This is a genomic window from Streptomonospora nanhaiensis (assembly GCF_013410565.1).
GTDB lineage: Bacteria > Actinomycetota > Actinomycetes > Streptosporangiales > Streptosporangiaceae > Streptomonospora > Streptomonospora nanhaiensis.
Genome location: NZ_JACCFO010000001.1, coordinates 4,954,458 through 5,069,800, shown reverse-complemented (window position 1 = coordinate 5,069,800; position 115,343 = coordinate 4,954,458). Strand labels below are relative to the sequence as shown.

The following is a 115,343-nucleotide window of genomic DNA, read 5'->3' as shown; positions in this document are numbered from 1 at the left end:
GGCCAGGTGGGGCCAGGGGTGGCCGACCACGCTGAGGGCGACCAGGTCGGAGGGCTTGGCCCCCTCCGGCAGGACGGTGGCGCGGTGCAGGCCGCGGGTGAAGAAGACGCGCACCGCGCGCGCTGCCTCATCGCCCCCGGCGCGCTCGGCCCAGACCGACAGCAGGTCGATGTAGGCGGTGTTGCGCCGCAGCGCCTCCTGGACGGCTTTTTCGGACTCCCCCTTGGGCACGCCCAGGACGTATTCGAGGGTGTCGACCAGCAGGGTGGGCGGGGGCTTGGCGCCGGAGCGGTAGACGTAGGGGGCGTTGAGGACCACACCGGCGCGGCGGTCGGCGTCGGCCAGGTCGCTCAGCACCGGCCGCCCCTGCTCGTCGGTGCCCTGGGGGCGGCCGTGGGTGTCGATGGTCAGGCACCAGCGCACGGTGCGGGGCCGGTAGTGGGCCGGCGGCAGATCGGCGACGTGGGGGGCGTGGTCGGCCAGGGCTTTGAGCAGCACCGGATCACCCCCGCCCGCCGGTGCGCACCGTGGCGGCGCCGGGCAGTTCGGCACCGTGCTCGGGCACCGCCACCACCCCCTCGACCATGGACGCGTGGAACCAGCGGTAGGTCTCGCGGGCGCCGCTGTAGTCGATGCTGTGCAGCATCGCGCCGAAGTCGGCGCTGGCGGCGATGGGGGGCCGCTGGGAGGGCTTGGCGAAAGAGGCGGAGAACTCGCGGGTGCCCAGGAACGGCTGGGAGAAGCAGGCGCCGCGCTCCACGCGGCGGCGGAACTGGTCGCGGTACTTGGCCGGGTGGGCGTCGGCGTGGGGGCGCAGCACGATGTGGGCGTGGATGCGGTAGGCCACATCGCGCAGCCCGGTCATGCTGCGCTGGTCGCGGTGGGCCTCGGCGTCGAACCGCTGCGTCGGGTCGGCCATGGCGCGACGCACCCAATCGGCCGAGACGGTCTGGTCGACCTCGTTGCGGCGCACGGTGAACCAGGCGATGGGGTTGAGCACCTCGATGCGGTCGATGCGGTAGGAGAACTCCGGCTTCCAGAAGATGGCCTCCAGCAGGCCGGTGGCCGCCGAGGGGGTCATGACGGGGTAGCTCACCCGCTCGGTCTTGAACTCCGGCCGGGTGAAGCAGGCGAAGGGGCCTTCCACCTCCACCGCCAGAGGCGGCGCAGGGGCGGGGGGCGGGGCGGTCAAAACACGTACTCCTTGGTGTCGGCGATCTCGATGCCGCGGTGTTCGTCGTAGTCGCCGATCCACTCATAGAGGTCGCCGACCACGGGGACCATGAGCCCGGCGGCCTTGCCGGTGGCATAGCCGCGGGGCAGGGTGGCCATGTAGGGGCGCAGGTCGCGCAGCAGGTGCGCGCTCGCGGCGCCGTTGCGCAACCGGTGCAGGATGTCGGCGATGCGTTCGCGGTCGTGGTCGTAGCGCTCGGGCACGTACACCACGGGCACGGTGGTTTCGGGGATCATCTCGAACAGTTCGGCCACCCGGGGGAAGTCGCCCTCGCGGCGGGCCTGCTGGATCAGCGCGGCGGTGTCGCGGCCCTCGACGTTGGTCTGCTTGAACCGCTCGGTGTAGTAGGCGTGCAGCACCTCGGGGTCATCGGGCCGGGCTCTGCCGGGGCCGAAGAACAGGCGGGTGGCGCCCAGCGCGGCGCCGTAGACGAACTCCCCGCCGCCCGAGGCGCCCGTGCCGTCCGGGGCGGCCAGATGGAAGATCACCACCCGGCCGCGTTCCAGGCGGCCTGAGCGGTTGCACCGGCCCGCGGCCTGCTGCATGGCCTCGGCGGTGGCATAGGCGCGGTACACCTCGGGAAAGTCCAGATCGACCCCGGCCTCCACCAGTTGGGTGCTGATGACGGCCACCTCGCTCTGGGTCCGGTTGAGTTCGATGACCTCCTCGATGGTGTCCTTGCGGTGGCGGGCGACCATGCGCGTGGACAGGTGCAGCACCGGCCCCCGATCCTGCGGGCGGTGGGCGGCGACCAGTTCGTGGATGCGCTGGGCCTGGGCGGTGGTGTTGCACACCGTCAGCACCGAGGGCCGCTGCGCCACGGTGCGGGCCAGTTCCTCAACGGTGGGCGCGGGGTCGCTCCACCAGGTGTAGGAGACCCGCGCCAGGCGCTCATACAGCGGCTTGGGCTCGGCGATCACATCGCGGGCCGCCACCTCCTTCAGCGGCGCCAGGTCGAAGAACGCCGGCTGGGTGGCCGAGGACAGCAGCACCGTGACCCCGAAGAACTCGGTGAGCGTGCGCAGCATCGACAGGATCGGCACCAGCATCGCGTCAGGCAGCGACTGCACCTCATCGAGCACGATGACCGACCCCGCCAGGCGGTGCAGCCGCCGCATCGCCTCGGGGCGGCGGTCGAACAGCGCCTCGAACAGCCGCACGGTGGTGGTCACCACGAAGGGGGCGTCCCAGTTCTCCGCGGCGAGCCGGGCCCACCGGCCCCCGGGCGCGCCCGGGGCGTCGAAGTCCACACCGCTGTGGTGCTCCAGCACCATCGGCGCCCCGCCGCCGGTCTCCAGCAGGCCGCGGTAGACGCCGGCGTTCTGCTCGGTCACGGTCATGAACGGCACCGCCACGATCACCCGGGCCAGGCCGTGGCGGCGGGCGTGGTGCAGGCCGAAGGCCCCGGCGGCGATCGTCTTGCCCGACCCGGTGGGCGCGGGCAGGCGGTAGAAGCCCTGCGGCCCTTGAGCCGCCGCGAGCGCTTGGGCATAGACGTAGTCGCGGTCGGCGTCCACCGGCGAGGGCGGCCGGGCGGCCAGCAGTTCCTGGCGGGCCGCCTCAAACCGCTCTGCCAGGTCGGAGGCGGCGACCGGGTGGTCGGGGCGGGGCAGGCCGTTCAGATGTTCGGCGGTGTCCAGCCGGTCGGCGTCGACCACCGCGGAGAAGACCATGCGCACCAGCACATCCAGCACCAGGTCGTCCTGGGCGTAGGCGCCGTGCACCCACCCGGGCAACCCGGGCCCGTCAAGGATCTCGGGCACCACCGCTGCCACCCGGTCGATGGCCTCCTGCACCGAGGCGGCGTGCTCGCTCTGGGCGGCGCGCAGCTCCTCACGCAGGCAGGCGCGCGAGACCAGGCCCCCGTGGTGGCCGAACACCACCCCGGCCAGCCGGCCCAGCCCAGCCCGGTGGGCAAGGAGGGTGCCGGCGTGCTTGTGCGGGATCCCGACGCGGGACCCGGTGGCCTCGGCCCGCAGCAGCCCGTCCTGCCAGGCGCAAGTGCCCTTGCCGACGTCATGGACCCGCCCGAGGTAGCCGGCCACCTCAGCAGCCGCGAAACGCGAACCATAGCGGCGGGCCCGGCGCTCGGTACCACGCAGGTGGTCGTCAAGCCGGTGGCGCTGGCCAGCGCTGTTGGCGCTGTGCCCGAAGAGGTCCATGCCCCGCCCCGATCGGTCGTGTGTACGAATCGAGCGAGACAGTAACCGACCCTCAAGATCACCGTGGGAGTTTCTCGAAATTCGTTTGCTACCAGGGCCGCATCCGGCCACAGCCGCCGCGAACGGCGCCCGCCACCACGCCGGCGTGCATGCCCGTGGTGCTCCAGGCCGCGTTGCGATCCTCGGCCGCCGCGAACGGCGACCGCCACGGGCGTGTTGGCGTCGGCGGCATTGGCCCACGCGGAGTTGCGATCCTCGGCCGCCGCGAACGGCGACCGCCACCCCTATGCGGTCGCTGACCATCCCCATACCGCGAGAGTTGCGATCCTCGGCCGCCGCGAACGGCGACCGCCACCGTGAAGGTCCCGCCCAAGCGCACCCTGGACAAGCTGTTGCGATCCTCGGCCGCCGTGAACGGCGACCGCCACGGCATGACCGGTCAGGGCGACATCGACGACATCGAGGTTGCGATCCTCGGCCGCCGCGAACGGCGACCGCCACATCGTGACGGCCGTCCGGGCCTATGCGTACTATGGAGGTTGCGATCCTCGGCCGCCGCGAACGGCGACCGCCACACCGCTCAACCTGGGCAAACGCTGCCAAGCGATATGCAACTTGAGGTGGACGAAGTGCGCATAAGATCCCAAACGGGTGGCAACATACTTGGGAACCTCCCCGGTAGTCGATGAGAGCTTCCGGTTCCGAAGCCTGAGAGCGTGAGCCTCTGAGTGGACACGATACTTCCTGCGTCGTGAGCTGCTGGAAACCATCCCGGCCGGCTAGGTCCCCGTAGTGGTAAACCGCCGTTTCGGTAGGGGCAGAATGGTTCGTGCGTATTCATAGATGCGACGGCCGTACGCCTTTGGCTTCTCACCTCAGTGACCCGTGGCACACCGTGTCCGGTCGGCTGCGCCACTCGATTCGCCGATACCGCCTCCCCACGAAGGCCAGGCCCGATGTCGGTACCGGGCTGGAGCAGCGGCGCGCTCTTGCGGCCACGCTCACATGTAGTGCCCTCGACTCCTCAAGCCTGGTGACCTTCGTCGTTGCGAGTTGGTATGAATGAGCCACATTCCCCCATGCACATGTAGAGGATCGGAGTCCCGGGTTGCTAGAAGACTGGCTGCGCACGCTCATCTCCGAATTCGGCCAGCAGGCCGCCAACAAGCTTCAAGGCGACGTTGGCCAGCCAGAGGCAGCCATCCGCGGCCCGGTGGAAAAGCTGTTGACCAACTTCGGGCAGGCCACGGGACTGGAGGTCGTCGTTCATGACGAGGCCGACAAGGTCCAGCCTGGGGCCCGTCTGGACTTCGCGGTCCGGGTCTCGGGTGCGGTCACCGGCCACGTCGAGCTGAAGAAGCCCAACGAGAACCTCCACCCCGCCAAGTTCAGGGGCCACAACAAGAAGCAGTGGGAGCGGCTGAAGGACCTTCCGAACCTGCTGTATACCAACGGCACCGACTGGCGGCTCTATCGGCACGGGGAACTGCAGGCCAGCATCGCTTTCGACGGCGATCTCCGCACCGCCGGAGCCGATCTGGACAGTACCGATCTGGCCACCGAGACCTTCTTCCGCACCTTCCTGAAGTGGTCCCCGCCCCCGATCACGACCGTCAACCAACTTGTCGACCACGTGGCGCCACTGTGCCGCCTCCTGCGCGACTCGGTCATGGAACAGCTCGCCCAAGAGGCAAAGGCTCGCAGGGCCGGAGTCGATGAGTACGACCTGCCGTTCACCATGCTCGCCAAGAACTGGCGGGACCTGCTGTTCCCCACCGCCGATGACGCTGTCTTCGCCGACGGCTACGCCCAAACGATCACGTTCGCGTTCCTACTGGCCCGCACCGAAGGCATCGACGTCGCCGGCCTGGAGACCTACAAGATCGCCCACCAGCTCGGGGCGGGCAAACCTCACGCCCTGATGTCTCAAGCGCTTAAACTGCTGGCCAGCAGTGCCGTCGCCTCGTTCACCACCACCATCGACCTGCTGCGCCGGGTGATCGGTGCCGTGCAGTGGGAGCCGATCTGGCAGCAGCGCGAGGACGCCTACATCCACCTGTATGAGTCGTTCTTGTCAGTCTATGACCCCGAACTGCGCAAGGAGTCGGGCGTTTACTACACACCGGTGGAGGTCGTGCGCACGATGGTGCGCTTGACCGACGACATTCTTACGACCCGCCTGGATGCCGACCAGGGCTTCCTGTCTCCCTCGGTGACCACGATTGACCCGGCGATGGGGACGGGCGCCTATCTACACACCATCATCGATCACTCCGCCAAGCGCGCTGAGGAACTTGAAGGGCCCGGGTATGTGGGGCCGGCCATCACCGACCTCGCCCAGCGGTTGATCGGTTTTGAGTTGAAAATGGGATCTTACACCGTAGCTGAGATGCGCGCGGTCGACATTCTCAAGAAGTACGGAGCCGAACTGCCCGCGGGTGGTGTCCGTCTGCACGTGACCGACACCTTGGACAATCCCTTCACTGCCGAAACCACAGTTCTGCCCGACTTGGTGGCCCTGGCCAAATCCCACAAGGCCGCCAACAAGATCAAGGCGGATACCCCCGTCACCGTGGTGATCGGTAATCCCCCCTACCGAGAGCGGGCCCAAGGTCAAGGCGGGTGGGTGGAGTCCGGCTCTGAGAACACCGGGGAACGCACTCCGCTGGATCGGTTCCGCAAGGAAGGCAACGGGCGCCTGGAGAACAAGCTTAAAAACCTTTACGTCTATTTCTGGGCCTGGGCGACGTGGAAGGTCTTTGACGCCCACCCCCAAGACCAGCACGGAGTGGTCACTTTCATCACCACCAGTGGCTACCTGAAAGGGCCCGGGTTCAAAGGCATGCGGCGCTACCTGCGCACCAACTGCTCAGAAGGCTGGATCATCGACGTCAGCCCCGAAGGCATGCGACCTGATGTGCCCACCCGTGTGTTCCCGGGTGTACAGCAGCCGTTGGCCATCGCGATGTTCGTCCGGAGGACTGACAACGATCCGCAGATGCCGGCTGATATCCACTACACGAAGGTCACAGGGCGGCGGGAAGACAAATACGCCCAACTGGGCGCCATCTCCCTCGACAGCGACACCTGGCACAAGGTCCGGACAGGATGGGAGGACCCCTTCGTGCCGGCCGCCGAGTCGGCCTGGGACGACTACCCCGCGTTGGAGAACCTTTTCTGCTGGTCCAGTCCTGGGTTCACCCCCAACCGCAACTGGGTCACATCTCCTTCCCCGCAGACGCTCAAAAGGCGTTGGGACACGCTGACCAACGAAGCCGATGAGAAGCGCAAGGCAGCACTCTTTAAGGAAACCCAAAGCACGAGCCTCACGAGTACCCGACAACCGCTCCCTGGGCAGCCCACGAGGAGAGGGGAGCTCCGCACCGAGACGAAGCCGTGTCCAGAGCCCAAGCAGATCGCCTACCGCTGCTTCGATCGCCAGTGGCTCATTCCCGACGCCCGCCTGATCGATCGCCCGCGCCGGGACCTGTGGTCCGCCAGCCAACAAGAGGATCAAGTCTTCATCAACGAGCAGCACATGCATACGATCGAAGGCGGGCCGGGGCTGGCCTTCACCGTCCTAATTCCCGACGTCCACCACTTCAATGGACGCGGTGGTCGCGTCTTCCCGCTGTTGCATCCTGACGGTTCGCCCAACGTGGCTCCCGGCCTGCTCGCCCAGCTCGAACAAAATTTTGGGCTCCCTGTGACGGGCCACGACCTCGTTGCTTACATCGCTGCGGTAACCGCCCACCCGGACTTCACCGCGCGGTTCGCCGAGGAACTGGTCACCCCCGGAATCCGGATACCGATCACTGCCGATCCCGAGCTTTGGAGCACAGCGTGCGACGTCGGACGCGAACTTGTCTGGGCGGCCACCTACGGCGAAATTTTCGCTGACCCGTCGCAAGGACGTCCCCGGGGCAAAATCGCATTCGCTCTTGAAGACCCGAGACGACCGAAAAACGTGACTCCCATCGGCGTCAATCTACCTCAAAAGCTCGCATACCTGCCGATTGGAGATGGAATCGGTCATGTCCAGGTGGGTGAAGGTGAGTTCGGTCCGGTCACCGACCGAATGTGGTCATATGAAGTCGGCGGTATAAATGTCATCGAAAAGTGGTTTTCCTACCGGAAATCCGAACCAGGTGGAAAGAAGACCAGTCCTCTCGACGATGTCCATGTCTCCACATGGCCGAAGGAATGGATTTCCGAGTTTAACGAGCTCCTAACATTGCTAAGACGGGTTACCGATCTCGAGTCCGTTCAAGCAGACCTTCTTGGTAAAATTCTGGCAAGTCCTATCGTGGCAGCAGAAGAGTTGACCGCAGCCGGTGTGAAGTTCCCTCAGGCGGTAAAGGACCGCAAACCTCGTTACGGCCTGTCACCTGCCGATCCCAACTTCGACCAAGGAATGATTCTCTAGCGTGTTCCTTGGCGGCATCGACCGCTACGCGTTCACACGCACTTCTGCCCAACGCCGTACCGCCTTCCAGCGCCGGGGGTGTAGCCGACCGGCCCGAGATGGCTACTGCCGCAGCTCCTACCGTGGTGGCAAGGTTGGGCAAGGTCTTTTAGGGCATGGGCGGAGGCGGAAGTCCAACTGGCCGCCACCTATGCCTGCCGCGCGCTCGAGATGTGCGGAATCGGCCTGCCGGTGTGGGGAGAGGTTGCCCGGGACAGCTCTGTATGCTCGCCGTCAATGGCCGGGGGAGGGCCATGAAAGCGCCGCCTGTCATGCCCTTGCCTGGCTGAGGAACCACGCGAGTGCGTCGGTCAACCGGGTCGTTCCCTCGCCGTCGAGGGCGGCCATGGGAATGCTGGGCCGAGGTCGAGTTTGACCTCGGCGATCTCTGCCCCGGGGACGCCGTTCAGGAGGTCGAGGAACTTGCGCCGCAGCCCGATGTCGTCAATGGGCGCACGGCGGCTCAGGTGCTGGAAGACGACTTCGATGCGGCCGCTCACGGGGTAGAGCACGACGGGCCACAGGTTGTCCTGCGGCGGGGCGTCGTCGCGGACCAGCAGGAAGCAACTGGTGTCGGCGTCGGCGCCGTAGGTGACGGTACCGCCGTCGGCCAGCCAGCGGTCGATCACCTGCTGGACGTCCGCTACCCGCTGGGGTGGCTGGTGCAGGCGGAGGAGGTCGGTGAACCGCTGGGCGCGCTCGTTGCGCTCGGCGTCTATTCCCTGTGGTTCGATGCGGGGGAGGGGACATCCAGTCCCAGCAGGTTGGCCAGGTCCTCGGCGGTGAGGCGCTGTGCCGGCGCGGCGCGGTCCACGGCGGGGCCGCACCCCGCGCTGTTTCATTTCGGTCACTCAGTCGCTCGGCCGAATCCGGTTCTGAGTGAGCCGGTCGATCACCTGGCTTGGCAGGCAGCCGTTCTCCGTCATGACCGAGCGCACGTGCTGTTTCTGAGCCTGCTCGGAAGCGATGCCGACGGCAGTCGTGAGCAGATCTTCCCAGACCACGGCGACGTCGCGGGCAATCTCCCGCATGCTCCCTGTCGAGGCCAGATAGACGCTGGGGTTCGCCACTGGCGCATGCTGCGGATCCACCGACAACTTGTCCGAAACGATGATCGCGGGGCTACCTGCTGGCGGGTGGTCCGTCCCCCGGTCCACTGCCAATTGGTCGAGCTGAGTATTAGCCTGACGGACGTCCTTAAGCGGAAGAAGGCCGTCGTCCTGCTCCTCCGACTTGGCTTCGATGGTCATCCACATGGCGGTGCCCCACACCCAGGCCGAATCACAGCGTCCTTGCCCCCTGGGCTTGGAAGCCTCGGCACCGAGGAATGCCCCCAGCGTCGTCAGGCCGCGCTCGTATCTGGGTGCCTCGTCCTGGGCGAGCGCCTCCTGCATCTCATCGAGGTCTTCGTTGATGCGCTTCCGATGCAGCCGACCGCGCAGGCGGGCCACGATCGCGTTCACTGCGACCATGTCCACTGGGACAGGCGGGACTTCTTCGGCACCGGGCAGTTCTCGCATCTCCTTGAGCCAGGTACCACGGTTGACCGCGAGAGCCGCCTCCCGAACGAGCTGCCGAGCGCGGGCCAGCTGGGTCTCGCCTTGAGCCCCAAGATGGAGCCACGCTCCAGAGATGTAGAGCAACAGTCCCCGATAGCCACGCGTCGCCTCCGGGCCAACGTGGGGAATCGCCTTCTGGAGCTTGTCGCTCGCACCGATCCAGTCGCCACTGAATGCCAGCTGCCACGCCTCCACCTCCAGTGCCGCCGCCTTGCCCAAAGCGTCCGTGCCTGGAAGCTCGGCCTTAATCGCTTCCTGACGGAACTCAGCCACCAGTGGCTCGCCCTGCTCCCGCCAGTCCACGCCGTGCTCGAGGAACGTCTCGACGTTCTCGATGACCGTGTCGGGGTCGAAACCCTTGCTGTTCTGCCAACCGAACTCCACCTCAGCCTGGAGATCCGGTTCGAGCGCCCTGATATTCGCAGACCGAGAGAAATACTTCGTGATATCCGAGCCGAGCACGACCACCACGGCGTAGTCGTTCGGGCCACGGGTACAACGACCAGCTCCTTGGACAATGCGGGTCCGAAGGCGCTCGGCGAGAGCTGCGTTGGCATCGGCCCGCTCGCTGAGAAACCGCTCCTGGAGCCCGACAGCATCTGGCTTCCCTCCAAGGACAACGATCCGACAGGCGCTTCCGGGCAGGTCGAGTCCGTCGTAGCGGTTGGCCAGACCAAGGACACCGGTCGGAGCCTTGGCGAAGCTATCCAGACCCCGCTGTTCCAAGTCGTCACGCCCCAAAACCGGGATGCCATCCCCGGCCAGCGCCGTGGCCGCCGCCTCGGTGTTGGCAATCGTTTCCTGGCTGAGGACGAGTGCCTTGTCCGTGAGGCCGATGATCCGCTTGGTCACCCCGATTGCGTCCCCGCCCTTAACCAATTCCGGAAAGACAAACAGCCGTCGGCCAGAACGCGGAGCTGTCTTGGTCGGGAGCGGCATCCGCACGATTTTAGGCCGACCGAAGGCTCGCTCCAGTTCGCCACCTGATCCCAGAGTCGCCGATAGGTAGATACGCTGCATGGCACGATCGAATACGGGATTCTCGTAGGTCGGCGGGATCATCGGACGTATCTGGATTCCACTGTACGACAGATACACAAAGCACGCCGCCAACCCCGAGCGGATCATGGCAAACTTGTACGAATAGGGTTTGGGCAAGTGAGCCAGAGCCGTATCGAGATTGGCCAGTGCCGTCGGGTCAACGGCGGGCAGGATCAGGCGCACCTGATGGTGAGCACCGGGGTCGGGCTCGCCTTCTAGTCGCTGAATGAGAAGCTTCGAAAGGAATGGCTTCAGTGCAACAAGAATACTGCGGTACACCTGCTCGTCCGCGTGGCGCCGGATATTTATGCCGTACTCGTGGGCCACGAACTGCTCACCAGCATGAGCGTCATCGAGAATCAGAAGGCGAGATTTGGGGAGCTTTGGACTGCTATTGAAAACCGCGCTGTAGGTTGCAATTCCGATCGCCTCGGCGCCCTCCACTAACACTTCGTCCGCGGTATCCCAGTGCTTGGCGCTGCCGATAAGGAGAGCGGCAGGAACTCCTTCACGCTCGGCAGTCGCCGCCACCTGGCGTGCGAGCTGTTTGGTCGGCGTGGCGTAGATGACCGGGCCCTCCGCCTTACGCCGCACCCACTCGCCGATAAGCAAACCAGGCAACGTCTTTCCGGTTCCCGTCGGCAGTTCGAGAGCCAGGTCGGCGGTGTTCTGGTGGTTCTCGGAGTAAACACGGATGACGTCGCCCTGGTGCAACCACAGCGAATCAACGGCTGCCGTGCTGCGCGACAGCGTCCCGCTGAGGTATAGCTCTTCCGGTGACTGGAACTGCTGAACCCATCGCCTGGCCTTACCCTGAAATGCCATGCCAGCCTTCCACCTCTCGCTGCCCACAAATAGTATTCTTTGACGGCTACGGGATTTATTTGTCGAATCCGCGCCAGTTCAGCGCCAGGGGTTCCTCCTCGCCTACTGTGACCGCGCTACTGCAGCGTAAAAGCTCGTGGACGATGACGTTGTCCGAGGCTGCTCGGTCTCGGTAGGCGGAATCGTTCGCGGGCAAAAGAGCGCGGCCAGCCCATTCGGACTAACAAAACTGAGAACTGCACCGGCTAGTGCCATCATGATAGGGCTCGTGGGCCAGTTGGGGTAGCGGAGGGGTGCGTCGGTCGAGAGTGGCGCGTGAAAACCCAGGAGCATGGGACCGCGATCTCCAATTTGTGTGGGTGCCCTGGTCATCCCTCAGCGGCGTTTGCTCCATCGTCGCTCGGCGGTCGCGGAGTCGGGCGACACACGGCGTCACAGCGCGGCATTGATGGCGGCGAGCCGGCGGATAAAACGGCAGGTAGCGGCAATATTCGGGGGTGGTCGACATCAAACCAGGCAACTTCTAATCCGACGGTCGCAGGTTCGAATCCTGCCAGATGCGCATTGTTTCCGCAGGTCAACAATCTGTGGGCTCCTGCAGGACCTCGACGATGCCAGTGGAGAAGGCAGCCGCGCCTGCGGTCTCCGCGGCTCAATGCGCGGTCGAGGTGCGTCCGGCGCGCTGGAGACTCCGCGGTTGGGGAGTGGACGGGTGGCTCCCTCCGGTTGGCGCGGTGGGCCGGGGCGGTCTCGCTGGAGTCGGGCGTCCGACTCGGGTCCCGCTCCGTGCGCGGTGCCGGTGCGAGTCAGAGGCCGTCGTGGTAGCTCATCGGGCCGGGCGGCGGGTGGGGCGTTGGGGGACGGCCACGGTGCGGTAGGCGGCGGCCCCGAAGCGGAGCCGGGCGATGTGGTGGCCGCCCTCCCGGCAGGGCCGGGTGTCCAGCGGGTCAGCCGCGCGCGGTGGGAAGTCTTCACGGAACAATCAGTGCATGCGCAATTCGTTAGTGCTCACAACCGGGGTGGTGCTGTCCGTGGCCGGGGGGAGTGCGATGACCTTCTTCGGCCTTCCCGACTTCGAGGCCTTGGCGGGCGGCCGATGGGATTTCCGCAGCCTGCTGAGCCTTCTCGGGTTCTTGTTCTGTGTCGCCGGTATAACGGGGACATGGCGGTTCCTGCCCCGCCGGGAGCAGCCGAAAGCGGGGAATCGCGGCCCCGGGCTGGAGGAGCGCATAGACCGGGCGCACGCCCGGTTGCGAGAAGGAGCCGAACTGGTCGAGGAGGTCTCCGCCGAACTGGAGACCCGCAGGCTGGCCCTGGAGCGCCTGCGCATCGAGCACGAGCAGTACGAGCGGTTGGCCGCGCTTGACCGCGAGCAGGCCCAGGCGGTGGCGCGGCTGGTGGAGGCCACCGTCGAGAAGGGCCACCAACGGGCCGGCCGCGCGGCCTTGGCACAGCAGATGTGGTTCTTCGCCTTGGGCCTGGTGGCGGGGCCGTTGGCGCAGTGGGCCGTCACCGCTTTCCTCCGTTTCCTCTGAACACGGGAACGGTGACTCGCAGAACGCCCGCTCTTGGTAACTCGTGGGTCGCGGCGGCACGGGCGATGCGCTCACCGAGCATCGCAGGACATGGCGGTGGCGACGCCGTCCAGCGGGCGGATGGAGCCGCATGGGCTTGCCGGGGGGCGACGTGGACAACGCGTCTGCGGGCGCGGCCGACCACCCGGGGGATGCGGAGCGGCGGATGCGGCTTGGGCCGCCCGCCCAGGCGCACCCGCGGACCGTCCGCGCCGCTCGCCCCGGGCGGGGCCGCCGTCCCCTTCGGTGCCTCCCCGGGCGCGGCCGGCCGCCCTCTCCTCTCCCCCGCGGTTCAACGCGCGGGGCCGGGGCAGTGGGCGCCTCGACCCCGAGGGCGCGGAGGCTCCGCGTCCCGGTCGGGGCGTCCCGACCTGCACAGGAGGAAGCCGATGATCAGGAACGCCGCCGTCGTCGGCGGTGCCGTGGCCACCATCGGTGTGGCCGCCGCACTCGCCCGGCGCCGGGCGCGGCAGCGCCGTCACGTCGAGCACGTCGCCACCGTTGTCTCCTCGCCCGGCGAGGTCGCCGCCGCCTGGCAGCAGCCCGACCGCCTCCCCGGCCTGTTCGGCCGCCTCACCCCCCAGTCCACCGAGGGCGGCGAGCCGGAGCGGGTCCCCGGCGAGCGCGGCCTGCGGCTCCTCGTCACCCTCACCCCCGCCCCCGGGGACCGCGGCACCGAGGTCCGCGTGCTGGCCACCGGCCCCGCCGCCGCCGACCACGACGACCGGCTGCGCGCCGACCTGCGCGCCCTCAAGTCCGTCCTGGAGTGCGGCGAGGCCGTGACGGTCGAGGGCCAGCCCTCCGGGCGCGGCCGCGCGCAGCGGGCCGTGCAAAAGCGCGTCCACTCCGCGCTGACCAAGGGAGGCCGCGGATGAAGGCCCTGTGCTGGATGGGCGTCAACGACCTGGCGGTCACCGACGTCCCCGAACCCCGCCTGCTCAACGACGGCGACGCGATCGTGCGCGTCACCGCCAGCGCCGTCTGCGGCTCCGACCTGCACCTCATCGACGGCTACATCCCGGCCATGCGGCGCGGCGACATCCTGGGCCACGAGTTCATCGGCGAGATCGTGGAGGTCGGCCCGGGCGTGCGCGAGCGCCGCGTCGGCGACCGCGTCGTGGTGTGCTCCATCATCTCCTGCGGTCACTGCCGCTACTGCCGCGAGGGCCGGTTCTCCCTGTGCGACAACGGCAACGCCCAGCCTGCCGCCTTCGAGGACCTGTACGGCTACGCGGGCGGCGGCATCTTCGGCTACTCCCACCTGGTCGGCGGCTACGCCGGCAGCCACGCCGAGTACGTGCGGGTGCCCTTCGTCGACGTCGGGTCCTTCCCGGTGCCCGCCGGCCTCGACGACGACTCCGCCGTCTACGCCTCCGACGCCGTCCCCACCGGTTGGATGGCCGCCGACTTCTGCGACGTGCGCCCCGGCGACGTCGTCGCGGTGTGGGGCGCGGGCGGCGTGGGGCAGATGGCCGCCGCCGCGGCCCGGCTGATGGGCGCCGAGCGGGTCGTGGTCATCGACCGCTTCCCCGAGCGCCTGGAGCAGGTCCACCGGCACCTCGGCCTGGACACCCTGGACTACGGCGAGGTCGACGTGGTCGAGGCGCTGCGCGACATCACCGGGGGCCGGGGCCCCGACGCCTGCGTCGAGGCGGTCGGCATGGAGTCCCACGGGTTCGGCGCGCAGTACGCCTACGACCGCGCCAAGCAGCTGCCGCGCCTGGCCGAGCGCGCGGTGGCGCTGCGCGAGGCGATCCTGGCGTGCGGCAAGGGCGGTGTTGTCTCGGTCGTCGGGGTGTTCGGCGGCTTCGTGGACAAGTTCCCCATGGGCGCCGTGGTCAACAAGGGCCTGACCCTGCGCAGCGCCCAGCAGCACGGTCAGCGCTACATCCCCGAACTGCTGGAGCGCATGGCGGCCGGCGAGATCCCCACCGCGCACCTGACCACGCACCCGTTGCCGCTGAGCGAGGGCCCCCGCGGATACGAGCTGTTCAAGCACAAGAAGGACGGGTGCGTGCGGGCGGTCCTGCACCCCCAGGCGGCCTGACCGCGCGGTCGGGCGCCCGGCCGCGCGCGGGGGCGCCGGCCGCGATCCGGGAGAGGGCGGTGGTACGCGGTGGACGTCTTCGTCGCCGACGCGGTGAACGCGCAGAACCTCATGGCGGCGCGCCTGCAGATGGCGCTGTCGCTGGGCTGGCACATCATCGTCGCGTGCCTGGGGGTCGGCATGCCCGCCATCACCCTGATCGCCGAGTGGCGCGGGCACCGCACCGGGGACCCCCATCTCCGGCTGCTCGCCCGCCGCTGGGCCAAGGCCATGGGCGTGCTGTTCGCCGTGGGCGCGGTGTCGGGCACCATCCTGTCCTTCGAGATGGGCCTGCTGTGGCCCGGCCTCATGGGCACCTACGGCGAGGTCATCGGCCTGCCGTTCGCCCTGGAGGGCATCGCCTTCTTCATCGAGGCGATCTTCCTGGGCATCTACCTCTACGCCTGGGACCGGATGCCGCCCGTGCCGCACCTGCTCTCCGGGATCCCGATCGTGGTCGCGGGCGTGGCCAGCGCGTTCTTCGTCGTGACCGCCAACGCCTGGATGCAGCAGCCCACCGGCTTCGACACCCGCGAGGGCCGGGTGACGGCCGTGGAGCCCTGGGCCGCGATGTTCAACCCGGCCACCCCGCCGCAGACGGTGCACATGATCCTGGCGGCGTTCATGGTGGCCGGGTTCTCGATGGCCGCCGTCTACGCGGTGGCCATGCTGCGCGGCCGCCGCGACCGCTACCACCGGCTGGGGTTCCTCATCCCCTTCACCGTGGCCGCCGTGGTCACCCCCGTGCAGATCGGGGTGGGCGACTGGGCGGCGCACTTCGTCGCCGAGAACCAGCCGGTGAAGCTCGCGGCCATGGAGGGCGTCTTCGAGACCGAGCGCGCAGTGCCGCTGCACCTGGGCGGGGTGGCGGTCGACGGGGAGCTGCGCTACGCGCTGGAGATCCCCTACGGCCTGTCGCTGCTGGCGCACTGGAACCCCCACGCCGAGATCGCCGGCCTGAACGAGGTACCCGCGGCCGAGCACCCGCCGGTCAACATCGTGCACTGGGCGTTCCAGATCATGGTCGGCCTGGGGTTCGCCCTGCTCGCGCTGGCCGTGTGGCAGTGGTGGGCGTGGTGGCGCCGCCGCGACCTGCCGCGCTCGCCGTGGTTCCTGCGCGCGGCCGCCCTGTCGGGGGTGGCGGCGGTGGTGGCGCTGGAGGCCGGGTGGACGGTCACCGAGGTCGGCCGCCAGCCCTGGATCGTCTACGGGGTGATGCGCACCGCCGAGGCGGTCAACCCGGCGCCCGGCCTGGTCTACGGGTTCGCGGGGGTGGCGGCGGTCTACGCGGTGCTGACCGTGGCGACCGTCTACGTGCTGCGGCGGATGGCGCGGGAGAAGCCCGTGCCGGTGGCGCCGCAGGAGCGCGACGTCACCGACTACAAGGTCGTCTAGCGGCGTCGGGCCGAGAGCCCGTGGAGGGGGTGCGCCATGCCGCTGCCGGAGATCCTGCTGGGGCTGCTGTGGATCGGGGTCACCGCCTACGTGCTGTTCGGCGGGGCCGACTTCGGGGGCGGGGTGTGGGACCTGCTGGCCGGGGGCGCCGAGCGGGGGGCGCGCCAGCGGGCGCTGGTGGAGCACTCGATCGGCCCGGTGTGGGAGGCCAACCACGTGTGGCTGATCTTCGTGATCGTGCTGGCGTGGACGGGGGTGCCCTCGGTGTTCGCCGCGGTGGCCTCCACGCTTTACGTCCCGCTGACGCTGACGGCGCTGGGGATCATCGCGCGCGGATCGGCGTTCGCGTTCCGCAAGGCCAGCACGCTGCTGTGGCAGCGGCGGCTGTTCGGCGCCGCGTTCGCGTTCTCGTCGGTGGTCACCCCGTTCTTCTTGGGCACGGTCGCCGGGGCGATCGCCTCGGGCCGGGTGCCGCCGGGGATCGCGGAGGGCGACCTGACGGCCAGTTGGCTCAACCCGACGTCGCTGGTCAGCGGGGCCCTGGCGGTGGGTACGGCCGCCTACCTGGCGGCGGTCTACCTCACCCGCGACGCCCAGCGGGCCGGCGACACCGCCCTGGCCGCGGCCTTCCGCCGCCGCGCCCTGGCCGCCGGGGTGGTGGTGGGCGGCCTGTCGGCGCTGGGGTTGGCGGTGCTGCGGGCCGACGCGCCGCGCCTGTTCGGCCAGTTGACGACGGGGGCGGCGCTGCCGCTGCTGGTGCTGTCGGTGGCGGCCGGGGTGGTGTCGCTGGCCCTGCTGGCCTGGACCCGCGCCTACCTGGCGGTGCGGGTGACGGCGGCCCTGGCGGTCGTGGGCCTGCTGTGGGGCTGGGGTGTGGGGCAGTACCCCCACCTGCTGCCGGGCGTGACCCTGCACGAGGCCGCCGCGACGCCCGCGGTCCTGGCCGCCACCCTGGGCGCCCTGGCGGTCGGTGCGCTCCTGCTGGTGCCGTCGCTGGTGTGGCTCTATGCGACCTTCCAGCGGGGGGACGCACCCGGGGAGGGCGAAAACGGGAGCACTCCGGTCGCTCCGGACGTACGGAAGTACTAATCGCCTTGGCTGCTTAGCAATTGCGTTTTGGCTTTGGATCTTGCACTTCACCTCCGTAATCACAGGGGAAACGCGCGCCCCACCAATGATCGGCAAGTCGGGTGTTACCATCGCTTTTCAAGAGAGAAAGCGAAGGCATGCGCTCCCCCAGTGACTTCGACGACTCCGAACAGCCCGGCGGCGCGGCCTCCGCGCGCAACGAGTTCGCCGCTCCCGGCGGCACGGTCGGGGCGGTCGTGCAGGCGGGAGCCGTGCACGGTGACGTCCACATCCACACCGGCAGCCGGGGCGACCCGCCGCGGCAGGTCCCGCTGGCCCCGCGCCACTTCACCGACCGCGTCCCCGAGCAGGCGGCGCTGTCCACAGCGGTGCGCGGCGCCCGCGCCGACCGCCTCCCGCGCGTGGTGGTCGTCAGCGGCCCGGGCGGCGTGGGCAAGACCGCGTTGGCGGCCCACTTCCTGCACAGGGCCGCCGACTCCTTCCCCGACGGCATCCTCTACGCCGACCTCCGCGGATTCGCGCCCGGCGCGCCGCCGGTCGACCCGGGCGACGTCCTCGACAGGTTCCTGCGCTCTCTGCACACCGAGGCCGGCGCCATCCCCTTCGACCCGGCGGCCCGGGCGGCGGAGTTCCGCTCCCGCACCGCCGGGCGCACCCTGGCGATCCTGCTGGACAACGCGGCCTCGGCCGCCCAGGTGCGGATGCTGCTGCCCGGCGGCGGCCCCCACGTGGTGGTCGTGACCACCCGGCTGCGGCTGGCCGGGCTGGCGTTCGAGGGCGCGTCGTTCCTGCAGGTCGGACCGCTGGCGGGCAGCGCGGCGGCGCAACTGGTGGCCCGGGTGCTGGGCGACGACCGCCCTCGGCGGGAGGCCGACGCGGTGGACCGCCTGGTGGCGCTGTGCGGCCGCCTGCCCCTGGCGCTGTGCGCGGCGGCGAGCCGGCTCGCGCTGCGCCCGCACCAGTCGGTGGGCCGGCTGGTCGACCAACTCGACACCGAGCAGGGCCGCATCGCCCGGCTCAGCCGGCACCAGGAGCCCGAGGAGTCCTCCGTGCAGGCCGTCTTCGACACCTCCTACGCCCACCTGGACCCCACCGCCCGGCGGCTGTACCGCCTTCTGGGCCTGCCCACCGGCCCCGACGTCACGCTCCCCGCGGCCGCAGCTCTGCTCGGCGCCGATGAGGAGCGGGCCGAGGACGCCGTGGACGCCCTGGTCGCGGCCAGCCTGCTGGAGGAGCACGCCGCCGGCCGCTACCGCCAGCACGACCTGGCGCGGCTGCACGCGCGCGACCGCCTGGCCGCCGACGAGCCGCCGGAGGAACGCGAGGAGGCGCGCCGCCGCCTGGGCGCCTACTTCCTGGACTCGGCCGTCAACGCCGACCTGGTCCTCAACCCCGGCCGGTGGCACCTGGGCCCCCGGTTCGGCGAGGAGCGGGGCGGCGAGCAGTTCACCGACCGCGCGTCGGCGGTGGCGTGGCTGGAGGCCGAACTGCCCAACCTGCGCGCGTGGATCGCGGCCTGCAACGAGGCGGGCGACCACGCGTCGTGCTGGCAGCTCTGCGAGGCGCTCAGGACGTTCTTCGTGATGCGGAAACACTTCGACATGTGGGAGACCACGCACGCGGTCGGACTGTCATCGGCGCGCGCGCTGGGCGATCCGGCGGCGGAGGCGCTGGTGCTCGGTGGTCTGGGCGGGCTGCACACCACCCTTGGGAACCCGGTGACCGCTCGCGAGCACCAACGCGCTGCGCTCGTCCTTTGGGAGCGTGTGGGGCACCTCCTCGGCCAAGCCACCGCGCTGGAAGCCTTGGGCGTGACCGACCTGGTCCTGGGCGAGCCCGACTCGGCGGCGGCCCGCTTCCGCCGGGCACTGGACATCCACAGGGGACTCGGCCACGAACGCGGGATCGCCCTGATGCGGCGGCGCATGGGCGAGGCGGCGCGCGATCAGGGCGACCACGAGGCGGCGGAGGCGTACTTCGACCGCGCGCTGGAGTTCTTCACCGAGGACGCCGAGCCCTACATGCGCGTACGCACCCTGGTGGGCCTGGCCGCCTCCCGCCTTGCCCACGGGGAGGCGCCCGCGGCCGAGGAGGCGCTGGCCGAGGCGCTGCGCATCGGTGAGGATGTCGGCGCCCGTGCCGAAGTGGCCGGGATACACGTGATGCGGGCCGACGCCGCCTCGGCCGCGGGCCGGAGCGGCGCCGTCCGGACGCACCTCAGCACCGCATTGTCCATCTACACCGAACTCGGTGCTCCCCAAGCCGCAGTGATACGTCAGCGGATCGCCGACCTGCCGCCACCGCCAGCCTCGTGAGGCGGCGCGTGGGCCACGCCCGCGCGAGGTCGTCGGGGTCCTGCCCCCAGGCCACCCACGTGTGGGCGATGGCGCCCAGCAGTCGCGCGTCCCAGCCGGAACGGGCGGGGATGCGGACGACGCCGCCGGAGTCGGCCGGTGCGCGGTTTTCGCCGCACCGCGCCCTCTCCATCACGGCCACGGCGGCGCCTCCCAGCGGGCGCCGCACCACCATGACACGGCAGGCGGGATAGTCCTCGACGGCGGCCGCGTCGCCGCCGCTCGTGATCACATCGGCCATCCGAAGCCACGCCGGATCGGCGAGCCGGTCCGCCGCCCACACCTGGTCATCGGTGACCTGGTGGAGGGCGCCGCCGGCGGCGCCCTCCACCACTACCGCGCAGCGGACGCGGGCGGTCGACGGTCGGCGGTCCCCCGCAGGCCGCGTCATGACGCGCGGGCCTCGGCGCCACCGCATCCGCCGACGTCGACCAGGGTCGGGGCGGTGAGCGGGTGCAGGCGAGGAGGCTCCGCCGGTTCCTCGCAGCGCATCAGCGAGTACATGAGCGAGCGCAGCAGCTCGGCCGATCGGCCGGGAGCCGAGGTGAGCAGAGCGGCCATCGCCGCGCCCTGTTCGGGATCGTAGGCGTCGATCGCCGCCTCGATCTGCGGCCGTGCGGGCGCGTCGGCGTCGAACACGGGCGCGCGGCGGTACAGCTCGGCCACTTGGGATTCGGGCGCGACCTCGGCGAGCCCGCCCGCGGCGAGCAGCACCGGACGCCCTAGTGCGGCTGCACTGTAGGTAACAGTCCCGTGGTCACCGATGACCACGTCCGCGGCGACGAGCGCCGCCTGCCAGGCGGCGTCGGGCGCCAGCAGTCGCAGACCGGCCCGCACGGCGGGTTCAAGCCATGCGCGGATCTGGCGCGGGCTGTGGACCCACCAGATCCCGGGGTGGAGTACCGCCGCCGTGACGTAGCCTCCGGCCAGTTCGGCGGGCAGCCGGTTGAGCAGCCCGTAGCGGGCGCCCACCAGGCTGTGCGGGCCCCACGTGCTGGAGACGAGTACCAGGCGCTGCGCGTCGTTGACACCCAGTGCCTTCCGGTAGGTGCTGCGGAAAGGCAGGCTTTCGACCATCCGGTCGAAGCTGGGGTCTCCGACGACGTGGCAGACCTGGAGGGCATCGGGTACGTGCACGGCGATCTGGTCGAGCTGGCGTTCGTGCGGAACGCCGATCGCTGCGGGGACGACGCGCCCGTAACGAAGAAGCCCATCAGCAACCGCATCGCTGAGAGGGCGCTGCACGGAAGGCCCGTATCCGCTGTTCCGGGGCACCAGCTTCGCGTAGCCCACACCATGCGGAAGGATCAGCGCGGGTGCCCGCACTTCGTCAAGCCGCCCCAGATTCGCCGCGAGCGCAAGGTCGAATTCGTGCCGGCGAGCCTGCTCCCACGGTAGGACGGCACCGTCCAACCTGCGGGTGAACTCGCGGCCCGAGGAAGCGAATCGAGATCCCTCCGGGGCGCTGTACACCACCTGGTTGCCCGGGTCGGCTTCCAGCAGGGGCGGGATGACATCGGCCAGACGGTCGCCCGCCTGCCATAGGTGGATCAGGCCGAGGATCGATTTCCTTAGGGGCCATGTCAGGGGGGCGAGGGGGCCTGTGCCGCCCCGCCCCCGTACTTCTTCCCGGGTTCCTTCGACCACCATGACTCCTCCGTAGCCGTAGCCGACTGACGGATTCGATGGTCAAAGACGGCTCTGGTCAGCGACCTTGCAACTGGCTTGCAGGAGTTTGCATGGGGGTGGATGCTCGTCCATGTCCGCACGCGACAGTCCGCTCGGCCGCGGATATCTGGCAGGGGCGACCGACGGCCGTTCCCCCGCGAGGGCCGTTCCGCGCTTCGCGCCGGAGCCACCACCATGCCCTGGGATGGAAGACGGCCTCGGCCTGACAGCTGGAAACGGACTTATCATCAAATTGGCGGACAACGGGCACGCAATGGCACCTTTTCAGTGTCGAAATCTACGGAGTTTGCCACCCGGCGGCAGAGGGCCAGAGAAGGCCCGTCCAGAAACGCCCTCAGATCGGGCGACACCGGGTGTACGCACCATATCGACACCCGACCGCACTTACAAACCGCCGGACTACCGAACCCTCCGTAGGTGCATTTAGCACTGATTTCCGAAATCAGGCTACAAAGCAACTCGAATGTCCAAGTAACTCTATCTTGATCCGTATCGCCTCTTTCTGAGGCGTCTCGGCGCGCTCCGCCAGGGCCAGCGCCCGCCGCCAGTGGGACCGGGCTTCGTCCGGCCGGCCGAGCCTTGCGCAGAGGTCACCGAGGCGGTCATCGGCCATCCGCTCGTCGGCCGCCGAAGCACCGTTCCCGGCGAGGGCACGAGCGCTCCGGTACTGGGTCCAGGCGTCATCGAGGCGCTGCAGTGCCATGGAGACATCACCCAAGGCGAGCATGAGTTGCGACTGCACCACCGGCACGGCCTTAGTCACCTCCAAGGCCAACGCCTGGGTCAGGACGTCCTCTGCCTCGTTCGGCCTCCCCAGCGCCAAAAGGGCCTTCCCGATGCCGCTGCACGCGCCGGCGGCTTTCTGCTCGTCACCGACCTCCCAGAGGAGACGGCGGGCTGTGAGGAAGCAGTCCAGCGCTTCCTCGTTGCGGTCGCGGTAGAGGGCGATGTCGCCGACGTTGTAGAGGACCACGGCCGATCTGCGCCTGTCACCGAGGTCCTGGAAGAGTCTGAGGCTCTTTCGGCACTGCCGCTGAGCATGCCTGTAGTACCCGCGGTCGAACTGCACTCCCGCCATGTTCGCGATCACGTCACCGAGCGCGTGCTTGTCGCCCACGGCCTGCCAAAGCCGACGGGCTTCGGAGAACGCGGATTCGGCAGCCGCGGAGTCGCCGAGAGACGCCTGGCATACACCGATGTTGCTCAGGGCTTGAGCCCGGCCACGCTCGTCGCCGACACGTGTGTACAGCGTCAATGCCGCTTCGTGGTCACGGAGGGCTGCCGCGTTGCGTCCCGCCTCTCGGCTGAGCATGCCGCGCAGATCCAGTGCCTCCGCCTCACCGAGGGCGTCACCGGCACCGCGCCACTCCGCAAGCGCGGTTTCGACGCTTTCGGCAGCGGCAGCGAGATTGCTGCGGCGCTGCACCCGGCTCAGTTCGAAGGCGGCAATGGCCGCCCCTGATCCGTCGCCGCGCTCCATCCAGAGCTCCAGGGCGGCGGACAGATGGCGCTCGGCGCTCTCCCAAGGCCCGTCGCTGCCGAACAATCCCCCAAGGCACAGAGGCAGGTGGGCGGCACGCTCACGCAGCTCCGGCTGATCACTGAACTCGCACTCGCGGGCGCAGGCCATGACGGCCTCCAGTACCGGGTACTCCGTCTCGTACCAATGACGTGCGGCGAGCGCACCGCCGAACTCGGGTAGACGGGACGGCCGGGAGGGCGGCGGTGCGGGACGGCGTCGGCCCGGATGGACCGTGCGGTCGGCGCTGTCGGCGGCGGCCCAGTAGAAGTCGATGATCCGCAGCAGCGCCTCGCGGCGCTCCTCCGGCGTCATCTCCTCTGCAGCGCGGTCGCGCGCGAACTCGCGCAGCAGCGCGTGCATGCGGTAGCGCTCCGGGCCCGTCTCCTCGATGAGGTGGGTGTCGAGCAACTCCTCGATGGCGGCCTCCGCGGCCGTGAACGTCTCGGAGGTGTCGCCGAGGGCGGCGGCCGCCGCGGGGACGGAGAAGGCGTCGCTGGGGTGCAGGCCGCCGAGAAGCAGGAAACCCCTACGCGTTTCCTCGCTGAGTGCCTGGTAGGACGTGGCGAAGACTCCCGCGATGTCGTGGCTCATCGAGCGGATCTCGGCCAGCCCGTTCCGCTCGATCCGGTCGGCGAGGTACCTGGGCGTCCACCCGGGGTGCCGCCGTAGGCGCCCGCCCGCAACACGTATGGCCAGTGGCAGCCCCTCGCACGCCGCAGTGATGCGCTGGACGGCGCCGTCAACTGCGCTGTCGGCGCCGAGGTCCAAACCGGCGGTCCGCGAGAACATGAGTGCGGAGTCGTTCCGGTCGAGCGGCGCCAACTCCAGATGGTGGACGCCGTCCACCTCCGCGAGCCTTCGGCGGCTGGTCACCAGAACGGTGCATCCAGGGAGCCCGGGAAGGAGCGGGCCAATCTGGGGCTCGATGGCATCGTCCAGGACCAGTAACGTACGCCGACCTGCGAGGCGGCTGGTCCACAGCGCCGCGCGCGCCTCGGGTTCGCTCGGGATCTCCTCGGCGGGCACCCCGACTGTCAGCAGGAGCTTGTAGATTCCTTGCTCCGGCTTCAGAGGCGGTTGGCTGTCGGCGTGACCGCACAGGTCGAGGAACAGCCGGGTGTGGAACTCCGCCCGCACAGCGTGGGCAGCCCGCACCGCCAGGGTGGTCTTGCCGCGCCCGGCCATGCCGTGGATGACGATGGCGGTGGTGGTGTCCGGACGACCTCGGACCCGGGCCACGATCTCCGCCAACTCCGCCGTGCGAGCGGTGAAGTTGGCGGTGTCCCGAGGCAGGTTGTCGTGGATGAGCAGGCGCGGAAGCCCGTCTGAAGCCTGCCCGGTCGGCTCGGGGCCGAGAGGGGCGGGTTCGGGAGCTCCCGCCTGGGGCATGCCGGCGAGATTGGCCTGGTCCGGGCCGCAGCCCGACGCGGCGGTGTCGGCTGGGCCGATGCGCCGCCCGGCCTCCGGCCTCCGTTCCGCGCCGCCCCTCAAAATGCGTTCGAAGACCGCCTGGGTGTCGGGGCCGGGGTCGATGCCGAGCCTGTCCGCGAGGTCGGCGCGCAGGCGGGCGTGGACCTCCAGGGCCTCGGCGTGGCGGCCGCTGCCCGCCAGTGCCTCCATCAGGACCGCGGCCAGACGCTCGTTGACGGGGTCGGCGGCCGCCGCCTCGGACACGCGGGTGACCACGTCGTCGAAGTGGCCGATACGCATGGACGACTCCGCCCACCGCTGGACCAGCAGCGACCACGACTTCAGCATGTTCGTGCGCACGCCCTCGGCCCAGGCGCCGGAGATCTCGGCGAGGGGGTGGCCCTCCCACAGGTCGAGGGCCTCCGACAGCAGCACCACGGCGGCGCGGTGGTCGCCGGAGTCCGCGAGGGCGCGGGCGCGCACGCGCAGGAGTTCGGCGCGGTGCCAGTCGACCGCCTCCTTGGCGATCTCCAGCAGGTAGCCCTGCGACCGGGAGCGCAGCCCGACCCCCGATCCCGCCCCGGCGGCGGCGAGCCGTCCGCGTAGCCGGGTGATGTAGGCGTAGAGGCTGGAGCGCACGCGCGGGGTGGGGGTGTCGCCCCACACGCGGTCGATGATGAGCTGGGTGGGCACCACCTTGCCGGGTTCGAGAGCGAGGTTCGCCAGGATCGAACGCTCCTTCGGGGTCCCGGCGTCCACGGATTCGCCGTCGACCATGATGCGCACCGAAGGCCCGAGCAGTCGAATCTCCACCGACCACCACCCCTCCTGCCGCCTATGGTCACACCGAAATTGCGCGCTATCCAGACGCCCGCGCAAGATCTTTTATCGGCAAGTAAAACAGCGACTCCAAGCTGCGGTTATGTGGCGGATTTATCAAGGAAGGGGTATTGTCTGAGCGCGGATCCGGGAGATCGTCACCGTGTTTCACTGCGGCCACTCCAGATATTCCGTGCATTTCATCGGGAAAATGCACGTTCTTCCGCATGTTCCGATGCACGTGAATAAAACAACCGGGCGCGGAGGCGTGCCCGCGCCACGTGGGTAAAGGATGTCTCGCCTTTCCGGGTGGCGGTCGGGTGTCACTGCCTCCACGTCCGGGTGCCGGGGCCGGGCCGGAGCGGGGTCAGCCTCCGGCGCCGGTGATACGGGTGTAGATGTCGTTGACGCACAGCACCAGGAACAGGCCGCCGGCGATGGCGAGGCCGACGTTGCTCACGATTCCGTTGCGCCATTCCTTGGGCGTGTGGCGGGTGTTGAGCAGCCACATGAGGGTGAACGCGAGGAACGGCATGAACGCCGAGCCCAGCACGCCGTAGGCGATGATGAGCTGGATCGGCTCGTCCAGGATGAGCAGCAGCATCGGCGGGAAGGTCAGCCAGATCAGGTAGGCGCGGAACTCCTTGCTGGTCTCGCGCTCCTCCACCGGGATCGAGGGCTGCCCGCGCAGTTTGCGCACGAAGTCGGCGAACATCAGGCTGACGCCGTGCCACACGCCGATCAGCGAGGTATAGGCGGCGGCGAAGAAGCCGATGAGGAAGAGGATCGAGACGACCGGCCCGAACTCGTCGCGCAGGACCTCGGCCAGCGTGATGAGGCCCTGGTCGCCGTCGGCCAGCGCCACCCCCATCGGGCGCAGCAGCTCGGCGCCCACGATCAGCATCGCCAGGACGAACACGCCGGTGGTGATGTAGGCCACCCGGTTGTCCATGCGCATCATCTTGATCCACGTGGAGTCGCGCCAGCCCTTGGCGTTCACCCAGAAGCCGTAGGCCGCCATGGTGATGGTGCCGCCGACGCCGCCGATGAGGCCCAGGGTGTTGAACAGGGAGCCGTCGGGGACCGTGGGCACGATCCCGGTGGCCATGTCGCCGAGGTTGGGGACCAGGTACACGGCCAGGCCGACGACGGTCACGAACATGACGCCGACCAGGACGGTCATGACCTTCTCGAAGACCGGGTACTGGTTGAACCAGACGAACACCAGGCCAGATATCCCCGCGATGACCGCGAAGACCGGCAGCGGCACCGCCGGGAACATCGCGGCCAGGGGCAGCGCGGTGGCCGACATCGCGGTGGCGCCGTAGACGAAGCCCCAGATCACGATGTAGGGCGCGAAGAAGACGAACGTCCACAGCCCCAGGCTGCGCCAGCCGTCGAAGATGGTCTTGCCGGTGGCCAGGTGCCAGCGGCCGGTGGCCTCGGCCAGGGAGATCTTGACGATGCAGCCCACGATGACCGCCCACAGGAGGGCGTAGCCGTAGTTCTCGCCCGCCACCAAGGTGGCGACGAGGTCGCCGGACCCCACCCCGGTGGCGGCGACCACGATCCCGGGGCCGATCATCTTCCAACTGGTGTTGCGCTGCCCGGTTATCGGTTCTTGCACGCGCAGACTCCCCTCGCCCGAAATACGTGGTCAACGACGATGTGACTCGTTGATCCTGATGGGTGGAGGCGGGGGAAGTCCAGAGCCTTAACCAAGCGGTGACCAGGAGGAATCCAAGGATCCGGCCGCCGGACCGGCCTCTGCGGGTCAGGTGACGGTGGCCGAGAAGGAGTGCGTGGCCAGCCCGGCGCCGCCCTGCCAGGGCTCGAAACCGGCCTGGATGCTGGTGAGGTACCACTTCGGGCGGACCGCGCCGCGGGCCACGGCCACGTCGGTGAAGGCGGTGAGGTCCAGGCCCGAGACGGAGTCGGTGGGCGTGGTGCGGATGAAGCTGATGACGTTCCAGCCGATGTTGCCCTGCCAGATGTCCCAAGTCGCGCCGGCGACCGAAACCCCGGTGGCCACCCGCTGGCCGATGGGCTGGACGTTGCCCCGGTACTTCAGCCAGATCATCAGCTCGGCGTCGTTCTGCGCGGGGGCGTTGGGGTCGGCGTCGTACCAGAGGTCGTAGGCGACGTTGTAGACGCCGGTGGAGGGTGAACTGGTCTGCCAACTGCTGGTGGCGGTGTTCATCCGGCTGACCTGCACCGGCAGTCCGCTGCCCGTGGTGCAGTTGCGGTAGTGGCAGCCCACGTAGATGGAGGGGTAGCCGGCGGGGGCGCCGCTGGTGGAGTTGTTGTGGTCGGCGGTGGTCACCCGGAAGGACGTGCCGTTGACCTCGATGCACTGGCGGGTGTCGGCACCCCAGACGTTGTTCTGCACGATGTAGCGCCCGCCGTCGACGCGGGTGGAGGCGTACTTGTCGCACAGTGTCTCCGCCAGGGCCGCCAAGTAGGTGCGGGTGTCGGCCGCGGCGGCGGGGACCCCGCCGGTGAGGAGCGCGGCGGCCGCCAGGACGGCCGGGAGCGCCGCCGCCCACATGCGGCGGCCGGCGCGGAGGGGCCGGTCGGCGCGACGTGCCCGTGAGGGGATGGGGAGGAGCTGCATGGCTGGGGTTCCTTTCTGCCTGTCCGCCGCCGTCGGGGGCCGGCGGTTCGCGCGTTCAGGCCGGTGAGCCACACCGGGAGCGCTCCCATGCATGCGGCCCGGTGAGCCGCGGTCGCCGTGGGGAGCCGCACCGCCGACGCGGCACGCTCCGGCCGCCGCGAGCGGAGAGCCCGCCATGGGGTGGGACGGGCCCGGACCCGTGTCGTCGGGAGTGCCCCCCGAGACAGGACTCCACTGCCAGAGTCGCCCGCGTGCCACCCGGCGTCAAGGGTGCGTCACAAAGAGCCACATCAGCGAGGGCGGCACCGGCCCCGGACGGAGGCGGGGCGCGGGGACCGGGGCGGGTGGCGGCGAGCGCATACCCTCATAGGGTGACCAACTCGGTGACCAGCACCCTCACCCCACCCGGCCTCGCGGCCACGGCCGAGGCGGTGCGCGCGGTCCTCGGCGACGGGCCGGTGGTGGCGCTCACCGGCGCGGGGATCTCGACCGACTCCGGGATCCCCGACTACCGGGGCCCCGACTCCCCGCCCCGCACACCCATGACCTACCAGCAGTTCGTCGGCGACCCCGGGTTCCGCCGGCACTACTGGGCGCGCAACCATGTCGGCTGGCGCCACGTGCACCGCACCCGGCCCAACGACGGCCACCGCGCGCTGGCCGAACTGGAGGCCGCCGGGGTGGTGTCGGGCGTGATCACCCAGAACGTCGACACCCTCCACGACGAGGCGGGCAGCCGGCGGGTCATCGACCTGCACGGCCGCTACGACCGCGTGGTGTGCCTGTCGTGCCCGCGGGTGATCACCCGCGCCGCCCTGGCCGAGCGGCTCACCGCGCTGAACCCCGACTTCACCGGCGGTGTCGAGGACGTCGAGACCGCCCCCGACGCCGACGCCGTGCTGGCCTCGACCGAGGGCTTCCGGGTGGCCGACTGCGAGTCGTGCGGCGGGATCCTCAAGCCCGACATCGTCTACTTCGGCGAGAACGTGCCCAAGGCGCGCGTGCACGAGGCGTACGCCCTGGTCGACGCGGCCGCGGCCGTCCTGGTGGCGGGATCGTCGCTCACGGTGCTGTCGGGGCGCCGGTTCGTCAAGCGCGCCGCCGAGCAGGGCAAGCCCGTGGTCGTCGTCAACCGCGGTCCCACGCGCGGCGACGCGCTGGCGGCGCTCAAGGTCGAGGAGGGCTGCTCGCCCATGCTGCGCGCCCTGGTGCGGGCCTACACCGCCTGACCCGCGAAACGGGCGCTCCGGTTCCGCCCGGGGTAGACCTGGGCTATGGCAGCCCCTCGCGGACCGGCCGACACCGGATTCCCCGTGCGCGACGCGCGCGGCAACGCCCTGCTCGGATTCGCCCCGACCCCGCCGGACCCGCGGCCGGGTGCGCCGCCGCTGCCGCTCGCGCTCCTGGTGGCGGCGGCGCCCGGCGGCGTGGTGATGGTGTTCGACCGGTACCGCGCCCAGTGGGAACTGCCGGGCGGCGGTATCGAGCCCGGCGAGACACCGGAGCAGGCCGCCCGGCGCGAGTTCGCCGAGGAGACCGCCCAGTGTGCGGCACAGGTGCGGTACGCGGGGGTGGCGGAGTTCACCGTGGCCCCCGGCCGCCGCGAGCGGGGCGCGGTCTTCTGCGGCACCTGCGTGTTCGCGCCCGAGCGGTTCGTCCCCACCGCCGAGATCGCCGCCGTGCGCCTGTGGCCGATCGGCACCGCCCTGCCGGGGATCTCGCCCATCGACGCCCGGATCGCCGCCCTGGCGGCGGGCACCATCGGGTTCGGGCCCGCCGGAACCGGGTGAGCGCGCGGACGCCCAGGCCGGCGGCCGCCCGAGCGGGGGATCGGTGTCGAGGTCGCGGGCCAGGAAGAGCGCGAACTCCCCCTCGCTGGCCGTGCCCCGGTACAGGGTGGTGTCGAGGCCGCACAGGGTGAACCCCATCCGCAGGTAGGCGCGGACGGCGGGGACGTTGACGTTGGAGGTCTCCAGCCACGCCGTGCGCGCCCCGTGCCGCCGGCCGTACGCGCAGGCGCGCCGGATCAGGGCCGAGCCGACACCGCGCCCGCGGTAGGCGGGGTCGACCGTGATCCGGTGGACCACCAGCCGGCGGTTCCACTCCTCAAGCCCGAACTCCACGGCCCCCCGGACGGCGCCGCCGGCCACGGCGACGTCGACGCGCCGGCCGCTGCCGGGGGCGAAGGCGCCGTCATCGCCGTCATCGTCGTCGGGAAACGTCTTGACCAGGGGCGGGTCGAGGGGCACCCGCCGCAGCGCGAACCCGTCCTCGCCGGCGCTCACCTCGTAGACGGAGTCGGTGGTGAAGGAGTCGTCGATCCGATCGACCCCCGCGCGGTCCCCCGCCCCCGCCTCCCGGTACACGATCCGCTCGGCTCCCACAGCCCCCACCGCCCCTTCCCGACCTGTGCCGGGATCCGCACACCCGACCGCACACCCAGGTTCCCGCGCCCCGGCCACGGGGCGCCAGTCGAGCGCGGCGGCTGTGGAAAACCGGGACCGCCGATGATCGCCTTGCGGCATGGCCTGCCGTCTTCTGATTTTCCGACCTTCCCCGGTGGAAAACCGGCCCGCGTTGCTGCTCCACGTCGTAGCATTTCGCCCAATACCGACGACGTCAATCCTTTTTGTCTGCCGCGTCCCCCGCTCGGTCGCCAATTCCATGGGAGCTCCATGCGACAGGAGAGCCGCGATCCCTCCGGCGGCCGGCCCGCCCCGCCCTACCCGGGAACCTCGTTCGAGGGGTACCGCTACAACTCCCCTCCGAACTGGCCCGCGCCGCCGCCCGGCTGGGTGCCGCCTCCGGGCTGGCGTCCCAACGCCGCGTGGGGTCCCGCGCCTGCGGGCTGGCAGTTCTGGGTCCCCGTCGCTTCCCCGTCCGTACCGCCCCAACCGGCGGCCGATCCGCCGCCGGAAGGAGGGCCGGGGCAGCCGCAACCCTCCACCCAGCCGTCGGCCACCCCCCCTGGTCGACACCGAGATCGGACTTTTCGGCGCTCGTTCCAAGGCCCGCGAACTGGCGAACAAGGTCAACCGCCTCGCTGAGGAGAACGCCCGCCTGCGAGCCGAACTGGAGCGCCTCGGCGTGCTGGACGCCGTCGAACTGGAGGAGGTCAAGCGGCGGCTGGGCGACGACATCGCCGAACTGCAGCAGCGCCACACCCGGGAGTTCGAGCAGGCGCAGCAGGCCCACCGCCAAGTGGAGGCCGCCCACCACGCGGAGGTCGCGCGCGCCGTGGCCGAGTCCGAGCGGCTGTGGGCGCGCATCGGCGAACTGCAGCGCCAGATCGTCGTGACCGAGGACATCGCGGCCCTGCAGGAGGCCGGCGTCTATGAGTACGCGCATCCGCTGGACGACTCCGTCGCCTACAAGGCGGAACTCGCCGTGCTCAAGGACGAGATCAAGGCCATGAACCGCAAGGACGGCGGAGCGGTCCAGGCCACCACGAACTTCACGTTGAACGACTCACTCGCCGAAGGGCGCCGCATGGTGGGCGAGTTCTCCAAACTGCTGTTGCGCGCCTACAACAACGAGGCTGACAACCTGGTGCGCGGTATGAAGCCCTACAAGCTCGCGACCGCCAAGGAGCGGCTCGGCAAGACACGTTCCACCGTCGAGAAGCTCGGCCGGTCCATGGACATCCGCATATCCCACAATTACCACCGGCTTCGCCTCCGCGAACTGGAACTGACCGCCGACCACCTGAACAAACTCGCCGAGGAGAAGGAGCGCGAACGCGAGGAGAAGGCGCGGCTGCGCGAGGAGCGTTTGGCGCAGGCCGAACTGGAGCGGGAGAAGGCGCGATTGGAGAAGGAGCGCCGCCACTACGAGAACGCGCTGGCAGCCCTCCGCGCGAAGGGCGACGAGGGCGGCGCCCAGCGCCTGCAGGGGCAGATCGACGACATCGCCAAGGCCATGGACGACGTGGAGGAGCGGGCCGCGAACGTCCGCGCCGGATACGTCTACGTCATCTCCAACCTCGGTTCCTTCGGCGAGCGCATGGTGAAGGTGGGGATGACCCGCCGCCTCGACCCGCTCGACCGGGTGCGGGAGCTCAGTGACGCCTCGGTCCCGTTCAACTTCGACGTACACGCCCTGCACTTCTCCAACGACGCGGTGGGGGTCGAGGCCGAACTCCACCGCAGGCTCGCCGACAAGCGGGTCAACCGGGTCAACCAGCGGCGGGAGTTCTTCTACGCCACACCGGCCGAGGTCCGCGAACTCCTCGAAAGCGTCGCCGGCGATCTCCTCCAGTACACCGAGACGTCGGAGGCCGCCGAGTACAGGCAGAGCGTCGCCGAGTCCGGCGGGGAACCGGCTCCCGCGGCAACGGCCGCCGACTGAGGCACCCTCCCTTCCGGTGTCGGCCCACGGCGGCGGCACCGGAAGGGAGACGCACCGGGCACCGCGTCCGGGGGCGGGGCCGCGGCTACCAGCCGGCGTCGGGGAAGGTGCGGCGGATGGCGGGGCGGGCGGCGGCGAGGACGGTGGGGAACCACACCGAGAAGGGGGACGAGGCGACGAGGGCGGCCAGGGACTCGGGGGTGACGAGGGTGGTCTCGGCGACCTCCAGGGGGTCGGGGTTGAGGGGGGCGCCCAGGCGGCCGACGAAGAGGTGGTTGTACTCCTTCTCGACCAGGCCCGATGCGGGATCGGGGAGGTCGTAGGTGACCGTTCCGGCTTCGGCGAGGAGGGTGGGGGCGGCGCCCAACTCCTCGACGGTGCGGCGGGTGGCGGCCAGGAACGGGGGCTCGCCGGGGTAGGGGTGGCCGCAGCAGGTGTTGGACCACACGCCGGGCGAGTGGTACTTGTCGTGGGCGCGGCGCTGCAGCAGCATCCGGCCGTCGGCGGAGAACAGGAAGACCGAGAACGCGCGGTGCAGGGCGCCCGGCGGCTGGTGGGCGGCGAGCTTCTCGGAGACGGCGACGGCGGTGCCCTCGGGGTCGACGAGTTCGACCATGATGTCGGCGTTGGGCATGGGACCCCTCGGTGTCGGTCGGTGGCGCGGCCGCCGGCAATGGGTGCCGGCGGCGCGGGCGCGGCGGCGCGGACCTGCGGTGACCCCTGGTTACCACAGGCGGGGCGGCGGGCGCCGAAAGACGGTGTTCTGCGGGCGACCTGGCCACCCGGTCCGTGTCCGGCCCTCCTACGTCCGCCCCGGCCGCGCTCGGGGCGGCGCCGGCACCGGACCGGCCGCGGGGCCGCCCGGGCGGCCGCTACTCCGGGGCCGCCGGTGGTTGGGCGTCGGCGCGCTCGGCGCTGTTGGCCGCCGTCCGCGCGACCGCGCTCGCCTGGATGTGCTCGGACATGATCCGCTCGGCCGCCTCCGCGTCGCGCCGCTCCAGCGCCTCCAGCAGGCGTTCGTGGGCGTCGAGGAACAGGCGGGCGTTGTCGGGGTCGTTCCACAGCGACACCGACGGCGGCACCGGGTTGTTCTGCCGGATGGAGCGCACGTGGGCGGCCAGGAACGCCGGGCCGCCGATGTCGGCGACCGTCTGGTGGAACAGCCGGCTGTCCTGGGCCGCCTGGTGGGCGTCGGCGCCGCGCATGCGCTCGTGGATGCCGCGCAGCAGGTCCAGGCCCTCGGGGGTGATGCGGGCGGCCGCCAGCCGGGCGGTGAGCCCCTCGACCGCCGCGCGCAGCAGGTACAGCTCCTCGGCGGCGCCCGAGCCCAGTTCCGAGACCGTGGCGCCGTGGTGGGCGCGGTAGGAGATCAGGCCGTCGCTCTCCAGGCGGCGCAGCGCCTCGCGCACCGGCGTGATGGAGACCCCGAGGCGGGCGGCGATCTCCTCCTGGCCGATGGCGGCGCCGGGCGGGAGTTCGCCGTTGAGGATCTCGTGGCGCAGGACCTCGTGGACGTAGTCGGCCTTGCTGCCCGGGGGGCGGCGGGCCGGAGCGGCGGGAGTGGCCGCCCCCGCTGAGCCGCGGGTCCTGGCGCGAGCCACTGGGGCGTCTCCTCCCTGAGCGGAACCGGTGGCGCCAATTCTAGTGGGCCCCGAGGTGCGGCCCAGGCCACACAAGGGGTTGACCTATATCCCATATTTTATAAGATGCAGCCTCATGCAACCCCTGGGAAACATCCGGGTCATCGACGCGGCGACCCTGTTCGCCGGTCCGATGGCGGCCACCTACCTCGGCGACTTCGGCGCCGACGTGATCAAGGTCGAGCACCCCCGCCGCGGCGACCCCTCGCGCGGGCACGGCCAGGCCAAGGACGGCGTCGGCCTGTGGTGGAAGCTGCTCTCCCGCAACAAGCGCGTCACCGCCGTCGACTTCTCGGTCCCCGAGGGCCAGGAGGTCGCGCTGCGGCTGCTCGCCGACGCCGACGTCCTGATCGAGAACTTCCGCCCCGGCACGCTGGAGCGGTGGAACCTCTCCCCCGAGCGGCTGTGGGAGGTCAACCCGCGCCTGGTCATCGCGCGCGTCACCGGGTTCGGGCAGAAGGGGCCGATGGCCCACCGCCCCGGCTTCGGCACGCTGGCCGAGGCCATGAGCGGGTTCGCCGCCGTCACCGGCGAGCCCGACGGCCCGCCCACCCTGCCCCCGCTCGCCCTGGCCGACGGGATCGCGGCGCTGGCCGTGGCCTACGGCGTCATGGTCGCGCTGCACGCCCGCGAGCGCACCGGGCGCGGCCAGGTCGTGGACCTCGCGATCATCGAGCCCATCCTCACCGTCCTCGGTCCGCAGATCACCGCCTACCACGCCCTGGGCACCGTGCCCCGGCGCACCGGCAACCGCTCCTCCAGCAACGCCCCCCGCAACACCTACCGCACGCGCGACGGCCGCTGGCTGGCCGTCTCCACCAGCGCCCAGAGCATCGCCGAGCGGGTGGTGCGCCTGGTCGGGCGGCCCGACCTGGTCGAGGAGCCGTGGTTCGCCTCGGGCCGCACCCGCGCCGAGCACGCCGACGAACTCGACGCGGCGGTGGGCGGGTGGATCGCCGAGCGCGACGCCGACGAGGTGATCGCGGCCTTCGAGGAGGCGCAGGCGGCCGTCGCGCCGATCTACGACGTGCGCGACATCGCCGAGGACCCGCAGTACGCGGCGCTGGAGTCGATCGTGCACGTGCCCGACGAGGAACTGGGCTCGGTCGCGCTGCAGAACGTGGTGTTCCGCCTGTCGGACACCCCCGGCGAGATCCGCTGGGCCGGGCCGCCCAAGGGCGCCCACTCCGAGGAGGTCCTGGGCGGCCTGGGCTACGGCGCCGACGACATCGCGCGGCTGCGCGAGGCGGGGGTGGTCGCGTGACCTCCGGCTCCCCGGCGGGTACGCCCGCCGCCGCCCGCCCGCCCTTGGTGGCCTGGCTGTACGTGCCCGGCGACCGCCCCGACCGGTTCGCCAAGGCCCTGGCCTCGGGCGCCGACGCGGTCATCCTCGACCTGGAGGACGCCGTGCTGGCGCCCGCCAAGGACACCGCGCGGCACAACGTCGTCGAGTTCCTCGCCGGCCTGGACCCGGCCGGGGCGCCCGGCCGGCCCCGGGTCCACGTGCGGATCAACCCGCCGCGCGGCGAGCACGGGGCGCGCGACCTCGACGCCCTGGCGGCGCTGGGCGCCGCCGCGCCCGACGCGGTGCGGGTGCCCAAGGTCGAGACCCCCGACGACGCCGACCTGGTCGCCGCCCGGCTGGGCGCGGCCACCGAGGTCCACTGCCTGCTGGAGTCCGCGCTGGGGGTGGAGAACGCCGCAGCCGTCGCGGCCCACCCGGCGGTGCGGGCGCTGGCCCTGGGCGAGGCCGACCTGGCGGCGCAGCTGCGCCTGCGCGGCGACGCCGCCTACACCTGGCTGCGCGCGCGGGTGGTGCTGGCCTGCGCCGCCGCCGGACTGCCGGCGCCCGCCATGGCCGCCTACGTCGACGTCGCCGACACCGAGGGCCTGCACGCGTCCTGCCTGGCAGGACGCGACCTGGGCATGTTCGGCCGCACCGCCATCCACCCGCGCCAGGTCGAGGTGATCCGGCGCGCCTTCACCCCCGACGCGCGAGAGGTGGCGCGCGCCCGTGAGATCGCCGCGGCGGCCGAGCAGGGCGCGGCCGACGGCGCGGGCGCCATCGCGCTGCCCGACGGGCGGTTCATCGACGCCCCCATCGTCGAGTCGGCGCTGCGCACGATCGCGCTCGCCGACCACCTGGGCGCTCCGCGCCCCCACTGACGGCGGCGGCCGGGCGCCCCCATCCGGGGCTCCCGGCCGCCGATCCCCTCGGCGGCGGGCGGCGGGCGCGACCCGCCCCCGCCCGCCGCCGGGGTGCGCGCGCGGCCGCGCGCCGCCGTCCGCGCGCCCGGCCCACCACCGGGGCGGCCTCGTCCGGCCCGCCCCGGCCCCCAGCGGGGACCGCGGTCCCCCTATCCCCTGATCGGCGCTGAAGGAGTCCCCTATGCCGACGCCCCATCACCCCCGCCACCCCAGCGGCCCCCGCCCGACCGGGGCCGCGCACGCGCCGCCCGGCCGCGCCGCCGCCTCCACGGAGCAGGAAGGTAGGTCCGCGCCGTGATCGGACTCTGGGCGTTCGTCGCCTACATCTGCGTGATCATCCTGTGGAACGTCGTCATCAAGCGCGGTATCGGCGAGGCCATGGTCATCGGCTTCGTCGTGGTCGCCGTGTTCGGCGGCGCGCAGGCGCCCGGCCTGATGTGGGCCGGGATCCGGGCGGCGGCCACCGAGGAGGTCGTGTTCGCCGCCTCGGCGTTCGTGTTCATGGGCTTCCTGCTCGGCCGGACCGGGCTGGTGGACCGGCTGGTCGACATGCTCAACTCGCTGCTGGGCCGGCTGCGCGGCGGCCCCGCCTACGTCTCCACCGTGGCGTCGGCCCTGTTCGGCACGATCTCGGGCTCGGGCTCGGGCAACGCCGCGGCCGTCGGGTCGATCACCATCCCCTGGATGATGCGGGCCAACATCGACCCCCGGCTGGCCGCCACCGTCGTGGCGGGCAACGCGGGCCTGGGCATCGCGTTCCCGCCCAGCTCGTCGCTGTTCATCCTGACCGGCCTGGGCGCGGTCAGCTCGCTGGTCTCGGCCGAGGCGCTGTTCCTGTCGCTGTTCGCGGGCGGGGCGTGGCTGCTGCTGTACCGGCTGGTGCTGATGTGGGCGCTGGTGCGGCGCTACGGGATCGGCCCGGTCGACCCCGGCCTCACCCAGCCGCTGCGGCGCACCTTCGCGGCCGGGTGGCCCTCGCTGCTGATCTTCTTGGGGATCGCGGTGCCGGTGGTGCTGACCACGGGCGCGGTCGCGGCCTGGCTGGACGCCTGGGCCGGGGCCGGCACCATGGAGGCGGTCAGCATCATCACCTGGATCCCGGTGCTGGTCATCCTGGTGACCCTGGTGGTGGGCCGGCGCAGCCTGCCGCGCGGCCCGCGCGGCTGGTGGGACCTCCTGGGCGAGGCCGGACCCAAGTACGGGGTCATCGGCGTGGTGCTGTTCTTCGCCTTCGCGGCCTCCACGGTGCTGGGCGAACTGGGCATGGGCGAGGAGCTGACGTCGCTGCTGTCGGCGATCGACGCGCCGGCGTTCGTGCTGGCGCTCATCGTGGGCGTCATCGTGCTGGCGGCCGCGGCGCCGCTGACCTCCACGGCGACCATGGTCGCGGTCGGCTCCGTCGCCTTCACGGCGCTGGTGGGGGCCGGGGTGTCGCCGACGGTCGCGGCGGTGGCGGTGCTGATGTTCGCCTCGACCGAGGGCGCGTCCCCGCCGGGCGCCGCCCCGATCTACATCGCCAGCGGTATCGCCGGGGTCGACCCGACGCGCACGTTCCTGCCGCTGCTGCTGTGGTACGTGCTGCCCACCCTGCTGATCACCACACTGGTGGCGGTCGGCTTCCTGCCCATCCCCGGCTGAGACGAAGGGTCCACCATGAGGAAAGCACTCGACATCGCGTTCCGCATCGGCCTGGCCGCCTTCCTGCTCGCCGGGGTCGCGGTGGTGGCCGTCCAGGCGGCCGGCCTGGCGGCGGGGTCGGCGGGCCTGGTGACGTCGGCGGCCGAGACCGTCGGCCCCGTGGCCTACACGACGGCCGGGATCACGGGTGTCATCGCGTTCGTCCGCTCCTACCTGGAGAAGTGGGAGAGCGGCGACTGACCCCCGATCCGCGCGAGCGCCGCGGGCGCCCCGCCGCACCGGCGGCGGGGCGCCCGCGGCGTGTCCGGGCGGGTATCACCCCCGTGCGGCGGGGGCGCGCCGGGTCCGCTCCTCCTCGGTGAGGTTGGCGGGGATCCGTGCGCCGGTGTGCAGGGGCACGAGTTCGGACTGCAGGACCATGGTCGCGGCGCCGATCGCGGGGGCGGTGGCGGCCGACGTGGAGAGCTGGACGGCCACGGGGTGGGTCTGGCGGGCGAAGAACGTGCGGTCCAGCTCCTCGCGGATGGCGGGGAGGTAGATCGAGCCGGCGACCGCGAGGCTCTGGCCGGTGAGCACGACGCGGTCGAGGTCCAGGACGGTGGCCAGGGTGCGCGTGGCGACCGCGAGGTAGCGGGCCGAGCGGTCCATCAGCGCCCGGGGGCCGGGTTCGCCCCGGCGCGCGGCGCGGGCCACCGCCGCGAAGTCGGCGGCCACCGACGAGGCGCCCCGGCGCGGCCGATCGGCCAGGCCTGCAGCGCGGGCGGTGGCGGGGTCGGCGCGGGCCGCCGCCACCACCGCCGCCGGGCCCGCCACCGCCTCGGTGCAGCCGCGCGCGCCGCACCAGCACTCCGGGCCGTCGGCTGCCACGCACACGTGCCCGATCTCGCCGGCGTTTCCGCTGGTGCCGTGGTAGGGGATGCCGTTGATGAGGATGCCCGAGCCGATCCCGGTGCAGACGTAGACCGCGGCGAACGTCGCGGACCCGCTGACGGCGCCCGACCAGTACTCCCCCAGCGCCGCCGCGGTGGCGTCGTTGCCCAGGACGACCGGCAGTCCGGCGGCCTCGCGGACGGCGTCGTGCAGGCGGAAGTCGGCCCACCCGCGCAGCGCCGGCGGGGCCGGGCGCATGCCCGACTGCGCGGTGAGGGGCCCCGGGGCCACCAGGCCCACCCCCAGCACCCGCCGCTCCTCAACGCCCGCGCCCTGGACCAGCGCGGCGGTCTCGCGGGCGATGCGCGCCACCACCGCCGGGGGGTCGTCGGTGCCGGCGCCGGTGCGCGACATGCGCGCCACCACCGCGCCGGCGAGGTCGGTGAGCACGTAGGTGATCCCGGAGTGGTCCAGGTGCACGCCCACCGCGTAGCGGGCGGCGGGGTTGAGCCGCAGGAGCACCCGCGGCTTGCCGCCGGTGGACTCCGCGCGGCCGGTCTCGACGACGAGGTCGTCGTCGATCAGCCGGCGGACGACGGTGGAGATGGTGGCGCCGGTGAACCCGGTCGCCGCGATGAGCCCGACGCGGCTGATGGTGCCGGCCGCGCGGATGACGTCGAGCACCGCCGCCTGCGTGCTCGCGTGCGGAATCGGCCGTACCGCGCCGCCCAACTCGACCTCCCTGACGTCGCCGTGCCGACTGGCGCCTCGGCCGCGGCCGGAGCGGCCCGCCGGGTGCGGCACCCGGGGATTTTACCTTCGGGCGGCCGCGCGTGGCGTGCGCCCGGACCGGCGGCCGCACCGGCCCGTTCCCCGCGAAAAGGAATTGCGCGAATACCGGGCACCGGCTCCCACAGGCGCCATCGGCGAAACCACCGGTCCTTTGGCAGCGGGTGTTGACAGCCGCATTCGGCTGCCGAATATTCGTTTCACAGCGCGCTGGAGAAAACGATCGAAGCCGTCCTCCAAAAGCGTTTCCAGGAGAAATGACATGGGATCACGACGTTTGCTCCGGCGGGCGTTCGCCGCGGCGTTCACGCTGCTGGCGGCGGCCGCCCTCGTCCCCGCCGCCTCGGGCACGGCCGCGGCCGACTCCGCGCGGACGACGGGCGGGAGCGGCCCCTACGACGCCGGGTACACCACCACGCTCCGGCTGCCCGACCACACGATCTACCGCCCCGTCGAGCTCCCCGAGGACGAACCGCTGCCGATCGTCGTCTGGGGCAACGGCGCCTGCCGCGCCGACGGCACCTGGTTCGAGAACATCCTCACCGAGTTCGCCTCGCACGGGTTCCTCGTCATCGCCAACGGCGAGCCCGGCGGCACCGGACGGACCGACTCCGCGATGCTGACCGAGGCCATCGACTGGGCCGTCGTCGAGAACAGCCGGCTGTTCAGCCCCTACCGCGGCCACATCGACACCGGGAGCGTGGCGGTGATGGGCCAGTCGTGCGGCGGTATCGAGGCCTACGAGGTCTCCGACGACCGCCGGGTCGACACCACGGTGATCTGGAACAGCGGCATGCTGAGCGACCTGAACAACCACCACCTCGCCCGGCTGCACGCCCCCATCGCCTACTTCACCGGCGGCCCGAGCGACATCGCCTACGAGAACGCCATCGACGACTGGGGCCGCCTGCCCGCCGGGCTTCCGGCGTTCATGGGCCACCTCGACGTGGGCCACTTCGGCACCTTCGCCGAGCCCAACGGCGGCGAGTACGGCCGCGTGGGCACGGCCTGGCTGAAGTGGCGGCTCAAGGACGACCCGGCCGCCCGGGCGGAGTTCGTGGGCCCCGACTGCGGGCTGTGCGGCACCGCCTGGGAGGTCCAGCAGAAGAACCTGACCTGACCTGAGCCGGCCACGTCCGCCGGCGCCTCTGGCCGGGGCACAGCCGCGCCGGGCCCGCGAGGGGCCTGGCGCGGCTGTGCCCCGGCCTCTTTTCCCGCGCGTTTTCGCGGGGGAAATCCCGCGTGACCACGGCAAATCGTGGGAGCGCTCCCGAAGACAAGCCGGAAACGGGAATTCCACCCCTGGCCACGCCGCCCGACTCGGCTTACCCTTTGCGTGCCAGAGATCACTCTGAACGCGCGGTGGCACATCAGGGGGAATGGCGTGTCGGGTGATCGGATTTCCGGTCCCTATCCTCGATCAGGAGCGTGCATGCCGCACAACCGATGGGCGCGCCGGGCGTCCGCCGCCGCCGCGGCGGCGGTGCTCGGAGCGCTGACCGCGATCAGCCCCGCGTCCGCGAACGACCCCTCCGACCCCGGGGCCGCGTCCGCCGACGCGCCGCTTCCCCTGGACCGGCTGCGGATCGCCACCACGGTGACCGACGCCGACCTCGACCGGCCCACCGCCGTGGCCGCGCCCGACGACGGCAGCGGCCGGCTGTTCATCACCGAGAAGGAGGAGGGGACCGTCCGCGTCTACCACCCCGACACCGGGCTCGCGGCCGAACCCCTGCTGGACATCGGCGACCGGATCTCCGTCGAGGGCAACGAGCAGGGCCTGCTCGGCATCGCGCCCTCCCCCGACTTCGCCGAGGACCCCGCCCTCTACGTCGCCTACACCGCCACCGACTGGACGCTGACGCTCTCGCGCTTCCCGCTGGAGGCCCCCGACCAGACCACCGTGCCGGCCGGCGCCGAGGAGGTCCTGCTCACCCAGGAGCACGCCGAGTTCAACAACCACAACGGCGGCGACGTCCACTTCGGCCCCGACGGCCACCTCTACTGGAGCCTGGGCGACGGCGGCGGCGCGGGCGACCCGCTGAACAACGGGCAGAACCTCGGCACGCTGCTCGGCACCATCGTGCGCATCGACGTCAGCCGCGCCTGCGGCGACCTGCCCTACTGCGTGCCCGAGGACAACCCCTTCGTCGGTGTCGCCGACGCCCGGCCCGAGATATGGGTCTACGGCCTGCGCAACCCGTGGCGGTTCTCCTTCGACCCGGTCGACGGGTCGCTGTGGATCGGCGACGTCGGCCAGGGCTTCCACGAGGAGGTCGACCACCTCCCGGCGGGCGAGGGCGGCGCCAACTTCGGCTGGCCCTGCCGCGAGGGCCCCGCACTCTACGACGAGGCCCGCTGCGACGCCGGTGCCGACTACGAGGAGCCGGTGTTCTCCTACACCCACGAGGGCAGCGGCTGCTCGGTCACCGGCGGCGTGGTCTACCGGGGCGAGGAGTACGCCGACATCGCGGGCGGCACCTATGTCGTGACCGACTACTGCAGCAACATCGCCTGGGGGATCCGCCCCACGGGCGGCGGCGAGTACGAGGCCGCCGAGATCGGCGCGCTGCCCATCCAGGTGACGGCCTTCGGCGCCGACGGGTCCGGCGAGCTGTACGTGGTCAACGACCTGCCCGGACGGCTCTACCGCGTCTCCTTCGAGGCGCTGCCGCCGCCGGTGGACTGCGCCGTCGACTACACCGTGGACAGCCAGTGGGGCAGCGGGTTCACCGCGTCGGTGGTGGTGACCAACACCGGCGACGACCCGATCGACGGCTGGACCCTGGCGTGGGACTACACCGGCGGGCAGCGGGTCACCAACGGCTGGCAGGCCCGGGTCGCCCAGGAGGGGGCCTCGGTCACGGCCGCCAACCTCGACTGGAACCGGGTGATCGCGCCGGGCGGCACCGTGCGGTTCGGCGTGCACGGCAGCCACACCGGCGCCAACCCGGCTCCGGCGGAGTTCTCGCTGAACGGCTCGGTCTGCGAGGGCTGAGCGCGGTGGGGCGGCCGGGGCCGCGCGCGGGCACGGCCGCCCCACCGCCGCGCCGCGGGCCCCGCCGGCGCGGCTACACCGCGCGCAGGATCTCAAAGGCCGCCTGGCGGGCGCGGTGGACGGGGATCGCGACCACGCCGCCGCGCGCGGGCGGCGTGCGCGCGGTGATGACCCCCAGGACCTGGCCTTCGGGGCTGACCAGCGGTCCGCCCGCCGCCGCGGGGTCGACCCGCCCCTCGGCCGCCAGCGCGGTGGCCACGCCCGCCGCCCCCAGCGCGACGGGCCGCCGCTTGGCGCGCAGCACCACCGGGGCCGCGGGCGCGGCCAGCGCCGCCGGCGCGCCCACGGCGACGGCGAGGTCGCCCTCGCGGGCGCGGCTGAACGCGGTGCCGGAGGCCAGCGGCGGCAGTCCGGAGCCGGGCGCCACGCGCAGCACGGCGATGCCCGCGCCGCCGGCCCGGCCCAGCAGCTCGGCCGGGACCTCCTCGCCGTCGGCGCGGACCAGGCGCACCCGGGCGCCGGCCTCGATCCCGGCCACGACGCCGGCGGCGGTGACGACCACCCCCTCCAGCCCGATGCGGAACGCGCTGCCGCGGTGGGCGCCGCCGCGGGTCCGCACCGACACGACGCCCGCCAGGACGCCGCCGGGGACCTCGGCGGGAGGGGCGCCGGCCCGCGCGGTGGCCGGGCCCGGCGGGACCGGCGCGGCGGAGGGCGTGCCCGCGCCCCCGTGATCGTGCTCGGCCGCGGGCGGGGGCTGGGGGGCGCAGGCCAGGGCGGCGAGTACGAGCGCGGCGGCGGCCAGCCGCCGGGGCGCTGCCATCACCGGCCCCACCTCCTCCTCCGCCCGCCGCGGCCGTCCGGCCCCCAGGTAGATGCCGTCGCGGCGGATGCGGCAAACCGCCGCCCGCGCCCCGGCGGCGGCCGGTCCCGGCCGGTTTCGGCGGCGGCCCGCCGACCTGCCGCGACGCCGCGCCCCCGGGTTTCGGACGCGCTCCCGGCCGCGCCGGCGCGGTGTCCCGATGGGGGCCGTGGGAAGGGTGGTGCGCTACCGCGCAGGACCCTCCGGCGCCTCGCGCGGCGCCGGGCCGACGACCGGCCGCGCGGCCGCGCCCTGGCGGGCCCGCACGGCGGTGCCGGCGCAGGCGACCACGGCCGCGCCGCCCAGGAGGGTGGCCCAGGTGACGTGCTCCCCCAGCAGCAGCGCGGCCCAGCCGATGGTCAGCACCGGCTGGACCAGCTGCACCTGGCTGACCCGCGCCATCGGGCCGATGGCCAGCCCCCGGTACCAGGCGAAGAAGCCGAGGTACATGCTGACCACGGCCAGGTAGGCGAACGCGGCCCACTGGAGTGGGGAGGCGTCGGGGGGCTGGCGCAGCACGGCGAGGCCCGTGAGCGCGGCCATCAGCGGCGCGGCGAGCACCAGGGCCCAGGACACCGTCTGCCAGGCGCCGAGCTCGCGGGCGAGCAGCCCGCCCTCGGCGTAGCCGAGGGCGGCGGCGACCACGGCTGCGAACAGCAGCGCGTCCGCCCAGTGCGCCCCGCCGAGGCCGCCGCCCCCGAGCGCGGCGAACACCACGGCGGCGGCCGCGCCCGCCGCCGCCGTCGCCCAGAACGCGAGCGGGGGCCGTTCGCGCCCGCGCAGCACGGCGGTCACGGCGGTCGCGGCGGGCAGCAGGGCGATGACCACGGCGCCGTGGGCGGCCGGCGCCTGGGTCAGCGCGAAGGAGGTCAGCACCGGAAAGCCCACGACCACGCCCCCGGCGACAACTCCCAGGCGGGCCCACTGCGCGCCCCGGGGCGGGCGCTGCCGGGTGGCCGCCAGGGCGGCGGCGGCCAGCAGCGCGGCCACCACGGCGCGGGCCGAGCCGGTGAACAGCGGCGACATGCCGCCGCCCGCCACGGCCAGCCGGGTGAACGGGACGGTGAGGGAGAACGCCGCGACCCCCAGCAGGCCCCACGCCAGTCCGGCGCGGGAGGGGGATAGCACGGACGCCGCCGCGACGATAGCGCTACTCTTGTCTCTCATGGCCAACGATAGCAGTGGGCGGATCGTCGCCGGACTCCGGGAGTGGATCGCCGGGGCCGCGCCCGGCGCGCGGCTGCCCGCCACCCGCGCTCTGGTGGCCGAGTACGGTGCGAGCCCGGTGACGGTGCAGAAGGCGCTGCGCGCCCTGGCCGCGCAGGGGCTGGTGGAGAGCCGCCCCGGCGTGGGCACCTTCGTGCGCGCCGCCCCCCTCGCCCGCCCGCACGACCACGGGTGGCAGACCGCGGCGCTGGGCGCGCCGCGCGCCCGCGTACCGCAGGTCTCGGCCGCGCTGCGCACCGTGCCCAACGACGTGGTGGCGCTGCACGCGGGCTACCCCGACCGCGACCTGCTGCCCGAGCGGCTGGTGCGCGCCGCGTTCGCCCGCGCCGCGCGCGGCGGCGCGGCGGTGTCCCGGCCCCCGGCCGCGGGCCTGCCCGACCTCCAGGCGTGGTTCGCCGCCGAACTCGGCGCCGCCGCCCCGCCCGGTGCCGCGCCGCCGGGGCCCGGCGACGTGGTGGTCCTGCCGGGCAGCCAGAGCGGGCTGAGCACCGCGTTCCGCGCGCTGGTCGGCGCGGGCCGGCCGCTGCTGCTGGAGTCGCCCACCTACTGGGGCGCGATCCTGGCCGCCGCGCAGTCGGGGGTGGAGGTCGTGCCGGTGCCCAGCGGGCCGCACGGCCCCGACCCCGAGGAGGTCGACCGCGCGTTCGCGCGCACCGGCGCCCGCGCCTTCTACGCCCAGCCCGCCTTCGCCAACCCCACCGGCGCCCACTGGGCGCCCGACCTGGCCGACCGCGTACTGGCCGCGGCGCGCCGGCACGGCGCGTTCGTGATCGAGGACGACTGGGCGCACGACCTGGCCATCGACGCCGACGCCATACCGCTGGCCGCGCGCGACGAGGACGGGCACGTCGTCCACCTGCGGTCGCTGACCAAGAGCGTCTCGCCCGCCGTGCGCGTCGCCGGGCTCACCGCGCGCGGCCCCGCGCGCGACCGGATCCTGGCCGCCGCCCAGGCGGAGTCCCTCTACGTCAGCGCCGTGCTGCAGGCGGTCGCGCTGGACGTCGTCACCCAGCCCGCCTGGCGCACCCACCTGCGCGGGCTGCGCCGGCACCTGGCCGCCCGCCGCGACCTGCTCGTGGCGGCGCTGCGCGAGCACGCCCCCGAGGCGCACGTGGCGGCCGTGCCCCGCGGCGGACTGAACCTGTGGGTGCGCCTGCCCGACACCGTCGACCTCGCGGCGCTGGTGGCCGACTGCGCGGCCGCCGGGGTCGCGGTGGCCCCCGGCGACGAGTGGTTCCCCGCCGAGCCCACCGGCCCCTACCTGCGGCTCAACTACGCCGGCCCCAATCCGGGCGGCTTCGCCGAGGGCGCGCGGGCCATCGGGGCGGCCCTGGCGCGGCAGCGGTAGCGGTGGCGGCCGCGTCCGGCCCCGCCGGTTGACTTAGTTAATTCGATGACATAAGAACCGTGGTGAGCCGACCGGCCCCGCCCCCGGCGGCTCGCCCGGCGCCGCTGGAATCGCCCCCGCCGCGGCCGCCCGGCCGGCGGCGGGGTCCGTTCCGGCCGGCGCCCCGCTCATTTCGGCCGATCCGAGCAAGGAGCAACGCGTGGCCGCACCCGACGCACACCGCCCCCGCGGCGCCCCCGCCGCGGGCGCCGCCCTCCCCCCGGCCCCCGGCGCGGCCCCGAATGAGTGAACCGGTGCCCGCCCCCGGGGAAGGGGGCGCGGTCGGGCTGGTCCTGGCGCGGCCCGCCCGCCTGCTCAGCGTCGAGCCGTTCTTCATGGAGTTCATCGGCGGGATCGAGGAGCGCCTGGCCGAGCGCGACATGGCGGTGCTGCTGCACATCGTCGACTCCCCCGCCGCCGAGGCCGCCGCCTACGAGCGCTGGGCCGAGCGGGGCCTGGTCGACGCGGTGGCCGTGGTCAACCTGCGCGTGGGCGACGAGCGCCCGGCGGTGCTGGCGCGGCTGGGGCTGCCCGCCGTGCTCGTGGGCACCTGGCCCGGCGAGCCCGCCGCACCGGCGGTGCGCACCGACGACGCAGCGCCCGTACACGAGGCGCTGGCACACCTGCTGGAGCTGGGGCACCGGCGGGTGGCGCGGATCAGCGGGCCGCCCGAACTGCTGCACACCCGGGCGCGCACGGCGGCGCTGGAGGAGGGCTGCCGCCGGGCCGGGATCGCCCCGCCGGTGGTCCTGGCCGGCGACTACTCCCACGAGGCCGGGGCCGAGCTGACGGCCCGGCTGCTGCGCGCCGCCGAGCCGCCCACCGCGGTCCTCTACGACAACGACGTGATGGCGGTGGCCGGCCTGGCGGCCGCCAAGGAGCTGGACGTCGCGGTGCCCTCCGACGTGAGCCTGGTGGCCTGGGACGACTCCACGCTGTGCCGCCTGGCCTCGCCCCCGCTGACGACCATGAGCGTGGACGTGCACCAGTACGGGACCGCGGTCGCGGAGTCGGTGCTGGAGTGCGTCGACGGCCGCCCGGTGGCCGAGCGCTGGTCCCCCGCCGCCCGCTACGTCGCGCGGGGCAGCACCGCCCGGCCCGGGGTGCGCGCGGCCGTGTGAGGGCCCGCGCGCGGCGGGCGCCTCGGCCGCTCCCCTCCCGGCCCCCGGCGCGGTCGCCGCACCGGAGGAAAGTACGCCGACGAACTACGCTGCCCCTGTCGGGCCATCGCCCGCGCGCCCCCGGCCCAGGGCCGCGCGCGGCGGCAGCCGCCGAACACCGAGGGAGACCACCGTGCGCCGTCCCACCATCGCCGACATCGCCCAGGCAGCGGGGGTCTCCAAGGGCTCGGTCTCCTACGCGCTCAACGGCAAGCCGGGGGTCTCCGAGGCCACCCGGCTGCGCGTGCTGGCCATCGCCGAGGAGCTGGGCTGGGCGCCGAGCACGGCCGCCCGCGCGCTCTCCGACGGCCGCGCCGACGCCATCGGCATGGTGGTGGGCCGCCCGGCGCGCACGCTCGGCCTGGAGCCGTTCTTCATGGAGCTGATGTCGGGGGTGCAGACGGCGCTGGCCGAGACCTCCACGTCGCTGCTGCTCCAGGTGACCCCCGACCAGGAGCAGGAGGTGCGCACCTACCGCAACTGGCACGCCCAGAGCCGCGTCGACGGGGTGCTGGTGGTGGACCTGCTGACCGAGGACCGGCGCCCGGCCGCCCTCGCGGAGATGGGGCTGCCCGCGGTGCTCGTCGGCGGCCCCCTGCCCGGGGCCGCGCAGCCCTGCGTGTGGTCCGACGACGCCGCCTCGGTGGCGCGGGCCGTGGGCTACCTGGCCGGCCTGGGCCACCGGCGGGTGAGCCGGGTGGCCGGGCCGGCCGCGCTGCTGCACACCCACCGGCGCACGGCGGCGTTCGAGGAGGCCGCCGCGGCGTTGGGGCTGTCGGACTGGGCGACCGTGCACGCCGACTACTCCGACGCCTCCGGCGCCCAGGCCACCCGGCGGCTGCTGTCGCGGCGCCCGGCGCCCACGGCGCTGGTCTTCGACAACGACCTGATGGCGGTGGCCGGGCTGGGTGTGGCCCACGAACTGGGGTTCGCGGTGCCCGCCGACCTGTCGGTGGTGGCCTGGGACGACTCCCCGCTGTGCCGCATGACGCGGCCGGCGCTCACGGCGGTCAGCCGCGACGTCAAGGGCTACGGCGAGCACGCGGCGCGGGTCCTGCGGGAGCTGCTGGCGGGCGGCGCGGTCACCGACACGGCGGCGGCCCCGGCCACGCTGGTCGAGCGCGCCAGCACGGCCCCTCCGCCCCGCTGAGCCCCCGATCGCGGCCCGGCGGGCGGCGCGGCCGGCCCGGTGCGGCGCGGCCGGCCCGGTAGGGTGGCCGCGCGCTCGGGAGCGTTGACACTTAACCGGTTCAGTGGTGTTCTGTTCCCCGCCGCGGGCGCCACGGACGAATGGAGGAGCCCATGGACCCATCCGCCGACGACCCCGCTCCCCCGGAGTGGACGCGCGCGCAGCGGGAGCGGCTGGTGGCCTGGGCCGAGCGCGCCCGCCACCCCCACGGGTTCGCCTGGCTGGACGACACCGGCCGGCCCCGCGCGGAGGAGGGCGTCCACACCTGGATCACCGCCCGCGCCGCCCACGTGGGCGCGCTGCACGCCCTGCACGCGGACGGCGCCGACGGCACCGGCCGCAGGGCCGCCGCCCTCGCCGAGCACGGGGTGGCGCGGCTGCGGGAGTCGCTGCGCGACCCCGTCCACGGCGGCTGGTTCTCGCGCCTGGACCTCGACGGCACGCCCGCCGACACCGGCAAGGCCGCCTACCAGCACGCGTTCGTGCTGCTGGCCGGCGCCACCGGCACGGCGGCGGGGATCCCCGGCGCCGCCGCCCTGCTCGCCGACGCCGCCGCCGTGGTGGACTCCCGCTTCTGGGACGAGTCGGCCGGGCGCGCGGCCGAGGCGTTCGACCGCGACTGGACCGGCGCCGAGCCCTACCGCGGGGCCAACAGCAACATGCACCTGGTCGAGGCGTTCCTCGCGGCCGGGGCCGCCACCGGCGAACCCGCCTGGGCGCGGCGGGCGCTGGGCGTCGCCGCGTTCCTCATCGGCGAGCAGGCCGCCGGGCACGGCCACCGGCTGCCCGAGCACTACACCGCCGACTGGGCGGTGCTGCCCGAGTACAACCGCGACCGCCCCGCCGACCCGTTCCGCCCCTACGGCTGGACGCCGGGCCACTCGCTGGAGTGGGCGCGGCTGCTGCTGCACGTGGAGGCGGCGCTGGCCGACCCGCCGGAGTGGCTGCTGCCGGCGGCCGAGGCGCTGTTCGCCACCGCCGCGCGGGAGTCCTGGGCGCGCGACGGCGCCGACGGGTTCTGCTACACCCTGGACTGGTCAAACCGCCCGGTGATCCGCGCGCGCATGCACTGGGTGGCCGCCGAGGCGGTGGCGGCGGCGACCGCGCTGCACCGGCGCACCGGCGCACCCGGCTACGCCGGGCACGCCGACCGGTGGTGGCGCTACGTGCGCGCGCACCTGGTCGACGACGCGGCCGGCAACTGGCGCCACGAGCTCGACGCCGGCAACCGGCCCGCCGCCACCGTGTGGGCTGGCCGGCCCGACGTCTACCACGCCTACACCGCGCTGGCGTTCGCCGAGGGCCTGGCCGCCCCTGGGTTCGCGCTGCGCACCGCCGAAGGGAGCGGGGCCCGATGACCGCGGACGCGGGGCGGCCCGCCGGGGCGCCGGACGGCGCGGCGGGGGCGCCCGAGGGGCCGGACGCCTCGGCCGCGCGGCGGGCGGCGCCGCTGGCGGCCGTCGCCGGCGAGCACGTCATCGACCTGATCCCCGCCGACGACGGCCGGCTCGACCCCGTGCCCGGCGGCGGACCGGCCAACATCGCGGTGGCCACCGCCCGCCTGGGCACCCCCACCCTGCTGCTGTCCCGGTTCGGCACCGACGCCTTCGCCGAGCGGCTGCGGGCGCGGATGAGCGCGGAGTCGGTCGACCTGAGCCGCTGCCCGGTGGGGCCGGGTTCCTCGGCGCTGGCCCTGGCCGGGATCGGCCCCGACGGGTCGGCGCGCTACGACTTCTGGCTGGCCGACGCCCCCGACTGGCGGTGGACCCCCGAGGAGCTGGCCGGCGCGCTGCCCGACTCGGTGCGCGTGCTGCACCTGGGCTCCATCGCGGCGCTGCGCCCGCCCGGCGACGCGGCGCTGCTGGAGTTCGCCCGCGCCGAGCGGGCCCGCCGCACCGTCACCTTCGACCCCAACGTCCGCCTGGCCACGCTGCCCGGCCTGGACCACGCGCGCCGTCGCACCGAGGAGTTCTGCCGGGTCAGCCACCTGGTCAAGGCGAGCGACGCCGACCTGGCGGAGCTGTACCCCGCGGAGTCGGCGGAGTCGGCGGCCGAGCGGCTGCTGGCGCTGGGCCCGCGCGCCGTGGTGGTCACGCGCGGCGGCGCGGGCGCGTTCGCCCTCAGCGCCGAGGGCCGGGCCGAGGCCGCGGCGCCGCCGGTCGCGGTGCGCGACACCATCGGCGCGGGCGACACCTTCATGGCCGCCCTGATCGCCGGGTGCGCGGCGGCCGACGGCGCGGTGCCCGCCGATCCGGCCGCGCTGGAGGCGATGCTGGCGACGGCGGCGCGCGCCGCCGCGATCACCTGCACCCGGCCCGGCGCCGATCCGCCCACGGCGCGCGAGCTGGCGGGGTTCACCTTCGCGGGCTGAGGCGGCCGACGCCTCGCCGCGGACGACCCGCCTCCGGCGCCCGCGCGCGGGTGCCGGAGGCGCGTGGGCTCAGGACCCCGCCGGGCCGTCCCAGCGGCCCACGCCCGCCAGGCCCCACACCTGCTCGGGGCTGTAGTAGGGCTGGGTGTCGCGGGGCCGCCAGTCGGCGAGGTGGACCAGGCCCGGCTCGACCAGGGTGACGTCGGTGAAGAAGCGGGCGATCTCGTCGCGGCCGCGGATCTGGCCGGGCGAACTGGTGGACTCGTACATCTGCTGGAGGTAGTCGGCGCGCTCCGGGTGGGTGTCGCGCTCCAGGTGGGTGATGGCGATGTAGGAGCCCGGCGCGAGGCGGTCCAGGTAGCGGCGGACCAGCTCGTAGGGGCCCTGCTCGTCCTTGAGGAAGTGCAGCACCGCGATGAGCAGCAGGCCCACGGGGCGGTTGAGGTCGATGCGGGAGAGCAGGTCGTCGGCGCGGAAGACCTTCTCGGGCTCGCGCATGTCGCCCAGCACCACGCCGGTGATCTCGGGGCGGTCGGCCAGCAGCGCCTCGGCGTGCACCCGCACCACGGGGTCGTGGTCGACGTAGACCACCCGGGCGTCGGGGATGTGCCGCCGGGCGACCTCGTGCACGGGCTCCTGGGTGGGCAGCCCGGAGCCGATGTCGACGAACTGGTCGACGCCCTGGGCCGCCATGAACTCGACCGCGCGGCCGAGGAAGAGGCGGTTGGCGTGCGCCGCCATCTTCAGCTCGGGCATGGCCTTCAGCAGCCGGCCGCCCATCTCGCGGTCGACGGCGTAGTTGTTCTTGCCGTCGAGGTAGTAGTCGTAGAGCCGGGCGGCGCTGGGGACGGTGGTGTCGACCCCGGCGGGCGCGGAGGGGCCGGGAGGTGTGGGGTCGCTCATGGCGGGTCCTCGTTCGTCTCGAAAAGGCGGAGCGGAGCCGCCGGTGCGTGGGGAGGCGGCTTGGGTGCGGCCGTGGGCCGGACACTCGATGCGAGCTTAGGGGATCCAGCCCCAAACCCCGTGCCGGAGGGGCTTTCCGGCATTCCGGACGGGCGTCGGCGGCGCGGTGGCCGCAAGCGGCCGCGCGCCCCCGGTGTGGCTCAGTTCACCGCCCCGTGGCGGCGCCGTGGCGGACTCGCGGGGAACCGGAGGCGCCCGGGCGCCGTCCTATGCACAGCCGGCACGGAAAGCAGGCCGCCCGGCCCCTCGCGGCGGCCGTCCGGACCGGTCCGGCCTCGGCCGTTCCCCCAGAGGCGCCCCGCCTCGCCCGGCGCTCATGCACTCGACCACAGCCATGGGCGCGTTCAGCACCCGACACCGCCCATGAACGGACAGGGGTCTTTCGTGTACTCCTCTCAGTACTACCAGCCGCAGCAGCCCTACTCCTATCCCCAGGAGCCGCCGAAGAAGAAGACCAACTGGTGGCTGATGGGCTGCCTGGGCTGCGGCGGCCTGCTGATCCTGGTGATCGGCATCATCGTCGTGGTGGCGGTGGTGCTCAACAGCGGCGACGACAGCGCGGACTCCCCGCCCTCCGTCGACATCCCCAGCGCCGGGTCGGAGCCGCCCGCCGACGGCTCCTCCGCCCCGCCCGCCGAGGGCGGCGACGGCGAGGTCACCATCGTCGCCGAGACCGCGGAGTACACCCCCGGCGTGCTGTCGGAGGGCGGCGACTACGTCGCGGTGAACGTGACGGTCACCAACAACGGCTCCGACCCGCTGGCGGTCAACCCGCTGTACTTCTCCATCGAGGACGAGAACGGCCAGACCGTCGAGGCCGACCTGATGGAGTCGGTCGGCCAGGACGAGCCCTTCGACGCGATGGACCTCGCCACCGGCGAGAGCGAGAGCGGCGTGGTCGTCTTCCCGACCGCCTCGGCGCCCACGACTCTGATCATGGAGGACGTGCTGGGCATGACCTCCTACGAGGCGCCCGTGAACTGACGCCTTCGGCCGCAGACAGGCCCGGTCGGCCCCTGGGGCCGGCCGGGCCCTTCGCGTGCGCGCCGGCCCGCGGCCTTGACCTGAACTTTAGTTGAGGAAGCAGAGTGGGCGGCGGGCGGACCGACCGGGTCCGGAAACGATCGAAGGGGACCGCGATGCGCGAGGTGCGGGTCAGGGAGTTCGGCGGGCCGGAGGTGCTGGAGGTGGCGGAGGCGCCCGATCCGTCGCCCGCTCCGGGCGAGGTGCTGGTGGACGTGGCCGCGGCCGACGTCATGTACCTCGACACGCTGGTGCGGCGCGGCTGGGGCGGGGACTTCTTCCCCGTCCGGCCGCCCTACGTGCCCGGCAACGGCATGGGCGGCCGGGTCGCCGCCGTCGGCGCGGGCGTGGACGCCGCCTGGGTCGGCGCCGGCGTGGTCGCCGAGACCGGCCCCGCCGACCCCGAGACGGGGGTGAGCACCGCGCCCACGGGCGGCTCCGCCGAACGCGTGGCCGTCGCGGCCCACCGGCTGGTGCCGGTGCCCGCCGGGGTGGAGGTGCGCGACGCCGTCGCGGTGCTGCACGACGGCCCCACCGCGCTGCGGCTAGCGGAGGCGGGTGCCGTGCGTCCCGGGGCGTGGGTGCTGGTCGCGGCGGCGGCCGGCGGCGGGGGCAGCCTGCTGGTGCAGCTGGTGCGCGCCGCCGGCGGCCGGGTGATCGGGGCCGCGCGCGGGGAGCGCAAGCTGGAGCTGGTGCGCGGGCTGGGCGCCGAGGCGGTCGTGGACTACTCCGCACCGGACTGGGCCGATCGGGTGCGCGCGCTGACCGGCGGGCGCGGCGCCGACGTCGTGTACGACGGCGCCTCGGGCGCCATCGGCCGGACCGCGTTCGAGCTGACGGCGCCCGGCGGCCGGTTCGTCACCTACGGCACCACCGACGGCGAGTTCGCGCCGGTGGACCCCGAGGACGCCGCGCGGCGCGGGGTGGAGCTGACCACGCTGTTCGGTCTGCTCGACATGACCGGCCCGCGCAAGCGCGACAGCGTCGCCCAGGTGCTGGAGCTGGTCGCCAAGGGCGAGCTGCGGCCCGTGATCGGCCAGACGTTCCGCTTCGCCGAGGCCGCCGCGGCCCACGCGGCCTTCGAGTCCCGCTCCACGGTGGCCAAGACCCTGCTGGTCCCCTGACCCCCCGCGCCCCGGTCGCGCGGCCCGTGGTGCGCGGGGGCCGGCCATCCGGTGCCGGCGGGTACGGCCGGCGGCGGTCCGGTCCGCGGCCCCGGCAGCCCCGGCCAGGCAAGGACGGCGCGGCCCGTGGTGCGCGCGGGCGCGGCGGGCTAGGGTGGCGCCCGTGGCTTCCATCAGTGATCCCCGGGTCCGCGAAATCCTGCGGCACGGCACCCGGACCGGGAAACTCGCGTTCACCGCCTCCGACGGCCGCCCGCTGGTCGCGCCGGTGTGGTTCCTCCTCGAAGGCGACGACATCCTCTTCACCACCGGCAAGGACACCGCCAAGGGCCGCGCCATCGCCCGCGACCCCCGCCTGAGCATCTGCGTGGACGTGGAGGAGCCGCCCTACGCCTTCGTGCAGGTGCAGGGCGTGGCGGAGGTGTCGGAGGACCCCGCCGAACTGCTCCGGGTGGCCACCGACCTCGGCGGCCGCTACATGGGGCCCGAGCGCGCCGAGGAGTTCGGCCGCCGCAACGGCGTCCCGGGCGAGCTGCTGGTGCGCATCCGCCCCACCCGCGTCCTCGCCGGGCTCGACATGGCCGACTGACACCGGACCGGTGCGGTCCCGCACCGCCGGGCTCAGGCGGGCGGGGCGCCGCCGCTCCAGCCGGGGGGCGGCGGCTCCAGCGCCGACCGCAACTCCTCGCCCGACAGCCGCTCGGCGAGCGCGATCGCCTCCTCCGCGCCCTCGGCGTCGCCCAGCCGCTTCAGGCCGAAGGCCAGCCAGAAGTGGGGCTCATAGGAGTCCGGGTCGGCCGCCGCGGCGGCGCGCAGGGTCGCCAGCGCCTCCGCCACGTCGACGCTGAGCTGCGCACGGCCGCGCTGGAGGAGCAGGCCCGGATGGTGCGGTGCGACGGCCAGGCCCGCCCCGGTCGCCTCCAGCACCGCCGCGTGGTCGCGGCGCCGGGCGTGGCAGAGCGCCTCCAGGTACTCGAAGCACTGGCCCCCCGTGCGGCCACCGGCCGCGCGCCGCACGGGCCAGCGCCACCGCCTCGTCCAGCCGGCCGAGGCCGGTGAGCGCGCGGACGGCGAGGGCGTGGGTCACCGGGCTGTCGTGGTCGCGCTCGATGAGCGGTGCCACCAGCTCCCAGGCGGTCCGGGAGTCCCGGTCGTCCTCGTGGGCCAGACAGGCCGACTGGGTCCGCACCGCCGGGTGGTCGGGGTTGTCGGCGAACAGCGCGCGCAGGAGCGGGCGCGCCTCCTCGGGCCGCCGCGCCCGCTCACGGAGCGCCTTGGCCACCCGCAGCTGCCACAGGACCAGCCGGTCGTCGGTGCCCGCGGCGTGGGGGACCAGCAGGTCGGGCAGGCCCGCCTTCAGCAGCGTCGCCAGCGTTCCCGCGATCCGTTCCGGTGCGGGCCGCTGCGCCAGCGCCGAGGTGAGCGCGTCGTCGGCCTCGGCGTGGCGGCCGAGGTGCGGCAGCGCCTCCCCCAGGCAGAGCCGGCTCACCGGGTCGGCGGGCTCGGCGGCCACCACGGCCTGGGCCGCCCTCCGCGCGTCCTCCCAGTCGCCGAGGGCGGCGTAGACGTCGCGGACGAGGCTGTGGATCGTGGGATCGGCGGGCTCCAGCCGCACCGCCCGCGCGGCGGCGGCGCGTGCCTCGTTCTCGCAGCCCACCACGCGGGCCGCGGTGTAGGCCAGCGCCGCCGCCTCCAGGGCCGCGCCCGGGGCCAGCCGCACCGCCTCGCGGGCGTGCGGCAGCGCCTCGACGGCGGCGCCGGTCTCGGCGAACAGCAGGGCGTACCAGTAGTGGGACGTCGATTCGCCGGGGAGCACGGCGACCAGCCGCTCGGCGGTCTCGACCGCGGCCCGCACGTCGCCCCGCGCGGCCAGGACCCGCGAGAGCCCGTACAGGGCCTCGGGGTCGTCGGGGGCGGCGGCGAGGGCCCGGCGCGCGGTCTCCTCGGCCTGCTCCAGGCGGCCCATCTCCGCCAGCAGCGCGGCGCGCCCGGTCAGCTCATCGACCGGGGAGCGGGAGACGTCCGTCACCGCGTCTCGGCTGGGTCCGCGGGCTCCTTCAGGGCCCAGCCCAGGTCCAGCCCGGACAGCCGCTCGGCGGTGGCCACCGCCTCCGCGGCCCCGGCGCGGTCGCCCAGCTTGCCCAGGGCCAGCGCCAGCCAGACGTAGGGCTCGTGGAAGTCGGGGTCGGCGGCGATGGCGGCGCGCAGGGTGGGCAGGCCCTCCTCCACGCTGAAGGTGAGCTGCGATCGGCCGCGCAGGTAGAGCAGGCCGGGGTGGTGCGGCCAGCGGGCCAGGCCGTGCTCGGTCGCCTCCAGCACGGCCGCGTGGTCGCGCCGCTCGCCGTGGCAGTACGCCTCCATGTACTCGAAGACGAGCGTGCTGTGCGGCCACCGGCCGCGGCACGCCCGTGCCAGGGCCACCGCCTCGTCCAGCCGTCCGAGGTCGGCGAGCGCGTGGACGGCCACGCCGTGGGCGTCGGCGCTGTCGTGGCCGCTCTCGACCAGGGGGGCGACCAGCTCCCAGGCGCTCTGGGCGTCGCCGTCGGTGTCGTAGGCCAGTTCGGCCAACGCGGTCCGCACGTCCGGGTGGCCGGGGTTGTCGGCGAACAGCCCGAGCAGGATCGGGCGGGCCATGTCGGGGCGGCCGGCCTCCTCCACGAGCAGTTCGGCCGCCTCCAGCTGCCAGGCGATCAGCCGCTCGTCGGTGCCCGCGGCGTGGGGGACCGTGGGGTCGGGGCGGCCCAGCGCCGCGCACACCCGGCCGAACAGCTCGCGCATCTCCTCGGGCAGGCCTGCCTCCAGCAGGACCACGGCGGTGGTCTCCAACTGGTCCTGCGACGGCCGCTGCTGGAGGGTGGACATGAACGCCGCGCCGGCCTCGGCGTACCGGCCCAGGTTGAGCAGCGCCTCGCCCAGGCGGAACCGGGCGACCGGGTCGGCGGGCCGGGCGTCGACCACGGCCTGGGCGGTCTCACGGGCCCGTTCCCAGTCGCCGAGCCGGGTGTAGACCCCGCGCGCGAGGTCCTGGGCCACCGGGTCGGCCGGGGCGGTCCGCAGCAGCTCCGCGGCCGCGGCGCGGGCCTCGTCGGCGCACCCGGCGACGGCCGAGGCGGTGCGGGCCAGGACCCCCAGCTCCAGCGCCGACCCCGGGTTGAGCCGCACCGCCTCGCGGGCGTGCGCCAGCCCCTCGGCGAAGCGCGCGGCGTCGCCGAGCAGGCTGGCGTACCAGTAGTGGCTGACGGAGAGGTCCGGGCGCACGGCCAGCAGCCGCGCGGCGACCTCGATGGCGCCGTCCCGGTCGCCCCGGTTGTTCAGGACGCGGGAGAGCGTCAGCAGGGCGCTCGCCCGGTCGGGGTCGGCGGCCACGGCCCGGCGCGCGAACTCCTCGGCCTGCTCCAGACGGCCCATCGCCGCCAGCGCCTTGGCGCGCTCGGCCAGGTCGGCGGCGGCGTCGTGCGGTCCTCGGTCACCGCGCCGTCCGCCCGTTGAGGTACTCCACCAGTTCGTCGTAGGCGCCGGCCTGGTTGCCGAACATCGCCACGCCGCGCGCGGTCTCCAGCCAGGTCTCCGTGGAGGGGCGGATGTCGCTGAGGGCGGCCTCGAAGTCGGGCATCTGGATGAGGCGGACCTCGCCGCTGGCGGCGGAGTCGAGCAGGGCCCGCTCGGCGGCGGAGTCGCACAGGTGGGCCAGGTCGGCGCCGGAGAAGCCCTCGGTGCGCCGGACCAGGGTGTCGATCTCGATGTTCTCGATGGGGCGGTCACGCAGGTGGTAGCGCAGGATCGCCTCACGGGCCGAGGCGTCGGGCGGCACCACCAGCACGGTGCGGTCGAACCGGCCGGGGCGGCGCAGCGCGGAGTCGACCTCCCAGGGCTGGTTGGTGGCGGCCAGGACGAACACGCCCTCGTTGTCGGCGTTGACGCTGTCGAGTTCCAGCAGGAGCTGGTGGACGACGGAGGCCCCGCCGCCGGACTGATGGTCGCGGCGGCGGCCGATGGCGTCGATCTCGTCGAAGAACACCACGCAGGGCGCCCTGCGGCGGGCCTGGGCGAAGACGAAGCCGATGTTGCGCTCGGACTGGCCGAGGTACATGTCCAGGACGTCGGTGATGCCGACGGAGAGGAAGTCGGCGCCCAGCTCCCCGGCCAGCGCGCGGGCGATGAAGGTCTTGCCGCAGCCGGGCGGGCCGTAGAGGAGCAGGCCGCCGCGCAGGCTCTTGCCGTAGAGGCGCTGGAGTTCGGGGTTGCGCATGGGCGCCAGGAACGCGGCGTGCAGGCGCTCCTTGACGGCCTCCATGCCGCCGACGTCGGCCAGGGTGACCGTGGGCGCGACCGGTTCGGGCGGGGGGTAGCCGGAGCCGGCGTCCTGGGGGTCGGCGACCACGTAGGCGGGGCCGACGATGTCCTCGATCGGCACCGCGCCTTGGGGGCGCTGCGGCTCGGGAGCGGCGCCCAACTGGCCGGCGACCGAGGCGGCCGCCGCGAACAGGCCGGGCTCCTCGGCGGCGGCGCGCAGCGCCATGTTGGCCCCGTTGGACTGCCCGGCGATGTAGACCCGGTCGGGGTCGGCCCGGTGCTCCTCGACCAGTTCGGCCACCAGGGCGCGCAGGAAGTCCATGTCGGCGTCGGGGTCGGGGCGCAGGGCGGTGGGCTCCCGGTGGTCGCCCCACCCGGAGTGCAGTCCGGCGGGGTAGACCACGCCCAGCCCCTCCTCGGCCGCGGCCTCCGTCAGCCCCGTGGTCTCGGCCATGTCCCGGGGCGAGGAGCCCTTGCCGTGCAGCGCGATGACGACCGGCACCGACCGTCCGCGCGGGAGTTCGCCCGTGTAGGCGCGCTCGGTGCCGCCGACCTCGACGGAGCCCTCGACGGGGCGCTGCGGCCCGCGTGCCCGCGCGTCCCCTCCCCCGGCGGCGGCCTGGTCGGCGGCCGCGGCGCCTCCGGCGGCGGCGCAGCCCAAAACCAGGGCCGGCACCAGGACCAGCCCCACCAGCCGGTGGCGGCCTCGGGTCTTGGGCATGCGTGTCCTTCCGTGTGGCGTCGATCGCGGAAGCGGGGCCGGGGCGGCGGGCCGGGCGCCGCGGCGGCCGGGTCACCCCCCGGCCGCCGCACCCCTTGGTCGGCCGCCCGCGCCCGTGCGGCGGCGCGGACGGCTCCGGGTCAGCCTGCCGACCCCGGCGTTTCCTCGGCGTAAGCGGCCAGCGCTGGGGGCAGCGGCTCGCTGTGCACGACGTGCAGGCTGGTCACGGCGCGGGTCAGCACCACGTAGAGCCGGTTGAGACCGCGCGCCTCGGCCGCCGCGATGCGGGCCGGTTCGTCCACCACCACCGCGTCGAACTCCAGCCCCTTGGCGAGGGTGGCGGGCACGCACACCAGCCGGGCCGCCTCCAGCGCGTCCTCGGTCTCGCCGACCAGGGCGGTCTCCAGCCCTTCGGCGCGCAGCCGGGCGGCGAGCCCGGCGGCGTCGGCCTCGGCGGTGATCACCCCGACCGAGCCCTCACCGGCGAGCGCGGCGCGGCAGGCCGCCACCACGGCGCCGGCCCGCTGCGCCGCAGGCGCGGCGGTGACCCGCAGCGATCCCGCGCCCTGGCGCACGCCGGTCGGCCGGCCCAGGCCGGGCGCGATCTCGGGCAGCAGCCGGGCGGCGAAGTCGATGATCTGGGCGGGCACCCGGAAGCCCCGGTCGAGCACGGCCAGGTGCGCGTCGGGCTGGCCGAGGTGGGCGAGCAGCCTCTCCCACCGGTCCACGGCCGAAGGGCTGGTGCCCTGGGCGATGTCGCCGAGCACGGTGAGCGAGCCGCGCGCGCAGCGCCGCGCGATGACCCGGCACTGCATCGGGCTGAGGTCCTGGGCCTCGTCCACCACGATGTGGCCCAGGGTGTCGGGGCGCTCGATGAGGCCGGCCGCCTCGTCGATAAGGGCGAGGTCGGCGACCGACCACCTGGCCGACTTGGGGCCGCGCGGGCGGCCGGGCAGCAGGACGCGGCGCTGCTCCTCGGGGGTCAGGAGGCCCTCGGCCGCACGGGCGAGGCGGTCGGGGTCGGTGAGCAGGCCCAGGACGAGGCGCACCGGCTCGGCCTTGGGCCACATGGCGCGGACGGCCGCGCTGACGGTGCGGTTGCGGCGCAGCGCGCTCAGCGTGCCGGAGTCGACGGACTCCCCCGAGTTCTCGATCCGCCGCATGAGCAGGTGGGCGATCCGGTGCAGCAGCAGGTTGGGGCCGGCGCCGTAGGCCATGTCCCGGGTGCGCAGCTCGTCGAGCACCTCGGCGAGTTCGTGGGCGGGGATGCGCCAGCGGCGCGAGCCCCGCTCGACCACGAGGGTGTCCTCGGGCGGGGTGGGCAGGCTCCACAGGTCGCGGCGGATGACCTCGGCCATGCGGGCGTCGCCCTTGACGCGTTCGGCCTCGGGGTCCTCGGCGCGGCGGACGGGGACGCGGGCCGCCAGTTCCTCGATCGTGGTCTGGCGGACGCCGACCTCGCCGAGCGCGGGAAGCACGCGGCGGATGTAGGAGAGGAAGGAGCGGTTGGGGCCGATGATGGCCACGCCGCCGTCGCGGCGCAGCCGGTCGCGCTCGGTGTAGAGGAGGTAGGCGATGCGGTGCAGGCCGACGGCGGTCTTGCCGGTGCCCGGCGCGCCCTGGACGCAGATGGTGGGGCGCAGCGGGGCGCGGACGAGGTCGTCCTGCTCGGGCTGGATGGTGGCGACGATGTCGCGCATGGGGCCGGTGCGGGGCCGCTCGATCTCGGCGTGCAGCAGCCGGTCGGCCAGGGTCTTCGCGCCGGGGCGGTCGTCGGGGCGGGGTGCGGCGGCGAGCGGCTCGTCCTCGTAGGCGGTCAGCTCTGCGGTGTCGGAGAACCCGTAGCGGCGGCGGCGCAGCACCCCCTGGGGGTCGGTGGCGCTGGCGCGGTAGAAGGCGGCGGAGATCGGCGCGCGCCAGTCGATGACGAGGGGGTCGCCCAGGCCGTCGTGCACGTGCCGGCGCCCGATGTAGACCCGGTCGGCGTGGGGGGTGCGGGTGTGGGCTGCGGGGCCGGTGGGGCCGCCGCCGGAGGGGGCGCCCGGCTCGTCCTCGTAGACGGTTCCCGGCGGGTACTCCAGCCGGCCGAAGAACAGCGGGACGTCGGGCAGGTCCACGAGGGCGGCGGCGCGCCGCTTGCGGTCCATGTCCAGGATCCGGTTGATCAGGGTGTAGTCGGCGTCCTCGGCGCTGTCCTGGACGGACTCGGTGGTGACGACGTCCTCGTGCATGCGCGCCAGCGCGGCGCGGGCTTCGGCGAGGAACGCGCGTTCGGAGCGGATTTCGGGGTCGGCGACGGAATCGGGCACGGTTTCGGCCATGATGAGGGCAGCCTCGGCGGTAGGCGGGACACGGGGGTAACGGGCGGCAGCGCGGGTCCCGCCCCGGAAAGCCCCCGGTGCGTCGCGATCCTCAGCGCACAGGAAAAAGAGTTGCCGCCAAGCAAGAGCCAAAGACGTTAGTCGCCTATGGCCGCCAAGGCAAATCGGCAGAGCACCCGGAGGCCCGCCGCACGGCCGATGCGGGCCGAGGGCGCGGCCCCCTCGCGGGCGGAGGGCCGGGGACGCGCGTGGACCCGGCCCCGCCCGCGCGGACGGGGGTCAGCCCTTGACGTAGGCCGCCAGGTGCTCCCCGGTGAGGGTGGAGGCGTCGGCGACGAGGTCGGCGGGGGTGCCCTCGAAGACGACGCGGCCGCCGTCGTGGCCGGCGCCGGGACCGAGGTCGATGATCCAGTCGGCGTGCGCCATGACCGCCTGGTGGTGCTCGATGACGATGACCGACTTGCCGGAGTCGACCAGCCGGTCGAGCAGGCCGAGCAGCTGCGCCACGTCGGCCAGGTGCAGGCCGGTGGTCGGCTCGTCCAGGACGTAGACGCCGCCCTTCTCGGCCATGTGGGTGGCGAGCTTGAGCCGTTGGCGCTCGCCGCCGGACAGGGTGGTGAGCGGCTGGCCGAGGGTGAGGTAGCCCAGACCGACGTCGTCGAGCCGGTCGCAGATCGCGTGGGCGGCCGGGATGCGGGCCTCGCCGGAGCCGAAGAACCCCTTGGCCTCGGCAACCGGCATGGCCAGGACCTCGCTGATGTCGCGGCCGCCCAGCCGGTAGGCCAGGACCGAGGACTCGAACCGCTTGCCCTCGCACTCCTCGCACGTGGTGGCGACACCCGCCATGATGCCGAGGTCGGTGTAGATCACCCCGGCGCCGTTGCAGTTGGGGCAGGCGCCCTCGGAGTTGGCGCTGAACAGCGCGGGCTTCACGCCGTTGGCCTTGGCGAACGCCTTGCGGACGGGTTCGAGCAGCCCGGTGTAGGTGGCGGGGTTGCTCCGCCGGGAGCCGCGGATGGCGCCCTGGTCGATCGACACCACGCCCGCCCCGGCGGGAAGCGAGCCGTGCACGAGCGAGCTCTTGCCCGACCCGGCCACGCCGGTGACCACGACGAGCACGCCCAGCGGGATGTCGACGTCGACGTCGCGCAGGTTGTTGGCGTTGGCGCCGCGGATCTCCAGCGCACCGGTGGGGGTGCGCACCTTCTCCTTGAGGGCGGCGCGGTCGTCGTAGTGGCGGCCGGTGAGGGTGTCGCTGGCGCGCAGCTGCTCGACGGTGCCCTCGAAGCACACGGTGCCGCCCGCCGTGCCCGCCCCGGGGCCGAGGTCGACGACGTGGTCGGCGATCTCGATCGCCTCGGGCTTGTGCTCCACCACCAGCACCGTGTTGCCCTTGTCGCGCAGCCGCAGCAGCAGGGTGTTCATCCGCTGGATGTCGTGGGGGTGCAGGCCGATGGTGGGCTCGTCGAAGACGTAGGTGACGTCGGTCAGCGACGAGCCGAGGTGGCGGATCATCTTGGTGCGCTGGGCCTCGCCGCCGGAGAGCGTGCCCGAGGGACGGTCCAGCGAGAGGTAGCCCAGGCCGATCTCCACGAAGGAGTCGAGGGTGTGGCGAAGCGTGGCGAGCAGCGGCGCCACCGAGGGTTCGTCCAGGCCGCGGACCCACTCGGCGAGGTCGCTGATCTGCATCGCGCAGGCGTCGGCGATGCTGATGCCGTTGACCTTGGCGGAGCGGGCGGCCTCGCTGAGCCGGGTGCCGCCGCAGTCGGGGCAGGTGGTGAAGGTGACCGCGCGGTCGACGAAGGCCCGGATGTGCGGCTGCATCGCCTCGCGGTCCTTGGAGAGGAACGACTTCTGGACCCGGGGGACGAGCCCCTCGTAGGTCATGTTGGTGTTCTCGATCTTGATCTTGGTGGGTTCGCGGTACAGGAAGTCGTGCAGCTCGGTCTCGCTGTAGTCGCGGATCGGCTTGTGGGGGTCGAAGAAGCCGGACCCGATGAAGAAGCGCACCGACCAGCCGTCGGGCTTGTAGCCGGGGACGGTGATCGCGCCCTCGGCGAGCGACTTGTCGCGGTCGTAGAGCTGGGTGAGGTCGATGTCGGTGACGCTGCCCATGCCCTCGCAGCGCGGGCACATGCCGCCGGTGCGGGTGTAGGTCTGGCGTACGGCCTTGGCGCTGCCGCCGCGTTCGACGGTGATGGCGCCGCTGGCCCGCACCGAGGCGGTGTTGAAGGAGAACGCCTGGGGCGAGCCGATGTGCGGCTGCCCGAGCCGGCTGAAGAGGATGCGCAGCAGGGCGTTGGCGTCGGTGACGGTGCCGACCGTGGAGCGGGCGTTGGCGCCGATGCGCTCCTGGTCGATGATGATCGCGGTGGTCAGCCCTTCGAGGACGTCGACGTCGGGGCGCGCCATGGTGGGCATGAAGCCCTGCACGAAGCTGCTGTAGGTCTCGTTGATCAGCCGCTGGGACTCCGCCGCGATCGTGGCGAACACCAGGGAGCTCTTGCCCGACCCGGACACACCGGTGAACACGGTCAGCCGCCGCTTGGGCAGCGTGAGGCTGACGTCCTTGAGGTTGTTCTCACGCGCGCCCTGGACGCGGATCAGGTCGTGGCTGTCGGCGGCGTGGGCCGCGGCGGACCGCGGGGCCTGCGGGGCCGTGCTCATGGTGTCTCCATCTGTCGGGCTGGGCCGGGAACGGGCCGTCGGACCTTCCCGCGGCCCACGGTAGGCCGGGTTCGCACGCGGGTGCGGCCGCTCGTGGCGGGCTGTGGAAAACGGGGGGCCGGCGGCGTCGCGGCGCGGCCGTGCGGCGGCGGCAGCGCCGACCGGCCCGCTCAGAGCTGCTGCTGGATGCGGACCATGTTGCCCGCGGGGTCGCGGAAGGCGCAGTCGCGGACGCCGAAGGGCTGGTCGGTGGGTTCCTGGACGACCTCGACGTCGTGGGCCACGACCCGCTCGAAGGTGGCGTCGACGTCCGTGGTGGCCAGCACGATCCAGCCGTAGGTGCCCTTGGCCATCATCTCGGCGATGAGGCGGCGCTCCTCGTCGGTGATACCGGGGTCGGCGGCCGGCGGCGCCAGGAGGATACGGGTGTCGGGCTGGTTGGGCGGGCCCACCGTGATCCAGCGCATCGTGCCGCTGCCGACGTCGCTGCGCACCTCGAAGCCGAGGACGTCGCGGTAGAAGGCCACCGACGCGTCGGGGTCGTCGTGCGGCAGGAAGGTGGTGTGGATGGTGATGTCCATGGCCGTCACGCTAGCTGCGGCTCGACGGCCCGCGCTTCTCGATTCCTGACCGGTCGGGCCACCTGCTTGACGACGCACGTGGGCAGGCCCCGCGCCGAGAGCGCCGCCTCGCGCCGGTAGACGCTCGGCGGCATGCCGACCAGTTCGGTGAAGCGGGTGCTGAAGGTGCCCAGCGAGGAGCAGCCCACCTCGAAGCAGACCTCGGTGACGCTGAGGTCGCCCCGGCGCAGCAGGGCCATCGCGCGCTCGATGCGGCGCGTCATGAGGTAGGAGTAGGGCGATTCGCCGTAGGCGCGCCGGAACTGGCGGCTGAGGTGCCCGGCCGACATGTTGACCCCGCGGGCGAGCGCCTCGACGTCCAGCGGGCGCGCGTACTCGCGGTCGATCCGATCGCGGACGCGGCGCAGCCGCGCGAGGTCGCGCAGGTGCTGCTCGGTGGCGGAACTGCTGGTCACCTGCACGATGATGCCACGTTATGCCCGGTTTGGACAGCGCGTCCGGCGCGGTCGCCGTCCCCGGCGCCCGCCCGGTCCGGGCCGCGCCGGGACGCGGGCGGCCGGCCCGCCGCGATACCGCGGACACCCGGCGGGGCGCGCCGGCGAGCGGGAGGGGCTCGCGGAAAAAGGGGACCGCCCGCGGGGCCGCCGCCGCGTTTTCCGGCGGACCGCCCCTTTCGCTCCGGCGGACCGCCCCGGCGCTTCACCCCGCCCGCCCGGCGGGGCGCCGCGCCGCCGGGGCGCTTTCGGCGGCCGCCTTTTCCGGCGGCCCGAAACCGCTCCCCTCAGCGCCGCCTCCGGCGCCGCCCGGCCGTCGCCGCCGGATTCCGGCCGAATCCCCGGGGACCGCCCTCGCCCTCCGCGCCCGCTCCGGCGGCTCCGGCCGCCTCGCACGGGCCTGCGCCCCGCGCCCGCCGTACCGCCAACGCGCCGCGCGGATGGCCTTAACCGGTTCACCACCGAATTCGCCTTTCCCTCCCGACCGAAACGGGATCCACCCCGTGCCGTCCATGATCGTTTTTGCCGCGGCACCCGCGATTTGGCGGATGTTAATTGAACGTTGCACGAATCAAAAAATGATCAAAGCGCCGACCTCGGCGTTTATCCTTCGCCGTGGAATGACGGTGAACGTCACAGCGGAAAAGGCGAGCGCAATGCGAGAATGGATCCAGTGTCCGAGATGTCGGCGTCAACGCCGCCTTTCGCCCGATGGCCGCGTGTGGGTGTCTTCGCCGCGGTCTGCGTCGGCGTGTCGGCGCTCGGCCACGGCCTGGCGTCGGGCCACGCCCTTCCGTGGCCGGCCCTCGCGGGCGGCGGCGCGCTCGTGTTCGCCGCCCTGTGGCCCGCCGCCCGCCGCGAGCGCGGGCTGGCGGCCCTGTCCGGCTGGATGCTGTGGGGCCAGGCGGCCCTGCACGTGCTGTTCACCCTGGCCCGGCCGCCCGGCGCCGCCCACCCGGCCGGCCACCGCGCGCACACCGCCGGCGCCGAGGCCCCCTGCGAGGGCTGCTGCTTCGGCGGCGCCATCGGCGTTCCGGGCGGTCTGGGCGGACTCGGCCCGGCCGACGGCGAAGGCGGCGCCGGCATGGTGCTGGCCCACCTGGCCGCCGCGCTGGCCACCGCGTGGTGGCTGCGGCGGGGCGAGGCCGCGGCCTTCCGGCTCGCCGGCCTGGTGCGCTCCCTGCTCTCCACCCTCGTCGCCCTCGGCGCCGGCGAGTCCCCCGCCCCCTGCGCGCCGCCGCGCCCGGTCTCGGCGGTGGGCGGCCCGGCCGTGGCGCCCGGCCTGCTGCGCCACACCGTCGTCCTGCGCGGCCCGCCGCCTCCCGCCCCCGCTTGACCCCCTCCCTCCGCGCGCACGCGCGGCCGGGCGCACCCGCACGCGCCCGGCGGGCCCGGGTCGAGCCGTCCCCCTTCGGCCGTGCCGGTGCGGTCGGGGGTGCGCCCAGCGCCCCCGACCGCGCCGCGCCAGTCGCGCCCGTCGGCGGCCCGCAACGCGGCCGCCGCAGTGGCGCACCGCCGCCGTCCGCACGGCGCGGCGCGGCGGCGGTCCTCGACCGCAGAGGAAGGCACATGACGTCTCATCGCGCAGTGAACGCGGCCCGGCCCGCCCCGCCCCGTTTCGGCGGGCGGGCGGCCCTCGACCGCGCCAGACCGCGGCCGAGCGGGCCAGGGCCCCGGCGGCCGCACCGCTTACCGGTGATCGCGGCGGCCGCACCCGCGCGGGCCCGCGCGGCGGAGTGGCGGGTGCGCGGCGCCCGGCTACTCGCCGCGGTCGGCGGCCAGGCGGGCCGAGCGCAAAAGCCGCTGGAGCCGGTGGGCCGCGGCGAGCCAGGAGCCGCACGCCGCGCAGTCGCGCAGGTGGCGGCGGACCTCCTCGGGGACCGCATCAGCGGCCTCGCCGTCCAGTTCGGCGGACAGCGCGGTCCGGCACTCCACGCAGCTCACCCGTCCATAATGGCTCATTCCCCCGTCGGCGCCACCCCCTGGTCCCGATGTGCCGGCGAGGAGGTGGCCGTCCGTGGATGACGCCGAACTGACCCGGCTGGCGCTGGACGCGGTGGACGGCGGCGACGGCGCCGTCGAGCAGCTGGTGCGCCGGCTGCGGCCCGACGTCGCCCGCTTCATCGGGTCGATGTCGGATCCCATGCTGGTCGAGGAGCTGACCCAGGAGACCCTGATCCGCGCCCTGCGCGGCCTGCCCCGCTTCGCCGCCCGCTCCTCGGTGCGCTCCTGGATCCTGTCCATCGCCCGGCACACGGTCGTCGACCGGTACCGGGCCGCGTCCTCCCGCCCGGCCACGGTCAGCGTGGAGGACTGGGACGCGGCCCAGTCCCGGACCGAGTCCGGGCAGGGCCGGTTCGAGGAGGAGATCGCGCTGCTGAACCTGCTCAGCCACCTGGCCGAGCCCCGCCGCACCGCCTTCGTCCTCACCCAGATCGAGGGGTTCTCCTACGCCGAGGCGGCCGAGATCACCCGCGTGCCGGTGGGGACCGTGCGCTCCCGCGTGGCGCGGGCCCGCGAGGATCTGATCACCGCCCTGCGGCTGGCGGAGAGCCCCGAGGCCGCCGAACCGGCCGCGCCGCCCGCCGCGCCGCCGGCGGCGGCCAAGGCGGCGGAGGCCGGCCCGACCGCGCCGGCGCCGCATTCGCGGGAACCGCGGCCGCCCCGCACCCGACCAGTGCGGCAGAGGGGCACCGCGTGCCGCCCGGCCCGCACACCGCCCGACCCCGGCTCCCCGTCCGCGCCGACCGCCCGTGTCGCCCCCTCGCCCCTGCCGGTCCCGGCGCCCCCGGGTCCGGCGCCCACCCTGATACCGACCCAGGAGCCCACATGACGGCGGTAACTGTGACCACCACGGCGGCGCTGGAACTCTCCCTGGTCGACGTGACGTGCCGCTTCGGGGCCGCCCCGGCGGTACGCGGCGTCTCCGTCGCGGTGCGCCCGGGCCAGAAGGTCGCGCTGACCGGCACCAACGGGTCCGGCAAGACGACGCTGCTGCGCGCCGTGCTGGGCCTGCACCGGGGCCGGGTGGCGGGCCGCGTCAGCGTCGGCGGCGCGGTCGCGGCCACCCGCGCCGACTGGGCGCGGCGGCGCCGCCAGTGCGCCTGGATCCCCCAGCGCCAGGGCGGCGGCGCGTTCCCGCTGCTGGCCGAGGAACTGCTCGCCGGCAGCGGCGACCGCGACGCCGCCGTCGCCGCCGCGCACCGGCTCGGCGTGGCGCCCCTGCTGCGGCGGCCGGTGCACACCCTCTCCGGCGGGCAGGTGCAGCGCGTGCACCTGGCGCGGGCGGTGGGCTGTGTGGCGGCGGGCGCGGGGCTGCTGCTGGCCGACGAGCCCACGGCGGCGCTGGACTTCGAGGGCCAGCGCGAGGCCGCCGACGTGCTGCTGGGCCTGCCGGCCACGGTCGTCGTTGTCACCCACGACCGCCGGCTGGCCGACCGGTGCGACCGCCGGCTGGAGATGGCGGCCGGCGCCCTGCGGGAGGCGCCGTGATCGACGGGGCGACGTTCCTGGCGCTGCTGGAGATGCCCGCCGTCCAGCGGGCGGCGGTGGCGCTGGTGGTGGGCGCGATCGGGCTGCCGGTGATCGGCGTGGCGATCGTGGGCCTGGACATCATGCCGGTGCGCTTCGCGATGATGCACGTCGCGCTGCTGGGGATCGCCGTGGGGCTGCTGGTGGGCCTGGACCCCCTGCTGTGCGCGCTGGTGGCGTGCGCGCTGGCGGGGGTGGGCATCAGCCCGCTGGCCCGCGACCCGGGCGGGCTGTCGGGCGGCATGGGCCTGCTGATGAGCCTGGCCATGGCGGCGGCGCTGCTGGTCCTGGCGATGTCGGGCGTCAACGGCGCGAGCGCGTTCGAGTTGCTGTGGGGATCGGTGCTGTCGGTGCGCGCCGTGGACATCGCGATCCTGGGCGTCCTGGCGGTGGTGGTGCCCGGGCTGTTCTGGTGGCGGCGCCGCGACCTCGCGCTGCTGCTGCACGACCGCGAGCTGGCGCTGTGCTCGGGCGTGCCGGTGGGCGCGCTCACCACGCTCCTGCTGGTGCTGATCGCGGTGTCGGTGGCCGGTGCGATCCGGCTGACGGGAGCGCTGCTCGTGGACGCGCTGACCCTGCTGCCCGCGCTGGCCGCGCGCCGGCTCGGGCACTCCCTGGGGGCGATGGTCCTGTGGGCGATCGGCATCGGCGTGGTGGTGAACCTGGCCGGGTTCGCCATCGCGCTGCTGTTCGACCTGCCGCCGGGCCCCGCCCTTGTCCTCACCGCCGGCGCGGTCGTGCTGGTGGTCCAGTTCCTCCCGGAAAGGACGACGTCGCGATGGTCGACGCTCGCACCCCCCTCCCCCGCCCCGCCCTCCTCCGCGGCGGGGCACTGACGGCGGCGGCGCTGCTGCTGGGCTGCGCCGCGTGCGGCTCCGGCGGGGCCGCGGACGACGGCGGCGGCGACGGCGCCGGGCCGGCCGTGGTGGCGACCACCACCTGGCAGGCGGCGTTCGCGCGCGCGGCCGGCGCCGAGGACGTCACGGTGATCGTGCCCGCCTCGGTGCAGCACGCGCCCGACTACGAGCCGCGGCCCTCGGACCTGGCGGCGGTGGCCGACGCCGAGTTCGTGCTCTACAGCCCGTTCGAGTCGTTCGCCGGGCAGATCACCGAGGCGGCGGGGTCCGGGGCCGAGGCGGTCGAGGTGAACGCCGACAACAGCCCGGAGGTGGTGACCGCCGAGGTCGAGAAGCTGGGTGAGCGGTTCGGCACGGCCGAGGCGGCGCGGGAGTGGCTGGCAAAGTTCGACGCGGTGCGCGCCGAGCTGCGCGAGGACGTCGAGGCCGACTGGCCGGGCGGGGAGCGGCCCGCGGCGGTGGCCCAGGTCTACGCCGGGTGGGCGGCGGAGCTGGCGGGCGCGGAGGTGGTGGGCACCTACGGGCCCGACCAGGTCACCCCCGAGCAGGTGGCGGAGCTGAGCGCGGCGAATCCCGCGCTGGTGCTGGACAACGCGCACATGTCCACCGGAGCGGTGCTGCCCGACTCCGGCGCCGTGGAGGTGGACGTGGTGAACTACCCCGGCGAGGACCAGGACCTGCTGGCGCTCTACCGGGCCAACGCCGAGGCGATCGGCGCGGCGCTGCGCGGTGAGGAGGCGCCCTCGCCGCGTCCCGGATCCGGTGGCGACGGCGGCGGCCACGAGGCCGACCACGACGGCCACGGCGGCGGGGGCGGGGGCGGGGGCCACCGCTGAGGCGGCGGCCCCGCCGCGCGTGTTCCCCGGCGGGCGCGCCGCCCGGGAGCCGCGCGTCCGCCGCCCGGCCCGGCCGTGCCGGGGCACGGCCGGGCCGGACCGCCGGTGCCCCGGCGGCTGCCTCCAAGGCACCGGCCGCCCGAGGCGCCGGCCCGAGAGGGCCCGGCGCGGGCGGCCTAGCCGCCCACCACCTCCACCGCGCGCTCGCGCAGCCGCTGCTTGTCGACCTTGCCGGCCGGGGTCAGCGGGAACCCCCCGGCCGGCGCGGGCAGCACGTACTCGGGGAACTTGTAGGGCTCCACGCCCTTGCCGCGCAGGAACTCCTCCAGTTCGGCGCGGTCGGGCACCCGCCCGTGGCGCGGCACGATGTGGGCGGCCAGGCGCTCGCCCATCAGCGGGTCGGGCACGCCCACGCAGCAGGTGTCGCGCACGTCGGGGTGCTCGCGCAGCAGCTGCTCCACCTCGGCCGGGCTGATGTTGGCGCCGCCGCGGATCACCACGTCCTTGAGCCGCCCGACCACGCGCAGCCCGCCGTCCTCGTCCAGGGTCCCCAGGTCGCCGGTGCGCACCCAGCCGCCGGCCGCGCGGTAGCGGGCGTTCAGCTCCGGCGCGCCGACGTAGCACATCGGCGTCATCGGGCCCAGCGAGACGATCTCGCCGATGGCGCCGGCCGGGACGTCGCGCAGCTCCTCGTCGACAACGCGGATGTCGGCCACCCGCGGGTTGGGCCGGCCGGCCGCGATGCCGGGGCGGCCGCTGATGTCGGGCGGGTCGTCCAGGCCGGTGTGGCAGTTGACGCCGTCGGCCGACCCGTAGAGGTTGACCACCGGGCAGCCGAAGCGGGCGCGCGCCTCGGCGGCGGTGAGCGGGTCCAGCGGGGCGCCGCCCAGCACCACCGCCGAGACCCCGCCGGGGTCGGCGGTGCGCGCGCTGGGGCTGTCCAGCATCATCCGGATCATGGTGGGCACCGCGAACACGTGGCTGGGCCGGTGCTCGGCGACGGCCCGCACCGCCGCGTCGGCGTCGAACGCCCCGCACAGCACCAGCGTGCCGCCGTGGCGGGCCAGGGTGACGCTGGTGCCGCTGCTGCCGAAGGCCGAGCCCAGCGGCACCAGGAACATGGCCCGCAGGTCCTGGCCCGGGCGCCGCAGCGCCTCGACGAAGTTGCCCCGCCCTCCGGCGAGCGCGTTGTGGGAGTAGGCGATCATCTTGGGTTGGGCCTCCGACCCCGAGGACACCAGGATCCGCGCGCAGGAGTCGGGGTCGGGGCGGGCGGGGGCGAACCCGGGCGGGGCCGGGGGCAGCCCGTCGGCGGGCACGCACCCCTCGGGCGCCGGGCCGGGGCCGACCGCGACGACGTGGCGCAGGGTGGGCGCCGTGCCGCGCAGCGCCGCGAGTTCGGCCGCGGGCGAGCGGTCCCTGTGGCGGGCCGGGGCGATCGCGGCGACGGCGCCGGAGCCCCGCACCAGGGCCTCGGTCTCGCGGACGCGGCGGCCCACGGGGAAGGGCAGGGCGACGGCGCCGAGGGCGGCGACGGCGAGTTCGGCGGCGACGGCGTCGCGGCCGTTGGGCAACTGGACGCACACCACCTCGCCCGGGCGCACCCCCAGGGCGGCCAGGCCCCCGGCGGTCGCCAGGGCACGGGCGCGCAGGCCCGCGTAGTCGAGGGTTCCGCCGTCGTCGATGACGGCGGGGCGGTCGGGGTGGGCGTCGGCGTGGGCGGAGAACAATGCGAACAGGTCGTCGCAGGGGTAGTCCCCGCGGCGCGCCCACTCGGCGCGGAGTCGGGCGGGGACGAGGTCGGTGACGGCGGCTGCGGTCATACCTGGCTCCAGACGTTGGGCACGGCGATGGCGCCGTGGGAGTCGCGCGGGAGGCGGGCCGCGTATCGGGGGTCGGTCGGCAGCGCGGCGATGTCGCCGAGTGCGGCGGTGGCGCTGAGGCCCTTGTCGCGCAGCATGCGCAGGGCGTCGCCGGTGGGGGCGTCGGCGACGGCGGCGGTGAGCAGGGCGGCGTCGTCGGCGTCGCCGTCGGCGGGGGCGACCCAGCCGTCGGCGGTGCGCAGCGGCGCCCGGAAGCCCTCGGCGAAGCGGCGCGGGTCCACGACCGCCGGCGGGCCGGACAGCAGGTCGTGCAGCAGGGTGTCGGCGGCGCCGAGCAGGGAGCTTTCGGCGGCCACGGCGCCGCCGCGGCGGTCGGCCGCCAGCAGCGCGGCGACGACGGTCTGGGCGCCGAGCGCGCCGCCGAGGATGTCGAGCAGGGTCATCAGGGAAGGCGCGGTGGATGCGCCGACGGGGCTGAGGGCGTCGGCCAGGCCCGAACGCGCCTGGACCATGAAGTCGGTGCCGGGCGGGGCGTCGGGGACGGCGTCGGCCCACCCGGAGGTGTGCACGTAGACCAGCCGGGGGTTGGCCGCGGCGAGGTCGGCGGCGGCAAGGCCGAGGCTCTCGGCCCTGCCGGGGGCCCAGTTGTGGCAGAACACGTCCGCGCGGGAGACGAGTTCGCGCAGGTCGGCGCGGCCCTGCGGGGTCTTGATGTCGATCTCCACGGCGTCCTTGCCGCGGTTGAGGGCCAGCCAGCGCGCCGAGACCCCGCCGGTGACGGGCGGCATGGCGCGCAGCGGGTCGCCGCCGGGGGGCTCGACGCGGACGACGCGGGCGCCGAGCAGGCCGAGCAGGTGGGCGCACAGCGGGGCCTGGATGCGGCGGCCGGCCTCCACCACGGTGACACCGGCCAGCGGCGCGGGTGCCGAGGAGGCCGGGGCCCCGGCCCGTCCGGCGGCCGGGGCGGGTGCCGGACCGGTGGCGCCGAGGGCGCGCAGCGTCCACAGCGGTGCGGGAGCGGCGCCGATCTCCGCACGGCGCCGTTCCAGGGTCACCAGTTCGCAGATGCCCGCGCCCGAGGCGTCGGCCGCCGCGCGCAGCCGCTCCCAGGGCAGGGCGCGGGCCGCCGCGCGCAGGTCGGCGGGCAGGGCCGAGCAGGCGGTGGCGTAGCGGAACTGGAAGGGCGCCCAGCCGGCGCGGACGGCGGGCTCGGGAGCGCCCACCGCCCGCCAGAACCGCGCCCAGACCTCGGCGCTCAGCGCCTCGATCTCGAAGGCGGTGCCGTCGGCGCTGGTGAAGGTGGCGCCGCCGGGGTCGAGCGGGACGGCCTCGGCCTCGGGCGCGCCGGCGGCGGCCAGGTACTGCGAGACCGCGAGCAGACCGGCCCGCTCCACCGTCGCGGCCAGGCGCAGCGGGGTGCCCGCGCGGCGGTGGGCGTGCACTCCGGCCAGCAGGCCGGCCACAGCGAGGACCTCGGCGAGGGCGGTGGTGTAGTCGAGGGTGAGGGGGCGCGGACCGGCGCCCGTGCGGCGGCCGTTGACCGCCATCACGCCGGTGGCCGCCTGGGCGGTGGCCTCGTCGGTGATCCCGGTGGCCTCCGGGTCCTCCGACCAGGACAGTTCGATCTCGGCGGCGTCGCCGAGGCGCAGCCGGGCGGGGCCGGTGCGGGGGTGCGGGGGGCGGGTGGGGGATGCGGGGGATGCGCCGGCGGTGCCGGTGGCGGCGGGTGCGTCGTGGCCGGTGACGTCCGCTCCGAGGGCGGCGAGGTGGCGGACGGCGAGCCGGGTCAGCGCCCCGGGGCCGTCGACACCGGCCGCGAGCCCGGTGAGTGGTCGGTCAGACGGGATGGAATTCATATCGCATCCTTCTGGTCACGCATCAGAAGCGGGAGCCGGAGCGCGGGAACTTCTTTCGTGGCGTCTCCGACTTCTCGTCACAGAAGCAGTCGAAGCGGACGCGATCCCAGTTCCCTCGGAAGGGCGAAAAGGGGGCGGACATGACCGGGACCACACTGCGATTCCATGATCACGAGGCCTGGCCGCCACGCCCGTGGCCTGCAATGACGCAACCACCGGCACGTTCTCCGCAGTTCAGCGCCCATGGCGGGGAGACCGCATCCGGCCACCCAGGGCAACCATTCGGTCACCAAGGGCGGTGGATCCGGACTCCGCGGGAAGGGGCGCGCCGCCACCGTTCGCCACCACCGACGGACAGCCCCGACCGCCACGCGCCGGCCCCCTACCGCCGGGACGCCACCACGCCGTTCATCCAGCGGCACCCAGGCCCGGCTCGCCGCGCAGACGGACTCTGCGCCCACCGACGCGGCTTGTCCCCGCGTCTTCGCCACCTTCCGCCGATCACGCCCGGCCGCCCGTTCCGGCGACCACGCCCCCGCAGTCCCGTCCGTGCCAGCGAAAGGCCGTGTCATGAGCACCAGTGAGCAGGCGGCGACCGGCGTGCGCCCCGCGCCCGGCTCCCCCGGCGACGACTCCCCCGGGCTCGCCGCACGGGTCCGGGCGTTCGTCGCCGAGCACGTCGAACCCGCCGAGGACGCCCTCGACGCCCCCGGCGCCGACCGCAGGCCCCTCCTCGCCGCGCTGAACGAACGCGCCAGGAACGCCGGGCTGTGGGCCCTTCCCCTGCCGCGCGGCCTGGGCGGGGGCGGCCTCTCGCTCACCGAGTACGCGCCCGTCGCCGTCGAGGAGGGGCGCAGCGACCACGGCCCGGCGGCACTCGGGTCGGCCGGCCTGCTCGACGTCCGCATGCTCGACCGCCACGGCAGCCCGCAACTGCGGCACCGCTACCTCGCCGACCTCGCCGCCGGCCGGGTGCGGGCCTGCTACGCCATGACCGAACCGGGTGTGCGCGGTACGCGGCCCGCCGAGATCGGCACGCGGGCCGTGGCCGACAGCGGCGGCTGGGTGCTCGACGGCCGCAAGTGGTTCATCACCGGCGCCGCCGAGGCCGACCTCGTCACCGTCCTGGCCCGCGTCGTCGGCCCCGCCGGCGCCGACGGCGGGCTGACGATGTTCTGCCTGCCCGCCGACCTCCCCGGCGTGCGCGTGGAGCGCGAACTGCCGATGCTGGGCGCGGGCGGCCAGTACGAGATCGCCCTCGACGGCGTCCGCGCCGGCGCCGAACACGTCCTCGGCACCCCCGGCGAGGGCCTGGCCATCGCCTCGGAGCGGGTCGCCCTCGGCCGGACGCTGCGCTGCCTGCGCTGGACCGGGCAGGCCGAGCGCGCCTATGGGCTGCTGCTGGCCCGGGCCGCCGACACCGGGCGCGGCGGCCCGCCGCTGGGCGACCACCAGCTCGTGCGCCGCCTGGTCTTCGAGGCCCACCTGGCCATCGCGGGCACCCGCCCCCTGGTCGACGCGGCCGTGCGCGAGGTCGCCGCCGGCGGCGACGCCCGCCAGGCCGTCGCGCTGGCCAAGGTCGCCGCCGCCCGCATGCTCTCGACCGTCACCGACGCCGCCGTCCAGGTCTACGGCGCCGAGGGGCTCGGGCCCGACACCCCGCTGCCCCGGCTGCTGCGGGTGGCGCGCCAGGCCCGCATCCTCGACGGGCCCGACGAGTCCCACATCGCGTCCTTCGCCGGGCGCCTCCTGCGGCAGTACGCCGCGACCGGGAGCGCGCCGCCCGCCGCCGTGCGCTAGCCCGCGCGGCGATCCGGCCGGGCGGCGGGCCGCCCGGTCAGGCGGTGGCGGCCGGGCGGTCGGCGGCGCGCCAGGCCAGGGCGACGGCCGCCGCCAGCACGAACTGCGCCGCCACCGCCGACCATCCGGCGCCGAAGCCCCACGCCTCGGTGACGGCGCCGAAGACGGGCGGCCCCACGGCGAACCCCGCGAAGAACCCCGCCGACACCAGGGCGGAGTCGCGGCCCGCCGCGCCCGGCGCCGCGCGGCGCATCACGATCAGCATCGACACGGCGTTGGCGGCGACGGCGAAGGCGCCGATGGCGACCGCCCCCGCCCACGCCGACGCCCCCGCGCCGGGCACCAGCGGCGCCACCCCGATCAGCACCGGACCCAGCACGGCGCCCGCCGCCAGCACCACGGGCAGCCGGTCGGCGCGGGCTCCGTCGCCGCCGGCCAGCCGCGCCCACAGCACCCGGCCCGCGATACCGCAGACCCCCAGCACGGCCACGAGGACCGCCGCGCCGAACTCCAGGTAGCCCAGTTCGTCGGCGGCGAAGAGCGGCAGGTAGGTGTTGATCGAGGCCAGGCCGCCGCCCAGCGGCAGCGAGAACGCCGCCAGCCAGACGACCGACGCCGGCACCCGCCCCGCAGCCGGGCGCCCGCCCGCCGGGCGGGGCGGCGCGGCGGGCACCGCGCGCCAGGCCCACACGGCGGCCGCGGCCGCCGCGACGGCCGCGCAGGCCACGGCGGACCGCCATCCCGCGACGGCCGCGAGCGCCGCGACCGGCAGCCCGGCGGCGAACGCGCCCATCTGCACCCCCGACTGCTTCCACCCCGTGACCGAGCCCCGGCGCTTCGGCGGCACCACGGCGAGGATCACGGTGTTGGTGGCCGGGTTGGCCAGCGCCTGCGGCAGGCCGCCCAGGGCGATCGCCAGGAGCAGCACGGCGTAGTGCCGCGCGGCGCCGATCGAGGCGAGGGCCAGCGCGGTGAGCACCAGCAGCGCCACCAGGCAGCGCCGCGCGCCGAACCGGTCGACCACCCGGCCGGCCAGGGGCGAGAGCAGCGCGGCCGTGGCGAAGCCGACCGTGGTCGTGAAGCCGAGCATGGTGGTGCTCATGCGGAGTTCGGCGACGAGGGCGGGGCCGAGGGCGCCGACGATGAAGAGCTGGGCCATCGAGAACGCCATGACCGAGGTGAGCAGGACGGTGATCCCGGCGGGGGCGCCCCGCTCCGGACCGCCGTCGGCGCGCGGCGGCGGAGTGGCCGGGGTGGCCGGGGTGCTGTCGGACATGGCGGCGGCTCCGGAGGCGTGTGGGGACGGCGCGGACGCGGGCGGGGCGGGCGGCGGACTCGGCGGGGCGGGCCCGCCACCGCCCATAAGAGCAGTCGTCGCCGGGAGGCGGGAAGTTCCGGGCGCGGTCGGCGGATGAGAGACGCCGCACACCGGCGCCCCCGCCGAGAGGACCGGGCGAGGGGGAACCGGGGCGGGCGCGCCCCGCCGGGCCGGGCGGCGGTTCGCCCCGGCTTCGGGCCCCGCCGCCCACCGCCGCCCCGCGACGGCCTCCAGGGCAGGGAAATACCAGGTCAAAAGGGTTTCTCCAGGGACGGCACGGGCAGCCGCCGCCGTACACGCACACCGTGGCGCCGCAGGCAGCCGCGTCGGCCCGCCGCACCGGCCGGGACCGCACCGCGCCCGCTTTGCGCGCCGCCAGGGAGGCAGGCATGACTGGAGGCGGCATGGAGGGCCCGCGCCGGGACCGCGCCGGTTCCCCGACCGACCGCGAAACCCCGGAGCGGCGGGTGCGGGCGCGGCGGGTGACCGGTGAGGCGCCGCGCAACGGGCGCGCCGCGCGGGCCGCACCGGCCAAGCGCGCGGCCACCGACCAGGAGCCGGACGTCCTGCTGGACGTGCCCGACCTGGCGGTGGACGAGATCGACCTGGACGTCGAGAACCTGCGGGCGCGCGTGTCGCTCCAGGCGGAGGTGGGCGACCTGCTGCGGCTCAACGTGGGCGCCGACGTCGACCTGGGCGCGGTTTCCTTGACCCTGCGCGGGGTCGAGGCGCAGGCCCGGCTCAAGGTGCGGCTGGACAACGTCGCGGCGATCATCGAGCGGGTGCTGCGCACCATCGACGAGAACCCGCAGCTCATCACGGAGGGCCTGGCCGGGCCGCTGAAGTCGGCGGTCGACGAGGTCGGGGGCGTCGCCGGGCAGGCCACCGGCGTCCTCGGCAGGGGCGCGGAGGCGGCGGCCGGCGGGCTGGGCGCCCTGGCGGGCGGCGGCGCGGCCCCGGCGGCGCCGGTGGCGGACGCGGTGGGCCGGAGGGCCCGTGCGGGCGACCGCGCCGCCGGGCCGGCCGGCGACGCGGTCGCCGGGGGCGCGGCCGGGCGGTCCGCCGCCGGCGCCCAGGGCGGCGGCACCGCGCCGGCGGCCCCCGGCCCCGCGCCCGCCGCGCCGGCCTCCGCCGAGAGCGCCGCCGACGCCGTCTGGGGCTACCCCTCCGACGAACCCCCGCCCGGGGAAGCCGACCTGGACACCGGGGAGCCGGCCGAGGACACCCCATCAGGCCCCGAGGACGGCCCCGGCGGCGTGGGCGCCGGCGAGCCCGCGCCCGGGGCGGGTGCCCCGGGCACCGCCGACCCCGGCCTCGACTACGACACCGCTCCCGAACCCGCCCACCGCGCCGACCGGCCCCCCGCTGACGGGGGCACCGGCAGCCCGGCCCCCCGCCGGGAGCGCGGGCCGGCGGTGCCCGGCGCGCCCCGGCTGCGGCGCGCCGACCAGACCGGAGGCCGGGAGCGCACCCCGGCCGAGGAGACGAGCGGGCCGGAGCCCGCGCCCACCGCCTCGCAGCGCGTGCTGCGCGGCATCCGGGGCGTGCGGGCGGGGGCCCGGCAGGTGGGCCGCGACGCCGGCTCCGTGGTGAGCCGCGCCGTCCAGGCCGCGCGCGAGGCGAGGTGAGCACGGTGGCCAGACCCGACCGCCCGCGCCGCGCGGACGTGGAGATCGAGGCCGGGGCGACGGCCGAGGAGGTCACCTTCCACGGCCGGCCGTCGGTGGTGCCGGGCTTCACCGGCGACCCGGACCCCGAGTCCGCCCACGGCGGCGACCGCCGCAACCTGCCCGAACGCGTCGAGCCGGGCACGACCTACCACGACGTCCGCGTGGACTACCGCATCGCGGGCCGGGTCGCCGAGGACGGCGGCACCGAGGACCCCGGAGCCGACCGCGGCGGCCCCGCCGAGCGCGGACCGGCCGACTGAACCCCGCGCGGGCGCCGCCCGCGCGGGCCTTCGCGGACGCGCCCACGACACGAGGAGGCGCCTATGGTGCAGAGCAACCGACCCGTTTCGGTGCTGGCCGGATGCGGGATCATCGTGCTGCTCCTGCTCCTCTTCGGCTCGTGCACCGCCCTCTTCGGCGGACTGGGCGGCGGCCCCGAGGCGCCCGATCCCCCGAGGCCGCCGGTCACCGCGACCGCGACGGTCACGGTGTCCGCCACGCCCCGGCCCGAAGACAACCGCGACGGGGGCGGCGGGGAGCGCGGCGGCGCCCGGGACGGCACCGCCGAGTTCCAGGGCACCGTGCCGCCCGCCGCCCCCGAGCCCACCGCCTACCCGGAGCCGGAGCCCACGTCCACCTCCACCGCCGAACCCGACGAGGCCGACGGGACCGACTGAGCGCGCGCACCGGCGGCCCGGCGGCCGGGCGGCCTTATCGGTCCGAGCCGCGGCGGAGCCCTGCCGCCGCGGAGGAGGCGGCACGTTCGCGCGCGCCCCCGGTGCGGGCCGGTGCGGGGGCCGCTCACCCTCGCCCGGCTCCCGGAAGCGGGGCAGGGGGCGCGCGGACCGCGCCCCCACCGCTCGGGGCCGCGCACCGGGCCCCGCGCGGGCTCCGGGCCCCGGCCGCGGTCTCCTCCCACTCCTGGTGAGACGCACGTCACGTCGCCGCGCGCGCGGAGGGGCGATGAGTTCTCCGCCGCCGCCGGGTCCATCCCGGTAGACCGCCGAACACATGTTCGGCAACGCCTTCCGGAAAGGACTGCCATGGACACCGGCGTGACCGCCGCCCCCGCGGCACCGGTGCGGGCGGGACGGCGCGAATGGCTGGGGCTGGCAGTGCTCGCGCTGCCGACCCTGCTGCTGTCACTCGACATGAGCGTGCTGCACCTCGCCCTGCCCCACCTGACGGCCGACCTCCGCCCCAGCGGCAGCGAACTGCTGTGGATCATGGACGTCTACGGCTTCATGATCGCGGGCTTCCTCGTCACGATGGGCACCCTCGGCGACCGCGTCGGCCGCCGGCGCCTCCTCATGATCGGCGGCGCGGCGTTCGGCCTCGCCTCCGCGGCGGCCGCCTACGCCGCCACCCCCGCCCTCCTCATCGCCGCGCGCACCGTGCTCGGCGTCGCGGGCGCCACGCTGATGCCCTCCACCCTCGCCCTCATCAGCAACATGTTCCGCGACCCCCGCCAGCGCGGCGTGGCCATCGCGGTGTGGGCGAGCTGCTTCATGGGCGGCACCTCCATCGGCCCCGTGGTGGGCGGGGTGCTCCTGGAGTGGTTCTGGTGGGGATCGGTGTTCCTGCTCGGCGTGCCCGTCATGGTGCTGCTGCTGGTCACCGCGCCGCTGCTGCTGCCGGAGCACCGCGACCCCGCCGCCGGCCGGCTCGACCCGGTCAGCGTGGCCCTGTCGCTCGCCGCCATCCTGCCCGTCGTCTACGGCATCAAGGAGTCCGCCGCCCACGGCCTCTCCCCGGTCCCGGCCGCCGCCGTCGCCGCGGGCGCGGTGGTGGGCGCGGTGTTCGTCCGGCGCCAACTCCGCCTCGCCGACCCCCTGCTCGACCTCCGGCTGTTCACCCGGCGGACGTTCTCGGTGGGCCTCGCCGTCTCGGCGATGGGCGCCGTTGCCATGGGCGGCACGTTCCTGCTGCTCTCCCAGTACCTCCAGCTCGTGGCGGGCCTCTCCGCGCTGGAGGCGGGCCTGCGCCTGGTGGCGCCGTCCCTGGTGATGATCGCCGGAACGATGCTGGCCCCCGGCCTGGCCCGCCGGGTGGGCACCGCCAACGTCATCGGCGGCGGGATGATCGTCACCGCGTTCGGGTTCCTGCTGCTCACCCAGGTGGACGCCGACAGCGGAACGCTCCTCGTGGTGGCCGGCTTGGCGGTCGCCTCGCTCGGCCTGGGACCGGGCGCCGCGCTCGTGGCCGACGTGGTGGTGGGGTCCGCTCCGCCCGCCAAGGCCGGGTCCGCCGCCTCGATCTCCGAGACCGCCGGCGAGTTCGGCGTCGCCTTGGGCGTGGCGCTGCTGGGCAGCCTGAGCACCGCCGTCTACCGCGCCCGGATCACGGTGCCCGACGACGCCCCGGCCGGGACCGCCGGCGCGGTCGGCGACAGCCTGGCGGCGGCGGTCGCCGCGGCGGCCGACCTGCCCGCCGCAACCGCCGGGCGCCTGCTGGCCCCCGCCCGCGAGGCGTTCGTCCTGGGCCTCACCACCACGGCCGTCGCGGGCGCCGTCCTGATGGCGGTGTTCGGCGTGCTGGCGATCGTCCTGCTGCGCCCCGCCGCCTCCGGCGCGGCCGCCGCGCCCGGTCCCGGCGCCGACGCCGCCGACCCGCGCCCCGAGCCCGCCGCCCCCTGAAACCGCGCGGCCACCCGCCGCCCCGCCGACCGATGAGTTTCGGCCCGGGCGGGAGTCGGCACCCATGACGGCACAACCGCACCCCACCGCACCATGTGAGAAGGAGGCACCATGACCCACGCCGCCATCGACAGCATGCTGCTGTCCAGCACCGACCCCGAGCGCCTGCACGCCTGGTACGCCCAAGGCCTCGCGCCCGAGGAGGACACCAAGGTGGAGTCCTACCGCGTCCTCAAGTTCGGCCCGGTCTACCTGATGATCGACAGCCGCGACGACGTCGGCGCCGCCAACCCCGAGCCGGGCCGGCTGATCCTCAACTTCCACGTCGAGGACGCCCGCGCGGCCGTCGAGCGCCTCGACCGGCTCCACACCACGTGGCTGGCGCCGCTGGAGGACCGCGACGGCAGCCTGTTCGCCACCGCCGTCGACCCCGACGGCAACTACGTGCAGCTCATCCAGATGAGCGAGGAGCACCGCGCCGCCATGTAGCACCCGCCCGACCACGAAGGGAGCCGGCATGCTCGCCGACAGCACGGCCTACAGCGGGTTCGCGGTGGACGACACCGCCGCGGCCGCAGCGTTCTACCGCGACACCCTCGGACTGACCGTGGAACCGGTCCCGGGCATGGAGGAGCACGGCCTGCTCGCCCTGCGCCTGCCCGGCGGCGCGCAGGTCCTGGTCTATCCCAAGCCCGACTTCACGCCCGCCGCCTACACCGTCCTGAACTTCGCGGTCGAGGACATCGACGAGGCCGTCGACGGCCTCGCGGCGCGCGGCGTGGCGTTCCTGCGCTCTCCCGGCTTCGACCAGGACGGCAAGGGAATCGCCCGGGCGCGCGGCGGCGGGCCCTCGATCGCCTGGTTCACCGACCCCGCCGGGAACATCCTCTCCGTGCTCCAGGAGCCGTAGCGCACGGGGTCCCCGACGGCCGCCGGACGGACGGCCGCGCGCGGCCGTGGCGGCCCGCCGGCCCCCGCCCCGCCACCGGGGCGGGGGCAGCGCCGTTCCACCCCTCCGCGACCGCCCGCCCCGCGCCCGGGACGGTTGCGCGCCCGCCCGAGCGGGTACACACGCGCACATGCTGACGTCGGTCACCTGGCGCGCGGTCCGCTCCGCGGCGCGCGGACTCCTCGCGGGCGCGGCGTGGCTGTGCCCCCTCGTCCTGCCGCTGGAGGCGGCCCCCGCGGCGGGGCCCGCCGGCCCGCGCGCGAGCGGCGCCCGGATCCACCTCGACCCCGCCCGCGTCGACGAGCGCTGGGCCGAGCTGATGCGCCGGGAGCTCCCCACCTGGTAGCCGCCCCGGGGCCCTCGGCGCGGCAGAGCAGGGACCGGTGCCGCTCTCGCAAGGCCCAGGAGGGAGTCAGGGTGGTTCCCTGCCGACCGACGAGAAGCGGCGAGAGCGAGCATCCCTCCCCGGGGCGCCGCGCAGCGGGGCGAGCGTCCGTAGAACACTCCCTAGGATGCGGGTCGGCGGCCCCGCCGCCGTCCCGTCCGCACACACCCCGCCAGGAGGCCGCCGTGGTGTCCGATTCCGAACTGACCTACCTGCACCGCTGCGTGGAACTGGCCACCGAGGCGCTGGAGGACGGCGACGAGCCGTTCGGATCCGTCCTGGTCGGCCCCGACGGCACCGTGCTCGGCGAGGACCGCAACCGCGTGGCCGGGGGCGACCACACCCGCCACCCCGAGTTCGAACTGGCCCGCTGGTCGGCCGCGCACCTCGCCCCCGCCGAGCGTGCCGCCTCCACCGTCTACACCTCCGGCGAGCACTGCCCCATGTGCGCCGCCGCCCACGCCTGGGTGGGCCTGGGCCGCATCGTCTACATCAGCTCCTCGGCGCAGCTCACCGCGTGGCTGACCGAGTGGGGGGTGCCCGCCCCGCCGGTGCGCCCGCTTCCGGTCAACGAGGTCGCCCCCGGAGTGGTGGTCGAGGGCCCGGTGCCCGGCCTGGACGCCCAGGTCCGCGAACTCCAGCGCCGGTTCCACGGCCGCGCCTGATCCCGGCGCCGAGCGCGCGGGGCGCGGCCGCCGGCGCGGCCCGCGCCCCGCGTGCTCAGCCCCGGGCGCGCAGGCCGTCGCGGACCACGGCCACCATGCGCCGGCCGGCCTCGGCGTCCTCGCCGTCGGCGCCGTCCTCGCGGCCGGCCCTGCGCGACAGGCACCCCACCAGCAGGGACCGCACCTCGGTGATGCCGACGTCGCCGCGCACCGCGCCGGCCTGCTGTGCGCGGGTGAGCAGCCGGCCCAGCGCGCCCATCACGCCGCGGCCCTGGGCCGACAGGGCGCTCTTGTCGATTCCGCTGCCCACCAGGGCGTCGGTCAGCCCCCGGTCGAGCGCGCCCTCCTCGACCAGGAACGCGAAGAACGCGAAGAACGCGGCCCCGGGGTCGTCGGCCTCGGCCAGTTCGTCGGCGCGCGCCGCGTAGCGCTCCAGCCGGTCGGCCAGCACGGCCGCGAACAGCGCCTCCTTGGTCGGGAAGTGCCGGCTGACCGTCCCGGTGCCCACACCCGCACGCCGGGCGATCTCGTGCACGGGCACCGACAGCCCCTCGGCGGCGAACACCGCGTTGGCGACCTCCAGCACGCGCGCCCGGTTGCGCCGGGCGTCGGCCCGCAGCGGCCGCTCGGCGCCCGGCCGGGCCGGTCCCAGCCGGCTCTGGTCGTCCCCCACGCCCGATCCCGCCCTTCCGCGCCCACAGCCCCGTCCAAACCGGTCACCCGACACATACGGCGCACAGGGGCCGCTTCGGGCACCGGTCTCCCGATCGTATCCCGGACGGTCCGTGTTCGTGATCTTGCTCCGGGGTGAGCGGGGGCGCGGAGGGGCGCGTGCGGCCGGGCGGCCCGGCCGCACGCCCGGGCCTCAGAAGGAGCGGCCCTCGTCGTAGGGGCCGATCACCGCCAGGGCCTCGGGGCGGCCCAGCACCTCGGCGGCGACCTCGGCGACGTCGTCGGCGGTGACCGCGTCGAACAGCGCGAGGTCGTCGTCCAGCGAGAAGTGCCGCGGGTAGCCCAGCTCGTGCACGGTCAGCCGGCCCATGCGGGAGTTGCTGCCCTCGGTGCCCAGCACCCACGAGCCCTTGATCTGGCCCTTGGCGCGCTCCAGCTCCTCGGGGCTGATCCCCGACGCGGCGGCCTTGGCCAGCTCCTCGCGGCACACCGACAGCACCTCGTCGATCTTGTCGGGCAGGCAGCCCGCGTAGACCTGGAAGACGCCGGTGTCGGCGTAGGAGTTGTGGAACGCCTGCACGGAGTAGGCCAGGCCGCGCTTCTCGCGGACCTCCTGGAACAGCCGGGAGGACATCCCGCCGCCCAGCGCCGAGCCCAGCACCCGCAGCGCGTACCAGCGCGGATCGGTGCGCGGCAGGCCCTCGCGGCCCAGGATCAGGTGCGCCTGCTCGGTGTCGCGGGACACCAGGCGGGAGCCGGCGTGCACGGCCACGGGGCCGCCGCCGATGCGCGGGCGCGCCGGGCGGGCGTCGCCCGCCGCCGCCGACTGCTCGGCGAAGACCGCCCGGACCTGCTCCACCACGGTGTCGTGGTCGAGGTTGCCGGCCGCCGCCACGATCAGCTCGCCCGGCACGTAGGCGTCGCGGTACTGCTCGAAGATCCGGTCGCGGCTAAGCTTGGCGATGGTCTCGTTGGTGCCCAGGATGGGCCGGCCCAGCGCGGTGTCGCCGTAGACGTGCGCGGCGAAGACGTCGTCGATGAGGTCGCCGGGCTCGTCCTCGTTCATGGCGATCTCCTCAAGGATCACGCCGCGCTCGGTCTCGACCTCACCGGGGTCCAGGACGGAGTTGGCCACCATGTCGCCGACCACGTCGATGGCCAGCGGCAGGTCGCGGTCCAGCACCTTGGCGTAGTAGCAGGTGTGCTCCTTGGTGGTGTAGGCGTTGTGGTCGGCGCCCACACTGTCCAGCAGCGCGGAGATCTCCATGGCGTCGCGCCGCCGGGTGCCCTTGAACAGCAGGTGCTCCAAAAAGTGCGCGGCACCGGCGTGCTCGCCGTCCTCGTCGCGGGAACCGGTGGTGGCCGAGATCCCGAACGCCGCCGAGCGCACCCCCGGCATGGCCTCGGTGACCACACGCAGGCCCCCGGGCAGGACCGTGCGCCGCACCAGCCCGGAACCGTCACCGGGTTCCAGCAGGGTGATGGTGCTGCCGGGCTCCTGCTCGGCGGCGATGGGCACAGAACTCATACGGGCCTTCCTCGGTTGCGCGCCACGGTCGGGCGCCGCCGCCCGCGGCCCGGCGGCGGGCGGCGCGGGGAAACGACGCGGGGCGGTCGCACCCTGCCGGGTGCGACCGCCCCACCGATCATAGGCGCGGATCAGGTGTTCTCGCTGCGGCTGCGGGTGCGCCGCCGGCGGCGCTGCTCGCCGCCGCCCTCGGCCGGGGCGTCCTCGGCGGGCTCGGCCGCCGGAGCGGAGTCGCCGGCCGCGGGCTCGGCGCCGTTGGACGCCGCGGCCTCGGCCTCGACCACCTCGACCGGCACCAGCGACAGCTTGCCGCGGTCGTCGATCTCGCGGATCTCGACCTGGATCTTCTCGCCGATGCTGATGACGTCGTCCAGGTTCTCGATCCGCTTGCCGCCGTGCAGCTTGCGGATCTGCGAGATGTGCAGCAGGCCGTCCTTGCCCGGCAGCAGGGAGACGAACGCCCCGAAGGCGGTGGTCTTGACGACCGTGCCCAGGTAGCGGTCGCCGACCTCCGGCATGGTCGGGTTGGCGATGCTGTTGATGGTGTCGCGCGCGGCCTCGGCGGAGGGGCCGTCGGTGGCACCGATGTAGATGGTGCCGTCGTCCTCGATCGTGATGTCGGCGCCGGTCTCGTCCTGGATCGAGTTGATCATCTTGCCCTTGGGGCCGATGACCTCGCCGATCTTGTCGACCGGGACCTTGACGGTGAGGATGCGCGGCGCGTGCGGGCTCATCTCGGCCGGGCGCTCGATGGCCTCCTGCATGACGTCCAGGATGGCCAGGCGGGCGCCGCGCGCCTGCTGCAGCGCCTGCGCCAGCTGCGAGGCGGGGATGCCGTCGAGCTTGGTGTCGAGCTGCAGCGCGGTGATCAGCTCGCGGGTGCCGGCCACCTTGAAGTCCATGTCGCCGAAGGCGTCCTCGGCGCCGAGGATGTCGGTGAGGGTGACGTACTCGTCGCCCTCGCTGACCATGCCCATGGCGATGCCCGAGACCATGTCCTTCAGCGGCACGCCGGCCTGCATCAGCGACATCGTCGAGGCGCAGACCGACCCCATCGAGGTGGAGCCGTTGGAGCCGATGGCCTCGGAGACCTGGCGGATGGCGTAGGGAAACTCCTCGCGCGAGGGCAGCACCGGCAGCAGCGCCCGCTCGGCGAGCGCGCCGTGGCCGATCTCGCGGCGCTTGGGCGAGCCCACGCGCCCGGTCTCGCCGGTGGAGTACGGCGGGAAGTTGTAGTTGTGCATGTAGCGCTTGGTCCGCTCGGGGTTGAGCGTGTCGACCATCTGCTCCATGCGCAGCATGTTCAGCGTGGTGACACCCAGGATCTGGGTCTCGCCGCGCTCGAACAGGGCCGAGCCGTGCACCCGCGGCAGCACGCCGACCTCGGCGCTGAGCTGGCGGATGTCCTTGGGGCCGCGGCCGTCGATGCGGACCTTGTCGCGCAGCACGCGCTCGCGCATGAGCTTCTTGCTCAGCGCGCGGAACGCCGCGCTGATCTCCTTCTCGCGGCCCTCGAAGTCCTCGCCGAGCTTCTCGGCGGCCAGGGTCTTGACCCGGTCCAGCTCGGACTCGCGCTCCTGCTTGTCGGCGATGGTCAGCGCCTCGGCGAGCTGGTCGCGCACGGCGGACTCGACGGCGGCGTAGGCGTCGTCCTCGTAGTCCACGAAGATCGGGAACTCGGCGACCTCCTTGGCCGCCTGCTCGGCCAGGGCGCTCTGCGCCCGGCACAGCACCTTGATGAACGGCTTGGCCGCCTCAAGGCCCTCGGCCACCGACTGCTCGTTGGGGCCGACCGCGCCCTCCGACACCAGCTTGAGGGTGTTCACGGTGGACTCGGCCTCGACCATCATGATCGCGACGTCGCCGTCCTCCAGCACCCGGCCGGCCACGACCATGTCGAACGTGGCGCTCTGCAGCTCGGTGTGGGTGGGGAACGCGACCCACTGGCCCTCGATCAGCGCGACGCGCACGCCGCCGATGGGGCCGGAGAAGGGCAGCCCCGCGAGCTGGGTGGACATCGAGGCGGCGTTGATGGCCACGACGTCGTAGAGGTGCTCGGGGTGCAGCGCCATGATCGTCTCGACGATCTGGATCTCGTTGCGCAAGCCGCTCTTGAAGGACGGGCGCAACGGGCGGTCGATCAGCCGGCAGGTGAGGATGGCGTCCTCGGACGGGCGCCCCTCGCGGCGGAAGAACGAGCCGGGGATGCGGCCCGCCGCGTACATGCGCTCCTCGACGTCCACCGTCAGGGGGAAGAAGTCGAGGTTCTCCTTGGGCCGCTTTGAGGCCGTGGTCGCCGACAGGACCATGGTCTCGCCGTCGAGGTAGGCGACGGCCGAGCCGGCGGCCTGCTTGGCGAGGCGGCCGGTCTCGAAGCGGATGGTACGGGTGCCGAAGGCGCCGTTGTCGATCACGGCCTCGGCGGAATACGCGCCCTCCATGGGCGTCCTCCTACTAACACGGAAACAGGTGTGTCGGTGTGCCCCGCGTCCGTGCCCCGGAGGGTTCGTCGAGTCGCGGCGGCCGGCGGTGCTCGAAGGGCGAGCGCCGCGGGCCGCTTACGGCCGGCCATCGATCGAAGCCCGCGGCGCGCCCGTGTGGGGCGGGCCGGAGGCCACTACCGAGGACCGGCCTCGACGCGGCAGCCGCGGTGGGTGCGCGGGAGCGCTTGTTGCCAGTTGTGCGTTATGCGGTTGTGGGTGGCCGCCACCGGTGGCACGGCAGGGGCACGGCCGACACTGCGGACGATACCCGCTGGCCACGACGGCGGCGGTCACCACCACACTACTAAGAAAGGGAGTGGCCGTGGCCACTCCCCCGGGTCGGTGTGCCTAGCGGCGCAGGCCGAGCCGCCGGATCAGGTCGCGGTAGCGCTCGATGTCCTGCTTCTGGATGTACTTCAGCAGGCGGCGGCGGCGGCCGACCATCAGCAGCAGCCCGCGGCGGCTGTGGTGGTCGTGCTTGTGGGTCTTGAGGTGCTCGGTCAGCTCGGTGATGCGGTGCGTGAGCAGCGCGACCTGGACCTCGGGGGAGCCGGTGTCACCCTCCTGGGTGGCGTACTCGGCGATGATCTTCTGCTTGGTGGCGGTGTCGATCGACACGGCGCTCCTTCTCGGTATCGGTACGCAGACATCAACATGCCCGCACTCTTCGGGGCGGTGTGCGCCCCGCGGGTGGGGTCCGGTGACCACGCGTACGAACAGTCACCGTTCAGCGGACCAGAGGAAACCCCCGCGTGTACTCAGCGGGTACCGCGCCCCGGTCGCCTTCGCCCGGCCGGGGTCCGGCGGGCAGCACTGCGCGGCTCGTAAACAGGCTCCTGGCAGTCTACCGGACGTTCGCACCCGCCGTCCCCCCTACCGGCGGACGGCGGGGGTTGGGCCCCCGCGTCGGGCGCCCAGCGGCCCGCCGCGCCGGCGGTCAGCCCTCGCCCGCCAGCTCCCGCGCGCGGTCCACGTCGCGGCCCATGGCCTCGATCAGCTCGTCCACACTGGCGAACCTGCGCTGGCCGCGGATGCGGTGGGTGAACTCCATGGCCATGCGCCGGCCGTAGAGGTCGAGGTCGTCGCGGTCCAGGGCGTAGCCCTCGACCGTGCGCGCCGCACCCTCGAACGTGGGGTTGGTGCCCACCGAGATCGCCGCCGGCCACGCCGTCTCGGCCGCCCCGGGCGCGGGCTCCGTCAGCAGCATGCGCCCGGCGTAGACGCCGTCGCCGGGCACGGCCGTGCCCGGCGGGCACTCCAGGTTGGCGGTGGGGAACCCCAGCAGCTCGCGCCCGCGCGCCGCACCGTGCACCACCACCCCCTCGACCCGGTGCGGACGCCCCAGGGCCTCCCGCGCGGCGTCGGCGTCGCCCGCCTCCAGCAGGGCGCGCACGCGCTCGGAGGTGACCGGCTCGGCGCCGCCGACCGGGGCCACCACGTCCACGGCGAACCCGTGGCGCTCGCCCAGCCCGCGCAGCTCCTCGGCGCCGATCGCGGCGCCGCGGCCCAGGTCGAGGCCGCCGTCGCCGACCGCGACCGCCGCCGCGCCCAGGCGCTCGACCAGGACGCGCCGCACGAACAGCGCGGGCTCGGGGGCGGCCGCCCCGGCGGAGGCCGGCAGCACGCACACCGCCGCGGCGCCGAGGGCGGCCAGCAGCTCGGCGCGCCGGTCGATCGGGGTGAGCACCGCCGGGGGCGCGGCGTCCGGTCCGGCCCCGCCGAATCCGGGCTCCAGCACCACCGCCACGACCGGCAGGCCCAGCGCGCGGGACCGCTCCACGGCGGCGGCGAGGACGGCCTGGTGACCGCGGTGCACGCCGTCGAACACGCCGGCCGCCACGACCGACCCGCCCCAGTCGCGGGGCACCTCATCCAGCCCGTGCCACGGCCGCACGTCCAACAGCTCCCCTCCGAGCGCGGTGGGTGGAAGAAGGCCCGGCGCGGCGCTGGGCCGCGGGGCCACAGCCACCGTATCGCCCGGCGCCGGGGCGCGGCGCGACGGCGCGGGTGGTGCACGGCACGCCGGGGGGTCGGGGGGAGGCCGAAGGGGGACGACAGGGCCGAACCCGCCGACGGGCGGCGCCCCGCAGGCGGGCGGGGCGGGCTCAGCCGCCCGCGAAGACCACGATCGGCTTGCTGTAGCCGGGCCGGTCCTCGGCGAGCGCGACCACGCTGCCGTCGGGCGCGAACAGCCCCACCGGGCCGGGGCCCAGCTCGCCGGGCGGGATGCGGTTGCCGTGGGCCACGCGCCGCGCCTCCTCGGCGCTGAGCACGCGCACCGGGAAGGCCGCCGCCACGGCCTGGGCCAGCGGCACGGCGGTGAACTCCTCGGCCAACTGCTCCAGGGTGCGGGCCTGGTCCAGGCCGTAGGGCCCCACGCGGGTGCGGCGCAGCGCCGTGAGGTGTCCGCCCACACCGAGCGCGGCACCCAGGTCGCGGGCCAGAGCCCGGATGTAGGTGCCGCTGGAGCAGGTGACGGTGGCGTCGACGTCCACGAACACGCCGCCGTCGTCGGCCGTGCGGCGGATGGCGGTGACGGCGAACTCCGAGACGGTCACCGGCCGCGCCTTCAGCGCGACCTCCTCGCCGGCGCGCGCCGACTTGTAGGCGCGCCGTCCGTCGACCTTGATCGCGCTGACCTGCGGCGGCACCTGCTGGATGGTGCCGGTGAGCGCGGCGGCCCCGGCGCGCACCGCCTCGTCGCCGACACCGGCGGCGTCGGTGCGCACACCGGGCACGCCCTCGGCGTCGTCGGTGTTGGTGGTCAGGCCCAGCCGCATCGTGGCGGTGTACACCTTCTCGGTGAGGGTGAGGTGGCCCAGAAGCTTGGTGCCCTTGTTGATGCCGAGCACCAGCACGCCGGTGGCCATGGGGTCGAGCGTGCCGGCGTGGCCCACCTTGCGGGTGCCGGCCAGCCGCCGGGTCCGGGCGACGACGTCGTGGGAGGTCCAGTCGGCGGGCTTGTCGACGATGACGACACCGCTATCGGTCATGCGGGCTCGGGTTTCCTCGTGTGGTGGGGGGCGGGCCGTACCGCGCGGGGCGCGGCACGGCCCGCGGCGGGCGCGACCGGGGACGACGCGGGGCTACTCCTCGTCGGCGTCCTCGTCGTCCTCGGCGCGCTCGCGCGGGGTCTTGTAGGGGTCGGGCTCGCCCGCCGGGGTGGCGCCGGAGGCCGCCCGCGCCACCTCGGCGTCGGACTGCCGCGCCTTGGCCAGCAGCGACTCGATGTGCTGGGCGTTCTGCTGCACCTCGTCGCTCTGGAAGGTCAGGCTGGGCGTGTGCCGCAGCCCGGTCTGCCGGCCGACCTCGGTGCGGATGATGCCCTTGGCGCTCTCCAGCGCGGCGGCGGTGCCGGCCTTCTCCTCGTCGGTGCCGAAGACCGTGTAGAAGACCGTGGCGTCGCGCAGGTCGTTGGTGAGCCGCGCGTCGGTCACGGTGACGAACCCCAGGCGCGGGTCCTTGACCCGGCGCTCCAGCATCTCGGCCACGATCCGCTGGATGCGGTCGGCGAGTTTGCGCGCACGTGCGGCGTCAACCATCTCAGTCTTCCTCTGCGCTGAAGAGCCGCTGCCTCGCGGAGAGCAGCTCGATCTCGGGGCGGCCCGCGACCAGCCGCTCGCACGCGTCCATGACCTGGGTGCAGTGCGCGGCCGTGGAGGACACGACCGCCACGCCGATCTCGGACCGGCGGTAGAGGTCCTGGTCGCCGGTCTCGGCGACCGAGACGCCGAACCTGCGTTGCAGCTCGGCCACGATGGGCCGCACGGCGGAGCGCTTCTGCTTGAGGGAGCGGACGTCGCCGAGCAGGATGTCCAGGGTCAGAGCCCCGACGAACATGCGCCCACCCCGTGCGCGCCTCGCCGCGGATCGCGATTCAGATGTCATCGTCGGGCCGCATGACGGAGCGGCCGGGCCGGTGGTACCGGTGGAAGGCGGTGGCGTCCCCCGCCCGCAGGGGCCGGGGACGCCACCGGTGTTCTAGCGCGGGTCAGTCACGCGGCTTCTCGCGCATCTCGTAGGTCTCGATCGTGTCGCCGATCCGGACGTCGTTGTAGCCGATGCCGATACCGCACTCGAAGCCCTCGCGGACCTCGGTGGCGTCGTCCTTGAACCGCCGCAGCGACTCCACGGTGAGGTTCTCGCTGATGACGATCCCCTCGCGGATGAGCCGCGCCTTGGAGTTGCGGCGGATCGTGCCGCTGCGCACGATCGAACCGGCGACGTTGCCGATACGCGGGACCTTGAAGACCTCGCGGATCTCGGCCGAACCGAGCTGGACCTCCTCGAAGATGGGCTTGAGGAGCCCCTTCACGGCGGCCTCGACCTCGTCGATCGCCTGGTAGATGACCGAGTAGTAGCGGATGTCGACACCCATGCGGTCGGCGAGTTCGCTGTTCTTGCCCTCGGGGCGCACGTTGAACCCGATGATGATCGCACCGGCCGAGGAGGCCAGGTTGATGTCGTTCTGCGTGATCGCGCCGACGCCGCGCCCGATGACGCGGATGTCGACCTCCTCGCCTCCGGCGTCGATCTTGAGGAGGGACTCCTCAAGGGCCTCGACCGAACCGGACATGTCACCCTTGATGAGCAGCAGCAGCTCGTTGCGCTCGCCTTCGGCCAGCGCGTCTTTCCAGGTCTCGATCGTGACCCGGCGGGTGGAGCGGCTCTGCTGGGCGAAGCGCTCGCGCGCCTCGCGCTGCTGGGCGATCTGGCGGGCCACCCGGTCGTCCTTGACGACCAGGAAGCTGTCGCCGGCGCTGGGGACGTTGGTGAGACCCAGCACCTGGACCGGCCGCGACGGCTCGGCGCTCTGGACGTTCTGGCCGTGCTCGTCGAGCATGGCGCGGACGCGTCCGTAGGCGTCGCCGCAGACGATGGAGTCGCCCACGTTGAGCGTGCCCCGCTGCACCAGCACCGTGGCCATGGAGCCGCGGCCGCGGTCGAGGTAGGCCTCGATCGCGAGCCCCTGGGCGTCCATGTCGGGGTTGGCCCGCAGGTCCAGCGCGGCGTCGGAGGTCAGGACGATGGCCTCGAGCAGCTGGTCGATGCCGTCGCCCCGCCGCGCGGAGATGTCCACGAACTGGACGTCGCCGCCGTACTCCTCGGTCACCACGCCGTACTCGGTGAGCTGGGCGCGCACCCGCTGGGGGTCGGCGCCCTCGACGTCGATCTTGTTGACCGCCACCACGATCGGCACGTTGGCCGCCTTGGCGTGGTCGATGGCCTCGGCCGTCTGCGGCTTCACGCCGTCGTCGGCCGCGACCACCAGGACCGCGATGTCGGTGGCCTGGGCACCGCGCGCACGCATGGCGGTGAACGCCTCGTGACCCGGGGTGTCGATGAAGGTGATCTTGCGTTCTTCGCCGTCGACCTCGGTGGCCACCTGGTAGGCGCCGATGTGCTGCGTGATGCCGCCGGCCTCGCCGCCGGCCACGTTGGACTTGCGGATGGTGTCGAGCAGCCGGGTCTTACCGTGGTCGACGTGGCCCATGACGGTGACCACCGGCGGGCGGGGACGCAGGTCCTCGTCGGTGCCGGTGTCCTCGCCGAACTCGATGGAGAAGGACTGCAGGAGTTCGCGGTCCTCGTCCTCGGGGCTGACGATCTCGACGTTGTACTTCAGCTCCTCGCCGAGGAGCTGGAGGGTCTCGTCGGGCAGCGACTGCGTGGCGGTCACCATCTCGCCCAGGTGCAGCATGACCTGCACCAGGGACGCGGGGTTGACGTCGATCTTGTCGCCGAAGTCCGACAGCGAGGCGCCGCGGGACAGCCGGATGGTCTGGCCGTTGCCGCTGGGCACCTTGACGCCGCCGAAGGACGGCGCCTGCATGTCGTTGAACTCCTGGCGCCGCTGCTTCTTGGACTTGCGCTGACGGCCCGGACGCCCGCCGGGGCGCCCGAACGCGCCGGCCGTGCCGCCGCCGCGACCGCGCCCGCCGCCGCCCGGACGGCCGGCGAACCCGCCGCCGCCACCGGGACGGCCACCGCCGCCGCCGGGACGCGGGCCGGCACCCGCCGGGGCGCCGCCGCCGCGGCCGCCCGCCGGACGCCCGCCGCCGGCACCGCGGCCGCCGCCGGGGCCGCCGCGGCCACCGCCGCCGCCCGGAGCCGGGCGGGAGGAGGGCATGTTCATGGGGCTGGGACGGGGACCGCCGGGACGCGGGCCCATGCCGGCCGGGCTGGGGCGGGGACCGCCCGCACCGGGGCCGCCGCCGGGACGCGGAGCCTGCGGACGCGGGCCGCCGGGACGCGGCGCACCGCCGCGCTCGCCGCCGCCGCCGGGACGGGGGCCGCCGGGACCGCCGCCCTGTCCGGCACCGCCCTGGCCGCCCTGCGGGCCGCCGGGCCGGGGGCCGGGACGCGGCGCGGGCTTGGCGCCCATGCCGGTGGCCGTGGACGCGAACGGGTTGTTGCCCGGGCGCGGGCCCGCGGGGCGCGGACCGGGACGCGGGGCGGAGCGGCCGCCCTCGGCCGCCGGGCGCTCAGGCCGCTCGGCGCGCTCGGGACGCCCGCCCGGCTTGGCACCGGGCTTGTTGTCGGGCTTGGCCGCCGGGCGCGGGCCGGGCCGGGGGCCCGGACGCGGCGCGCCCGCCTTGGCCGGCGTGGAGCCGGCACCCGGCCGGGGACCGGCGGGCTGGCCGCCGCCCTGACCGGAATCGCTTCGGGGGCCGGGCTTGGGGCCCGGCTTGGGGGCCGACGGGCGCGCGGCGGAGCCGTTCGCGGTGTCGGCGGGGCCCGCAGGAGCCTGCGGGCGGGGGCGCGGCTTGCGCTCGCCGCTGCCGCGGGAGTCGCCGGAGCCGTTGTTGAAGGCTTCCTTGAGCCGACGCACGACGGGGGCCTCGATGGTGGAGGACGCCGACCGAACGAATTCACCCATCTCGTTGAGCTTGGCCAGAACAGCCTTGCTCTCCACTCCGAACTCCTTCGCGAGTTCGTATACCCGGACCTTCGCCACTGCTCTCCTCTACTCGGTCCGGGACATGGGCTTGTTCCGGACCGTCGCTAACTTGACGTACTCATCGCTGCGTACTCATCGAGCGCTCATCGCAATCTCGACCCGCTTCCTCGTCGTTACACAACAATGGGTTGGCCATTCCGGCATGCCGACATGGCAAGACCCGCCGACCCTACGGTGTACAACCGCCGGGGTGGCGTGATCATTCCAACCCTATCTGGAACCCGGTGCCGCGCCAACGCGATTACGCGTCGGCGAAGTAGGCGTCGACACGGGAGGTGTCGAGTCCTTCAGCGGTCCGGAAGGCCCGCGGCAGGACGCGCCGCCGCTTCGCCGCCTCCCAGCAGCGGGAGTCGGCGTGCAGGTAGGCGCCGCGGCCGGGTGCGCGCCTGGCGGGGTCCGGCGCGACAACGCCGGAGAGGTTCGCCAACCGCACCAGATCGGACTGAGCCGCCCGCGACCGGCACCCCACGCACGTCCGTACGGGGCGGGCGCGGTCGCGAGCCTCCAGTCTAGCGCGTTGGGGCATCGGGCTGCCCCGAGGGCCGCTCGGGGTCCTCGGGCGCCGGTCGGGCCGGGGAGTCGTCCTGCTCGGCGGGCTCGGCGTCGGAGCGGATGTCGATCCGCCAGCCGGTGAGCCGGGCCGCGAGCCGGGCGTTCTGCCCCTCCTTGCCGATGGCCAGGGACTGCTGGTAGTCGGGCACGGTCACGCGCGCGACCTTGCCCGCACGGTCGAGCACCTCGACGCGGGTGACCCGGGCCGGGGACAGCGCGTTGCCGACGAACACGGCGGGGTCCTCGGAGTAGTCGACGATGTCGATCTTCTCGCCGTTGAGCTCCGCCATGACGTTGCGCACGCGGCTGCCCAGCGGGCCGATGCAGGCGCCCTTGGCGTTGACGCCGGACTTGTTGGACTTCACCGCCATCTTGGTGCGGTGCCCGGCCTCGCGGGCGATGGCCGCGATCTCGACGGTGCCGTCGGCGATCTCGGGCACCTCCAGCTCGAACAGCTTGCGCACCAGGTTGGGGTGGGTGCGCGAGAGCGTGACCGAGGGGCCGCGGTGGCCCTTGCGGACCTGCACCACGTAGGCGCGCAGCCGCTCGCCGTGGGTGTAGGGCTCGCCGGGGACCTGCTCCTGGGGCGGCAGGATGGCCTCGATCTTGCCGAGGTCGACCAGCACGTTGCGGGGGTCCTTGCCCTGCTGGATCAGGCCCGACACGATCTCGGACTCGCGGCCGGCGAACTCGCCCAGGGTCAGCTCGTCCTCGGCGTCGCGCAGCCGCTGGAGGATGACCTGCTTGGCGGTCGAGGTGGCGATGCGGCCGAACCCCGAGGGCGTGGCGTCGTACTCGCGCACGACGTTGCCGTCGTCGTCGGTCTCGGCGGCCCACACGGTGACGTGGCCGGTGGCGCGGTCGAGTTCGACCCGCGCGGCGGACTCCGTGCCCTCCTGGCGGTGGTAGGCGATCAGCAGGGCGTCCTCGATCGCCTTGACGACGAGGTCCACCGAGATGTCCTTCTCGCGCTCCAGACTGCGCAGGACACTCATATCGATATCCACGGGGCTCCCCCTCTAGTCCGCCGCGTCGTCGCCGGTTTCGCGGCGGAATTCCACCTGGACCTTTGCGCGCCGCAGGTCAGAATAGCCGTAGCGGCGATCGCGGCCGTCGACCTCCAGGGTGACGCCGTCGTCGTCGGCGTCCTTGACCCGGCCCTGGACCTCGCCGCCCTCGGCCGTGGCGGCGCGGACCAGCCGGCCGCGCGAGCGCCGCCAGTGGCGGGGCAGGGTCAGCGGGCGGTCGACCCCGGGCGAGGTGACCTCCAGGACGTAGGGGGCCTTGCCCATGGCGTCGGAGGAGTCGAGGGCGGTCGAGATCTCCTGGCTGACCTCGCCGACGGCGTCGAGGTCGACGCCGTTGTCGGAGTCCACCACGACGCGCAGCAGCCGCCGCTTGCCGGCCGGGGTGACCTCGATCGACTCCAGCTCCAGCCCGGCCTCGGCCAGCAGGGGCGTCAGCAGCGCGGCGAGACGTTCGTGGCGGGCCTGCGCGCCCATCAGTGGTCCTCCTCGGCGAATTCCGCCCCTCGGACACGGGAATCCGGGGCGGTCCTGCTTGAACGGTTCGAGTTCCGCGCGTCAGGCGACGCCGGTGTGCAGTCAAGGGTATCCACAGTCGCCGGTGATCAGAGCCGCCCGTCGCGCCTTGTCAGCCGAGGGGGCGGTGTCAAGGCGCCGGGCGCCCGCCGGCGCGACGCGCGGGTGTACACACCCCCCGCACACGCGCGAAACGGACGCCGATCATGGAAGGATGGGGACGATCCGCGCCGCGGTGTCCGGCATGTCGCCCGCCCCGGCGCGGCCCGGCGCTGCCGAGGGCCGCCCGCCCGGCCCGGCGCACGCCCATGCACGGCTCACGGTGTCGCCCTTCAGGGGCCCCGGACTGAGGAGGAGAGGGTGGGCAGCAGCGGCGCGGTCACCCGCCGCACGGTCGTCGTCGGAGCGCTGGCCGGGCTGGCCGGGGTCGCCCTGGCCGGATGCCAGGGGCCGCGGTGGTACCCCAGCGACATCAGCCCCGACGAGTACGTGCTGCGCTCCGTGATCACCGAGAAGGAGCGCATGATCGCCCGCTACGAGGCCACCGTCGCCGCCGGCGAGGGCCCCCTGGACCTGCTGGAGCGGCTGCTCGACGACCACCGCGCGCACGTCGAGGCGCTGCGCCTGCGGCTGCCCGAGGAGCCCGGCCGCACCCCCGACGGCGAGGAGCCCTCGCCCGGCCCCAGCCCCGAGCCCGTACCCGAGACCCCGCTGCCCGTGGCCGAGCTGCGGGTGGCCGAGCAGAGCGCGGCGGAGTCGCGCGGCCGCCAGGTCGAGCGGCTGACCGACGCCGGGCTGGCGCAGCTGCTCGCCGCCGTGGGGGCCTGCGAGGCCGGCCACACCCGACTCCTTGCGGAGGCACGATGACCGCCACCCCCGAGGACGCCGAGGAGTTCGACACCGCCGAGGCGCTGCAGCGCGCCCTGCGGGCCGAGCACGCCGCCGTCTACGCCTACGGCTACATCGGCGCCCGCTCCCAGGACGAGGACCGCCGCCTGCGCTGCTACGAGTACCTCGACGCCCACCGCGGGCAGCGCGACACCCTCAAGGGCGAGCTGCGCGAACGCGACGCGGTGCCGGCGGCGGGCGAGAGCTCCTACGCGCTGCCCGAGTCCGACTCCGGCGAGGCGCTGGCCGACTACGCCGTGGAGGTGGAGGACCTCACCGCACAGGCCTACCTGGAACTGGCCGCCGCGCCCGACTCCGCGCTGCGCGAGCTGGCGCTGCGCTCGCTGCAGGACGCCACGCTGCGCGGCATGGAGTGGGGCGCGGACCTGCCGGTGTTCCCGGGGTTCCCCGGCGGGGCGCCGCCCGCGCCCGACGGCGGCTGAGGGCCGCGCCGGGCGCCGGGGCGCCGGACCCGCCCGGCGGGCGGGGCGGCCCTCAGCCGCCGTCGACCACCGCGGCGACCCGCTCCACGGCGGTCTCCAGCGGGATCTCGGCGCGCTCGCCGGTGGCGCGGTCGCGCAGCTCCACGACACCCTGGTCCAGGCCCTTGCCGACGATGAGCGCGGTGGGCACGCCCAGCAGCTCGGCGTCGGTGAACTTCACGCCGGGCGAGACGCCCTTGCGGTCGTCCACGAGCACGCGCACGCCGCGCTCCTCCAGTTCGCCGGCGATGCGCAGGGCGACCTCGATCTGCTCGCCCTTGCCGGTGCCGACCACGTGGACGTCGGCGGGCGCCACCTCGCGCGGCCAGATGATGCCCTTGTCGTCGTGGGACTGCTCCACGATGGCGGCGACCACGCGGGAGACGCCGATGCCGTAGGAGCCCATGGTGACGCGCCGGGGCTTGCCGTCGGGGCCCAGGGCGTCCAGCTCGAAGGCGTTGGCGAACTTGCGGCCGAGCTGGAAGATGTGGCCGATCTCGATGCCGCGGGCGGTGTAGAGGGTGCCCTTGCCGTCGGGCGAGGGGTCGCCCTCGCGGACCTCGGCGGCCTCGATGGTGCCGTCGGGGACGAAGTCGCGCCCGCACACCAGGTTCATGACGTGGTGGTCGGCCTTGTCGGCGCCGGTGATCCAGGCCGAGCCCTCGACCACGCGGGGGTCCACGAGGTAGCGCAGCTTGTTGTGCAGCAGCGCGTTGGGACCGACGTAGCCCTTGACCAGGAAGGGGTTGGCGGCGAAGTCGGCCTCGTCCAGCAGCGCGACCTCGGCGGGGTGCAGCACCGCCTCCAGCCGCTTCATGTCGACCTCGCGGTCGCCGGGCACGCCGATGCCCATGACCTCCCAGTCGGCCGCGCCCGGGGCGCGGGTCTTGACCAGGACGTTCTTGAGGGTGTCGGCGGCGGTGAAGGTGCGGCCCAGCCCTGCGGCGTTGAAGAAGTCGACCAGGGTCTCGATGGTGGGGGTGTTGGGGGTGTGGTGCACCTGCGCCTCGGGCTGCCCCTCGATCGGCAGGGCGGGGGGCGCGGGGGTGCGCACGGCCTCGACGTTGGCGGCGTAGTCGGACTCCGTGCTGCGCACGAAGGTGTCCTCGCCGGTGGGGGTCTCGGCCAGGAACTCCTCCGAGGCCGAGCCGCCCATGGCGCCCGACATCGCCGAGACGATGACGTACCGGAGGCCGAGCCGGTCGAACGCACGGATGTAGGCCTGGCGGTGCAGCTCGTAGGAGCGCTCCAGCCCTTCGTCGTCGAGGTCGAAGGAGTAGGAGTCCTTCATGTGGAACTCCCGGCCGCGCAGCACGCCGGCCCGGGGGCGGGCCTCGTCGCGGAACTTCTCCTGGATCTGGTACAGGATGACCGGGAAGTCCTTGTAGGAGGAGTACTCGCCCTTGACGAGCAGGGTGAACAGCTCCTCGTGGGTGGGGCCCAGGAGGTAGTCGGCGCCCTTGCGGTCCTTGAGCCGGAAGATGGAGTCGCCGTACTCGGTCCAGCGCCCCGACGCGTCGTAGTACTCGCGGGGCAGCAGCGCGGGCAGCAGGACCTCCTGCCCGCCGATGCGGTCCATCTCCTCGCGGATGACCGCGGCGACGTTGTCCAGCACCATCTTGCCGAGCGGCATCCAGGAGTACACCCCGGGCGCGGCGCGGCGCACGTACCCGCCGCGCACCATGAGCTTGTGGCTCGGCACCTCGGCGTCCGCCGGGTCCTCGCGCAGGGTGCGCAGGAACAGGGTCGACATCCGCAGCACGGCCGCTCCTTAACGACAGTCGGGTCTGCTCCGCGCGGTGCACGGGATCGTCCGCGGGAGGGATACGCCCGCCCCGTGGGGGGCGGTGCGCTGGAGGAGTTCCAGGCTAGCGCCCGCCGTGCGCGGCCCGGTACCTCCCGCACGGGCGCGGGCGCGCCCAAGGCGCGCTGGACTCGGGCGCGCGCAGGCAGGAGGATGGCGGCGGCCCGTCCGCCGGCCGCGCGGGCAGGCCGCCGGGGCCGCCCGGCGGGGCCGCGGCGGGCCGGGTGTGACCATGACGCGAGTGACGACAGGGGGACCGCACACCATGCGGATGCGAACCATCGGCGACCGGACCGTCAGCGCCATCGGCCTGGGCGCCATGCCGCTGTCGGTCGCCGGGCGCCCCGACCGCGACCGCGCGGTCGCCACCGTCCACGCCGCCCTGGACGCCGGGGTGACGCTGATCGACACCGCCGACGCCTACCACCCCGGCGGCGGCGCCGGGCACAACGAGGAGCTGGTCGCCGAGGCCCTGGCCGCCTACGGCGGCGACACCTCCGAGGTGCTGGTGGCGACCAAGGGCGGCCACGTGCGGCCCGAGGACGGCTCCTGGACGCTCAACGGGCGGCCGGAGTACCTGAAGCGGGCCTGCGAGGACTCTTTGCGGCGGCTGCGCACCGACGCGATCGGGCTCTACCAGTTCCACCGGCCCGACCCCGAGGTCCCCTTCGAGGAGTCGGTGGGCGCGCTGCGCGACCTGCTGGACGAGGGCAAGATCCGCATGGCCGGGATCTCCAACGCCGACCCCGCCCAGATCCGCACCGCCAACGAGGTGCTGGGCGGGCGGCTGGCCTCGGTGCAGAACGAGTTCTCGCTGCGGTTCCGCTCCAGCGAGCCGGAGCTGGAGCTGTGCGCGGAGCTGAAGATCGCGTTCCTGCCGTGGTCGCCGCTGGGCGGCGCGCGCGAGGCCGCCGGGCTGGCGGGCTCGCGCGGGGCGTTCGCGCGTATCGCGGCCGAGCGCGGGGTCAGCCCGCAGCGGCTGTGCCTGGCCTGGATGCTGGCCAAGGCGCCGGTGGTGGTGCCGATCCCGGGGGCCTCGCGGCCCGAGACCATCGCCGACAGCGCCCAGGCGGCCGACCTGGAGCTGAGCGCCGGGGAGCTGGCCGAGCTGGACCGCGCCTAAGACGGCCGGGTGCCCGTCCCGCGCCGGGGCGGGCACCCGGCCGGCCTCGCACGGCCGGTCGGCGCGGGGTCCGCGCGGTGCCCGCGCCCCCGTACCGTGGACGTCGGACGACGGATCGAGCGGCTGGGCGAGGCGGGGCGTATGGCGGCGTGGGGCGGCGGACCGGTGCGACCCGAGGTGGAGCTGCTGCGCGACGCCGACCGCCCGGACTCCTGGCTGCTGCTGGTCGACGGCACCCCGCAGTCCCACGTGGACCTGTCCGACCCCGCCTACCTCGACTTCGAGTACGTGCGGCGCATCGGCCACGTCATCGACCTGCTGGCGCCGCCGGGCGCGCCCGTCCGCGCCCTGCACCTGGGCGCGGGCGCGCTGACCCTGGCGCGCTACGTTGCCGCCACCCGGCCCGGTTCGCGCCAGCGCGCGGTCGACAACAACGAGCGGCTGGTCGCCCTGGTGCGCCGGGAGCTGCCGTGGGACCGGCGCGCCGACCTGCGGGTGGGGGTGGGCGACGCCCGCGCGTGGCTGGCCCAGCGGCACTCCGCAAGCGCCGACCTGGTGGTGTGCGACGTGTTCGCCGGCGCGCGCACCCCGGCCGCGCTGACCTCCACCGAGTTCTTCGCCGACGTGGCGCGGGTCCTGGCGCCGGGCGGGGTGTGCGCGGCCAACGTGGGCGACGGCCGGCGGCTGGCGCACGTGCGCGCCCAGGCGGTGACGCTGGCGGAGGTGTTCGCGCACGTGGTGCTGATCGCCGCGCCGGGCGTGCTGCGGGGGCGGCGGTTCGGCAACTTCGTGCTGCTGGGCTCGGACGCCCCGCTGCCGGTGGCGGAGCTGACCGCGCGCGCCCACCGCGACCCCGACATGGCGCGGGTGCTGGCCGGGGAGGTGCTGGCGCGGTTCACCGCGGGCGCCGCGCCGGTGCGCGACGCCACGGCCAAGGACTCCCCCGCCCCGCCCGACGACGCGTTCGCGCGCTGAGCCGCCCGGCGGGCGGGCGCCGCGCGGGTCAGTCGGGCAGCTCGTGGTCGAGCAGGAACGAGAACTCCGGGCTCTGCCGGATGCCCACGCCGCCCCCGGGGTCGGGCTGGGTGCTCATGCCGGTGACCCGCCCGCCGCGCCACCAGATCATCTGGTCGGTCACGGGGTCGCCGTCCTCGCGCAGGCTCTGGAAGGTGTTGTAGATGAACGGCAGCAGGGAGGCCGACCGCTTGCTGCGCAGCACCGCGAAGATCATGGTGTTGGGCGAGGGCAGCATCACCACGGCGCCGTAGGGCATCGGCTCCCGCACGACGTCGACCAGCCGCATGACGTGCGCCGTTCCCGGCCAGGTCTGGCCGATCAGCACCTGCACGGGGGTGTCGGCGTTGGGCGCGCTGGTGGGGAACGCCTTGAGGTCGTAGCGCTCGTAGGCGAGGTTGCCCAGGGCGGCGAACCACACGTCCTGCTTGGTCAGGCCCCACTGCTGGGTGTGGCGGACGTCCAGGACGGCGGCCTCGTAGTTGGCGGGGTTGGTGCGGTAGCACAGGAGCGCGGTGAGCTGGGGGTTGATGGAGTACGCCAGCTTGTCCGTGCCCAGGGCCGAGGGGTCGCCGGTGAGGATCACCCGCAGGTTGGGCCGCACCGCCGGGAAGGGCTGGCTGAGCAGCCAGCGGTGCACGTCGTTGGGCGGGGGCCCGTAGGCGGGCTGGGGCGGTCCGTAGGGCGGGTGACTCATGGGCGGATCCGGTGGCTTCCGACGGGGTGGCGGGCCGACCGCGCGGCAGGCCGGGGTCGGCGTCGGTCGTGGGGACTCGACGGACTTCTGACGCAGTATCCCACCGCACGGTTCACCCCGCCGCCACCGCACCGCGCGGACCGGCGCGCCTGGCGGCGCCCCGCGCTGACGGGCGGGGGGGCGCGGTGGGCTAGGCTCGCGGACATGCCGCACCAGACACGACGCTTCGTCACCCCCCCGCCCCGCGCCTAGCGGGGCGTCCGCGCCCGCCCATCCGGCGGAGCGCGCGAGCCGCGCCGCCGGATGCGCGGTGCGGTGCCGATCCGTGACGTCCCACGCCGACATCCCTGCCTGCCTGTCGACGTTGGAGTACGCCGTCGTGTCCGAAAACCACTCTGCCGCGCGCCCGTCCGCCGCGGCGTCCTCGTCCTCGTCCCTGCCCGCCGCGTCCTCCCCCGGCTCCGCCCGGCGCGGGTTCGCGCTGCTCACCGCCGCCGGCGTGCTGTGGGGCACCGGCGGCCTCGCCGGGCACCTGCTCCAGGCCGACGGCGTGCCGCCGCTGGCCGTGGCCGCCTACCGGCTGCTGGTGGCCGGCGCCCTGATCACCGCGTTCCTGGCCGCCGCCGGGCGGCTGGGCCGGCTGCCGCGCTCGCGCCCGCCGGCCGTCCGGCTGGCGGCCAACGCGCTGCTGCACGCGGTGTTCCAGAGCCTGTACTTCGCCTCCCTGGCGTTCATCCCGGTGGGGCTGGCAACCCTGGTCAAGATCGGCAGCGTGCCGGTGTTCGTCGCCGTGGGGATCTGCCTGGCGGCGCGCCGGGTGCCGTCGCGGCGGCTGGCGGCGGCGGTGCTGCTGGCCGTGGCCGGGCTGGCGCTGCTGGCCGGGTTCCCGGCGGGCGACGCGCCGCCGCTGACGCTGGCGCTGGGGCTGGCCTGCGCGCTGGGCGCCGGGCTGACGTTCTCGGTGATGACCCTTCTCAACCGCGCCCCCGTTGCCGGGCTGGACCCGCTGGTCAACGTGGGCGTGGGGCTGCTGGCGGGCGGGCTGCTGCTGCTCCCGGCCGGGCTGGTGGCCGGCATGGCCGTGCCGGCGCGGCCGCTGCCGCTGGCGCTGCTGGTGTTCCTGGGCCTGGTGCCCACCGCGCTGGCCTACCTCGCCTACTTCGGCGGGCTGCGCACCGCCTCCGACGCCGGCGCGGCCGTGGGCACCATCGCCGAGCCGCTCACGGCGGCGGTGCTGTCCATGGTGCTGCTGGGCGAGCAGATGACCGCGGCCGGCGCGGTGGGCGCGGTGCTGCTGCTGGCCGCCATGGGCGTGGACCAGGCCGCCGAGGCGCTGCGGCGGCGCCGGTCGGGCTGAGCCCGCGCCGGGCGCGGCCCGGGCCTACTCCCAGCGGAGTAGGCCCGGCCGCCGCGGAGTATCCCGGCGGATGAGGGCCGCGCGGGCAGCGGCCGCGTACCGTCTGAGGCGTGAGGTCTGTCCCGCTTCCCACCCGCCGCGACACCGCCGTCACCCTGGTGACGGCCGTCGTCTCCCTGGCCACCACGCTGTTCGCCGAGCAGTTGCTGCAGGACGGCGCGCCCTCGCGCCCGCTGGCGCCCTGGGGGCTGGTGTGGATGGCGGCCGCGGTGGCGCCGCTGCTGTGGCGCAGCCGCTACCCGGCGGCGGTGGCCGCCATCAGCGCGCCGCTGTCGGTGCTGTACTACCCGCTGGGGTTCCCCGACGGCTGCGTCGGGCTGGCCGGGGCGATCGCGCTGTTCGGGGCGGCGGCCGACGGCCGCCGGTGGCAGGCCTGGACCCTGGCCGCGGCGCAGTTCCTGGTCATCCACCTGTGGGAGGCGCTGGCCTACGGCGCGCCGCGCTTGGGCCCGGCCCTGGGCATGCTGGCCTGGTGCCTGGTGCTGGTGGGCAGCGGGGAGCTGAAGCGCAAGCACACCGAGTACCGGGCGCTGGCCCGCGAGCGCGCCGACGAGGCCGCGCGCACCCGCGAGGAGTCCGTCCGGCGGCGGATCTCCGAGGAGCGCGTGCAACTGGCGCGCGACGTCCACGACACCGTGGCGCACAACATCTCGCTGATCAACGTGCAGGCGGGCACCGCGCTCTACCTCATCGAGACCGAGCCCGAGCGCGCCGCCGAGGCGCTGGCCACGATCAAGCGCACCAGCAAGGAGACCCTGCGCGAACTGCGGGCCACCCTGAATGTGCTGCGCTCGGCCGATGAGCGGGCGCCGCGCTCCCCGGCGCCGGGCCTGGACCGCCTCGCCGAACTCGCCGAGGGCACCCGGGGCGCCGGCCTGGACGTGCGGGTGGTGCGCACCGGCGCCGACCGCCCCCTGTCGGCCAACACCCAGACGGCGGCCTACCGTATCGTCCAGGAGGCGCTGACCAACGCCGTGCGGCACGCCCGCGCCACGACCGTGGTGGTCGAGGTGGACGTGGCCGACGACGGCGTGCGCCTGTCGGTGACCGACGACGGCGCGGCCTCGGGGGAGTTCACGGTGGGCAACGGGATCACCGGCATGCGGGAGCGGGCCGCCGCCCTGGGCGGCGAGCTGGCGGCCGGGGCGCGCCCGGGCGGCGGGTTCGCCGTGCGGGCCCGGCTGCCCGACCGGGCCGAGCCCGGCGGCCCCGCCGGCGGTGGTCCGGCCAGTGGAGACGACAGCGGTGCGAGACCCCGGCAGCCGGCCGCGGCGGCGCCCGCACAGGAGGAGCGGCAGGCGTGATCCGGGTTCTTCTCGCCGACGACCAGGCGCTGGTGCGCGCCGGGTTCCGGGCGCTGCTGGACAGCGCGCCCGACATCACCGTGGTGGCCGAGGCGGCCGACGGCGCCGAGGCGGTGCGCCAGGCCCGGGCCGAGCGCCCCGACGTGGTGCTCATGGACATCCGCATGCCGGGCCTGGACGGCCTGGCCGCCACGGCCCAGATCCTGGCCGACCCCGCGCTGGAGGCGGTGCGGATCGTCATCCTCACGACGTTCGACCTGGACGAGTACATCTTCGAGGCGCTGCGCGCGGGCGCCAGCGGGTTCCTGGTCAAGGACACCGAGCCCGAGGACCTCCTCCAGGGCGTGCGGGTGGTGGCGCGCGGCGACGCCCTGCTGTCGCCCGGGGTCACCCGGCGGCTGATCGCCGACTACGCCCGCCGCCCGCGCCGGCCGGCGCCCTCCACCCGGCTCAACGGGCTGACCGACCGGGAGCGGGAGGTGCTGGCGCTGGTGGCCGAGGGGCTGTCCAACGAGGAGATCTCCCGGCGGCTGGTGGTGAGCCCGGCCACGGCCAAGACCCACGTCAGCCGGATCATGGTGAAGCTGGGCATGCGCGACCGCGCCCAGCTGGTCGTGCTGGCCTACGAGACCTCGCTGGTGGTGCCCGGCTGGGCCGACTGAGGCGGAGCTCGGGCCCCGGCTCAGGGTGGACCCCCATACCCCTCGGGGGCGCCCCCTACACCGGGCGGTGTAGGCGGGCACCGCCCCTGACACCGGCGGGCGTAGCGCCGAAACCTCCCGCGGGCCGATGAACCGGACCGAGCCCGGGCGCCATGCTCGGGTCGTCCTGGTCCACCGACCCGCGAGGCGTCATCCGACATGTTCGACGATCCCCTGATCCTCGCCCGCCTGCAGTTCGCGCTGACGGCGAGCACCCACTACATCTTCGTGGCCTTCACCCTGGGCCTGGCGCCGTTCATCCTGTTCGGCCAGCTCAGCGCCACCCTGCGCCGGGACGCCGACCGGATGCGCGGCGTCCGGTTCTGGGGCGGGCTCTACGTCGTCAACTACGCCATGGGCGTGCTCTCCGGCCTGGTGATGGAGCTGCAGCTCGCGTTGAACTGGAGCGGGCTGAGCGACATGTTCGGCCACGTCTTCGGCGCGCCGCTGGCCGTGGAGACCATGGGCGCCTTCTTCGTGGAGTCGACCTTCCTGGGCCTGTGGATCTTCGGCTGGGACCGCATGGGCCGCTGGGCGCACCTGGCGTGCTTCGGCGTGGTCACCGCCACCGCCTACCTGTCGGCCTACTGGGTGCTGGTCTCCAACGGCTTCTTGAAGTACCCGGTCGGCTTCCGCGTCGAGGACGGCACGGCCGTGCTGACCGACCCCGTCGCGATGCTCACCAACCCCGCCACCCTGCTGGCACTGGGCCACATCGCGCTGAGCGCGCTGCTGCTGGGCGGCGCGGTGGTGATGGCGGTGAGCGCCTACCACCTGGCGCGGCGCAGCGACCCCTACGGCGTCTTCAGCCGGGGCATCCGCCGCGGCCTGGTGGTCTTCGCGGCGGCGCTGATGCCCACGGCCGCGGTGGGCGGGATGCAGTTCGCCCTCTACGACATGGTGCCGCCGACCTCGGGCTCGACCTACTCCGCGCAGGAGATCGAGGCCATCGAAGCGCGGTATGCGGCCAACAGCCAACTGGAGCTGGTCGGCGGGCTTGGCGACGCCTTCATGATGGGCTTCTGGTCGCTGATGTTCTTCCTGACGCCGGTGCTGCTGCTGGCCTGGCTGCTGCGCGGCCTGGACCGCTGGCGCTGGCTGCTGTGGCCGCTGACCTTCCTGCCGTTCCTGCCCTACATCGCCAGCGTCGCCGGCTGGGCGCTGCGCGAGACCGGCCGCCAGCCGTGGGTGGTGGAGGACCTGCTGACCACGGCCGACGCCATGACCGACATGACCCCGGGCATGGCCGTGGTCTCGTTCTCCCTGTTCACGCTGGCCTTCGCGGTCCTGGCGACCGTCACCTACGCGCTGCTGGTGCGCTACGCGGTGCGCGGCCCCGACCGGGGCCCGCTCACCCCCGCCGCGCCCGAGCCGCCCGCCGCGCCGGCGCACGCGCCCGCCTTCTAGGGCGCGCTCCCGGGCCACCGCCCTCCCCCTCCCCCTTCCGACCCATTCCAGGAGCAAGCAGTGGACATCGTCGCCGTCACCCTTCTCGCCGGCGCGGTCGTGGGCTACTTCGTGCTCGCCGGCTGCGACGTCGGCCTGGGCATGCTGATGCCCTTCGTCGCCCGCACCGAGGCCGAGCGCCGGCGCGTCGTGCGCGCCGCGGCGCCCTACTTCCTGGGCACCGAGGTCTGGCTGGTCGGCACCATCGGCGTGGTGGCCGGCCTGTTCCCCGCCCTCAAGACCGAGGCCGTCACCGGCATGTGGCCGGTCTTCACCGCCCTGCTGGCCGGCTGGCTGCTCCGCGACGCCGGGCTGTGGTTCCGCGGCCGGTGGGCCTCGGCCGCGGGCCGGGGCGCGTGCGACGTGGGGATCACCGCCGGGAGCTGGACGCTGGCGGTGGCGTTGGGCCTGGCGGTCGCCGGGCTGCTCGCCGACGGCGCCCTGCTGAGCCCCTTCGCGCTCGCCTGCGCGGCCACCGTGGCGGCGCTGTTCGCGCTGCGCGGTGCCGCCTTCGGCGCCGAGCGGCTGGTCCCCCATGAGGCCCCGGCGCCGGTGCCCGCCGCCGTGGGCGCGGGGGCGGCCGCCGCCGCGCCCGCGCCGCGCTCCGACGCGGCCGAGAGCGCCGACGCCGCCGCGCGGGCCACCCGGCCGCTGGCGCGCGCGGCGCTGGTCGGGGCGCTGCTCACCGCGGGCGCCGCGCTGCTGCCCGGCGGCGCCGCGCTGGACCGGCCGCTGCTCGCCGCCGCCCTCGCCGTGCCCCTGGTGGCGGTGCTGGCGGCGACCTCGGGCCTGTCGGGCCCGGGGCTGGCCCGGCACACCTCGGCGGCGGCGATGGCGCTGGTGCCGCTGCTGGTGGCGGCCTCGGTGGCGCTGCCGGTGGCCGCCGTCCCCGCGTCCACGTCCGCGCTGTTCTGGCTGGCCGTGGGCCCGGCGGTGCCCGTCATGGCGGTCGGCCAGGTGGCCCTGTACCGGACGCTGCGCCGCCCCGCGCCGGCGGGCGGCTTCTTCGGCTGAGGGTGCGGGGGGTGGCGCCGGGGGGGTGACACCTTCCTCACCGTTCGGTTGGCGATCACGGCCAGCGGGCAGGTGAGCCTTGGAGCGAGCACATGGCACACCCGCGCGCCCGCGTGCTCCCCGACCTGCGGGCGCGCCCGGTCCGAGGAGGCCCCATGCCCGAATCCGCACCCGTCCTGCTTGTCCCCGGCTGCAACTGCGGTTCCGGCTGCGGCTGCGGCTGCCAGAGCGGCGGCTCCTGCAGCTGCGGGGGCAGCTGCGGCTGACCAGCCCCCGCCGATCCCGGCCCGCCGCGCGATCCCGTACCCCCCGCTCCCCGCAGCGGCGCGGCCCGCCGAAGGCCCGCGGACCCCATCCGGTCCGCGGGCTTTCGGCGTGGAGGCCCGGCCCGCGCCGCGCCGCCCGGCTAGGCTGGCCGCGTTGGGTGAGCGCGTGGACACGGAGGGCGGCCATGGCGGTGGAGTCGACCACGGGCGGGCGGCACCGCTCCCCCGCCGGCCCGCCCCGCACCGGGGCGCGCGCGGGCGCCGGCGCGGCGGTGGACTTCCGTGCCACGCCCCGGGCGCGCCGGCGCGGCTGGTACGGCGCCAAGAGGCCCGTCAAGCGGCTGCTGGGCTGGGGCCCGGCCAACCTCGCCATGCGGGCCGCGGTGGCGGTGGCGGCGCCGGGCCTGCGCCGCACCGGCCGGCTGCCGGTGCCCGCCCGGGTCGCCGAGGTCACCGGCCTGGTGCCCGGCGCCGAACCCGCCGCGTTCACCATGCTGCGCCCCTCGGCGTGCGTGGTGGCGGCCGAACTGTACTGGGGCGCGGGCCGGCGCCCGGGCGCCGCCGACGACCTGGCGCTGCGGGTGTTCGCCGCCGCCGCCCGGCGCAGCGCGGTGCTGCTGGACATCGGCGCCTACACCGGCCTGTTCACCCTGGCGGGCACCGCGGTCAACCCGCGGCTGCGCGCGCACGCCTTCGAGATCGTGCCCGAGGTGGTGCACACCCTGTTCGACAACTGCGTGCGCAACCGGGTGCTGCACCGCACCACGCTGCACCACGTCGGGGTGGGCGACCCCGCGACCACCGTCACCATGCCCGCGCGGTCGGGCGACTCCGCGCTGCCCTGCTACTACTCCGCCGAGATGGTGTTCGCCGACGGTGTGCCCGTGGAGGTGGTGGCGCTGGACTCCCTCACCGCCGCCGTGCCGCCGGGCGCGCCCGCCGTGCTCAAGGTCGACGTGGAGGGCACCGAGGCGGCGGTGTTCGAGCACGGGCAGGAGTTCCTGGCCGCACACCGGCCCGACATCCTGTGCGAGGTGCTGCCGGGGGCCGACGCCGACCGGCTGAGCGGCCTGCTCGCGCCGCACGGCTACCGGTTCCACCTGGTCGGCGAGCGCGCCCTGGCCCCGGCCGGCGCGCCGGCGCCGCACGACCGGTTCCGCGACTGGTTCGTCACCACGCGCGGCGGAGCCGAACTCGCGGCGATGGGGATCCCGGTGGCCTAGCCGGCTGCCGCGCGGGGCGCCGGGGCGCCACCCGCCGGTGGCGGGGCGCGATCCGCCTCCGGCAGGTGGCGCGGCACTGCGCGGCGGCGTCCGGCCGCACGGGGCCGCGCCTCGAACGTAGTTGTAGAACGGGTTCTAGCGCAACCCCCACGACGCCGACCACACTGCGGGGAACGCGCCCACCGGCACCGGGACCGGCCCGCCGGGCCGCCGCCGCGCCCGCTCCCCGCCGCGCGGCGGGAACAGGACCCACCGATGGTCCGGCCGGCCGGGTCGGCCGGGCCGGCCGGGCGGGCTCAGGCGCCGGCGTCCACGCGGATCTGCACGGCCGCGCGGTCGGCCAGCAGCGGCCGGATCACCGCGAGCGCGGCCTGGTGCTCGGGGTGGTCCCGGTAGGCGGCGAAGCCGTCCTCGTCGTCGACGTCGGCCACCACGGCGAAGTCGTAGGCGCCCTCGCTGATCCGGGCGTCGGGCCCGAAGGCGTAGGCGCGCAACTGGGGGATGGCGGCGGGCAGCGGCGCGAGCACCCGCTCGACCTCGGCGACCTGGTCGGGCGTGACGCCCTCTGCCCACTTGAACAGCGCGATATGGCGGAGTCTCATGCCCCGACCGTACTAGTCCCCGCCTACGCCGGGGGCCGCCCCCGGGCGGCGGGCCGGCTCACGCGCCGCGTCCGCGCTTGCGCACCTTCCAGACCTCCTCGCCGGGCCAGCGGCGGGCCCAGGCGGCGGGCAGGTAGTCGTAATCGCGCGCGGGCCGCTCCGGCGCCCGGACCTCGACCATGTCCTCCACCTCCAGGCCGCAGGAGCGCAGCAGCCGCAGCATCGCGCCGTGGGGCAGCGCGAACTCCACGGAGTCGCCCCAGTCGCGCCGGTGCGGGCCGAACTGGGGACGCGTCAGCGCGGGCCCGGCCGGGCCGTCGTCGGGGACGCACATGGAAAACAGCGGCGACATGGTGAGGAAGGACAGTCGGCCGCCGGGCGCCAGCACGCGCGCGGCCTCGGCGATCCACCGGTAGGGGTCGCACCACAGCGCCGCGCCCAGCTCGCTGACGGCGAAGTCGAACACCGCGTCGGGGAAGGGCAGCCGTTCGGCGTCGGCCAGCACGAGGGGGAACCCCACACCGAAGCGTGCCTGCATCGCGCGGGCGGTGGCGAACTGGGCGGCCGAGACGTCCACCCCCACCGGCCGGGCGCCCGCGCGCGCCAGCCACGAGGACACGTAGGCGGTACCGCAGCCCAGTTCGACGGCGCTGCGGCCGCCGAGGTCGCCGGGCAGCAGGCGGAGTTCGGACTCCGGGACGGACCAGTGGCCCCAGGCGGGTTCGGGCCGGGACCACTGGCCGGGGGCGAGCCGGCCGAACACCGGCGCCAGAGCGGTGTTCCAGTGGTCGCGGTTGCGGGCGACATGGGAGGCGTCGTCGCGGTCGGGGCCGACGTGGCCGGCGGTCTCGGCGCTCATCGGGCCATTGCACCCGGGCCTGCCCGCGGGGGGCAAGCCGTTTTCCGCGGGGCGGCGGCGCGCCGGGGCACGGGCACCGCGGCCCCCGCCTCCGGGGCGGCGCCGCTGGGCGCGCCCCGGAGGCGGGGGACGGTGACCGGACATCGGGGTGCGGGTGTTCAGGGGGTGCGGTGATCGGAGTGCGGAGGGCGCGGCCCGGCGGGCGGGCCTTTCGCGTACCCGCCCGCTCAGCTCACCCGGACCGCCTTGAGGTAGGCGTCCACCGAGTCCGCGTCCACGATCTCGGTGATCTTCCAGGTCTGGCCGCCCACCGTGAACGTGTCCCCGGTGTGCACGTCGATCATGCCGTGGCTGCGCCACTCCTCGGGCCCGCCGAGTTTGGCGGCGGGACGGCCGTCCTCTTCGAGCCAGAACCGGCCGCCGCCCACGGGCCCTCCGTAAAAGCGATCGTTCCGGCCGTAGGTGATCGTCTCTTCGGCGCCGATCTCATGAACCACGTCCACGTTTGACCGTCTCCCATCGTTCAGCGGAGTTCCGGTGCCTGCGCTATGCGCACAACGCGGCGGAACCCGTGGCACGGGTGTCCGCCCGATTGCCTGGCACACTACCCCTTCTCTCGTGCAATTGCATGAGAGTCAGTGAAACGGCGGGATGTCCTGCGGTGGAGCCCGGAATGCGGCCCGCGCGGGGCCGGGCCGGGCGCCGGGGCGTCCGCGCGCCGCACCGGTGCCGGTGCGGCGCGCGGGCGCGCTAGGCCGTGGACTCCCCCGAGCCGACCGCGCCCTTGATGCGGCCGACCACGGTCTCCAGCGCCGAGGAGAACGGGTGGTCGTGGACCATGTAGGTCCAGGTCATCGAGGGGCGCTTGACGCCGACGGCGGAGACGTCGATCGTGCCGTCCTCGCCGACCTCGGCCGCCAGGAAGGTCTCGGCGGCGCGGGCGCGGGCCTCGTCCAGGAAGCCCTTGAAGGCCGGCACGGCGTCGCGGTTGAACTCGTCCAGGGGGTCGCGGCGGCCCAGGAAGCGCAGGTGGATGCCCTCGCGCAGCTCGGCCAGGAACGCGTTGTGGTCGGTCCAGCCGCGGTCGAGGTGGTACAGCGTGATCAGCCGGGCCGCGCGGGCGACCTCCTCCTCGCCGACCTGCTCGACCAGCTCGGCGTGGCGCTCGGGGCAGTCGTGCTTGAGCTGGCGGTCGCCGAGGTCGTCGGTGAGCACGGCCTCGCGGTGCTCCAGCACCACGCCGCGCTGCACGTCGATCAGCTGGTTGTAGCGCCAGGTGTTGCGGTGGACCTCCAGCAGGTTGCCCTCGGAGACCCGCTGGGCGTGGTCGACCATCTGCAGCCAGCTGGGGTCGGTGATGGCGCCGTCTCCCTCGGCCTCGTAGCCGCGGGTCTCGGGGGCGTTGTTGGCGACCAGGTCGTCCTCGACGGAGACGAAGAAGACCGAGGCGCCGGGGTCGCCCTGGCGGCCGGCGCGGCCGCGCAGCTGGTCGTCGAGCCGGCTGCTGGGGTAGCGGCCGAAGCCCATGACGTAGAGGCCGCCCTTGTCGACCACGCGGTCGCGGTCGGCCATGTCGCTGCCGCCCAGGCGGATGTCGGTGCCCCGGCCGGCCATCTGGGTGGAGACCGTGATGGCGCCGTAGGTGCCGGCCTCGGCGATGATGCCGGCCTCCTCGGCGTCGTTCTTTGCGTTGAGGACGACGCACTCCAGGCCGTCGTCGGCCAGGCGCTTGGCCAGCAGCTCGGACTCGGCGACGTCCTGGGTGCCGATGAGGATGGGCCGGCCGGTCCGGTGGACCTCGGCGACCTCCTCGACCAGGGCGTCCTCCTTCTCCTCGCGGGTGGCGTAAAGGCGGGTGCCGTCGTCCTCGCGGACGTTGGGCTTGTTGGGCGGGATGACCGCGACTTCCAGCTCGTAGAACTCGCGCAGCTGCTCGGCCACGGCCATGGCGGTACCGGTCATGCCGCAGCGCGTGGGGTAGCGCAGCACCAGCGACTGCACGGTGATGGAGTCGAGGACCTCGCCGGTCTCGGAGACGGCGACCTTCTCCTTGGCCTCCACCGCGGCCTGGAGGCCGTCGGGCCAGCGCTGCAGGAGGGCGATGCGCCCGCGCGACTCGTTGATGAGCCGGACCTCGCCGTCGCGCACGACGTAGTGGACGTCGCGCTGGAGCAGCACGTGGGCGTGCAGGGCGAGGTTGACCCGCGGCAGCACCGAGGTGTCGTGCTCGTCGTAGAGGTCGATGCCGCCCAGCTCCTTCTCGACGGCGTCGATGCCGGCGTCGGTGAGCTGGACGTTGCGGCCGTCGACGTCGACCTCGTAGTGCACGCGCGGGGTGAGGCGGCGCACGAGGTCGGCCATCTCCAGGTCGGCCTCGGTGGACTCGGCCGCGCCCGCCAGCACCAGCGGCACGCGGGCCTCGTCGACCAGGACGGAGTCGGCCTCGTCGATGAGCGCGATGTTGGGCTCGGGCACCACGCGGTCGGCGACGTCGGTGACCATGCGGTCGCGCAGGACGTCGAAGCCAAGTTCGCTGACCGAGGCGTAGGTGACGTCGGCGGCGTAGGCCGCGCGGCGCTCCTCGGGCGTGGACTCCTCGCTGATCCAGCCCACGGCCACGCCCAGGCGCTCGTACAGCGGCGCCATCCACTCGGCGTCGCGGCGCGCGAGGTAGTCGTTGACGCTGAGGACGTGCACGCGCTGGCCGCGCAGCGCGAACCCGGCCGCCGCCAGCGCACCGGCCAGGGTCTTGCCCTCGCCGGTGGCCATCTCGGCGATGTGGCCGTCGAGCAGCGCCATGACGCCGAGCAGCTGGACGTCGTAGGGGCGCTCGTCGAGCGCGCGGCGCGCGGCCTCGCGGCCCACGGCGCACAGCTCGACCAGGTCCTGGCGGTCATAGGGCAGCTCGGCGTTGCCGAGCTCGGCGGCCTTGTCGGTCAGCTCGGAGTCACTGAGCTCGCGCAGCTCCGGCTCGCGCGCCTCGATGGCTTCCAGAAGCTTGCTGTAGGGCCGCAGGTCCACCGCGCCGGGCCTGCCCAGGAGCCGGCGGACGCTTTCTGCCATTCGTCCGAACACCACGCAAGGGTAACTCCGTTCGGCGCCCGGTGGGTTCCCGCGCGGCGCCCAATCGGGCGCCGTCCGCTCAGCCGCGCGCGATGAGCTGCCCGCCGCGCGAGGCGGCGTTGCCGGCCTCCACCGCCATGGCGTGGCGGACCAGCGCGGCCAGCACCCCGATGACCGACTGGCGGTCGCGGGCGTCGCAGCGCACGATCGGCACCTCGGGCCGCAGGTCCATGGCGTCGCGCAGTTCCTCGTAGGTGTACTCGGGCTCGCCCTCGAAGGAGTTGAGCGCGATGAGGAACGGGATGCGGTACTGCTTCTCGAAGTAGTCCAGCGCCTGGAAGGACTCCTCCAGGCGGCGGGTGTCGGCGAGGATGACCGCGCCCAGGGCGCCGCGCACGATGTCGTCCCACATGAACCAGAACCGCTGCTGGCCGGGGGTGCCGAACAGGTACAGGGTCAGGTCGGTCTCCAGGGAGATCCGGCCGAAGTCCATGGCGACCGTCGTGCTGGTCTTGTCGGGCGTGTGGGAGAGGTCGTCGATTCCGGCGCTGGCGGCGGTCACGGCCGCCTCGGTGCGAACGGGGGCAATCTCCGAGACCGCTCCGACGAAGGTCGTCTTGCCCACGCCGAACCCGCCGGCGACGATGATCTTCGTTGAGAGTTTCG

The 115,343-nt window shown here is 74.3% G+C and carries 94 protein-coding genes, 1 pseudogene and 1 CRISPR repeat array (2 of these 96 cut by a window edge); of the genes and pseudogenes, 48 read left to right on the top strand and 47 right to left on the bottom strand.

The window, feature by feature from the left end; translation table 11 throughout:
* The 3 genes in view from cas8c to cas3 are tightly spaced (at most 4 nt apart) and all read right to left on the bottom strand, a layout consistent with a single transcriptional unit that may run on beyond the window.
* On the bottom strand, window positions 1–498 hold the start of the coding sequence (cas8c, locus tag HNR12_RS22460; protein WP_179769429.1) for a type I-C CRISPR-associated protein Cas8c/Csd1. The gene continues 1,323 nt to the left of window position 1, outside the view; only the first 498 of its 1,821 coding nucleotides appear in the window; its start codon is at window positions 496–498; the stop codon falls past the left edge of the window.
* 4 nt (window positions 499–502) lie between these two features.
* Window positions 503–1,192, bottom strand: a complete 690-nt coding sequence (gene cas5c / locus HNR12_RS22455) for a type I-C CRISPR-associated protein Cas5c (RefSeq protein ID WP_246425150.1) — start codon at window positions 1,190–1,192, stop codon at window positions 503–505.
* On the bottom strand, window positions 1,189–3,396 hold the full coding sequence (gene cas3 / locus HNR12_RS22450) for a CRISPR-associated helicase Cas3' (protein WP_179769428.1): 2,208 nt from the start codon (window positions 3,394–3,396) through the stop codon (window positions 1,189–1,191). Before cas3 ends, cas5c begins: the two co-directional genes overlap by 4 nt.
* A gap of 172 nt (window positions 3,397–3,568) precedes the next feature.
* A CRISPR array of direct repeats spans window positions 3,569–3,971; the repeat unit is 37 nt; unit sequence GTTGCGATCCTCGGCCGCCGCGAACGGCGACCGCCAC.
* Window positions 3,972–4,504: 533 nt separating this feature from the next.
* On the opposite strand from cas3, the gene HNR12_RS22445 reads away from it, so the two are divergent.
* The gene (locus HNR12_RS22445; protein WP_179769427.1) at window positions 4,505–7,822 is read left to right on the top strand and encodes a type ISP restriction/modification enzyme; all 3,318 of its coding nucleotides are present in this window, start codon (window positions 4,505–4,507) and stop codon (window positions 7,820–7,822) included.
* A 350-nt stretch (window positions 7,823–8,172) separates the two neighbouring features.
* Here the strand turns inward: HNR12_RS22445 and HNR12_RS22440 are convergent, their stop codons facing one another.
* Together HNR12_RS22440 and HNR12_RS22435 are read right to left on the bottom strand one after the other, a co-directional pair.
* Window positions 8,173–8,490 carry a hypothetical protein gene (locus tag HNR12_RS22440; protein ID WP_179769426.1) on the bottom strand — a complete coding sequence of 106 codons (318 nt, stop codon included), beginning with the start codon at window positions 8,488–8,490 and terminating at the stop codon, window positions 8,173–8,175.
* Window positions 8,491–8,712: 222 nt separating this feature from the next.
* Window positions 8,713–11,286 (bottom strand): DEAD/DEAH box helicase, encoded by a 2,574-nt coding sequence (locus HNR12_RS22435; RefSeq protein WP_179769425.1) that lies wholly within the window; start codon window positions 11,284–11,286, stop codon window positions 8,713–8,715.
* A 989-nt stretch (window positions 11,287–12,275) separates the two neighbouring features.
* On the opposite strand from HNR12_RS22435, the gene HNR12_RS22430 reads away from it, so the two are divergent.
* From HNR12_RS22430 to HNR12_RS22405, 6 genes are all read left to right on the top strand, one after another.
* Entirely contained in the window at window positions 12,276–12,821 is a 546-nt protein-coding gene (locus HNR12_RS22430) for a hypothetical protein (RefSeq protein ID WP_179769424.1), read from the top strand.
* 428 nt (window positions 12,822–13,249) lie between these two features.
* Window positions 13,250–13,735, top strand: coding sequence for a hypothetical protein (locus tag HNR12_RS22425; protein ID WP_179769423.1), 486 nt, complete (start codon window positions 13,250–13,252; stop codon window positions 13,733–13,735).
* Window positions 13,732–14,907 (top strand): zinc-dependent alcohol dehydrogenase, encoded by a 1,176-nt coding sequence (locus HNR12_RS22420; RefSeq protein WP_179769422.1) that lies wholly within the window; start codon window positions 13,732–13,734, stop codon window positions 14,905–14,907. The genes HNR12_RS22425 and HNR12_RS22420 overlap by 4 nt, the downstream gene beginning before the upstream one ends.
* Before the next feature lie 69 nt (window positions 14,908–14,976).
* On the top strand, window positions 14,977–16,341 hold the full coding sequence (locus HNR12_RS22415) for a cytochrome ubiquinol oxidase subunit I (RefSeq protein WP_308118379.1): 1,365 nt from the start codon (window positions 14,977–14,979) through the stop codon (window positions 16,339–16,341).
* A 36-nt stretch (window positions 16,342–16,377) separates the two neighbouring features.
* Window positions 16,378–17,430, top strand: a complete 1,053-nt coding sequence (locus HNR12_RS22410) for a cytochrome d ubiquinol oxidase subunit II (RefSeq protein ID WP_179769421.1) — start codon at window positions 16,378–16,380, stop codon at window positions 17,428–17,430.
* A 137-nt stretch (window positions 17,431–17,567) separates the two neighbouring features.
* Complete coding sequence (locus HNR12_RS22405; RefSeq protein ID WP_179769420.1) at window positions 17,568–19,745, top strand: tetratricopeptide repeat protein; 2,178 nt, start codon at window positions 17,568–17,570, stop codon at window positions 19,743–19,745.
* A gap of 426 nt (window positions 19,746–20,171) precedes the next feature.
* Here HNR12_RS22405 and HNR12_RS22400 read toward each other — a convergent pair whose 3' ends face one another.
* The 4 genes from HNR12_RS22400 to HNR12_RS22385 form a co-directional block, all read right to left on the bottom strand.
* Window positions 20,172–21,434: a hypothetical protein gene (locus tag HNR12_RS22400; RefSeq protein WP_246425149.1), complete on the bottom strand. Its 1,263-nt coding sequence runs from the start codon at window positions 21,432–21,434 to the stop codon at window positions 20,172–20,174.
* A 481-nt stretch (window positions 21,435–21,915) separates the two neighbouring features.
* Entirely contained in the window at window positions 21,916–25,218 is a 3,303-nt protein-coding gene (locus HNR12_RS22395; protein ID WP_179769419.1) for an AfsR/SARP family transcriptional regulator, read from the bottom strand.
* A 373-nt stretch (window positions 25,219–25,591) separates the two neighbouring features.
* Window positions 25,592–26,851, bottom strand: coding sequence for an Nramp family divalent metal transporter (locus tag HNR12_RS22390; protein WP_308118378.1), 1,260 nt, complete (start codon window positions 26,849–26,851; stop codon window positions 25,592–25,594).
* Between the two features lie 147 nt (window positions 26,852–26,998).
* The gene (locus HNR12_RS22385) at window positions 26,999–27,838 is read right to left on the bottom strand and encodes a GH12 family glycosyl hydrolase domain-containing protein (protein WP_179769418.1); all 840 of its coding nucleotides are present in this window, start codon (window positions 27,836–27,838) and stop codon (window positions 26,999–27,001) included.
* Between the two features lie 371 nt (window positions 27,839–28,209).
* Here HNR12_RS22385 and HNR12_RS22380 point away from each other — a divergent pair, with 371 nt between their 5' ends.
* Together HNR12_RS22380 and HNR12_RS22375 are read left to right on the top strand one after the other, a co-directional pair.
* Entirely contained in the window at window positions 28,210–29,067 is an 858-nt protein-coding gene (locus tag HNR12_RS22380) for an NAD-dependent protein deacetylase (RefSeq protein WP_372451146.1), read from the top strand.
* Between the two features lie 45 nt (window positions 29,068–29,112).
* Window positions 29,113–29,628 carry an NUDIX hydrolase gene (locus HNR12_RS22375; RefSeq protein ID WP_179769417.1) on the top strand — a complete coding sequence of 172 codons (516 nt, stop codon included), beginning with the start codon at window positions 29,113–29,115 and terminating at the stop codon, window positions 29,626–29,628.
* A 129-nt stretch (window positions 29,629–29,757) separates the two neighbouring features.
* Here the strand turns inward: HNR12_RS22375 and HNR12_RS22370 are convergent.
* Window positions 29,758–30,363: pseudogene (locus tag HNR12_RS22370) on the bottom strand (GNAT family N-acetyltransferase); the annotation flags it as partial.
* 562 nt (window positions 30,364–30,925) lie between these two features.
* Here HNR12_RS22370 and HNR12_RS22365 point away from each other — a divergent pair.
* A complete protein-coding gene (locus tag HNR12_RS22365) occupies window positions 30,926–32,185 on the top strand; it encodes a DUF4041 domain-containing protein (protein ID WP_218902015.1) in 1,260 nt (419 codons plus the stop codon).
* A gap of 85 nt (window positions 32,186–32,270) precedes the next feature.
* On the opposite strand, the gene idi is transcribed toward HNR12_RS22365, so the two are convergent.
* Window positions 32,271–32,819 carry an isopentenyl-diphosphate Delta-isomerase gene (gene idi / locus HNR12_RS22360; protein WP_179769415.1) on the bottom strand — a complete coding sequence of 183 codons (549 nt, stop codon included), beginning with the start codon at window positions 32,817–32,819 and terminating at the stop codon, window positions 32,271–32,273.
* Between the two features lie 238 nt (window positions 32,820–33,057).
* Complete coding sequence (locus tag HNR12_RS22355; protein ID WP_179769414.1) at window positions 33,058–33,786, bottom strand: GntR family transcriptional regulator; 729 nt, start codon at window positions 33,784–33,786, stop codon at window positions 33,058–33,060.
* Window positions 33,787–33,901: 115 nt separating this feature from the next.
* Here HNR12_RS22355 and HNR12_RS22350 point away from each other — a divergent pair, with 115 nt between their 5' ends.
* From HNR12_RS22350 to HNR12_RS22335, 4 genes are all read left to right on the top strand, one after another.
* On the top strand, window positions 33,902–35,089 hold the full coding sequence (locus HNR12_RS22350) for a CaiB/BaiF CoA transferase family protein (RefSeq protein WP_179769413.1): 1,188 nt from the start codon (window positions 33,902–33,904) through the stop codon (window positions 35,087–35,089).
* Entirely contained in the window at window positions 35,086–35,991 is a 906-nt protein-coding gene (locus HNR12_RS22345) for an HpcH/HpaI aldolase/citrate lyase family protein (RefSeq protein ID WP_179769412.1), read from the top strand. Before HNR12_RS22350 ends, HNR12_RS22345 begins: the two co-directional genes overlap by 4 nt.
* A 336-nt stretch (window positions 35,992–36,327) precedes the next feature.
* On the top strand, window positions 36,328–37,671 hold the full coding sequence (locus HNR12_RS22340; RefSeq protein ID WP_179769411.1) for a TRAP transporter large permease subunit: 1,344 nt from the start codon (window positions 36,328–36,330) through the stop codon (window positions 37,669–37,671).
* A 15-nt stretch (window positions 37,672–37,686) separates the two neighbouring features.
* On the top strand, window positions 37,687–37,911 hold the full coding sequence (locus HNR12_RS22335) for a hypothetical protein (protein WP_179769410.1): 225 nt from the start codon (window positions 37,687–37,689) through the stop codon (window positions 37,909–37,911).
* A gap of 75 nt (window positions 37,912–37,986) precedes the next feature.
* On the opposite strand, the gene HNR12_RS22330 is transcribed toward HNR12_RS22335, so the two are convergent.
* Complete coding sequence (locus HNR12_RS22330) at window positions 37,987–39,345, bottom strand: ROK family transcriptional regulator (RefSeq protein ID WP_308118957.1); 1,359 nt, start codon at window positions 39,343–39,345, stop codon at window positions 37,987–37,989.
* Window positions 39,346–39,592: 247 nt separating this feature from the next.
* Between HNR12_RS22330 and HNR12_RS22325 the strand changes: the two genes are divergently transcribed.
* Both HNR12_RS22325 and HNR12_RS22320 read left to right on the top strand, forming a co-directional pair.
* Window positions 39,593–40,450: an alpha/beta hydrolase gene (locus HNR12_RS22325; RefSeq protein ID WP_179769409.1), complete on the top strand. Its 858-nt coding sequence runs from the start codon at window positions 39,593–39,595 to the stop codon at window positions 40,448–40,450.
* A gap of 312 nt (window positions 40,451–40,762) precedes the next feature.
* Window positions 40,763–42,328 (top strand): PQQ-dependent sugar dehydrogenase, encoded by a 1,566-nt coding sequence (locus tag HNR12_RS22320; protein ID WP_179769408.1) that lies wholly within the window; start codon window positions 40,763–40,765, stop codon window positions 42,326–42,328.
* Between the two features lie 73 nt (window positions 42,329–42,401).
* On the opposite strand, the gene HNR12_RS22315 is transcribed toward HNR12_RS22320, so the two are convergent.
* Both HNR12_RS22315 and HNR12_RS22310 read right to left on the bottom strand, forming a co-directional pair.
* Entirely contained in the window at window positions 42,402–43,151 is a 750-nt protein-coding gene (locus HNR12_RS22315; protein ID WP_179769407.1) for a trypsin-like peptidase domain-containing protein, read from the bottom strand.
* Between the two features lie 225 nt (window positions 43,152–43,376).
* The gene (locus HNR12_RS22310) at window positions 43,377–44,318 is read right to left on the bottom strand and encodes a DMT family transporter (protein ID WP_308118614.1); all 942 of its coding nucleotides are present in this window, start codon (window positions 44,316–44,318) and stop codon (window positions 43,377–43,379) included.
* 37 nt (window positions 44,319–44,355) lie between these two features.
* On the opposite strand from HNR12_RS22310, the gene HNR12_RS22305 reads away from it, so the two are divergent.
* The 5 genes from HNR12_RS22305 to HNR12_RS22285 all read left to right on the top strand — a co-directional run bounded on the left by HNR12_RS22305 (window position 44,356) and on the right by HNR12_RS22285 (window position 50,524).
* Entirely contained in the window at window positions 44,356–45,765 is a 1,410-nt protein-coding gene (locus HNR12_RS22305; RefSeq protein WP_179769405.1) for an aminotransferase-like domain-containing protein, read from the top strand.
* Between the two features lie 293 nt (window positions 45,766–46,058).
* The gene (locus tag HNR12_RS22300; RefSeq protein WP_179769404.1) at window positions 46,059–46,925 is read left to right on the top strand and encodes a LacI family DNA-binding transcriptional regulator; all 867 of its coding nucleotides are present in this window, start codon (window positions 46,059–46,061) and stop codon (window positions 46,923–46,925) included.
* Between the two features lie 172 nt (window positions 46,926–47,097).
* Window positions 47,098–48,114 (top strand): substrate-binding domain-containing protein, encoded by a 1,017-nt coding sequence (locus HNR12_RS22295; RefSeq protein ID WP_179769403.1) that lies wholly within the window; start codon window positions 47,098–47,100, stop codon window positions 48,112–48,114.
* A 152-nt stretch (window positions 48,115–48,266) separates the two neighbouring features.
* Entirely contained in the window at window positions 48,267–49,511 is a 1,245-nt protein-coding gene (locus tag HNR12_RS22290) for an AGE family epimerase/isomerase (protein WP_179769402.1), read from the top strand.
* Window positions 49,508–50,524 carry a PfkB family carbohydrate kinase gene (locus HNR12_RS22285; protein WP_179769401.1) on the top strand — a complete coding sequence of 339 codons (1,017 nt, stop codon included), beginning with the start codon at window positions 49,508–49,510 and terminating at the stop codon, window positions 50,522–50,524. The genes HNR12_RS22290 and HNR12_RS22285 overlap by 4 nt, the downstream gene beginning before the upstream one ends.
* Window positions 50,525–50,593: 69 nt before the next feature.
* Here HNR12_RS22285 and HNR12_RS22280 read toward each other — a convergent pair whose 3' ends face one another.
* Window positions 50,594–51,427 (bottom strand): SAM-dependent methyltransferase, encoded by an 834-nt coding sequence (locus HNR12_RS22280; RefSeq protein WP_179769400.1) that lies wholly within the window; start codon window positions 51,425–51,427, stop codon window positions 50,594–50,596.
* A 444-nt stretch (window positions 51,428–51,871) separates the two neighbouring features.
* Here HNR12_RS22280 and HNR12_RS22275 point away from each other — a divergent pair, with 444 nt between their 5' ends.
* From HNR12_RS22275 to HNR12_RS22265, 3 genes are all read left to right on the top strand, one after another.
* The gene (locus tag HNR12_RS22275; protein ID WP_179769399.1) at window positions 51,872–52,471 is read left to right on the top strand and encodes a DUF4352 domain-containing protein; all 600 of its coding nucleotides are present in this window, start codon (window positions 51,872–51,874) and stop codon (window positions 52,469–52,471) included.
* Window positions 52,472–52,626: 155 nt separating this feature from the next.
* Window positions 52,627–53,634 (top strand): zinc-binding dehydrogenase, encoded by a 1,008-nt coding sequence (locus HNR12_RS22270; RefSeq protein WP_179769398.1) that lies wholly within the window; start codon window positions 52,627–52,629, stop codon window positions 53,632–53,634.
* Window positions 53,635–53,797: 163 nt separating this feature from the next.
* Window positions 53,798–54,223 carry a PPOX class F420-dependent oxidoreductase gene (locus HNR12_RS22265; RefSeq protein WP_179769397.1) on the top strand — a complete coding sequence of 142 codons (426 nt, stop codon included), beginning with the start codon at window positions 53,798–53,800 and terminating at the stop codon, window positions 54,221–54,223.
* 32 nt (window positions 54,224–54,255) lie between these two features.
* Here HNR12_RS22265 and HNR12_RS22260 read toward each other — a convergent pair whose 3' ends face one another.
* The 8 genes from HNR12_RS22260 to HNR12_RS22225 all read right to left on the bottom strand — a co-directional run bounded on the left by HNR12_RS22260 (window position 54,256) and on the right by HNR12_RS22225 (window position 64,672).
* A complete protein-coding gene (locus HNR12_RS22260) occupies window positions 54,256–54,471 on the bottom strand; it encodes a hypothetical protein (RefSeq protein ID WP_179769396.1) in 216 nt (71 codons plus the stop codon).
* Window positions 54,413–55,663, bottom strand: coding sequence for a tetratricopeptide repeat protein (locus HNR12_RS22255; RefSeq protein ID WP_179769395.1), 1,251 nt, complete (start codon window positions 55,661–55,663; stop codon window positions 54,413–54,415). The genes HNR12_RS22260 and HNR12_RS22255 overlap by 59 nt, the downstream gene beginning before the upstream one ends.
* Window positions 55,660–57,051 carry a tetratricopeptide repeat protein gene (locus HNR12_RS22250; protein ID WP_274613977.1) on the bottom strand — a complete coding sequence of 464 codons (1,392 nt, stop codon included), beginning with the start codon at window positions 57,049–57,051 and terminating at the stop codon, window positions 55,660–55,662. The genes HNR12_RS22255 and HNR12_RS22250 overlap by 4 nt, the downstream gene beginning before the upstream one ends.
* A gap of 49 nt (window positions 57,052–57,100) precedes the next feature.
* Window positions 57,101–58,648: an AAA family ATPase gene (locus HNR12_RS22245; RefSeq protein WP_179769393.1), complete on the bottom strand. Its 1,548-nt coding sequence runs from the start codon at window positions 58,646–58,648 to the stop codon at window positions 57,101–57,103.
* A 140-nt stretch (window positions 58,649–58,788) separates the two neighbouring features.
* The gene (locus tag HNR12_RS22240; RefSeq protein WP_179769392.1) at window positions 58,789–60,969 is read right to left on the bottom strand and encodes a HelD family protein; all 2,181 of its coding nucleotides are present in this window, start codon (window positions 60,967–60,969) and stop codon (window positions 58,789–58,791) included.
* A 279-nt stretch (window positions 60,970–61,248) separates the two neighbouring features.
* The gene (locus tag HNR12_RS22235) at window positions 61,249–63,636 is read right to left on the bottom strand and encodes an ATP-binding cassette domain-containing protein (RefSeq protein ID WP_179769391.1); all 2,388 of its coding nucleotides are present in this window, start codon (window positions 63,634–63,636) and stop codon (window positions 61,249–61,251) included.
* 170 nt (window positions 63,637–63,806) lie between these two features.
* Entirely contained in the window at window positions 63,807–64,217 is a 411-nt protein-coding gene (locus HNR12_RS22230; protein ID WP_179769390.1) for a VOC family protein, read from the bottom strand.
* Window positions 64,218–64,222: 5 nt separating this feature from the next.
* Window positions 64,223–64,672, bottom strand: a complete 450-nt coding sequence (locus HNR12_RS22225) for a helix-turn-helix transcriptional regulator (protein WP_179769389.1) — start codon at window positions 64,670–64,672, stop codon at window positions 64,223–64,225.
* A 760-nt stretch (window positions 64,673–65,432) separates the two neighbouring features.
* Between HNR12_RS22225 and HNR12_RS22220 the strand changes: the two genes are divergently transcribed.
* Window positions 65,433–66,047, top strand: coding sequence for a hypothetical protein (locus HNR12_RS22220; protein WP_308251379.1), 615 nt, complete (start codon window positions 65,433–65,435; stop codon window positions 66,045–66,047).
* A gap of 422 nt (window positions 66,048–66,469) precedes the next feature.
* Here HNR12_RS22220 and HNR12_RS22215 read toward each other — a convergent pair whose 3' ends face one another.
* Entirely contained in the window at window positions 66,470–66,655 is a 186-nt protein-coding gene (locus HNR12_RS22215) for a zf-HC2 domain-containing protein (protein ID WP_179769387.1), read from the bottom strand.
* A gap of 73 nt (window positions 66,656–66,728) precedes the next feature.
* On the opposite strand from HNR12_RS22215, the gene HNR12_RS29575 reads away from it, so the two are divergent.
* Genes HNR12_RS29575 through HNR12_RS22195 form a run of 4 tightly spaced genes read left to right on the top strand, consistent with a single transcriptional unit; the run spans window position 66,729 to window position 69,935 of the window.
* Window positions 66,729–67,544 (top strand): sigma-70 family RNA polymerase sigma factor, encoded by an 816-nt coding sequence (locus tag HNR12_RS29575; RefSeq protein WP_179769386.1) that lies wholly within the window; start codon window positions 66,729–66,731, stop codon window positions 67,542–67,544.
* Window positions 67,541–68,203: an ATP-binding cassette domain-containing protein gene (locus tag HNR12_RS22205; protein ID WP_179769385.1), complete on the top strand. Its 663-nt coding sequence runs from the start codon at window positions 67,541–67,543 to the stop codon at window positions 68,201–68,203. The genes HNR12_RS29575 and HNR12_RS22205 overlap by 4 nt, the downstream gene beginning before the upstream one ends.
* Window positions 68,200–69,078: a metal ABC transporter permease gene (locus tag HNR12_RS22200; RefSeq protein WP_217782915.1), complete on the top strand. Its 879-nt coding sequence runs from the start codon at window positions 68,200–68,202 to the stop codon at window positions 69,076–69,078. Before HNR12_RS22205 ends, HNR12_RS22200 begins: the two co-directional genes overlap by 4 nt.
* Window positions 69,021–69,935: a metal ABC transporter solute-binding protein, Zn/Mn family gene (locus HNR12_RS22195; RefSeq protein ID WP_179769384.1), complete on the top strand. Its 915-nt coding sequence runs from the start codon at window positions 69,021–69,023 to the stop codon at window positions 69,933–69,935. Before HNR12_RS22200 ends, HNR12_RS22195 begins: the two co-directional genes overlap by 58 nt.
* A 176-nt stretch (window positions 69,936–70,111) precedes the next feature.
* On the opposite strand, the gene HNR12_RS22190 is transcribed toward HNR12_RS22195, so the two are convergent.
* Both HNR12_RS22190 and HNR12_RS22185 read right to left on the bottom strand, forming a co-directional pair.
* Window positions 70,112–71,758, bottom strand: a complete 1,647-nt coding sequence (locus HNR12_RS22190; RefSeq protein ID WP_179769383.1) for a class I adenylate-forming enzyme family protein — start codon at window positions 71,756–71,758, stop codon at window positions 70,112–70,114.
* Window positions 71,755–73,614, bottom strand: a complete 1,860-nt coding sequence (locus tag HNR12_RS22185) for a CoA transferase (RefSeq protein WP_179769382.1) — start codon at window positions 73,612–73,614, stop codon at window positions 71,755–71,757. The genes HNR12_RS22190 and HNR12_RS22185 overlap by 4 nt, the downstream gene beginning before the upstream one ends.
* Before the next feature lie 570 nt (window positions 73,615–74,184).
* On the opposite strand from HNR12_RS22185, the gene HNR12_RS22180 reads away from it, so the two are divergent.
* Entirely contained in the window at window positions 74,185–75,414 is a 1,230-nt protein-coding gene (locus tag HNR12_RS22180; RefSeq protein WP_179769381.1) for an acyl-CoA dehydrogenase family protein, read from the top strand.
* A gap of 37 nt (window positions 75,415–75,451) precedes the next feature.
* Here the strand turns inward: HNR12_RS22180 and HNR12_RS22175 are convergent, their stop codons facing one another.
* On the bottom strand, window positions 75,452–76,690 hold the full coding sequence (locus tag HNR12_RS22175; protein ID WP_218902013.1) for an MFS transporter: 1,239 nt from the start codon (window positions 76,688–76,690) through the stop codon (window positions 75,452–75,454).
* Window positions 76,691–77,121: 431 nt separating this feature from the next.
* Here HNR12_RS22175 and HNR12_RS22170 point away from each other — a divergent pair, with 431 nt between their 5' ends.
* The 8 genes from HNR12_RS22170 (at window position 77,122) to HNR12_RS22135 (ending at window position 83,037) form a co-directional block, all read left to right on the top strand.
* A complete protein-coding gene (locus HNR12_RS22170; protein WP_179769380.1) occupies window positions 77,122–78,360 on the top strand; it encodes a hypothetical protein in 1,239 nt (412 codons plus the stop codon).
* 5 nt (window positions 78,361–78,365) lie between these two features.
* The gene (locus tag HNR12_RS22165; protein WP_179769379.1) at window positions 78,366–78,662 is read left to right on the top strand and encodes a hypothetical protein; all 297 of its coding nucleotides are present in this window, start codon (window positions 78,366–78,368) and stop codon (window positions 78,660–78,662) included.
* A 63-nt stretch (window positions 78,663–78,725) separates the two neighbouring features.
* Window positions 78,726–79,079, top strand: a complete 354-nt coding sequence (locus HNR12_RS22160) for a hypothetical protein (protein WP_179769378.1) — start codon at window positions 78,726–78,728, stop codon at window positions 79,077–79,079.
* Between the two features lie 366 nt (window positions 79,080–79,445).
* On the top strand, window positions 79,446–81,038 hold the full coding sequence (locus HNR12_RS22155) for an MFS transporter (RefSeq protein ID WP_179769377.1): 1,593 nt from the start codon (window positions 79,446–79,448) through the stop codon (window positions 81,036–81,038).
* Between the two features lie 111 nt (window positions 81,039–81,149).
* The gene (locus HNR12_RS22150) at window positions 81,150–81,527 is read left to right on the top strand and encodes a VOC family protein (RefSeq protein ID WP_179769376.1); all 378 of its coding nucleotides are present in this window, start codon (window positions 81,150–81,152) and stop codon (window positions 81,525–81,527) included.
* Between the two features lie 28 nt (window positions 81,528–81,555).
* Window positions 81,556–81,948, top strand: a complete 393-nt coding sequence (locus HNR12_RS22145) for a VOC family protein (protein WP_179769375.1) — start codon at window positions 81,556–81,558, stop codon at window positions 81,946–81,948.
* A 169-nt stretch (window positions 81,949–82,117) separates the two neighbouring features.
* Window positions 82,118–82,333 (top strand): hypothetical protein, encoded by a 216-nt coding sequence (locus HNR12_RS22140; RefSeq protein WP_179769374.1) that lies wholly within the window; start codon window positions 82,118–82,120, stop codon window positions 82,331–82,333.
* Between the two features lie 224 nt (window positions 82,334–82,557).
* Entirely contained in the window at window positions 82,558–83,037 is a 480-nt protein-coding gene (locus HNR12_RS22135) for a nucleoside deaminase (RefSeq protein WP_179769373.1), read from the top strand.
* A gap of 55 nt (window positions 83,038–83,092) precedes the next feature.
* On the opposite strand, the gene HNR12_RS22130 is transcribed toward HNR12_RS22135, so the two are convergent.
* The 12 genes from HNR12_RS22130 to rimP all read right to left on the bottom strand — a co-directional run bounded on the left by HNR12_RS22130 (window position 83,093) and on the right by rimP (window position 96,735).
* On the bottom strand, window positions 83,093–83,710 hold the full coding sequence (locus tag HNR12_RS22130; RefSeq protein ID WP_308118704.1) for a TetR/AcrR family transcriptional regulator: 618 nt from the start codon (window positions 83,708–83,710) through the stop codon (window positions 83,093–83,095).
* A gap of 192 nt (window positions 83,711–83,902) precedes the next feature.
* A complete protein-coding gene (locus HNR12_RS22125) occupies window positions 83,903–85,237 on the bottom strand; it encodes a M16 family metallopeptidase (RefSeq protein ID WP_179769372.1) in 1,335 nt (444 codons plus the stop codon).
* Between the two features lie 131 nt (window positions 85,238–85,368).
* Complete coding sequence (locus tag HNR12_RS22120) at window positions 85,369–87,678, bottom strand: polyribonucleotide nucleotidyltransferase (protein ID WP_179769371.1); 2,310 nt, start codon at window positions 87,676–87,678, stop codon at window positions 85,369–85,371.
* A gap of 390 nt (window positions 87,679–88,068) precedes the next feature.
* Window positions 88,069–88,338: a 30S ribosomal protein S15 gene (gene rpsO / locus HNR12_RS22115; RefSeq protein ID WP_179769370.1), complete on the bottom strand. Its 270-nt coding sequence runs from the start codon at window positions 88,336–88,338 to the stop codon at window positions 88,069–88,071.
* A gap of 319 nt (window positions 88,339–88,657) precedes the next feature.
* Entirely contained in the window at window positions 88,658–89,614 is a 957-nt protein-coding gene (ribF, locus tag HNR12_RS22110; RefSeq protein ID WP_179770819.1) for a riboflavin kinase, read from the bottom strand.
* A 211-nt stretch (window positions 89,615–89,825) separates the two neighbouring features.
* Window positions 89,826–90,713: a tRNA pseudouridine(55) synthase TruB gene (truB, locus tag HNR12_RS22105; RefSeq protein WP_179769369.1), complete on the bottom strand. Its 888-nt coding sequence runs from the start codon at window positions 90,711–90,713 to the stop codon at window positions 89,826–89,828.
* A gap of 93 nt (window positions 90,714–90,806) precedes the next feature.
* Window positions 90,807–91,262, bottom strand: coding sequence for a 30S ribosome-binding factor RbfA (gene rbfA / locus HNR12_RS22100; RefSeq protein WP_179769368.1), 456 nt, complete (start codon window positions 91,260–91,262; stop codon window positions 90,807–90,809).
* Window position 91,263: 1 nt separating this feature from the next.
* Window positions 91,264–91,560: a DUF503 domain-containing protein gene (locus tag HNR12_RS22095; RefSeq protein ID WP_179769367.1), complete on the bottom strand. Its 297-nt coding sequence runs from the start codon at window positions 91,558–91,560 to the stop codon at window positions 91,264–91,266.
* Between the two features lie 151 nt (window positions 91,561–91,711).
* A complete protein-coding gene (gene infB, locus HNR12_RS22090; RefSeq protein ID WP_179769366.1) occupies window positions 91,712–94,678 on the bottom strand; it encodes a translation initiation factor IF-2 in 2,967 nt (988 codons plus the stop codon).
* Window positions 94,679–94,922: 244 nt separating this feature from the next.
* Window positions 94,923–95,207, bottom strand: coding sequence for a YlxR family protein (locus tag HNR12_RS22085; RefSeq protein WP_179769365.1), 285 nt, complete (start codon window positions 95,205–95,207; stop codon window positions 94,923–94,925).
* Window positions 95,191–96,228, bottom strand: coding sequence for a transcription termination factor NusA (nusA, locus tag HNR12_RS22080; RefSeq protein ID WP_179769364.1), 1,038 nt, complete (start codon window positions 96,226–96,228; stop codon window positions 95,191–95,193). The genes HNR12_RS22085 and nusA overlap by 17 nt, the downstream gene beginning before the upstream one ends.
* Window positions 96,229–96,252: 24 nt before the next feature.
* Window positions 96,253–96,735, bottom strand: a complete 483-nt coding sequence (rimP, locus tag HNR12_RS22075; protein WP_179769363.1) for a ribosome maturation factor RimP — start codon at window positions 96,733–96,735, stop codon at window positions 96,253–96,255.
* Window positions 96,736–97,134: 399 nt separating this feature from the next.
* Here rimP and HNR12_RS22070 point away from each other — a divergent pair, with 399 nt between their 5' ends.
* Window positions 97,135–97,641 carry a hypothetical protein gene (locus HNR12_RS22070; protein ID WP_179769362.1) on the top strand — a complete coding sequence of 169 codons (507 nt, stop codon included), beginning with the start codon at window positions 97,135–97,137 and terminating at the stop codon, window positions 97,639–97,641.
* Window positions 97,638–98,105, top strand: a complete 468-nt coding sequence (locus tag HNR12_RS22065; RefSeq protein WP_179769361.1) for a ferritin-like domain-containing protein — start codon at window positions 97,638–97,640, stop codon at window positions 98,103–98,105. Before HNR12_RS22070 ends, HNR12_RS22065 begins: the two co-directional genes overlap by 4 nt.
* Before the next feature lie 52 nt (window positions 98,106–98,157).
* Here the strand turns inward: HNR12_RS22065 and HNR12_RS22060 are convergent, their stop codons facing one another.
* On the bottom strand, window positions 98,158–99,897 hold the full coding sequence (locus HNR12_RS22060) for a proline--tRNA ligase (protein ID WP_179770818.1): 1,740 nt from the start codon (window positions 99,895–99,897) through the stop codon (window positions 98,158–98,160).
* Window positions 99,898–100,213: 316 nt separating this feature from the next.
* On the opposite strand from HNR12_RS22060, the gene HNR12_RS22055 reads away from it, so the two are divergent.
* Window positions 100,214–101,071 carry an aldo/keto reductase gene (locus HNR12_RS22055; protein ID WP_179769360.1) on the top strand — a complete coding sequence of 286 codons (858 nt, stop codon included), beginning with the start codon at window positions 100,214–100,216 and terminating at the stop codon, window positions 101,069–101,071.
* A gap of 141 nt (window positions 101,072–101,212) precedes the next feature.
* Window positions 101,213–102,046, top strand: a complete 834-nt coding sequence (locus tag HNR12_RS22050; protein ID WP_179770817.1) for a spermidine synthase — start codon at window positions 101,213–101,215, stop codon at window positions 102,044–102,046.
* Window positions 102,047–102,074: 28 nt separating this feature from the next.
* On the opposite strand, the gene HNR12_RS22045 is transcribed toward HNR12_RS22050, so the two are convergent.
* Entirely contained in the window at window positions 102,075–102,782 is a 708-nt protein-coding gene (locus tag HNR12_RS22045; RefSeq protein WP_179769359.1) for a hypothetical protein, read from the bottom strand.
* A 325-nt stretch (window positions 102,783–103,107) separates the two neighbouring features.
* On the opposite strand from HNR12_RS22045, the gene HNR12_RS22040 reads away from it, so the two are divergent.
* From HNR12_RS22040 to HNR12_RS22015, 6 genes are all read left to right on the top strand, one after another.
* Window positions 103,108–104,139 carry a DMT family transporter gene (locus HNR12_RS22040; RefSeq protein WP_308118772.1) on the top strand — a complete coding sequence of 344 codons (1,032 nt, stop codon included), beginning with the start codon at window positions 103,108–103,110 and terminating at the stop codon, window positions 104,137–104,139.
* A 110-nt stretch (window positions 104,140–104,249) separates the two neighbouring features.
* Window positions 104,250–105,503 carry a sensor histidine kinase gene (locus tag HNR12_RS22035; protein ID WP_308118773.1) on the top strand — a complete coding sequence of 418 codons (1,254 nt, stop codon included), beginning with the start codon at window positions 104,250–104,252 and terminating at the stop codon, window positions 105,501–105,503.
* Window positions 105,500–106,165, top strand: coding sequence for a response regulator (locus HNR12_RS22030; RefSeq protein ID WP_179769358.1), 666 nt, complete (start codon window positions 105,500–105,502; stop codon window positions 106,163–106,165). Before HNR12_RS22035 ends, HNR12_RS22030 begins: the two co-directional genes overlap by 4 nt.
* 198 nt (window positions 106,166–106,363) lie before the next feature.
* A complete protein-coding gene (locus HNR12_RS22025; protein ID WP_179769357.1) occupies window positions 106,364–107,611 on the top strand; it encodes a cytochrome ubiquinol oxidase subunit I in 1,248 nt (415 codons plus the stop codon).
* A 60-nt stretch (window positions 107,612–107,671) separates the two neighbouring features.
* Complete coding sequence (locus HNR12_RS22020; RefSeq protein ID WP_179769356.1) at window positions 107,672–108,664, top strand: cytochrome d ubiquinol oxidase subunit II; 993 nt, start codon at window positions 107,672–107,674, stop codon at window positions 108,662–108,664.
* Window positions 108,665–109,115: 451 nt separating this feature from the next.
* Window positions 109,116–110,153: an FkbM family methyltransferase gene (locus HNR12_RS22015; RefSeq protein ID WP_179769355.1), complete on the top strand. Its 1,038-nt coding sequence runs from the start codon at window positions 109,116–109,118 to the stop codon at window positions 110,151–110,153.
* 296 nt (window positions 110,154–110,449) lie between these two features.
* Here the strand turns inward: HNR12_RS22015 and HNR12_RS22010 are convergent, their stop codons facing one another.
* From HNR12_RS22010 to HNR12_RS21990, 5 genes are all read right to left on the bottom strand, one after another.
* A complete protein-coding gene (locus HNR12_RS22010; RefSeq protein WP_179769354.1) occupies window positions 110,450–110,755 on the bottom strand; it encodes a Dabb family protein in 306 nt (101 codons plus the stop codon).
* Between the two features lie 58 nt (window positions 110,756–110,813).
* Complete coding sequence (locus tag HNR12_RS22005) at window positions 110,814–111,614, bottom strand: class I SAM-dependent methyltransferase (RefSeq protein ID WP_179769353.1); 801 nt, start codon at window positions 111,612–111,614, stop codon at window positions 110,814–110,816.
* 227 nt (window positions 111,615–111,841) lie between these two features.
* Entirely contained in the window at window positions 111,842–112,111 is a 270-nt protein-coding gene (locus HNR12_RS22000; protein ID WP_179770814.1) for a DUF6406 domain-containing protein, read from the bottom strand.
* Between the two features lie 253 nt (window positions 112,112–112,364).
* Window positions 112,365–114,677: an accessory Sec system translocase SecA2 gene (gene secA2 / locus HNR12_RS21995; RefSeq protein WP_179769352.1), complete on the bottom strand. Its 2,313-nt coding sequence runs from the start codon at window positions 114,675–114,677 to the stop codon at window positions 112,365–112,367.
* 79 nt (window positions 114,678–114,756) lie between these two features.
* On the bottom strand, window positions 114,757–115,343 hold the 3' portion of the coding sequence (locus HNR12_RS21990; protein ID WP_179769351.1) for a GTP-binding protein. It continues 13 nt past the right edge of the window; the window shows 587 of its 600 coding nt (coding positions 14–600); its start codon lies off the right edge, out of view; it ends in the stop codon at window positions 114,757–114,759.

Coding starts and splice junctions, on each gene's coding strand:
- cas3 (WP_179769428.1), bottom strand. CDS start 3,396: ATGGACCTCTTCGGGCACAGCGCCAACAGCGCTGGCCAGCGCCACCGG.
- HNR12_RS22435 (WP_179769425.1), bottom strand. CDS start 11,286: ATGGCATTTCAGGGTAAGGCCAGGCGATGGGTTCAGCAGTTCCAGTCA.
- HNR12_RS22430 (WP_179769424.1), top strand. CDS start 12,276: ATGCGCAATTCGTTAGTGCTCACAACCGGGGTGGTGCTGTCCGTGGCC.
- HNR12_RS22425 (WP_179769423.1), top strand. CDS start 13,250: ATGATCAGGAACGCCGCCGTCGTCGGCGGTGCCGTGGCCACCATCGGT.
- HNR12_RS22420 (WP_179769422.1), top strand. CDS start 13,732: ATGAAGGCCCTGTGCTGGATGGGCGTCAACGACCTGGCGGTCACCGAC.
- HNR12_RS22410 (WP_179769421.1), top strand. CDS start 16,378: ATGCCGCTGCCGGAGATCCTGCTGGGGCTGCTGTGGATCGGGGTCACC.
- HNR12_RS22405 (WP_179769420.1), top strand. CDS start 17,568: ATGCGCTCCCCCAGTGACTTCGACGACTCCGAACAGCCCGGCGGCGCG.
- HNR12_RS22400 (WP_246425149.1), bottom strand. CDS start 21,434: ATGGTGGTCGAAGGAACCCGGGAAGAAGTACGGGGGCGGGGCGGCACA.
- HNR12_RS22385 (WP_179769418.1), bottom strand. CDS start 27,838: ATGCAGCTCCTCCCCATCCCCTCACGGGCACGTCGCGCCGACCGGCCC.
- HNR12_RS22375 (WP_179769417.1), top strand. CDS start 29,113: ATGGCAGCCCCTCGCGGACCGGCCGACACCGGATTCCCCGTGCGCGAC.
- idi (WP_179769415.1), bottom strand. CDS start 32,819: ATGCCCAACGCCGACATCATGGTCGAACTCGTCGACCCCGAGGGCACC.
- HNR12_RS22350 (WP_179769413.1), top strand. CDS start 33,902: ATGCAACCCCTGGGAAACATCCGGGTCATCGACGCGGCGACCCTGTTC.
- HNR12_RS22335 (WP_179769410.1), top strand. CDS start 37,687: ATGAGGAAAGCACTCGACATCGCGTTCCGCATCGGCCTGGCCGCCTTC.
- HNR12_RS22325 (WP_179769409.1), top strand. CDS start 39,593: ATGGGATCACGACGTTTGCTCCGGCGGGCGTTCGCCGCGGCGTTCACG.
- HNR12_RS22320 (WP_179769408.1), top strand. CDS start 40,763: ATGCCGCACAACCGATGGGCGCGCCGGGCGTCCGCCGCCGCCGCGGCG.
- HNR12_RS22315 (WP_179769407.1), bottom strand. CDS start 43,151: ATGGCAGCGCCCCGGCGGCTGGCCGCCGCCGCGCTCGTACTCGCCGCC.
- HNR12_RS22305 (WP_179769405.1), top strand. CDS start 44,356: ATGGCCAACGATAGCAGTGGGCGGATCGTCGCCGGACTCCGGGAGTGG.
- HNR12_RS22290 (WP_179769402.1), top strand. CDS start 48,267: ATGGACCCATCCGCCGACGACCCCGCTCCCCCGGAGTGGACGCGCGCG.
- HNR12_RS22285 (WP_179769401.1), top strand. CDS start 49,508: ATGACCGCGGACGCGGGGCGGCCCGCCGGGGCGCCGGACGGCGCGGCG.
- HNR12_RS22280 (WP_179769400.1), bottom strand. CDS start 51,427: ATGAGCGACCCCACACCTCCCGGCCCCTCCGCGCCCGCCGGGGTCGAC.
- HNR12_RS22270 (WP_179769398.1), top strand. CDS start 52,627: ATGCGCGAGGTGCGGGTCAGGGAGTTCGGCGGGCCGGAGGTGCTGGAG.
- HNR12_RS22245 (WP_179769393.1), bottom strand. CDS start 58,648: ATGCCCAAGACCCGAGGCCGCCACCGGCTGGTGGGGCTGGTCCTGGTG.
- HNR12_RS22240 (WP_179769392.1), bottom strand. CDS start 60,969: ATGGCCGAAACCGTGCCCGATTCCGTCGCCGACCCCGAAATCCGCTCC.
- HNR12_RS22235 (WP_179769391.1), bottom strand. CDS start 63,636: ATGAGCACGGCCCCGCAGGCCCCGCGGTCCGCCGCGGCCCACGCCGCC.
- HNR12_RS22230 (WP_179769390.1), bottom strand. CDS start 64,217: ATGGACATCACCATCCACACCACCTTCCTGCCGCACGACGACCCCGAC.
- HNR12_RS22205 (WP_179769385.1), top strand. CDS start 67,541: ATGACGGCGGTAACTGTGACCACCACGGCGGCGCTGGAACTCTCCCTG.
- HNR12_RS22195 (WP_179769384.1), top strand. CDS start 69,021: ATGGTCGACGCTCGCACCCCCCTCCCCCGCCCCGCCCTCCTCCGCGGC.
- HNR12_RS22190 (WP_179769383.1), bottom strand. CDS start 71,758: ATGACCGCAGCCGCCGTCACCGACCTCGTCCCCGCCCGACTCCGCGCC.
- HNR12_RS22185 (WP_179769382.1), bottom strand. CDS start 73,614: ATGAATTCCATCCCGTCTGACCGACCACTCACCGGGCTCGCGGCCGGT.
- HNR12_RS22180 (WP_179769381.1), top strand. CDS start 74,185: ATGAGCACCAGTGAGCAGGCGGCGACCGGCGTGCGCCCCGCGCCCGGC.
- HNR12_RS22175 (WP_218902013.1), bottom strand. CDS start 76,690: ATGTCCGACAGCACCCCGGCCACCCCGGCCACTCCGCCGCCGCGCGCC.
- HNR12_RS22170 (WP_179769380.1), top strand. CDS start 77,122: ATGACTGGAGGCGGCATGGAGGGCCCGCGCCGGGACCGCGCCGGTTCC.
- HNR12_RS22160 (WP_179769378.1), top strand. CDS start 78,726: ATGGTGCAGAGCAACCGACCCGTTTCGGTGCTGGCCGGATGCGGGATC.
- HNR12_RS22155 (WP_179769377.1), top strand. CDS start 79,446: ATGGACACCGGCGTGACCGCCGCCCCCGCGGCACCGGTGCGGGCGGGA.
- HNR12_RS22150 (WP_179769376.1), top strand. CDS start 81,150: ATGACCCACGCCGCCATCGACAGCATGCTGCTGTCCAGCACCGACCCC.
- HNR12_RS22145 (WP_179769375.1), top strand. CDS start 81,556: ATGCTCGCCGACAGCACGGCCTACAGCGGGTTCGCGGTGGACGACACC.
- HNR12_RS22140 (WP_179769374.1), top strand. CDS start 82,118: ATGCTGACGTCGGTCACCTGGCGCGCGGTCCGCTCCGCGGCGCGCGGA.
- HNR12_RS22125 (WP_179769372.1), bottom strand. CDS start 85,237: ATGAGTTCTGTGCCCATCGCCGCCGAGCAGGAGCCCGGCAGCACCATC.
- HNR12_RS22120 (WP_179769371.1), bottom strand. CDS start 87,678: ATGGAGGGCGCGTATTCCGCCGAGGCCGTGATCGACAACGGCGCCTTC.
- truB (WP_179769369.1), bottom strand. CDS start 90,713: ATGACCGATAGCGGTGTCGTCATCGTCGACAAGCCCGCCGACTGGACC.
- rbfA (WP_179769368.1), bottom strand. CDS start 91,262: ATGGTTGACGCCGCACGTGCGCGCAAACTCGCCGACCGCATCCAGCGG.
- HNR12_RS22095 (WP_179769367.1), bottom strand. CDS start 91,560: ATGTTCGTCGGGGCTCTGACCCTGGACATCCTGCTCGGCGACGTCCGC.
- HNR12_RS22085 (WP_179769365.1), bottom strand. CDS start 95,207: ATGCCCCAACGCGCTAGACTGGAGGCTCGCGACCGCGCCCGCCCCGTA.
- nusA (WP_179769364.1), bottom strand. CDS start 96,228: ATGAGTGTCCTGCGCAGTCTGGAGCGCGAGAAGGACATCTCGGTGGAC.
- rimP (WP_179769363.1), bottom strand. CDS start 96,735: ATGGGCGCGCAGGCCCGCCACGAACGTCTCGCCGCGCTGCTGACGCCC.
- HNR12_RS22065 (WP_179769361.1), top strand. CDS start 97,638: ATGACCGCCACCCCCGAGGACGCCGAGGAGTTCGACACCGCCGAGGCG.
- HNR12_RS22060 (WP_179770818.1), bottom strand. CDS start 99,897: ATGTCGACCCTGTTCCTGCGCACCCTGCGCGAGGACCCGGCGGACGCC.
- HNR12_RS22055 (WP_179769360.1), top strand. CDS start 100,214: ATGCGGATGCGAACCATCGGCGACCGGACCGTCAGCGCCATCGGCCTG.
- HNR12_RS22050 (WP_179770817.1), top strand. CDS start 101,213: ATGGCGGCGTGGGGCGGCGGACCGGTGCGACCCGAGGTGGAGCTGCTG.
- HNR12_RS22045 (WP_179769359.1), bottom strand. CDS start 102,782: ATGAGTCACCCGCCCTACGGACCGCCCCAGCCCGCCTACGGGCCCCCG.
- HNR12_RS22025 (WP_179769357.1), top strand. CDS start 106,364: ATGTTCGACGATCCCCTGATCCTCGCCCGCCTGCAGTTCGCGCTGACG.
- HNR12_RS22015 (WP_179769355.1), top strand. CDS start 109,116: ATGGCGGTGGAGTCGACCACGGGCGGGCGGCACCGCTCCCCCGCCGGC.
- HNR12_RS22010 (WP_179769354.1), bottom strand. CDS start 110,755: ATGAGACTCCGCCATATCGCGCTGTTCAAGTGGGCAGAGGGCGTCACG.
- HNR12_RS22005 (WP_179769353.1), bottom strand. CDS start 111,614: ATGAGCGCCGAGACCGCCGGCCACGTCGGCCCCGACCGCGACGACGCC.
- secA2 (WP_179769352.1), bottom strand. CDS start 114,677: ATGGCAGAAAGCGTCCGCCGGCTCCTGGGCAGGCCCGGCGCGGTGGAC.